Source organism: Sphingobium sp. SA2, assembly GCF_032227065.1.
In the GTDB taxonomy this organism is placed as follows: domain Bacteria; phylum Pseudomonadota; class Alphaproteobacteria; order Sphingomonadales; family Sphingomonadaceae; genus Sphingobium.
Genome location: NZ_JAPMXX010000001.1, coordinates 1,064,480 through 1,178,002, shown reverse-complemented (window position 1 = coordinate 1,178,002; position 113,523 = coordinate 1,064,480). Strand labels below are relative to the sequence as shown.

The 113,523-nt window shown below is 63.6% G+C and carries 106 protein-coding genes and 1 pseudogene (2 of these 107 only partly in view); 52 read left to right on the top strand and 55 right to left on the bottom strand.

The features are described from left to right. Both OVY48_RS05600 and OVY48_RS05595 read right to left on the bottom strand, forming a co-directional pair. On the bottom strand, positions 1-1,176 hold the 5' portion of the coding sequence (locus tag OVY48_RS05600) for a membrane-bound PQQ-dependent dehydrogenase, glucose/quinate/shikimate family (RefSeq protein WP_037478676.1). Its footprint begins 1,161 nt before the window's first position; 1,176 of the gene's 2,337 nt are visible here — the first part of the coding sequence; its start codon is at positions 1,174-1,176; the stop codon falls past the left edge of the window. 47 nt (positions 1,177-1,223) lie between these two features. Then, on the bottom strand, positions 1,224-1,676 hold the full coding sequence (locus OVY48_RS05595) for a nuclear transport factor 2 family protein (RefSeq protein ID WP_237748883.1): 453 nt from the start codon (positions 1,674-1,676) through the stop codon (positions 1,224-1,226). 164 nt (positions 1,677-1,840) lie between these two features. Between OVY48_RS05595 and OVY48_RS05590 the strand changes: the two genes are divergently transcribed. After that, positions 1,841-2,365 (top strand): ester cyclase, encoded by a 525-nt coding sequence (locus OVY48_RS05590; RefSeq protein ID WP_037476425.1) that lies wholly within the window; start codon positions 1,841-1,843, stop codon positions 2,363-2,365. A gap of 48 nt (positions 2,366-2,413) precedes the next feature. Here OVY48_RS05590 and OVY48_RS05585 read toward each other — a convergent pair whose 3' ends face one another. The 12 genes from OVY48_RS05585 to OVY48_RS05530 all read right to left on the bottom strand — a co-directional run bounded on the left by OVY48_RS05585 (position 2,414) and on the right by OVY48_RS05530 (position 11,550). After that, positions 2,414-3,331 carry an alpha/beta fold hydrolase gene (locus OVY48_RS05585; RefSeq protein ID WP_052027698.1) on the bottom strand — a complete coding sequence of 306 codons (918 nt, stop codon included), beginning with the start codon at positions 3,329-3,331 and terminating at the stop codon, positions 2,414-2,416. A gap of 16 nt (positions 3,332-3,347) precedes the next feature. Continuing rightward, positions 3,348-4,103 carry an SDR family NAD(P)-dependent oxidoreductase gene (locus OVY48_RS05580; RefSeq protein ID WP_037476430.1) on the bottom strand — a complete coding sequence of 252 codons (756 nt, stop codon included), beginning with the start codon at positions 4,101-4,103 and terminating at the stop codon, positions 3,348-3,350. Then, positions 4,100-4,939, bottom strand: a complete 840-nt coding sequence (locus OVY48_RS05575; RefSeq protein ID WP_081912913.1) for an alpha/beta fold hydrolase — start codon at positions 4,937-4,939, stop codon at positions 4,100-4,102. Before OVY48_RS05575 ends, OVY48_RS05580 begins: the two co-directional genes overlap by 4 nt. 16 nt (positions 4,940-4,955) lie before the next feature. Further along, entirely contained in the window at positions 4,956-5,510 is a 555-nt protein-coding gene (locus tag OVY48_RS05570; protein ID WP_235209598.1) for a VOC family protein, read from the bottom strand. 21 nt (positions 5,511-5,531) lie between these two features. Then, positions 5,532-5,921 (bottom strand): MaoC family dehydratase, encoded by a 390-nt coding sequence (locus OVY48_RS05565; RefSeq protein WP_037476437.1) that lies wholly within the window; start codon positions 5,919-5,921, stop codon positions 5,532-5,534. Continuing rightward, complete coding sequence (locus tag OVY48_RS05560) at positions 5,918-6,376, bottom strand: hypothetical protein (RefSeq protein ID WP_043150256.1); 459 nt, start codon at positions 6,374-6,376, stop codon at positions 5,918-5,920. The genes OVY48_RS05565 and OVY48_RS05560 overlap by 4 nt, the downstream gene beginning before the upstream one ends. A 9-nt stretch (positions 6,377-6,385) precedes the next feature. Next, positions 6,386-7,549: an acyl-CoA dehydrogenase family protein gene (locus tag OVY48_RS05555; RefSeq protein WP_037476442.1), complete on the bottom strand. Its 1,164-nt coding sequence runs from the start codon at positions 7,547-7,549 to the stop codon at positions 6,386-6,388. A gap of 64 nt (positions 7,550-7,613) precedes the next feature. Next, positions 7,614-8,168, bottom strand: coding sequence for an NADPH-dependent FMN reductase (locus OVY48_RS05550; RefSeq protein WP_037476443.1), 555 nt, complete (start codon positions 8,166-8,168; stop codon positions 7,614-7,616). A gap of 1 nt (position 8,169) precedes the next feature. Next, on the bottom strand, positions 8,170-8,946 hold the full coding sequence (locus tag OVY48_RS05545; protein WP_037476444.1) for an SDR family oxidoreductase: 777 nt from the start codon (positions 8,944-8,946) through the stop codon (positions 8,170-8,172). Further along, positions 8,943-9,683, bottom strand: coding sequence for an alpha/beta fold hydrolase (locus OVY48_RS05540; protein WP_076605511.1), 741 nt, complete (start codon positions 9,681-9,683; stop codon positions 8,943-8,945). Before OVY48_RS05540 ends, OVY48_RS05545 begins: the two co-directional genes overlap by 4 nt. Continuing rightward, complete coding sequence (locus OVY48_RS05535) at positions 9,680-10,645, bottom strand: VOC family protein (protein ID WP_037476446.1); 966 nt, start codon at positions 10,643-10,645, stop codon at positions 9,680-9,682. Before OVY48_RS05535 ends, OVY48_RS05540 begins: the two co-directional genes overlap by 4 nt. Positions 10,646-10,698: 53 nt before the next feature. Then, positions 10,699-11,550: a fumarylacetoacetate hydrolase family protein gene (locus OVY48_RS05530; protein ID WP_037478689.1), complete on the bottom strand. Its 852-nt coding sequence runs from the start codon at positions 11,548-11,550 to the stop codon at positions 10,699-10,701. A gap of 129 nt (positions 11,551-11,679) precedes the next feature. On the opposite strand from OVY48_RS05530, the gene OVY48_RS05525 reads away from it, so the two are divergent. Then, on the top strand, positions 11,680-12,384 hold the full coding sequence (locus OVY48_RS05525) for a GntR family transcriptional regulator (RefSeq protein WP_193378856.1): 705 nt from the start codon (positions 11,680-11,682) through the stop codon (positions 12,382-12,384). A gap of 7 nt (positions 12,385-12,391) precedes the next feature. Here the strand turns inward: OVY48_RS05525 and OVY48_RS05520 are convergent, their stop codons facing one another. After that, positions 12,392-13,174: an SDR family NAD(P)-dependent oxidoreductase gene (locus OVY48_RS05520; protein WP_037476449.1), complete on the bottom strand. Its 783-nt coding sequence runs from the start codon at positions 13,172-13,174 to the stop codon at positions 12,392-12,394. A gap of 26 nt (positions 13,175-13,200) precedes the next feature. Further along, positions 13,201-14,871, bottom strand: coding sequence for a class I adenylate-forming enzyme family protein (locus OVY48_RS05515; protein WP_156106212.1), 1,671 nt, complete (start codon positions 14,869-14,871; stop codon positions 13,201-13,203). A 152-nt stretch (positions 14,872-15,023) separates the two neighbouring features. Between OVY48_RS05515 and OVY48_RS05510 the strand changes: the two genes are divergently transcribed. From OVY48_RS05510 to OVY48_RS05490, 5 genes are read left to right on the top strand one after another with little or no spacing between them, the layout of a single operon-like run. Next, positions 15,024-16,226, top strand: a complete 1,203-nt coding sequence (locus OVY48_RS05510) for an acetyl-CoA C-acetyltransferase (RefSeq protein ID WP_169571208.1) — start codon at positions 15,024-15,026, stop codon at positions 16,224-16,226. A 34-nt stretch (positions 16,227-16,260) separates the two neighbouring features. Beyond that, complete coding sequence (locus OVY48_RS05505; RefSeq protein ID WP_193378845.1) at positions 16,261-18,429, top strand: 3-hydroxyacyl-CoA dehydrogenase NAD-binding domain-containing protein; 2,169 nt, start codon at positions 16,261-16,263, stop codon at positions 18,427-18,429. After that, positions 18,426-19,583: an acyl-CoA dehydrogenase family protein gene (locus tag OVY48_RS05500; protein WP_037476000.1), complete on the top strand. Its 1,158-nt coding sequence runs from the start codon at positions 18,426-18,428 to the stop codon at positions 19,581-19,583. The genes OVY48_RS05505 and OVY48_RS05500 overlap by 4 nt, the downstream gene beginning before the upstream one ends. 21 nt (positions 19,584-19,604) lie before the next feature. Continuing rightward, positions 19,605-20,459, top strand: a complete 855-nt coding sequence (locus tag OVY48_RS05495) for a MaoC/PaaZ C-terminal domain-containing protein (protein WP_037475998.1) — start codon at positions 19,605-19,607, stop codon at positions 20,457-20,459. Positions 20,460-20,476: 17 nt separating this feature from the next. Continuing rightward, a complete protein-coding gene (locus OVY48_RS05490; RefSeq protein WP_037475996.1) occupies positions 20,477-21,304 on the top strand; it encodes an SDR family NAD(P)-dependent oxidoreductase in 828 nt (275 codons plus the stop codon). 32 nt (positions 21,305-21,336) lie between these two features. On the opposite strand, the gene OVY48_RS05485 is transcribed toward OVY48_RS05490, so the two are convergent. From OVY48_RS05485 to OVY48_RS05475, 3 genes are read right to left on the bottom strand one after another with little or no spacing between them, the layout of a single operon-like run. Continuing rightward, positions 21,337-21,843, bottom strand: coding sequence for a nuclear transport factor 2 family protein (locus tag OVY48_RS05485; protein WP_037478529.1), 507 nt, complete (start codon positions 21,841-21,843; stop codon positions 21,337-21,339). A gap of 4 nt (positions 21,844-21,847) precedes the next feature. Further along, the gene (locus OVY48_RS05480) at positions 21,848-22,624 is read right to left on the bottom strand and encodes an SDR family oxidoreductase (RefSeq protein WP_037475994.1); all 777 of its coding nucleotides are present in this window, start codon (positions 22,622-22,624) and stop codon (positions 21,848-21,850) included. After that, the gene (locus OVY48_RS05475) at positions 22,621-23,622 is read right to left on the bottom strand and encodes a zinc-binding alcohol dehydrogenase family protein (protein ID WP_037478528.1); all 1,002 of its coding nucleotides are present in this window, start codon (positions 23,620-23,622) and stop codon (positions 22,621-22,623) included. Before OVY48_RS05475 ends, OVY48_RS05480 begins: the two co-directional genes overlap by 4 nt. Before the next feature lie 223 nt (positions 23,623-23,845). On the opposite strand from OVY48_RS05475, the gene OVY48_RS05470 reads away from it, so the two are divergent. The 9 genes from OVY48_RS05470 to OVY48_RS05430 all read left to right on the top strand — a co-directional run bounded on the left by OVY48_RS05470 (position 23,846) and on the right by OVY48_RS05430 (position 37,778). Beyond that, a complete protein-coding gene (locus OVY48_RS05470; protein ID WP_193378844.1) occupies positions 23,846-26,527 on the top strand; it encodes a LuxR C-terminal-related transcriptional regulator in 2,682 nt (893 codons plus the stop codon). Positions 26,528-26,608: 81 nt separating this feature from the next. Continuing rightward, positions 26,609-27,538 (top strand): 3-keto-5-aminohexanoate cleavage protein, encoded by a 930-nt coding sequence (locus OVY48_RS05465; protein ID WP_037475992.1) that lies wholly within the window; start codon positions 26,609-26,611, stop codon positions 27,536-27,538. Then, on the top strand, positions 27,538-28,632 hold the full coding sequence (locus OVY48_RS05460) for a CaiB/BaiF CoA transferase family protein (protein WP_037475990.1): 1,095 nt from the start codon (positions 27,538-27,540) through the stop codon (positions 28,630-28,632). Before OVY48_RS05465 ends, OVY48_RS05460 begins: the two co-directional genes overlap by 1 nt. A 177-nt stretch (positions 28,633-28,809) precedes the next feature. Continuing rightward, positions 28,810-31,191 carry a TonB-dependent receptor gene (locus OVY48_RS05455; RefSeq protein ID WP_313922020.1) on the top strand — a complete coding sequence of 794 codons (2,382 nt, stop codon included), beginning with the start codon at positions 28,810-28,812 and terminating at the stop codon, positions 31,189-31,191. Positions 31,192-31,262: 71 nt separating this feature from the next. Next, positions 31,263-33,602, top strand: a complete 2,340-nt coding sequence (gene cofH, locus OVY48_RS05450; RefSeq protein WP_313922019.1) for a 5-amino-6-(D-ribitylamino)uracil--L-tyrosine 4-hydroxyphenyl transferase CofH — start codon at positions 31,263-31,265, stop codon at positions 33,600-33,602. Continuing rightward, the gene (locus tag OVY48_RS05445) at positions 33,599-34,429 is read left to right on the top strand and encodes an SDR family NAD(P)-dependent oxidoreductase (RefSeq protein ID WP_037479703.1); all 831 of its coding nucleotides are present in this window, start codon (positions 33,599-33,601) and stop codon (positions 34,427-34,429) included. The genes cofH and OVY48_RS05445 overlap by 4 nt, the downstream gene beginning before the upstream one ends. After that, on the top strand, positions 34,426-35,082 hold the full coding sequence (npdG, locus tag OVY48_RS05440) for an NADPH-dependent F420 reductase (protein WP_037479705.1): 657 nt from the start codon (positions 34,426-34,428) through the stop codon (positions 35,080-35,082). Before OVY48_RS05445 ends, npdG begins: the two co-directional genes overlap by 4 nt. A gap of 84 nt (positions 35,083-35,166) precedes the next feature. Next, positions 35,167-36,087, top strand: coding sequence for a TIGR03619 family F420-dependent LLM class oxidoreductase (locus tag OVY48_RS05435; RefSeq protein WP_037479707.1), 921 nt, complete (start codon positions 35,167-35,169; stop codon positions 36,085-36,087). A 35-nt stretch (positions 36,088-36,122) separates the two neighbouring features. Then, entirely contained in the window at positions 36,123-37,778 is a 1,656-nt protein-coding gene (locus tag OVY48_RS05430) for an FAD-dependent oxidoreductase (protein WP_037479709.1), read from the top strand. Positions 37,779-37,782: 4 nt separating this feature from the next. Here the strand turns inward: OVY48_RS05430 and OVY48_RS05425 are convergent, their stop codons facing one another. Genes OVY48_RS05425 through OVY48_RS05415 form a run of 3 tightly spaced genes read right to left on the bottom strand, consistent with a single transcriptional unit; the run spans position 37,783 to position 40,943 of the window. After that, positions 37,783-38,856 carry an LLM class flavin-dependent oxidoreductase gene (locus OVY48_RS05425; protein WP_037480504.1) on the bottom strand — a complete coding sequence of 358 codons (1,074 nt, stop codon included), beginning with the start codon at positions 38,854-38,856 and terminating at the stop codon, positions 37,783-37,785. A 60-nt stretch (positions 38,857-38,916) separates the two neighbouring features. After that, a complete protein-coding gene (locus tag OVY48_RS05420) occupies positions 38,917-39,990 on the bottom strand; it encodes an aromatic ring-hydroxylating dioxygenase subunit alpha (protein ID WP_037479711.1) in 1,074 nt (357 codons plus the stop codon). Between the two features lie 14 nt (positions 39,991-40,004). Then, the gene (locus tag OVY48_RS05415; protein ID WP_037479713.1) at positions 40,005-40,943 is read right to left on the bottom strand and encodes a Rieske 2Fe-2S domain-containing protein; all 939 of its coding nucleotides are present in this window, start codon (positions 40,941-40,943) and stop codon (positions 40,005-40,007) included. Between the two features lie 78 nt (positions 40,944-41,021). Between OVY48_RS05415 and OVY48_RS05410 the strand changes: the two genes are divergently transcribed. Further along, positions 41,022-41,675 (top strand): TetR/AcrR family transcriptional regulator, encoded by a 654-nt coding sequence (locus OVY48_RS05410; RefSeq protein WP_235209595.1) that lies wholly within the window; start codon positions 41,022-41,024, stop codon positions 41,673-41,675. Positions 41,676-41,687: 12 nt separating this feature from the next. Here OVY48_RS05410 and OVY48_RS05405 read toward each other — a convergent pair whose 3' ends face one another. Continuing rightward, a complete protein-coding gene (locus tag OVY48_RS05405; protein ID WP_037479717.1) occupies positions 41,688-42,005 on the bottom strand; it encodes a 2Fe-2S iron-sulfur cluster-binding protein in 318 nt (105 codons plus the stop codon). Between the two features lie 90 nt (positions 42,006-42,095). Then, a complete protein-coding gene (locus tag OVY48_RS05400; protein WP_313922017.1) occupies positions 42,096-43,385 on the bottom strand; it encodes a sulfotransferase in 1,290 nt (429 codons plus the stop codon). Positions 43,386-43,520: 135 nt separating this feature from the next. On the opposite strand from OVY48_RS05400, the gene OVY48_RS05395 reads away from it, so the two are divergent. From OVY48_RS05395 to OVY48_RS05360, 8 genes are all read left to right on the top strand, one after another. Continuing rightward, positions 43,521-44,384 carry an AraC family transcriptional regulator gene (locus tag OVY48_RS05395; RefSeq protein WP_037479721.1) on the top strand — a complete coding sequence of 288 codons (864 nt, stop codon included), beginning with the start codon at positions 43,521-43,523 and terminating at the stop codon, positions 44,382-44,384. Positions 44,385-44,511: 127 nt separating this feature from the next. After that, positions 44,512-45,297, top strand: coding sequence for an SDR family NAD(P)-dependent oxidoreductase (locus OVY48_RS05390; RefSeq protein WP_037479722.1), 786 nt, complete (start codon positions 44,512-44,514; stop codon positions 45,295-45,297). Between the two features lie 64 nt (positions 45,298-45,361). Continuing rightward, the gene (locus OVY48_RS05385) at positions 45,362-45,880 is read left to right on the top strand and encodes a VOC family protein (RefSeq protein ID WP_037479724.1); all 519 of its coding nucleotides are present in this window, start codon (positions 45,362-45,364) and stop codon (positions 45,878-45,880) included. Next, entirely contained in the window at positions 45,877-46,647 is a 771-nt protein-coding gene (locus tag OVY48_RS05380) for a tyrosine-protein phosphatase (protein ID WP_037479726.1), read from the top strand. Before OVY48_RS05385 ends, OVY48_RS05380 begins: the two co-directional genes overlap by 4 nt. Position 46,648: 1 nt before the next feature. Further along, positions 46,649-47,842 (top strand): DUF1214 domain-containing protein, encoded by a 1,194-nt coding sequence (locus OVY48_RS05375; protein ID WP_037480506.1) that lies wholly within the window; start codon positions 46,649-46,651, stop codon positions 47,840-47,842. Positions 47,843-47,855: 13 nt separating this feature from the next. Further along, on the top strand, positions 47,856-48,311 hold the full coding sequence (locus OVY48_RS05370) for a nuclear transport factor 2 family protein (protein ID WP_037479728.1): 456 nt from the start codon (positions 47,856-47,858) through the stop codon (positions 48,309-48,311). Between the two features lie 60 nt (positions 48,312-48,371). Further along, a complete protein-coding gene (locus tag OVY48_RS05365; RefSeq protein WP_037479730.1) occupies positions 48,372-49,454 on the top strand; it encodes a TIGR03857 family LLM class F420-dependent oxidoreductase in 1,083 nt (360 codons plus the stop codon). 3 nt (positions 49,455-49,457) lie between these two features. Next, on the top strand, positions 49,458-50,588 hold the full coding sequence (locus OVY48_RS05360; protein ID WP_313922015.1) for a phosphotransferase family protein: 1,131 nt from the start codon (positions 49,458-49,460) through the stop codon (positions 50,586-50,588). A gap of 83 nt (positions 50,589-50,671) precedes the next feature. Here the strand turns inward: OVY48_RS05360 and OVY48_RS05355 are convergent, their stop codons facing one another. After that, positions 50,672-50,944 (bottom strand): hypothetical protein, encoded by a 273-nt coding sequence (locus OVY48_RS05355; protein ID WP_037479734.1) that lies wholly within the window; start codon positions 50,942-50,944, stop codon positions 50,672-50,674. A 148-nt stretch (positions 50,945-51,092) separates the two neighbouring features. Between OVY48_RS05355 and OVY48_RS05350 the strand changes: the two genes are divergently transcribed. The 3 genes from OVY48_RS05350 to OVY48_RS05340 all read left to right on the top strand — a co-directional run bounded on the left by OVY48_RS05350 (position 51,093) and on the right by OVY48_RS05340 (position 53,786). Continuing rightward, the gene (locus tag OVY48_RS05350) at positions 51,093-52,418 is read left to right on the top strand and encodes a spinster family MFS transporter (protein WP_037479736.1); all 1,326 of its coding nucleotides are present in this window, start codon (positions 51,093-51,095) and stop codon (positions 52,416-52,418) included. Between the two features lie 118 nt (positions 52,419-52,536). Then, complete coding sequence (locus OVY48_RS05345; protein WP_272945524.1) at positions 52,537-53,394, top strand: NAD(P)-dependent oxidoreductase; 858 nt, start codon at positions 52,537-52,539, stop codon at positions 53,392-53,394. After that, entirely contained in the window at positions 53,391-53,786 is a 396-nt protein-coding gene (locus tag OVY48_RS05340; protein WP_037479741.1) for a hypothetical protein, read from the top strand. The genes OVY48_RS05345 and OVY48_RS05340 overlap by 4 nt, the downstream gene beginning before the upstream one ends. 59 nt (positions 53,787-53,845) lie before the next feature. Here the strand turns inward: OVY48_RS05340 and OVY48_RS05335 are convergent, their stop codons facing one another. Next, positions 53,846-55,150, bottom strand: a complete 1,305-nt coding sequence (locus OVY48_RS05335) for an MFS transporter (RefSeq protein WP_037479742.1) — start codon at positions 55,148-55,150, stop codon at positions 53,846-53,848. Positions 55,151-55,457: 307 nt separating this feature from the next. Between OVY48_RS05335 and OVY48_RS05330 the strand changes: the two genes are divergently transcribed. The 3 genes from OVY48_RS05330 (at position 55,458) to OVY48_RS05320 (ending at position 59,665) form a co-directional block, all read left to right on the top strand. Then, entirely contained in the window at positions 55,458-56,258 is an 801-nt protein-coding gene (locus tag OVY48_RS05330; RefSeq protein WP_313922014.1) for an AraC family transcriptional regulator, read from the top strand. A gap of 148 nt (positions 56,259-56,406) precedes the next feature. Beyond that, positions 56,407-58,797 (top strand): TonB-dependent receptor domain-containing protein, encoded by a 2,391-nt coding sequence (locus OVY48_RS05325; protein ID WP_313922012.1) that lies wholly within the window; start codon positions 56,407-56,409, stop codon positions 58,795-58,797. A gap of 67 nt (positions 58,798-58,864) precedes the next feature. Continuing rightward, positions 58,865-59,665: an SDR family NAD(P)-dependent oxidoreductase gene (locus OVY48_RS05320; RefSeq protein ID WP_037475554.1), complete on the top strand. Its 801-nt coding sequence runs from the start codon at positions 58,865-58,867 to the stop codon at positions 59,663-59,665. Positions 59,666-59,687: 22 nt separating this feature from the next. On the opposite strand, the gene OVY48_RS05315 is transcribed toward OVY48_RS05320, so the two are convergent. Continuing rightward, the gene (locus OVY48_RS05315; RefSeq protein ID WP_037478348.1) at positions 59,688-60,053 is read right to left on the bottom strand and encodes a nuclear transport factor 2 family protein; all 366 of its coding nucleotides are present in this window, start codon (positions 60,051-60,053) and stop codon (positions 59,688-59,690) included. A gap of 119 nt (positions 60,054-60,172) precedes the next feature. On the opposite strand from OVY48_RS05315, the gene OVY48_RS05310 reads away from it, so the two are divergent. The 7 genes from OVY48_RS05310 to tnpC all read left to right on the top strand — a co-directional run bounded on the left by OVY48_RS05310 (position 60,173) and on the right by tnpC (position 66,281). After that, a complete protein-coding gene (locus OVY48_RS05310; protein ID WP_037475556.1) occupies positions 60,173-61,393 on the top strand; it encodes a cytochrome P450 in 1,221 nt (406 codons plus the stop codon). Between the two features lie 95 nt (positions 61,394-61,488). Beyond that, positions 61,489-62,226, top strand: a complete 738-nt coding sequence (cofE, locus tag OVY48_RS05305; protein WP_037475558.1) for a coenzyme F420-0:L-glutamate ligase — start codon at positions 61,489-61,491, stop codon at positions 62,224-62,226. Then, the gene (gene cofD / locus OVY48_RS05300; RefSeq protein ID WP_037475560.1) at positions 62,223-63,149 is read left to right on the top strand and encodes a 2-phospho-L-lactate transferase; all 927 of its coding nucleotides are present in this window, start codon (positions 62,223-62,225) and stop codon (positions 63,147-63,149) included. Before cofE ends, cofD begins: the two co-directional genes overlap by 4 nt. After that, positions 63,149-63,706, top strand: coding sequence for a 2-phospho-L-lactate guanylyltransferase (gene cofC / locus OVY48_RS05295; RefSeq protein ID WP_037475562.1), 558 nt, complete (start codon positions 63,149-63,151; stop codon positions 63,704-63,706). The genes cofD and cofC overlap by 1 nt, the downstream gene beginning before the upstream one ends. A 214-nt stretch (positions 63,707-63,920) precedes the next feature. Beyond that, a complete protein-coding gene (tnpA, locus tag OVY48_RS05290) occupies positions 63,921-64,373 on the top strand; it encodes an IS66-like element accessory protein TnpA (RefSeq protein ID WP_104959618.1) in 453 nt (150 codons plus the stop codon). Continuing rightward, entirely contained in the window at positions 64,370-64,726 is a 357-nt protein-coding gene (tnpB, locus tag OVY48_RS05285; RefSeq protein WP_313921856.1) for an IS66 family insertion sequence element accessory protein TnpB, read from the top strand. The genes tnpA and tnpB overlap by 4 nt, the downstream gene beginning before the upstream one ends. A 31-nt stretch (positions 64,727-64,757) precedes the next feature. Further along, the gene (tnpC, locus tag OVY48_RS05280) at positions 64,758-66,281 is read left to right on the top strand and encodes an IS66 family transposase (protein WP_313921855.1); all 1,524 of its coding nucleotides are present in this window, start codon (positions 64,758-64,760) and stop codon (positions 66,279-66,281) included. On the opposite strand, the gene OVY48_RS05275 is transcribed toward tnpC, so the two are convergent. Next, entirely contained in the window at positions 66,230-66,754 is a 525-nt protein-coding gene (locus tag OVY48_RS05275; protein WP_313922008.1) for a hypothetical protein, read from the bottom strand. The two genes, tnpC and OVY48_RS05275, sit on opposite strands and share 52 nt — an antisense overlap. Before the next feature lie 234 nt (positions 66,755-66,988). Here OVY48_RS05275 and istA point away from each other — a divergent pair, with 234 nt between their 5' ends. From istA to OVY48_RS05255, 4 genes and pseudogenes are all read left to right on the top strand, one after another. Continuing rightward, on the top strand, positions 66,989-68,503 hold the full coding sequence (istA, locus tag OVY48_RS05270; protein WP_313921615.1) for an IS21 family transposase: 1,515 nt from the start codon (positions 66,989-66,991) through the stop codon (positions 68,501-68,503). Further along, positions 68,490-69,137 (top strand): IS21-like element helper ATPase IstB, encoded by a 648-nt coding sequence (istB, locus tag OVY48_RS05265; protein WP_313921849.1) that lies wholly within the window; start codon positions 68,490-68,492, stop codon positions 69,135-69,137. Before istA ends, istB begins: the two co-directional genes overlap by 14 nt. Positions 69,138-69,566: 429 nt before the next feature. Beyond that, complete coding sequence (locus tag OVY48_RS05260; RefSeq protein WP_037473055.1) at positions 69,567-71,660, top strand: recombinase family protein; 2,094 nt, start codon at positions 69,567-69,569, stop codon at positions 71,658-71,660. Positions 71,661-71,664: 4 nt separating this feature from the next. Continuing rightward, positions 71,665-71,769 (top strand): annotated as a pseudogene (locus tag OVY48_RS05255) (ATP-binding protein); the annotation flags it as partial. A gap of 246 nt (positions 71,770-72,015) precedes the next feature. Here OVY48_RS05255 and OVY48_RS05250 read toward each other — a convergent pair. From OVY48_RS05250 to kdpF, 7 genes are all read right to left on the bottom strand, one after another. Further along, positions 72,016-73,227 (bottom strand): diguanylate cyclase domain-containing protein, encoded by a 1,212-nt coding sequence (locus OVY48_RS05250; protein WP_313922006.1) that lies wholly within the window; start codon positions 73,225-73,227, stop codon positions 72,016-72,018. Between the two features lie 67 nt (positions 73,228-73,294). Next, a complete protein-coding gene (locus OVY48_RS05245; protein WP_313922005.1) occupies positions 73,295-73,993 on the bottom strand; it encodes a response regulator transcription factor in 699 nt (232 codons plus the stop codon). Then, entirely contained in the window at positions 73,986-76,634 is a 2,649-nt protein-coding gene (locus OVY48_RS05240) for a sensor histidine kinase KdpD (RefSeq protein WP_313922003.1), read from the bottom strand. Before OVY48_RS05240 ends, OVY48_RS05245 begins: the two co-directional genes overlap by 8 nt. Before the next feature lie 13 nt (positions 76,635-76,647). Then, positions 76,648-77,202 carry a potassium-transporting ATPase subunit C gene (locus OVY48_RS05235; protein WP_313922002.1) on the bottom strand — a complete coding sequence of 185 codons (555 nt, stop codon included), beginning with the start codon at positions 77,200-77,202 and terminating at the stop codon, positions 76,648-76,650. A 30-nt stretch (positions 77,203-77,232) separates the two neighbouring features. Further along, positions 77,233-78,891 (bottom strand): potassium-transporting ATPase subunit KdpA, encoded by a 1,659-nt coding sequence (gene kdpA, locus OVY48_RS05230; RefSeq protein ID WP_193378921.1) that lies wholly within the window; start codon positions 78,889-78,891, stop codon positions 77,233-77,235. A gap of 18 nt (positions 78,892-78,909) precedes the next feature. Then, entirely contained in the window at positions 78,910-80,919 is a 2,010-nt protein-coding gene (gene kdpB, locus OVY48_RS05225) for a potassium-transporting ATPase subunit KdpB (RefSeq protein ID WP_313922001.1), read from the bottom strand. After that, complete coding sequence (gene kdpF, locus OVY48_RS05220) at positions 80,919-81,008, bottom strand: K(+)-transporting ATPase subunit F (RefSeq protein ID WP_152542666.1); 90 nt, start codon at positions 81,006-81,008, stop codon at positions 80,919-80,921. The genes kdpB and kdpF overlap by 1 nt, the downstream gene beginning before the upstream one ends. A gap of 193 nt (positions 81,009-81,201) precedes the next feature. Between kdpF and OVY48_RS05215 the strand changes: the two genes are divergently transcribed. Continuing rightward, positions 81,202-81,597: a polyketide cyclase gene (locus OVY48_RS05215; RefSeq protein ID WP_313922000.1), complete on the top strand. Its 396-nt coding sequence runs from the start codon at positions 81,202-81,204 to the stop codon at positions 81,595-81,597. A 9-nt stretch (positions 81,598-81,606) separates the two neighbouring features. Here OVY48_RS05215 and OVY48_RS05210 read toward each other — a convergent pair whose 3' ends face one another. The 12 genes from OVY48_RS05210 to OVY48_RS05155 all read right to left on the bottom strand — a co-directional run bounded on the left by OVY48_RS05210 (position 81,607) and on the right by OVY48_RS05155 (position 94,353). After that, positions 81,607-82,551 carry a glycoside hydrolase family 43 protein gene (locus tag OVY48_RS05210; RefSeq protein ID WP_313921999.1) on the bottom strand — a complete coding sequence of 315 codons (945 nt, stop codon included), beginning with the start codon at positions 82,549-82,551 and terminating at the stop codon, positions 81,607-81,609. After that, positions 82,548-83,759 carry a glycosyl hydrolase 53 family protein gene (locus OVY48_RS05205; protein WP_313921998.1) on the bottom strand — a complete coding sequence of 404 codons (1,212 nt, stop codon included), beginning with the start codon at positions 83,757-83,759 and terminating at the stop codon, positions 82,548-82,550. The genes OVY48_RS05210 and OVY48_RS05205 overlap by 4 nt, the downstream gene beginning before the upstream one ends. Next, entirely contained in the window at positions 83,756-86,149 is a 2,394-nt protein-coding gene (locus OVY48_RS05200) for a beta-galactosidase (protein WP_313921997.1), read from the bottom strand. Before OVY48_RS05200 ends, OVY48_RS05205 begins: the two co-directional genes overlap by 4 nt. 101 nt (positions 86,150-86,250) lie before the next feature. Continuing rightward, positions 86,251-87,006, bottom strand: coding sequence for a 2-dehydro-3-deoxy-D-gluconate 5-dehydrogenase KduD (gene kduD, locus OVY48_RS05195; protein ID WP_313921996.1), 756 nt, complete (start codon positions 87,004-87,006; stop codon positions 86,251-86,253). Between the two features lie 137 nt (positions 87,007-87,143). Then, positions 87,144-87,983: a 5-dehydro-4-deoxy-D-glucuronate isomerase gene (gene kduI / locus OVY48_RS05190; RefSeq protein ID WP_313921995.1), complete on the bottom strand. Its 840-nt coding sequence runs from the start codon at positions 87,981-87,983 to the stop codon at positions 87,144-87,146. 100 nt (positions 87,984-88,083) lie between these two features. Then, positions 88,084-88,692 (bottom strand): lactate utilization protein C, encoded by a 609-nt coding sequence (locus OVY48_RS05185; protein ID WP_313921994.1) that lies wholly within the window; start codon positions 88,690-88,692, stop codon positions 88,084-88,086. After that, positions 88,689-90,083, bottom strand: coding sequence for a lactate utilization protein B (locus OVY48_RS05180; RefSeq protein WP_313921993.1), 1,395 nt, complete (start codon positions 90,081-90,083; stop codon positions 88,689-88,691). The genes OVY48_RS05185 and OVY48_RS05180 overlap by 4 nt, the downstream gene beginning before the upstream one ends. Next, on the bottom strand, positions 90,080-90,841 hold the full coding sequence (locus tag OVY48_RS05175) for a (Fe-S)-binding protein (RefSeq protein ID WP_313921992.1): 762 nt from the start codon (positions 90,839-90,841) through the stop codon (positions 90,080-90,082). Before OVY48_RS05175 ends, OVY48_RS05180 begins: the two co-directional genes overlap by 4 nt. Next, a complete protein-coding gene (locus tag OVY48_RS05170) occupies positions 90,838-91,806 on the bottom strand; it encodes an alpha/beta hydrolase (RefSeq protein ID WP_037475243.1) in 969 nt (322 codons plus the stop codon). Before OVY48_RS05170 ends, OVY48_RS05175 begins: the two co-directional genes overlap by 4 nt. After that, complete coding sequence (locus tag OVY48_RS05165) at positions 91,803-92,594, bottom strand: rhamnogalacturonan acetylesterase (protein ID WP_037475240.1); 792 nt, start codon at positions 92,592-92,594, stop codon at positions 91,803-91,805. Before OVY48_RS05165 ends, OVY48_RS05170 begins: the two co-directional genes overlap by 4 nt. Before the next feature lie 142 nt (positions 92,595-92,736). Continuing rightward, positions 92,737-93,501 (bottom strand): SDR family NAD(P)-dependent oxidoreductase, encoded by a 765-nt coding sequence (locus OVY48_RS05160; protein ID WP_037475237.1) that lies wholly within the window; start codon positions 93,499-93,501, stop codon positions 92,737-92,739. A 24-nt stretch (positions 93,502-93,525) separates the two neighbouring features. Next, positions 93,526-94,353, bottom strand: a complete 828-nt coding sequence (locus OVY48_RS05155; protein ID WP_037475235.1) for an IclR family transcriptional regulator — start codon at positions 94,351-94,353, stop codon at positions 93,526-93,528. A 191-nt stretch (positions 94,354-94,544) separates the two neighbouring features. On the opposite strand from OVY48_RS05155, the gene rhmD reads away from it, so the two are divergent. The 8 genes from rhmD (at position 94,545) to OVY48_RS05115 (ending at position 101,318) form a co-directional block, all read left to right on the top strand. After that, positions 94,545-95,729: an L-rhamnonate dehydratase gene (rhmD, locus tag OVY48_RS05150; RefSeq protein WP_202807682.1), complete on the top strand. Its 1,185-nt coding sequence runs from the start codon at positions 94,545-94,547 to the stop codon at positions 95,727-95,729. Between the two features lie 18 nt (positions 95,730-95,747). Further along, positions 95,748-96,605, top strand: a complete 858-nt coding sequence (locus OVY48_RS05145; RefSeq protein ID WP_313921991.1) for a fumarylacetoacetate hydrolase family protein — start codon at positions 95,748-95,750, stop codon at positions 96,603-96,605. Beyond that, entirely contained in the window at positions 96,602-97,351 is a 750-nt protein-coding gene (locus OVY48_RS05140) for an SDR family NAD(P)-dependent oxidoreductase (protein WP_037475229.1), read from the top strand. The genes OVY48_RS05145 and OVY48_RS05140 overlap by 4 nt, the downstream gene beginning before the upstream one ends. A 162-nt stretch (positions 97,352-97,513) precedes the next feature. Then, complete coding sequence (locus tag OVY48_RS05135) at positions 97,514-98,416, top strand: amidohydrolase family protein (protein WP_037475227.1); 903 nt, start codon at positions 97,514-97,516, stop codon at positions 98,414-98,416. Then, positions 98,413-99,477, top strand: a complete 1,065-nt coding sequence (rhaT, locus tag OVY48_RS05130; RefSeq protein ID WP_037475224.1) for an L-rhamnose/proton symporter RhaT — start codon at positions 98,413-98,415, stop codon at positions 99,475-99,477. Before OVY48_RS05135 ends, rhaT begins: the two co-directional genes overlap by 4 nt. Next, positions 99,477-100,514 (top strand): glycoside hydrolase family 43 protein, encoded by a 1,038-nt coding sequence (locus tag OVY48_RS05125; RefSeq protein WP_313921990.1) that lies wholly within the window; start codon positions 99,477-99,479, stop codon positions 100,512-100,514. The genes rhaT and OVY48_RS05125 overlap by 1 nt, the downstream gene beginning before the upstream one ends. Next, on the top strand, positions 100,501-100,761 hold the full coding sequence (locus OVY48_RS05120; RefSeq protein WP_313921989.1) for a hypothetical protein: 261 nt from the start codon (positions 100,501-100,503) through the stop codon (positions 100,759-100,761). The genes OVY48_RS05125 and OVY48_RS05120 overlap by 14 nt, the downstream gene beginning before the upstream one ends. After that, positions 100,758-101,318 carry an alpha/beta hydrolase gene (locus OVY48_RS05115; RefSeq protein ID WP_313921988.1) on the top strand — a complete coding sequence of 187 codons (561 nt, stop codon included), beginning with the start codon at positions 100,758-100,760 and terminating at the stop codon, positions 101,316-101,318. The genes OVY48_RS05120 and OVY48_RS05115 overlap by 4 nt, the downstream gene beginning before the upstream one ends. Positions 101,319-101,325: 7 nt before the next feature. Here the strand turns inward: OVY48_RS05115 and OVY48_RS05110 are convergent, their stop codons facing one another. From OVY48_RS05110 to OVY48_RS05075, 8 genes are all read right to left on the bottom strand, one after another. Beyond that, positions 101,326-102,288 (bottom strand): glycoside hydrolase family 43, encoded by a 963-nt coding sequence (locus OVY48_RS05110; RefSeq protein WP_037475222.1) that lies wholly within the window; start codon positions 102,286-102,288, stop codon positions 101,326-101,328. Then, a complete protein-coding gene (locus OVY48_RS05105) occupies positions 102,285-103,466 on the bottom strand; it encodes an SGNH/GDSL hydrolase family protein (RefSeq protein WP_237748835.1) in 1,182 nt (393 codons plus the stop codon). Before OVY48_RS05105 ends, OVY48_RS05110 begins: the two co-directional genes overlap by 4 nt. A gap of 13 nt (positions 103,467-103,479) precedes the next feature. Continuing rightward, positions 103,480-104,982, bottom strand: coding sequence for an MFS transporter (locus OVY48_RS05100; RefSeq protein ID WP_313921987.1), 1,503 nt, complete (start codon positions 104,980-104,982; stop codon positions 103,480-103,482). 85 nt (positions 104,983-105,067) lie between these two features. Then, the gene (locus OVY48_RS05095) at positions 105,068-106,183 is read right to left on the bottom strand and encodes a glycoside hydrolase family 105 protein (RefSeq protein ID WP_037475219.1); all 1,116 of its coding nucleotides are present in this window, start codon (positions 106,181-106,183) and stop codon (positions 105,068-105,070) included. Between the two features lie 6 nt (positions 106,184-106,189). Then, positions 106,190-109,189 (bottom strand): beta-galactosidase, encoded by a 3,000-nt coding sequence (locus OVY48_RS05090; protein ID WP_313921986.1) that lies wholly within the window; start codon positions 109,187-109,189, stop codon positions 106,190-106,192. An 8-nt stretch (positions 109,190-109,197) separates the two neighbouring features. Continuing rightward, a complete protein-coding gene (locus tag OVY48_RS05085; RefSeq protein WP_037475214.1) occupies positions 109,198-109,512 on the bottom strand; it encodes an L-rhamnose mutarotase in 315 nt (104 codons plus the stop codon). 72 nt (positions 109,513-109,584) lie between these two features. After that, the gene (locus OVY48_RS05080) at positions 109,585-111,105 is read right to left on the bottom strand and encodes a glycoside hydrolase family 28 protein (protein ID WP_313922062.1); all 1,521 of its coding nucleotides are present in this window, start codon (positions 111,103-111,105) and stop codon (positions 109,585-109,587) included. 7 nt (positions 111,106-111,112) lie between these two features. Then, complete coding sequence (locus OVY48_RS05075; RefSeq protein WP_313921985.1) at positions 111,113-112,306, bottom strand: rhamnogalacturonan acetylesterase; 1,194 nt, start codon at positions 112,304-112,306, stop codon at positions 111,113-111,115. Positions 112,307-112,635: 329 nt separating this feature from the next. Here OVY48_RS05075 and OVY48_RS05070 point away from each other — a divergent pair, with 329 nt between their 5' ends. After that, on the top strand, positions 112,636-113,523 hold the 5' end (the start) of the coding sequence (locus OVY48_RS05070; RefSeq protein ID WP_313921984.1) for a TonB-dependent receptor. 2,055 nt of this gene lie beyond the right edge of the window; 888 of the gene's 2,943 nt are visible here — the first part of the coding sequence; it begins with the start codon at positions 112,636-112,638; its stop codon lies off the right edge, out of view.

Genomic DNA, 113,523 nt, shown 5'->3' with positions numbered 1-113,523 from the left:
GTCCGAACTCATCGGCGCCCAGCTATTGGGCGTGCCGGGCGTGAATGTCGCGCCGGGCGCCGGCAGGCCATGGTCGTCGGGGCGGCCGATGTCGAATGCCCAGGCGAAATCGCCGGTCACTGCATCGAAAGCGCGAATGACGCCCGACGGCTCCCTGATCTTCTGCCCGTCCGTTACCCAGCCGCCCAGCACCAGCCGCCCGCGCACCAGGGCGGGGGGCGAAGTGACGAAATAATAGCCCTTGTCCACCTGGCCCAGCCCTGTCTTCAGGTCGACCTGTCCGCCGCGCCCGAAACCGGGGCAGGGCCGCCCAGTCGCGGCATCCAGCGCGATCAGCCGCGCGTCGAGCGTGGCGGTGAAGATGCGTTCGGCGCAGGCCCCCGTAGCGCCGGGCACTCGATAATAGGTCACGCCCCGGCACACCAGGCCATAGACCCCGGCCAGGTCGGTCTTGGGATTATGCCGCCACAATTGCCGCCCGGTTTCCGGGTCCAGCGCGATCACGTCATTATTGCCCGCGCACAGGAACAGGCGGTTACCGACCTTGATCGGGTTGACCTGAAAGGCGGTGCCCTGTTTGCCGTCGCCCACCTTGCCGGTGCGATAGGTCCACGCCGGTTGGAGGTTGCCGACATTGGACGGGCTGATCTGTTCCAGCGCGGAATAGCGCGATCCGCCTCGGTCGTTGCCATAGGCGATCCAGTCACCATCGGCCGCGCTGGCGGGGGCCGGACCCCATATCCGACTCGCCGCGGCAGGCGTGCGATCGGCCCAGAAGGCCAAGCCGACGCCAGCCACCACGATCAGCGCCAGCGCGGGCCACAGCACACGTCCGCCCGGCAACGGGGCGGATCGCCCGACGTGGCGCCGATAATAGGGGGTCAGCATATAGAGGCCAAGGCACAGCGGCATGGCCAGGCGCGGGGCCAGCGCCCATCCGTCCAGCCCTACCTCCCACAAGGCCCAGGCGAGGTTCGCCGCCAGAAAAGCCCAGAACAAAGCGATCGACAGCGGAGCTCTCCGCCAGCCGAGCAGCGCGACGACGACCATGACCAGCCCGGACAGCAGATACCAGGGCGATCCGCCGAGCATCAGCAAACGCCCACCAAGCCATGCAAGCGAAAACCCCGTCACGACAAGCAGGATCAGGAAGGCGGCATTAAGGAAGCGTTGCATGAAGGCACCTTGGCGCACGGGGGCAGGGAAGGGGGCGACGGATGCGATCAGGCAGGCAGTTGTGCGGTCAGCCAGTCGGGCACGTTCATGCGATAGCATTTCTGTTCGTACAGGCGGCTGATCCGCCATCCCGCAGGCGTGCGGACATAATCATGGATATACCACAGGCCGAAAACCAGCGTCTCGGCGTTCGTGCCATCGCTGACGGTCATGGGATTGATGCAGACGGTCTTGGTCTGCGCGCGGTCGCCATCGATGTTGTAGCGGGTGGTCGATACCCCGTGCTGGAACGCCAGGATCGGCGTCAGGCTGCTCGCCAGAAACTGTTTGATCTCGGCCAGGCTGCCCGAAACGCCGACCATTTCGGAATAGTCGATCACCGCGTCGGCCGTGAAATACTGGTCCAGCGCATCCCAGTCGCGGCTGTCGACCGCGTAGCAATAGCCCACGATCAAATCCTGTATTTCGAACCGGTCCGACATCTCCTGCACGGTCAGCATCACCCACTCTCCTTCATTCTATAGAATGATTGGTCGCACAGGCCGGTTGGCCAGCCGCCTTTCGTTGGGTAGGTGTCGAAGGGATAGCGACAGGGGATGAGGCGTTACCGCAGGCACATGTCAGCGGGCCAATTTGCCTCAAGCATTTATCTAGGAGAGTATAAATGGGTCTAGCCCCGTTCACCGAAGCCGATTTCGTCCTGTCCGCAGAGACACGGGCTGAAATCACCGCCGGGCTGACCGACAGCCAGGCATATATGGTCAATCACTGGATGGACCTGCACGAAGTCATTAATCGCGGTGACTGGGACGGCATGGATGCCTTCTTCAATACCGACACCATGACCTATGACAATCCAAACCGGCCGGACCTGGGCACCTATCATGTCTGGAAAACCTCGCCGCAGGGCCTGTACACCACTTTCCCGCCCAGCATCTATCGCACGATCAAGGCATGGGGCCGGGGCGAGGATGAAATCTGCGTGCTGTGCCATCATCATGGTAAGCATACCGGCGGTCCCTATATGGGCGTCCAGCCGACTGGCAACGAACTCAACGTCCTGTGGTTCTCCTGGCTGCGCTTCCGCGACGGCAAGATCGACCATATCTATTCGATCTCGGACGTGCTGACGATGCTCAAGGATCTGGAAGTCATCAAGGTGCCGCAGCCGGTCGACCCGTATAAATAAGCAAGCGTGGCCCCGGCCGCCTTCTGGGTGGCCGGGGCAATATCTTCATCAGCCGATGGCACCGATATGGTCGATCCACCGGTGCAGCATCGTCCAGCTTTGCAGCCGGGTCGATGCGAAATTATGGCAATGGGCTGCTTCCGCCAGCGTCGTCAGCGTGACATGGCGCGATCCGCAATACTCCGCCGGTTCGGCATGGGGTTCAGGGCTTACGTCGATGTCGGCAAAATGCAGATAGACCGGCGCGGCGATCGCGGCAGCCTCCGCCGCAACGCCGCCGGGCATGATGGCCAGCCGCCCATAGCTGTTGGGCGTCAGCGACGCCCGCGCATCGTCGGCTGCGATCACCGTTTCGGGCACGTCTGCTGCATGGAAATAGCCGTGCATCGCCGCGCGATTGGCCGCGCCATAGCCTGGCCCTGCCACCTGCGCCCCGATGGCGGATTGCACCTCGTCCGACATGGCCAGACCAATATTGGTAAAGCCAAGTACCGCGACCTGATCGAAACTGGCCCATTGCGCCTGTTGCACGATCGTCAGCATTCCGCCCATCGAATGGCCGATGCCGGTTATCCGCCGCGTGCGCCCCGCGATATGCGCGCCCCATTCCCCGACCTCCATCCGTTCCAGAACCGCCGCCAGCGCCAGATGATGCGCTTGTGCGCCGACATGGGGTGTCAACACATCTTCCCGGCCCGGCTGGCTGCTCTCGCCCATACCCAGCGCGTCCAGCGCCAACACCGCCTTGCCCTGTGCCAAGCAATGATCGACGAAACTATAGCCCGGCCATCCATCAATCTGCGCATCCCAATACCAGCGGCTATAGGTGCCGCCATGCAGGCAAACGAGCAGGTCGATCGGGCCATCGGGCAGTCTGTCGGGTATCGCCAGTGTTGCCGCGATCTGGATCGGTTCGCCGAAATCGACCGCGGTTTCGACGTTCAGGGACAGTGTGAACTTCGGCATGGATCGCTCTATCCGTTCAAAGGCTGAAGCCGCCATCGACGATCAATGTCTGGCCAGTAATGTAGCGCGCGCGCTCCGACGCCAGGAAGGCAACGGCCTGCGCAATATCCTCGCCATCGCCAAAGCGCTGGAGCGCGATCCGCTTGCGCTGCGCTTCCCAGATGGCGGGCGTGTAGAGGGTGGTGAGAAATTCGGCCCCCAGTCCCGCGTTGATGATGCCGGGCGCAACCATGTTCGCGCGGATGCCATAGCGGCCTTCCTCTTTCGCAATGGCGCGGCCCAGCGCCTCGATCCCCGCCTTGGGCACCGAGGACAGGGCATCGCCCGGCGGGAAGCAATAATTGGCGACCGACACCACCGATACGAAATTGCCGAAACCCTGCACGCGGAAGTGGGGCAGCGCGGCGGCGACGATGCGGGTAAAGCCGATCAATTCGACCTCGATCACCTGCCGCCATTGATCCTCGCCGATCTGACTGACGAAGGGTTGGGCAATGTCCACACCGCTGGCGAAAATCACCGTTCCTATCGCACCGAACCGCGCCTTGACGTCGGCAAAGCCGCTCTGGATGCTGGCCATGTCGGACAGGTCGGCATGGACGGCAATCGCTCGGTCCTGGCGTCCGCGCAGCGTGTCGATCACCGCGCGCGCCTTGTCCGCGCTAGAGCGGTAGCCGATCGCCACGCCATCCCATTCGTCCGCGAGTCGACGACAAATGATGCCGCCTAGCCCGCCCGTACCGCCGACGACAAAGGCCGCACCCCGGTTCATAGCGGCAGATACGTGGTCAAATGTCGGAGCAGCCGTTCGGCAAAGGCGTCATTATGGTCGCCGGTGAACATATGGCCCACGCCATGCGCGACCTCGACCTCCAGTTGCGGGGTCAGCGCCTGAAACTGGCGGACACTCTCGTCCGACACGATCTCGCTCAGTTCCGCCTTCACCAGAACGACCGGCGTGGTGACGCGCATCGCGGCTGCCACCAGCGCTTCGCCTTCGGATGGCGGATGCAGAAATTCCTGCGAAGTCGTGCGCGGATCCCAGTGCCAGAACAGCCGCTCGCCATCTGTTCGCATCGCCTTGGCCAGGCCCGACACATCGGCCACACGTGGCTGGCCCAGATGGCGGTGCAGCGCATCGGCGGCCTCGTCCAGCGACGCGAAGCCCGCTTTACTGGCGCGGAAGAAACCGCGTATCTCCTCCACTCCGGCGTCGTCGATATGCGGCGCAACGTCGGCCAGCATGATGAGGCGCACGCGATCGGGATGGCGCGACCCGCCGACCAGCGCGCACTGGCCGCCGCGAGACGCGCCCACCAGCGCGACGGGGCGGTAAAGCGCCATCAGGATCGCCTCGACATCGCGGCCATAGGCTTCCAGCAGATAGTCGCCATCGCTGGCCCAATCGCTGTCGCCATGGCCCCGCAGGTCGAAGGTCAGGCCATAATAGCCCGCCTGTGCCACCCGCCGCGCCGATCCGGCCCAGGACCGCCGACTTTGCCCGCCGCCATGGAAGAAGCATACGGGCGGCGCGGTCGGGTCGCCATAGGCGTCCGCGACCAGGGTGATGCCGTCGCCCGGCAGGCTGATCCGGGTCGCGGACATCATGCCGGGCGCTCCGTGCTTATTCGGCGGCGATCGGCGGCGCGATTTCGGCGAAGCACTCATGTTCGCCGGGACCGGCATAGGCGAACTTGCCCGGCGCATGGTGCCATTTGCCGTCATTGCGGCTCTCGTAGGGCGACGCCACTTCGATCATCGCGCCATGCGTGCTCTTGTGGCCGATCCAGCTCCACTTCTGCCAGGTCATGTCGGGGTCGTTATGGGTCTGGCCGCCACCGGGCAGGTGCAACCCTTCGGCCCGCAGCTTCTCCATGGCACCTGGCACATCGTCGGTCGAATAGCAGAGGTGATGGACATGCTCGCCCACCTTGTCCAACCGGTCGCCCATCGGCGTGCCGGGGGCGGGCTGGATGAACTGGATTTCCGTGCCGCCGTCATTGACGAAGGTCGCCCATTTCATGCCCGCGTCCGCACCGCTGGAAAATTCGTCATATTTAACCAGGCGCTTTTCCAGGCTGGCTGGGTCCAGCACGCGCAGGATCTTGGTCCAGTCCACGATCGCGGTGTCCAGGTCGCGCACGACCATGCACACATGGGCAAAAGGTCCGCTTGGCATAATCTTATCTCCTCGGAATTTTTAGATTTCTATCGTCGCCGTGCCGGAATTGACGGTGCCCCGTCCCTCGACATCCAGCGTGAATGCGCAGGTGATGCTGTTTCCCTCGATGGTCGCGACCGTGCCGGTCACGGTCGCGCGGTCGCCGCCATAGACATTGTCCAGAAAGCGCGAATCCATCGCCTTGATCCGCCCGCCGGGGAAAGCGCGCATCAGCATGTTCATCATATAGGCGACGTTCGCCGGGCCCTGGTTGATGACTCGGTCGCCCAGCCCCTTGGCCTTCACCACCTCGACATCCAGATGGATGGGGTTAGGATCGGCCAAGAAAATCGCCCATTGCTCCATCGCTTCGGCGCTGACGCTCTCGATCGTGAAGGGCGGCAACGTGTCGCCGACGGCATAGCTCATGCGGCAAACTCCTTGCGCGGCAGCACCCAGACATTATCGGTTTCCAGAACCTGCATCCCGTCCAACAGATGCAGGCGCAGGCGATAGGTCAGCACGTCCATCACGCCCAGCTTGCGGCTGCGCTTGCGGATCAGGCTCAATATTTCGCCCGTCACCTTGTAGCTTGTCCCGACCATCAGCGGCGCGTCGAACTTGACGCCGCTGCTGCCCATCATCGGACCGTCATCGACATCGAACTGGCAGGCTTCGCACACGCCCGCGACGGTCTTGCCCATCGCAACCTGCGTGGCGACATAATAATAGATCGGGTGGGCAGTGCCGTCGCTGGCCGGTTCGATCCCGGTGGATCGGCACAGCGCGGCATTCTCTTCCGCGCTGATCGTGAAGACCGTCGTGCCGTCCAGCGATATGCCGGCAGCGTCGGGAGCGGGGGGCAGGGTGTCGAGATCGCTCATGGCTGGTCCCTAATAAGAGCGCGGCAGGCCGAGGCTTTCGGCGATCGAGTTGCGGACCATCTCGTTGCTGATCGGCGTCATCCGCAAAATCCGGTGATCGCGCCAGTAACGCTGCATGTCGGTTTCCGCCGAATAGCCCATGCCGCCCAATATCTGGATGCCAAGGTCGGCGGCCTTCACCGCATTTTCCGTCGCGACCATCTTGAGCATGTTGGCCTCGACGCCGCAATTCATGCCATTGGACTGCATCCACGCGACATTGTTGAGCAGCAATTCGGTAGTCTTCTGCCAGGTCGCGATATTCGCGACATAATGCTGCAACACCTGGAACCGCCCGATGATGCCGCCAAAGGCCTTGCGCTGGAGCATATAGGCCAGCGCATCTTCCAGCACCCCGTCGATCGCGCCCAGGCATTGCGCGCCGACCATGATCCGCTCATTGTTCAGCGTCGGCAGCATCGCGTACCAGGCCTGCCCCGGTTGCCCCAGAACGTCCGCATCGGGGACGAACACATCCTCATAATGGACCTCGCACGACCCCATCGCGCGCATCCCCAGCTTGGGCAGCAGCGACGCGGTGATGCCCGGCGTCTTGGCATCGACGAAGAACATGGTCAGGCCGTGATGCTTCTTTTCCACATTCTTGTCGGTGCGGGCCAGGACGAGCAGGCGGTCGGCCGCCTTCGCGCCGGTCGTCCACATCTTCGCCCCATTCAGTTTCCAGCCGCCATCCACCTTTTCGGCATGGGTCTTCATTGCGCCCAGCACATCGGTGCCGCCATCGGGTTCGGTCATGGAAAGCGACACGCGCAGCTTGCCCTGCGCCATCGGCCGCAGCCAGCGGTTCTTCTGTTCCTCGGTGCCGACCGCACTGATCGTCTTGGCCCCGCCAAAGGATGTCAGGCCCCACACCCACAGCAGTCCGCCAGCAGTCCGCGCAAATTCGCGCGCGAAGATCATCTGCATCATGACGTCGCCGCCCAGGCCGTCATATTCCTCTGGTATGCCGATGCCGAAGAAGCCCTGCTCGGCAATCTTGTCCCACAGCGCGTAGGGGTAATTTTCCTCGTCGGCCTCCAGCGCGCGCATCCAGTCCTTGGGCGCCTCTACATCGACCCAGCGGCGCACGATGTCGCGAAACGCCTGCTGCTCCTCGGTGAGCGAAAAATCCATTGTCTTTCCTGTTCTCTTTGCCCGACTATTGGGCACCTGTCAGGGTCTTTGAGAACCTATCCTCTTATAGGGTCGAACGATTATAAAATTGAAACAGTTGATCCACCATCATGCCCAAATGGGCGGGAATGGGATTTTGTTCGACTGGGTCTCCAGTTTCACCGATGGTATTGATGGCAATACCCAATGGTGTCGGCCAGCCGCGCAAGGCATGAGTTATGACACGCAACTGTTGAAGTGTGGCGACCGCGGCTTGCCACCCCGCCGCCGTGGCAATGCAGCCGACCGGCAGGCCGTCAAAATAACAACGATCATCCCGATTCAGATCTTCAACATAATCCAGCGCATTTTTCACAAAGCCGGAAATCGCACCGTGATAACCGGGTGATCCTAAGATGACTGCGTCAGCGGACCGCAGCGTTTCGACATAGGCGCTGGCAAGCTCAGATCGAACTGCATTTTCCGGCGAATAAAGCGGAAAGTTGATGGCATCGCCAGATAACAATGTCGTTCGCGCACCTCGTGTCTCGGCAAGGGCTAGTGCTTTGCGAAGCGCGCGCTCGGTTGAAGAGAAGGCGCGCAAGGTGCCGCCAATAGCCACAAAATGAAGTTGACCCATATTAGATCGACAATCCTCCTTCGACCGGAATGACCGAACCGGTGACATAGGCACCCGCGCGCGACGCCAGATAGATGGCCGTTCCGGCCAAATCTTCCGGCGTCCCCACGCGCCCGCGCGGCACCATGCCCTCCACCATTTTGCGCATCTCGTCCGACGCGATCACCGTCATCTCGGATTCGAAAAATCCCGGTGCGATCACATTGGCGGTGATGTTGTCGCGGCCCAGTCGCTTGGCCAGCCCCTTGGCCAGCCAGTGGATTGCGCCCTTTGACGCTTGATAGGCGTAATTTTCTTTCGGCCCGACCTTCAGCGCGCCCACCGAGCCGATATTGATGAGCGAAGCTGGCCGTTCCGCCGTGCCGCCCGCGCGCAACAATGGCAGGAATTTCTGGAGGATGAAGAAAGGCGCCTTCAGGTTCAGGTCGATCACCTGGTCCCAGTCGTCCTCGCTATAACCGTCAATCGGTGCATCGGCCATCGTCCCGGCATTATTGACTAGCATGTGCATCGCGTCTTCGCGCGCAGCCACCTGCGCCACCAGAGCGTCGATCCCAGCAAGGGTCGACAGGTCGGCGGTCAGGCCGATGCAGGTGCCACCGGTTACCTCGCTGATCGCCTGCGCTGCCGCCAACACCTTGGCCTCGGTTCGGGCGCAGATATAGACCTTCGCCCCGGCCGCGGCGTAGCCGGTGGCAATATGGCGGCCGATGCCGCTCGACCCGCCCGTGACAAGCGCAACGCGGCCCTGCACGGAAAAAAGCGCGTCGATATTCATGGCGCGCCCTTAGAGGCTGCGATCTTCAGGATCAGGTCGACCGTCCCTTCGGGATCGCCCACCAGCAGCGCATGATCACCCGGATGGTCGTGGATCGTCCAGCCCAGCGCCCGCGCGCGATGATGCATCGCGGTCATGACGGTGATGGCCGCCGCAATATAATCGACAGGCTTGGTGATCGTTTCAGCCCCTATAGGAATGACACAGGATGTCGCCCGCATCGGCTGGTCGGTGAGATTATCGAGCAGCCATTGCTGCCGGTCAGCGTCCATCAGATGCGGGTGCGTCTTGGCCGCGTCCCGCTGCATCACATCTACGCCAGAGCCTATCGGCCCTTCGCCTGCCTCCAGCATCGCGTCCAGGCCAGCGAGTTGGTCTTCGGGTACATAGCCCATCAGCGACGCGATGCGCTCGCCTGAATGGGGCACGATGGCGTCCAGATAAATGACGCTGGCGATGCGGTCGCCCGCTTGCGCGATCACGCCCGGCGCCACCGTCCCGGCATAGCTGTGCGCGACCAGCACGACATCATGCAGATCCTCATAATGCAGGACGTTGACAATATCCTGCACATGGACCGTGTTGCCGACATGCCGGCCGGTCAGGTGCGCGCGCTCGCCAAAGCCGGTGAAGGTCGGCGTATAAACCCTGTGCCCCCGCGCTTCGAGCAGCTCGCGGACATATTTCCAGGTCCAGCCACCCATGCCGCCGCCGTGGAGTAAAACAAATGTGGTCATGGCAGGTCAGCCTCCGCAGGTTCGGTGTTCTGGATGAATTCGGGGAAGGGGTCCGGCCCCCACAGGAACATGCTATCTTCGGGCGCATGATTGGCTGATGGCCATTCGACGTCATGGGGAATGAAGTCGATGTCGGCCGAATATTCGCTGAAACTGCCCCATGGGTCACGGACATAATAGAAATAATTGGCCCCCAGCACATGCTGGCCCACGCCCCAGTTGGGACCATAGCCCGCCCGCGCCATAGTCGATCCGCCAAGGCCCACTTCCATAACGGAGCTTACGTCCCAGCTATTATGATGCATCCCGCGTCGGTCCGACAGGACGAGTGCGAGCAGATGATGGTCGCTGCCATGCACGCCGTGCAGAAAGGCGACGCCCGGCTCGCTCTTGTCAGACAGGCGCAGGCCCAGCGTCTTTTCATAATAAGTGATGGCCGCGTTCACATCGGTCGTGAAGATCGCGAAGTGCGACAGGCGACGGGGATGGACCTTGGGTGCCTGGCTGTTGAGGATCGCGCCGGACTGACCGGGCGGGGCGCTGGCAAAGGAGAAATGGCTTTTTTCGGCCGGCGTCGCCTTGTCGGCCGGGCGGATATTGATCGGCAGGCCATCAAAGCCGCTGAACCAGATGCCCTGCGTGTCCGCACTCGTAGGCGCGTCGATATAGGTGACGCCACAGGCATCGAGATGCGCGGCAAACGCATCCATCTCGTCGGCATAGACGCCAAAGCTCAGATAGCGCAGTTGCTTGGCGCCCGCGCCCTGCGTGATGACGCCCCAGCGATGAAGATTGCCCTGTGTGAAAAGATGCAGCCTGCCGTCGCTCTCGCGCACGTCCAGACCAAAGAGGCTGTAGAAGCGGCGCGCGTCCTCCAGATCCGGGACGGCCAGCGCGAAATGGTCAATCGAATGGACGCCCAGTACATTGGCGCGCCGCCCGGCGATGCTCTTGTCGTTCATCCTGTCCTCCTTGGCATGTCGGGCGGCGGATCGTGCCGCCGCCCTTTCGCTGCTCAGGCCGCCTTAATCGGGTTGACCAGCAGGCCGATTTTCTCGATCTCCACTTCGCACACATCGCCATCCTTCATGAACAGCGGGGGATTGCGCGCCAGGCCGATGCCGGACGGCGTCCCCATCACCAGCACGTCGCCCGCCTCCAGCGTGAAGCAGGTCGAGAGCAGGGCAACGGTATCGACCACGTCGAACACCATGTCGGACGTGTTGGCGCTCTGTACGGTCTGGCCATTCAGGCGCGTCTCGATCTTCAGGCCCGCGCCGCCCGCGGGCAGTTCGTCCGCCGTCACCAGCCATGGCCCGAACGCGCCGGTATCGTCGAAATTCTTGCCGACGGTCCATTGCGGGGTCTTCAGCTGATAATCGCGGATCGACCCGTCGTTGAACACTGAATAGGCGACGATGTGCGACAGCGCGTCTTCCTTGGCGATATCCTTGCCGCCCTTGCCGACGACTGCGACCATTTCGGCTTCATAGTCGAGCTGGTCGGAGCAGGGCGGCTTGATGATGGGCGCGCCATGGCCGATCAGGCTGCTATTGAACCTGCCGAACACGGTCGGGAATTCGGGCACCTGGAAACCACCCTCTGCCGCATGGTCTTTATAGTTCAGGCCCAGGCACAGGATCTTGGGCGCCTTGATCAGCGGCGGCAGGAACGTCAGATCGTCGATGGCAACATCCTTGCCGCCTGCCACGACCGCATAGCCTGCCTGCGTCAGCGCGCCGCCGCCCTGCGCGATCAGCGCGTCGAGATCATAGAGCGCGGCATCGCCGAACAGCGCCTTGACGCCCGCGCCGGTATCGACCGCCAAACCGGTCTGCCCATTTTTCGAAACCTTAGCCAAACGCATGATTCTATCCTCCTGATACCCTGCCACCGTGAGGGCCGCCGCCGTCCAGGTCAACATGAAATATATTCTGATAACCGAAATATACTATTTGTATTTGCCTCTGGTTTCAAAACTGCTATGGCTTTGGCGATGATGAAGAAGCTGAGCCTGACTGAGCGGGCCTATCGCCAATTGCGGGACGATCTCCTGACGTGCCGGCTGGTGCCGGGCGATCGGATCAATATCAAAGACGTGTCCGACAATCGCGGCTTCAGCCTGGGCGCGGTGCGCGAAGCCCTGTCGCGCCTGACGTCCGAAGGTTTCGTGACGCAAGACGATGCGCGGGGCTTTCGCGCGACGCCGATTTCGATCGGCGACCTGATGGATCTGGTGACAGTGCGCAGCGATATAGAGGGGCAATGCCTGCGACGCGCCATCGCACGCGGCGGGCTGGACTGGGAATCCGCGATCGTCAGCGCCGCCCATCGCCTCAGCAAGACGCCGACCCGCGATCCCACTGATCCTGCCCGCCTGAACGAGGATTATGCCGACGCCCATGGCGCATTCCACCATGCTTTGGTGGCCGCCTGCGACAGCCCCTGGCTGCTGCGGATGCGCGACTGGCTCTACGCGCAATCGGAACGCTATCGCTACCTGACCGTCCCGCTGGCGACCGGCGAGCGCGACTTGGTCCATGAACATAGCGATATCGTCACCGCGACGTTGCGTCGCGACGCCGATCGGGCGGTCGCGCTGCTGGGCGATCACTTGGTGGCGACCGCCCGCCTGCTGGTTGATGCACAGGACGGCGCGATGCGCCTGCCGGGCCAGAAAACACAGGTGCGGGCGGCCTGACCCCATCCTAATTCTGCCGCTTCTGCCCGGTGCCGCCACCACTGGCGGGCATCAGCATGTTGCTCATCCCGCCATCGACCAATATGTCGATGCCGCTGATGTGCCCCGCATGGGGCCCGATCAGGAATAGGATGGCGTTGGCAACATCCTCCGCCACGCCCAGCTTGCGCAGCGGTATGGTCGCCTCGCGCTGGTCGCGCCTCGCCGGGTCGTCATAGCCTGCTGCCGTCATCGGCGTATAGGTCGGGCCAGGGGACACGGTGTTGCACCGAATGCCGTCCGGTCCCCATTCGATGCTGAGCTGCCGGATCATCATCAGTAACGCGGCCTTGCTGCACGAGTAGAAACCTAGCGCAGGCGTCGGCGCGGTGGCGGACATGGATGCGGTGGCCACGAACGCCCCGCCGCTGGCCTTGAGATGCGGATGCGCCGCCTTGGCCAGCAGCCAGGCGGACCGTGTGTTAATCGCGAATATACGGTCGAAGTCGCTGGCGGGCAGATCAATCAGCGCCCCGCCCATGATGATTCCGGCATTGCTGATGACTGCGTCGATCCCGTCCATATGCGCCATTGCCGCCGCGACGATCCGGTCGCCGCAATCCAGCTCGGCTAGGTCGACCACGCAGGTCGCCGCCGCCGGTCCGATCGCATCGGCTACGCTCTCAAGATTGGCGGCATCCCGATCGGCCAACAGCAACTGATGCTCGCCCGCGATTACGCTGCCTGCGGCCAGCAATTGCGCGCAGGCCCGCCCGATGCCGCTCGCCGCGCCTGTGATGATGACCCGCATTCAACCTCTCCTATTTTTCTGCCTTGTCAGTCGCTCAGGCCTAGTTCGGCCATCAGCGCCGCGCGCAGTTTGAACTTCTGGATCTTCGACGCCGACATCGGCCATTCGTCGATAAATCTTATGTGGCGCGGCACCTTGAACGACGCCAGGCGCGATTTGGTGTAGGCGATCAGTTCGTCCGGCTCCACCGCGACGTCGCCATCGCGCTCGATATAGGCCGCCGGAATCTCGGCCAGCCGATCGTCGGGCAAGCCGATGACCTGCGCCAGCCGCACGGCTGGGTGGCTGGCCAGCACCGCCTCGACCTCGGCCGCTGCGACATTCTCGCCACCGACTTTCAGCATATCCTTGAACCGGCCATGGAACATCATATGGCCGTCCGCATCGATCGATCCGATGTCGGCGCTATGATACCATCCGTCCACGTCGATCGCTTCGGCGGTCTTTTCCGCGTCGCGATAGTAGCCGTCGAACAGATTATAGCCCCGGATCAAAATCTCGCCCCGCTCGTCCACGCCCCGTTCCGCGCCGGTATCGGGGTCGACGATCTTCATCTCGATCCCGGCGAGCGGGTAGCCCAGTTTTCTGAAACCCATTTCCGGGTCCATAGCTGGGCCGCCAGTGGTGACGATGCCGGTCGCCTCGGTCATGCCCATGGTGCCCACTTGCAGCATATTTGGGGCCTTGTCGCGATAGGCCTGCCCAACCCGGTCCGGCATGAACGCAAAGCAGCTATTTTGCAGACGGACGGATGACATATCCGTCTTGTCCCAATCGGGGTGAGCAATCATCGCCTGATGGAAAGTGACGAAGGGCAGGAACATCATCGTCACCTGCTCCGCCTCGATCTGGCGCAGGCTTTCCCCGGCGTCGAAATGCGGCTGGCCGATAAAGGTGCCGCCTACATCCATCGCTCCCAACATGCACAGCATCGCCGCGATATGGAACAGTGGCAGCGGCGACCAGGCCCGCTCGTCAGGCTGGAAGCCCCAGCGATAGCGCGCCAGATTGTTCGCCTCGCGCGTCACTGCCTCATGGCTGAGCAGGCACCCCTTGGGATTGGCCGATGTGCCGGAAGTGTAGAGGATCATCGCGGTATCGCGCACCCGCACGGTCAGGCGCGTGTCGTGGATGTCGCTTTCGCTGACGCTTTGTACCGCCGCATCGAACCGGGCCTGGTCGACGAAGCCGGGCGCGGAACGCCCGCCCAGCATGATGATCTGCGTCAGCAGCGGCGTGCCTGCAAGGGTCAGGGCAGCGGGATCGGCCGCTGTCGGTAGGTCGGGAAAGGCCTCCACCAGCCGCGCGCCGAAATCGACATGCTCGGTTACCAAATCATTGGTCACGATCGCGCGCAGATCGGCATTTTGCGCGACATAGGCCATTTCCGGCGCCTTGTAGCGCGCGTTCATCAGCACCGACACCGCGCCACACATCGCGTTGGCGAACAGCGCCTCGACAAATTCTATGCTGGACGGCAGCAAGATGCCGACATGGTCGCCGCGCCCGATGCCCAGCGCCTTCAGTCCGCGCGCGCGGTTAATTACGCCAGCCACCACATCATCATAGCTTTTGCGTTCGCCCGGAAATACCAGCGCCTCCTTGCCGCCGCCCTTGTCCCACCCCTTCATCAGCAGGTCGCCCAGGGTTGTCGCAGAGATGCGAATTGCGGCGCTGTTCTCGCCCTTGATGCCCACGAAAGCCCGCTCCTAATACCCGTAGATCCCGATTGGCCTTCAGATTGCAGCGTGCGTCCGTCCATGCGCCTTTCGTTGGATAGGTGCGGACAGGGCCGCCCACGCCAAGAGCGGACACAGCAAAATATCGGATCACGGATCGGGAATTTACGATGGAAGCCTATATCTACGATCATGTTCGCACGCCGCGCGGCAAGGGCCGCCCGGATGGCGCGCTGCATGAGATAAGCTCGGTCGAAATGGCGACGCAGTTGCTCAAGGCGCTTCAGTCGCGCAACAATCTCGATACCGCGCTGCTCGACGATGTGATCATTGGCATGGCACAGCCTGTCGGCGAACAAGGCGGGGTATTGGCGCGTGCGGCGGTGTTGCAGGCAGGCTATGCCCAGACCGTCGCGGGGCAGCAGATTCATCGCTTCTGCGCCACCGGCCTTGACGCGGTCAGCTTGATCGCTGCGCAGGTTCATGCCGGGATGATCGACGCGGGTATCGGCGGCGGCGTTGAGTCGATGAGTCGCACGGTGATGGGCTATGACTCCGGCGCCTGGACGTCAGACCCCGCCGTGGCTTTCAGCAATTATTACGCCCCCCAAGGCATCGGCGCGGACATTATCGCTACGCTCGACGGATATACCCGCGAGGATGTCGACGGCTTCGCCGTCGAAAGCCAGCGCAAGGCCGCCCATGCCTGGGACCAGGGCTATTTCAAGCGCTCGATCGTCCCGGTGACAGATGTGCTGGGTGAAGTCATCCTCGACCGCGACGAACATATGCGCCCCGGCACCACGGTCGAAAGCCTCGCCAAGCTCAAGCCGGCGTTCGAAGGCTATGGCAAGGCAGGGTTCGAGGCAGTGGGCAAGGCGAAATATCCCGAGCTGGAAGAAATCAACTATGTCCACCACGGCGGCAACAGCTCCGGCATCGTCGATGGTTCTGGATTGGTGCTGGTGGGATCGAAGGCGTTCGGCGAGAAAGCGGGATTGAAGCCGCGCGGGCGTATCCGCTCCTATGCCAATATCGGCTCTGAACCCACGATCATGCTGACCGCGCCCACCGCCGTGTCGCGCAAGGCGTTGAAGGCAGGCGGGATGACCGAAAAGGACATTGACTTGTGGGAACTGAACGAAGCCTTCGCCAGCGTCGTGATGCGCTTCCAGCGTGACCTCGACATCCCCGATGACCAGATCAACGTGAATGGCGGTGCGATCGCTATGGGCCATCCGCTCGGCGCGACCGGCGCGATGATCCTGGGCACCGTTCTGGACGAACTGGAACGGCGCGACGCAGCAACTGGCCTCATCACGCTGTGCGCCGCCAACGGCCTGGGCACGGCCGCCATCATCGAGCGCGTCTGAACGCGCCCTTGCGAACTATAGAGCGGGACATTCCATGAAGACCATGCAACTGCAAAAGGCCGATGACGGCTTCGCGATCCTGACCCTCGACGCGGAAGGATCGATGAACGTCGTCAACGACGCTTTTTTAGCCGATATGGAAGCGGTGACGAAGCAGATCGCGGAAGATGACAGCATCACGGGCGTCATCCTGACATCGGCCAAGGCCAGCTTCATGGCGGGTGCCGACCTTAAGCAACTGGTCAACGGCTTCGGCACGCTGACGGCAAGCCAAGCCTACGCTTTCTCCAAGCGCGCGACCGACATGCACCGGGCGATCGAACAGTCGGGCAAGCCCTGGGTCGCGGCGATCAACGGGCTGGCGCTGGGCGGTGGGTTCGAACTCACGCTTGCCTGCCATCGGCGCATATTGGTGGACGACGCAAAGGTGCAGGTTGGCCTGCCCGAAGTCAATGTCGGCCTGCTTCCTGGATCGGGCGGCACGGTGCGGCTGGGCCTGATCGCGGGGATGAAAACCGCGCTCGACCTGCTGCTGTCGGGCCGTTCGGTCGGCCCCGCCGAAGCCCTTAAGCTGAAGATCGTGGACGAGGTGGTTTCCGCCGACACGCTGATCGACGCGGCCAAAGCCTGGCTTGCGACCGCGCCCGACCCGGTCAAGCCATGGGACGTCAAGGGCTGGACCCCACCGCAGAAGAAAGGGCTGACCGTCCCTGAAGACTCGACGGCTTATATGATGGCGACGGGTGGCATCGCCAAAGTGGGCTATAATCAGCCAGCTCCGCTGGCGATCCTCAATTGCGTGTTCCAGGGTCTGCAACTGCCCTTCGACAAGGCGCTGACCGTCGAGGGCAAATATTTCGCCAAGCTGCTGACCGATCCGGTCGCGCGCAACATCATTCGCACCACCTTCATTTCCAAGCAGGCCGCTGAAAAGGGCGCGCGCCGTCCCGAAGGCTTTGAGAAATTCGCGGCGAAGAAGGTCGGCGTGCTGGGCGCGGGCATGATGGGCGCGGGCATTGCCTATGTCTCCGCTAATGCGGGGATCGAGGTGATCCTGATCGACCGCGACACCGCGACCGCACAAAAGGGCAAGGATTATGCGGCCAGGGTGCTGGGCAAGCTGATCGAAAAGGGCAAGACGACACAGGACAAGGCCGACGCCGTCCTCGCCCGCATAACCCCTACCGACGATTTCGCCCTGCTCGACGGCTGCGACCTCGTGGTAGAGGCGGTGTTCGAGGACACCGGGATCAAGGCGGAAACGACGCGCAAAGCCGAAGCGGTGTTGCCCGACCATGCAGTGTTCGCCTCCAACACCTCGACCCTGCCGATATCTCAACTGGCGCAGGCATCACAGCGCCCCGACCAGTTTATCGGCCTGCACTTCTTCTCGCCGGTCGAGCGCATGGGCCTGGTCGAAGTCATCATGGGCAAGCAGACCAGCAAGGCGACGCTGGCCAAGGGCCTCGATTATATCGCCCAACTGCGCAAGACGCCGATCGTCGTCAACGACAGCCGCGGCTTCTACACCAGCCGCGTGTTCCAGATGCTGATCCACGAAGGCGCGGCGATGCTGGCTGAAGGCGTGCCGCCTGCGGTGATCGAGAATGCGGCCAAGGCGGTAGGGATGCCCGTTGGCCCGTTGGCGCTGCTGGACGAGCTGACGCTCGACCTGCCGCTCAAGATCGTCGATCAGGCGATCGCCGAGGAAGGCGACGCCTATACGCCGCCCGCCGGCGTTGCCGTCATGCGCCGCATGAAGGACGAGATCGGCCGCTCCAGCCGCAAGGCAGGCGGGGCCTTCTACGACTATCCCGAAGGCGGCAAGAAGCATCTGTGGAAGGGGCTGGCCGATCATTTCCCCACGAAAGCGGACTGGGACATCGAGGAACTCAAGCAGCGCTATCTCTATGCGCAGGCTATGGAAACCGCCCGGTGCCTGGAAGAAAATGTCCTGGAAACGCCGCAGGATGCCGATCTTGGCGCGATCTATGGCTGGGGATTCCCAGCGTGGACCGGCGGCACGATCAGCTATATCGACACCATCGGCATCAAAACATTCGTACAGGAATCTGACCGTCTGGCGCAGCTTTACGGGCCGCGCTTCCTGCCGTCCGCCTGGCTGCGCGACAAGGCGGCGCGGGGTGAAGATTTCTACACCCCCGCCAGCGAAACCACGGTCAAGGAGCCGGTCCCGGCATGAGACGCCTCATCTTCGAACCGGAACATGAACAGTTTCGCGACAGCGTCGTCAAATTCATGAGCACCGAAGTCGGCGCCCATGCCGAGCGGTTTCGCGAACAGGGCATTGTCGACCGCGAGCTGTATCTCAAAGCCGGGGCGCAGGGTCTGCTCTGCACCTGGGCGGACGAAAAATATGGCGGCGCGGGGATCGACGATTTCCGCTTCGAACAGATCATCATCGAAGAAAATATGCGCCATGGCGATGTGGGTTTCTACATCAACCTGCATAATGATCTCGTCGCGCCCTACTTCGCCAAACTGGGCAATGATGAACAGAAGGATCGCTGGATGCCCGGCATCGTTAACGGCGAAAAGATCCTGGCCGTCGCGATGACGGAACCTTCGACGGGCAGCGACCTGGCCGGGATGCGAACCAGCGCCACCGATCAGGGCGACCATTGGCTTTTGAACGGCGCGAAAACCTATATCTCCAACGGCATATTGGGCGACCTAATCGTGGTTGCCGCGCGGACCGATCCCAACAGCCGCCATGGCCTTGGCCTGTTCGTGGTTGAACGTGGCATGGACGGGTTCGAACGCGGCCGCAAACTCGCCAAGATGGGCCTGAAGGCGCAGGACACCGCCGAACTCTTCTTTAACGATGTGAAGGTGCCCAAGGCCAATGTGCTGGGCGATCCGACCCAGGGCTTCAAATATCTCGCCCGTTTCCTGGCGCAGGAGCGGCTGGTAGCCGCGATCGGCTTCATGGCGACGGCGCAGACCGCCTTCGACATCACACTGGATTATGTGAAGGAGCGCAAGGCGTTCGGCAAACCGATCGGCGCTTTCCAGAATACACGCTTCAAGATGGCGTCGATGCGCGCCGAATTGGACGCGCTCCAGACCTATGTGGACCAATGCGTCCTGCTGCTGAACGCGGGCGAATTGACGGCGGAGGATGCATCGGCGGCCAAGCTGCTGAGCAGCGAACTTGAGGGCCGGGTCATGGACGAATGTGTCCAGTTGCATGGCGGCGCAGGCTATATGGAAGAATATCGCATCAGCCGCATGTATACCGACGCGCGGATCAGCCGTATCTTTGCAGGCACCAGCGAAATTATGCGCGAAATCATCGGGCGGGGGCTGGGGCTGGACGAACGCAAGCTGTCCTAAGTTGCTGCCGGGAGAGTGCCGATGTTGAACCTGGATCGCTTGCGGGACTTCGCCATTCCCGCGGCGGAGGATATGTGCGATCCGCGCAGCGCCATCCTCTACGCACTGGGCGTGGGCGCGGGTCTCGGGCCGATCGATGAACAGAATCTGGTGTTCGAGCGTGACTTGGCGGTGCTGCCGACCATGGCGCTGGTGCTAGGTACGCCCGGTTTTTGGCCGATGGCGGCGGAACTGGGCTGGGACTGGGCCAACATCCTGCATGGCGAACAGAGTTTGCGTCTGTTCCGCCCGCTGGAGCTGGGCCAACTGGTGCACGGTCGGATCGAGATTGGCGATATCGCCGATAAGGGACCGGGCAAGCCTGCGCTGGTGCGTGCCAAGCGGACCCTGATGACGCCGACCGACCTGGTGATCGCGGAGATGGAAGAGACCTGGGTGTTGCGCGGCACGGGTGGCTTTGGCGGGCCGCGCGATCTGCCCGGTGCGGCAGCCGTCGCCATGCCCGACGAGCCGGCCCATGCCTTGCTCGACCTGCCGACCGCGATCAACCAGGCGCTGCTCTATCGCCTGACCGGGGATCGCAACCCGCTGCATGTGGATGCCGGAACCGCCGCGTCGGCCGGGTTCGATCGACCGATCCTGCATGGGCTGGCGACGATGGGGCTGGTCAGCCGGGCGCTGGTTCATTCATGCTGTGGTGGCAACCCCGCTCTTCTTACGGCGATTAGTTCGCGTTTCACCGCTCCGGTCTGGCCGGGTGAAACGGTGCGAACGGAAATCTGGCGCGATGGCGTTGATGTGCTGTTTCGCGCCAGCGTCCCCGATCGGGGCATAGTGGTCATGGATGGTGGACGGGCTTGCGTCGCCGGATTTTGAAGGGAACGGGAAGTAACGTGAAGATATTGGATGGTAAGGTGGCCCTGGTATCCGGGTCGGGTCGCGGCATTGGCAAGGCGATCGCGCTCAAGCTGGCGCGCAATGGCGCGCATATCGTCGTCAACGACCTGGACGATGACGTCGCCCATGCAACGGCCGCAGAGATTGAGGCGCTGGGTGTCCGCGCAGTGGTATGCGTGGGCGACGTAACTGCGCTGGATTTCGGCGAGCAATTCATCGCCGCAGCGGCCGACGCCTTCGGCACGATCGACATCATCGTCAACAATGCCGGCTATGCTTGGGATTCGGTGCTACAAAAGACCAGCGACGAACAATGGATGGCGATGCTGGACGTGCATCTAAGCGCCCCGTTCCGCATCCTGCGCGCCGCCCAACCGGTCATCGCGGCGGCGGCCAAGGCGGAGATCGCCGCACATGGCCGCGCCACACGCCGCACCGTCGTCAACATCTCCTCGGTCGCGGGGCTGGGGGGCAATCCTGGGCAGGCGGGCTATGCCGCTGGCAAGGCCGGGATCGTGGGCCTGACCAAGACCGTGATGAAGGAATGGGGCCGCTATAATGTCACCGTCAACGCTGTCGCCTTCGGCGCGATCATGACGCGGATGACCGCGGGGGAGGCGGGCAGTTCGACCATCAATGTGAAGGGCAAGGACATCAAGGCCGGTGTCAGCGACGAAATCTTGGAAGCGATGGAAAAGGGCATACCGCTGGGCCGCGCGGGCACGCCGGAGGAAGCCGCCGGCGCGGTCTATCTTTTGTGCTTGCCCGAAGCGGACTACATCACCGGCCAGGTCATCGTCGCGGGCGGCGGCTGGCAGCTATAGGCGAGGCGGCGGGGCGCGGCCTCGCCTGCCAGTCAAGCGGGCCAGGTCGGCGCGCGCCCATGCATCCCCGTAAAGATCGGCCGCATAGGTTCGGGCACTTGCCCGGCACCGACACCCGTACCGAAATTCAAACCACGCCGTTCACGGATGCGCCACCCGTTAGGCGTGCGCCGCAGCCGGTCCTCATATCCGCCCACCGCCAGCAGATCGGTGGCACGCAGCGGATCGGCATCGGGAATCGCGAACCAATGCCAGGCCAGGATGCGGCTGGCCGCCCGCGCTTCGTCGCCATCCACCTCGATCACGACATTGGTGACATTGTGGCAGCAGCCCAGTAGCGACCCCTGATAGGTCATGCATTGCGCATGGATGGCGTCCCGTCCCACCGCCTTCGCCCCGCCAAAATCGATGATGCCGTCGGGCGTGAACACCTCGTCCGCAATCCGGTGATACTGCATTGCATCGATCAGATGGGCGTAGCGATACAGGCATGCCTCTATCGCGATCCGGTCGGCCAGAATGTGGAGACTGTGGGTCATGATATCAGCCGCAACCGACCACGCCGCCATCGACCGGAATTTGCGCGCCCGTCACATAAGCGCCCGCCCGCGAACATAGAAATACGACAATCCCGGCGATGTCGTCCGGCTTGCCCAGGCGACCCAGCGGAATATGAGCCAGCAGCCCCGCATCGACACTGTCGTCGTCGCGCATATGCGCGGTCATCTTGGTCGGGAAGAAGCCGGGGATGACCGCATTCACCGTGATGTTGCGCGCGGCCAGATCGCCCGCCAGGTCGCGCGTCATCATATGGACCGCCGCCTTGCTGGCGGCATAACTATAGGCGCTCAGCCGCTCGGTCTTCATGCCCGCGACCGAGCCGATATTGATGATCCGCGCCGGATCGTCGTCGGTTCCTGCCGCGCCCAGTTCGGGCAGCAATTCGCGCACCATGGTGAAGGGAGTCTGGACATTCACCGCCATCACGCCGGGCCACGCCTTGTCGGGGAAACTGTCTATCTCTCCGCCCCAGGTCTTGCCCGCATTATTGACCAGGATATGGCACGCCCCCACGGCATCGCGGTAGCGCGCGACCAGATCGACTGCGGCCTCCGGCGTCGAAAGATCGGCGGGCAGGGGGATGCAAGTACCCAATGCCCCCATCTCGCTCGCCGCAGCCTCGCAGATATCGGCCTTGCGCGACGTGATCGCCACCGTCGCGCCCGCGCGCAGCAGCCCTTCGGCGATCATCCGGCCCAGCCCCTGCGCGCCGCCGGTGACGATCGCCTTCTTGCCCGCTAGGCTGAACAGGTAGCTCACATCGTCACCACGACTTTGCCGAATTTGTGACTGTCGCGCAGATGCAGCAGCGCTTCCTTCGCCTGCGCCAGCGGGTAGGTGGCTTCGATCACCGGCCTGATTTGATGATCACTCGCAAATGCCAGCATCTCTTGGAAATCCTGCGGATCGCCCACTTGGCTGCCGACGATGCTGGCGCTTTTCAGGAAGATGTCGGTCGCGTTGAACTTGATCTCGTTGCCCGCGGTCGACCCGTAGATGACGATGCGCGCGCCCGGATTGATCGCGCGGACATAATTGGCGAAGCTGGGCGCGGGCGCGCCGTCCAACACGACGTCGACGCCGCCGGTCAGCTTGCCGACCTGCTTGCGCCAGTCGGGGTCGGTGTAGAGCAGGCCGCCCTTGGCCCCCATGGCGATCGCGCGGTCGATCACCTCCTGGTTCTCGCCGGTGACATAGACATTGGCGCCTTTGGCGACGGCAAAGGCCAGGCCGAAGGTGGCAACACCGCCGCCCACGCCGCTGATCAGCAGCGTCTCGCCCGCCTGCAACCGCCCCTTGAACATCAGCGCTCGCCAGGATGTCAGCGCCGTCAGCGGCATCGCGCCGGCTTCCTCGAAGCTCATGAAGGCAGGCTTGGGCGCCAGATTTTCGACCGGCACGCAGATATATTCGGCGATCGTCCCGGCAAAGGGCATCCCCAGCAGGCCGAAATCGGCGGCGGGGGCATGACGGTTCGGCCCCCAGTTGCGGGCGGGGTAGAGGACGACCTCGTCGCCTTCGCTGGCCCCGCTCACGCCCTCGCCGATCATGTCCACCACGCCCGCGCCGTCGCAACCCAGCGTCGTGGGCACGGTCATGCCGGGATATTGGCCATGGGTGATGAACAGTTCGCGGTGATTGATCGACGCGGCTTTGATAGCGACCCGGACTTCGCCGGGGCCGGGCACGGGCGTTTCGACATCCGCCATGATAACGGAATCGGGTCCGTCGATCTTTTCGAGATACAGGGCCTTCATGGTGAACCTTTCCTGATGCGTCGGCGCGGCCGTTGGGATCGCCTGCCTTTTTCTGGATGGCGCGCCCGCGACGCAGCCTGTCATGCCATCAGGACAATGTTCTGGCGCGCTCATGACCTATCTGTGGATAGGAAAAGGGGATTGCATTTCAGATTTCAACGGTCAGAATATATTTGCAACAATAAAACGAATCGTGCCACGCAGCACGAACAGGAGAGACTGAATGGCCGTTGTCCCGACAATCGTCCTGCCGCCCCGCATCACTCCGACGCTGATCGAGCGTCCGGCGCTGCTGGCGCTGATCCCAAAGGTTGCCCTATCCCGCATGACGGTGGTGTCCGCGCCGGCAGGCAGCGGCAAGACCACGGCCATGCTGTTCTGGGCCGAACGTCTGCGGGCGGAGGGGCGACCGCTGCTGTGGCTGGCGGCGCGCGCGGGCATCGGCAACAAGGCGTCCTTCCTGCTCGCGCTCAAGGCTGCCGGCGTCGCGGCCCGGCTGGATTGGGCCGATCTCGACGCCGACGCGGGTGATGCCGTGTGGCTCGAGGCGCTGTCGACGGTGGTCGAACCCAAGCCGGTCATCGTCATCGACGACGCGCAACTGCTGGACGAAGCGACCCTGGCCTTCATCGCCCAGCTGTCGTCCAGCGCGCGCGACGGCCTGACCATGATCGTGGCGGCGCGCGGCTCGGTAGGACTGCCGCTGGCGCGGATGCGGGCGCTCGGTTTCCTGGTCGAGGTGGGTAATGCCGACCTCTCTCTGACGCTGGCTGAAGCCACGCAACTGGTAACGATGAGCGTGGGCGCGCCGATCGATGCGCAAAATTTGCAGGATATCGTGCGCGATACCCAGGGCTGGGTATCGGGCGTCGTCATCGCTTGCGATCTCTACCGGCGCGGCGCGCAGGGGGCGGGCCAGATGCGGCTGACCGGCCTGCGTCCGGAATTTGCTGAATATTTCCATGAAGAGGTGCTTGGCCAGCAGCCCGACGACGTGCGCCGTTTCCTGGTCGACACATCAATTCTGGATGAACTCACCCCTTCCGCCTGTGCGGCGGTGACGGGCAATGACGATGCGCGCGCCATGCTGGATCGCGTCTTTCGCGAAGGGCTGTTCCTCAATCCGATCGATCAGGAACATGGCCGCTACGCCTATCACCGCCTGTTCCGCGACATGGTGCTGGGCCGCCTGATGGACCGGGCCCCCGCGCGCGCCGCCATGATGCATTGCCGCGCGAGCGATCATTTCGCCGCGACGGGCGACATCCTCAAGGCGGTCGAACATGCCCGACTGAGCGGGGATCAGGCTTTCCTGGCCGGACAGTTGGATCGGCTGGCCGAACAACTCACCTATTCGGGTTATCTGTATCGGATCGACGAGTTGGGCGCGGAACTCCCCTGGGCCGTATTGGCACAACACCCCTATCTGCTGCTGGCTTTGGCTTGGCGGCGGATACGGCAATTGTCGTTCGCCGCCGCCGACAGGCTGATCGCCACCGCGCGGTCGATCCACGAAGCGCGCAACCAGAGCGACGACGTGTCGGCGCATGATAATGAACAACTGAATCTGATGATCCGCCATCGCCTCGTCATGCTGGCGGCGGCGCGCGACGATATGGTGGAGGTGGAGGCGGAAGCCGAACCCCTGCTTGCGGAAATGGCCGAAAGCCACGCCTATCTCAGCTGCACCCTGCTCGCGCAATTGATGTCGGCGCGGCGCGAACTCTATCATTTCCAGGACATGCTCAAGCTTGAGGCGGAAACCCGGCGCGCTTTGTCTCGCCCCGGATCGGACTTCGCGTCGATCGCGCTCAAGGCCTCGGTCGCGCCGACGCTGATGGCGCAGGGCAAGACGCAGCTGGCGCATCGTTTCCTGGACGAGGCCCTTACCCTGGCCCGCGACATTCATGGCGAGGGGTCGGGCCTTGCGGCGCTGCCCGCCTTGCCACTGGCGGAACTCCTTTATGACGCGGGCGATCTGGATGGCGCGGCGGCGCTGGTCGAACGCCACCTGCCCGTGGTGCGGCAATGGGGATTCGCGGACCAGATGGCGTCGGGCTACATCGTCAACGCCCGGCTGCGCGCCGCGCGCGGCGATCTGCCGGGCGCGCTGTCGACGCTCAACGACGCGCATCTGGTCGCGATCGAATGTGGGCTGGACCGGATGCGCGCCTTCATCGTGGCGGAAGAGGTCCGCCTGCTCATCAAGGCCGGCCAGATCGAGGAAGCCGAACGGCATTTTGCCGCGGGCGATTCGCAACTGGACGGCGAACCGATCCCCACGCTGCATCCCACGCGCCGCAACGAAAGCATCGCCATCGCTTGGCTACGGATCGAGATGCAGCGCCATCGGCTCAGCCGCGCGCGCAAGGTTGCGCATCGCTGGCTGGAATTCGTCCGTCGCGCCGGGGCCGTCCGCTCAGCCGTGACGTTCGAACTGTTGCTGGCGGAAATCGCCGTGTTACAGGGCAATCGGTCCGAAGCTCGTCGCGCCGTGCGGACCGCGGTCGAAATGGCCGAACCGGCGGGCTGGGTCCGCATCTTCGTCGATGAAGGCGAAGTCATCGCCTCGCTGCTGACCGAAGCCTATGCACAGGGGCCGGAACTGGAAACCCCGGCCGACCGCTTCGCCGTGCGGCTGGTGTCGCTGATGCGCAGCGGCCCGCAGATCGAAAGCGACGAGGAGGATGACGATGATTTCGGCCTGACTGGTCGCCTTGCCAACCGGGAAGTCGATATCTTGATGATGGTGAGCGGGGGCCTGCGCAACCGCGAAATCGGCGACCGGCTTGGCCTGACCGAAGGCACGGTCAAATGGTATATGCAGCAGATCTACGACAAGCTGGGCGTTCGGCGGCGGCCGCAGGCGGTGTTGCGCGCGCGCCAGCTTGGCATCCTGCCCTGACGCTCCCGCTTCCGCCTACCCAAGGATAGATTGCGCGTCCTCACGCGCCTGCCATCGCCCAGCCGGGCGAAAGGAACCATCATGGCCAAACGTAAAGTCATCATCAGCTGCGCCATCACCGGCGCCATCCATACCCCTTCCATGTCGCCCTATCTGCCGATCACGGCAGAGGAGATCGCAGAGTCGGCGATCGGCGCGGCGGAAGCGGGCGCGGCGATCATCCACCTGCACGCCCGCAATCCCGTCGACGGGCGGCCCGACCAGAATCCCGACTTGTTCACGCCCTTCCTCAAGGTCATCAGGCAGCGCAGCGACGCGGTGCTGAACCTGACCACCGGCGGCCATCCTTCCATGACCGTGCAGGAACGGATGCGCCCGGCGCAGAGCTTCGCGCCCGAAGTCGCCAGCCTCAATATGGGCACGATGGGCTTTGGCCTGTTCCCGATGCTGGACCGGTTCAAGGACTTCAAGCATGACTGGGAACCGGTCGCACTGGAAGCATCGCGCGACCTGGTGTTCAAGAATACCTATGCGGATATCGAATATCTGCTGGCCACCCTGTCGCCGCTCGGCACCCGCTTCGAATTTGAATGTTACGACACCAGCCACCTCTACAACCTCAAATATTTCCTTGACCGCGGGCTGGTGAAGGCGCCTTTGTTCATCCAGACCTGCTTTGGCATATTGGGCGGCATCGGCAGCCATCCCGACGACATCATGCATATGAAACGCACCGCCGACCGACTGTTCGGCGATCAATATCAATGGTCGGTGCTAGGCGCAGGCGCGCGCCAGATGAGTATCGTCGCCATGGCCGCGTCGATGGGCGGCAATGTGCGGGTGGGGCTGGAGGATTCGCTCTGGGGCGGCCCCGGCCGCCTGGCGCAGACCAATGCCGAACAGGTCGCGACCGCGCGCCAGATCATCGAGGGTATGGGGCTGGAAGTGGCTACGCCGGATGAGGCTCGCGCTATTCTGGACCTCAAGGGCGCGGACCGGACCAACATCTGATGACCAAGCTATCGGGGCCGCTGGCCGGTATCCGCATCGTCGAGATCGACGCTATCGGCCCGGTGCCGCTGGCGGCGATGCTGTTGGCGGATATGGGGGCGGAGATCATCCGCGTCGCGCGACCACCATCGGCGGGCGCGGGCGAATGGGACGATGTCGGCGGCGACATTCTCCACCGCAGCCGGACGGTGATCCATCTCGACCTCAAGCGCGATGATGACCGCGCCCAGCTGCTCGACCTGATTGATCGGGCGGACGGCCTGATAGAGGGCTATCGCCCTGGTGTGATGGAGCGGCTGGGCATCGGCCCGGACATCTGCCTGGCGCGCAATCCGCGCCTGGTGTTCGGCCGCATGACCGGGTGGGGCCAATCGGGTCCACTGGCGATGCGCGCTGGGCATGACATCAACTATCTCTCAATCACCGGCGCGCTGAACGCGATGGGCGAACAGGGCGCGCCGCCGCCGGTGCCGCTCAATCTGGTGGGCGATTATGGTGGCGGCGCTATGTTCCTGATCTTCGGCCTGCTCAGCGCCCTGCTGTCGGCGCAACGAACGGGACAGGGGCAGGTGGTCGACGCCTGCATCACCGACGGCGTCGCGTCGCTGATGAGCCTTTTTTACGCTTGGCAGCCCAAGGGGCTATGGACCGATGCGCCCGCCTCCAACCTGCTGGACGGGGCCGCGCCTTTCTATCGCTGCTATATGTGTGCGGATGGTCGGCATGTCGCGGTCGGTTGCTTGGAACCCAAATTCTTTGCCCAGATGGTCGATGGGCTGGGCCTGTCGGATCGTCGCTACGACCAGAACGACCGCGCGACTTGGCCAGCGATGCAGGCCGATTTTACGGCCGTCTTCGCGACCCGCACGCGCGACGCATGGGCCGATCATTTCGGGGAGACCGATGCGTGCGTCACCCCGGTTCTGGCGATGGCCGAAGCGCCGGGGCATCCGCATAATCAGGCGCGCGGCACCTTTATGCAGCGGGAAAGCATCGCCCAACCGGCACCCGCGCCCAGGCTGGATCGCACGGCAGGGGCCATCACCGAAGCCGCCAGCGCGGACGCGGCGGACATCATCCGCCGCTGGTCCTAATCGCCACGCCAAAAGCCTGCGGCATAATTACCACGAGAGACAGATTAGTTTCAATCTGTTCAACGATTCCTGCCGAAAGGTAGGTGGAGAATGGCGGCTATGACCGCCTCTATGCGCCGGTAAGGACGATGCCTGCAAAAAGAACAGGCGATCCAGATCGGCCAAGGGAGAGAGAGAATGAAATTCGGCATTTTGAGACTGGCGTTGCTGACGACCGGTGCGACCTTGGCGACCCCGCTCTGGGCGCAGGACGCGACCAGCGCCGCGCCCCAGGCTGAAAGTTCCAGCAGTGGCGACATCGTCGTCACCGCCCGCCGTCGCGAAGAACGGTTGCAGGACGTGTCCGTCTCCATCTCCGCCTTCTCGGCCGCCTCGCTGGAACGCAGCACCGTCCAGACGGTCAGCGACGTCAAGACGATCGCACCGGGCTTCACCTTCTCGTCCGAAGGCGGCAAGGACAATGTCGCGCTCACCCTGCGCGGCATCGGCCAATTGCCGCTGGGCGAAGTCACGCCGGGCGTCGTCATCTACCTGAACGACACCCCGCTGCCTGCCGTCGGCTCCAACGTGCCGACCTACGACATCGGCAGCATCCAGGTGCTCAAAGGGCCGCAGGGCACGTTGTTCGGCCGCAACACGCTGGGTGGCGCCGTCGTCATCGGCAGCCAGCGCCCGACCTATGAATTTGAAGGTTATGTCGAGGGCACCTATGGCAGCTTCGACTATCGCGAACTGGAAGGGGCGATCAACGTCCCCATCATCGCCGACAAGGTGGCGTTCCGCGCGGCCGGCCAGGTCCGGCGGCAGGATCCTCGTACGATCGCGTTCGACGGTGGCCCCGGCTTTGACAATATCAAGCAGGACGCCTTCCGCCTGTCCTTGCTGCTGGAGCCGATCGAGGGTCTGAAAAGCACCACCATCTACGAATATTTCAAGAGCGACGAACTGGCCGGTGGCCTTTATCTGCTGCGCCAGAATTTCTCGCTCGCCGCCTTCGGCCTCGGCGTGCTGGACCCGCAGGCACAGCAGGCGCTCGAAACGCAGCGCGCCAACCGGCGCGGTTCGTTCGACGGCGGCATCAATGGCGGCCGTTCGTCGCGCAAGATGACGTCGATCACCAACGACACCTCGTTCAGCTTTGGCGACCTGACGCTGCGCAACATCTTCGGTTTCCGCAAGAATTTCAGCAATCAGCTGATCAACACCGGCGCGCTGCAAAATCTGTCGATCCCCACCGGCCTGCCCGCGCCACTCCCCGCTGCTGTGCCCTTCACCCTGTTCCACGCCGCGTCGGTGCTGGATCGCCAGTATCTGACCAACGAAACCCAGTTGCTGGGCGATTTCGGGTCGTTCAACTTCATCACCGGCGTCTTCTACAATAACGACAAGTCCGCCGGTCCCACCGGATCGCAATTCACGGCCTTCTCGGTCGGTGGAGTGCCAGCGCCTGCGGTTAGCGCGCATGTCCGCAACAAGAATTTCGCGGTCTATGGCCAGATCGGTTATGAAATCACGGATAAGCTGAAACTGAACCTCGGCGCGCGTTACAGCTGGGACAAGGTATCGGCCTGCGGCGGCACGATCGGCACCAGCTACGTCGATGAGGATACCTGCCTGGCCACGGCAGCGCTTGGCTTGGCCGATGGCGTCGGCACCGTCTCCAACAAGGGGGAGGAGCCGAGCTGGACCATCGGCCTGGATTACAAGGCGACGCCCGACTGGCTGCTCTACATTTCGTCGCGGCGCGGCTATCGCGGCGTGAACATCAACACCCCGCTGTTCGAAACGCCCTTCACCACCGGCGGCGTCGATCCGTCCTGCGTCGCAACCGGCGGCGTCTGCCCCGACCTGCGCGCCTTCCAGAAGACCGGCGAGGAGCGGATCACCGACGTCGAACTGGGGTCGAAATATGACTATCATGTGGGGGAGGCACGCGGCCGATTGAACATCGCGGCCTATTACAGCAAGTATAAAAACGCGCTGCAATTCCTCAACACGCAGACCATCATCCCCAATGGCACGCCGGATTCGCCGACCAACGGATCGCTGGCGGCCAATGTCGCCAACCTGCGGATATGGGGCGTGGAACTGGAAGCCTCGATCAGCCCCACCCGCAACTTCACCGTGTCCTTCAACGCCGCCTATACCGACGTGAAGGTGGAAAGCGTCAACGTACCGAACGGGCTGCCCGCCTCGGTCACGCTGGGCAAGGCGCAAATCAACACCTACTCGCCCAAATTCTCCGGCACGGCGAGCGTGAGCTGGATCCTGCCGATCAAGCCGGCCGACGGCGATCTCGCCTTCAACTCGGACCTGTTCATGACCGATGATTTCGGTGGCCAGAACGGCGAAAAGCTGCCCGGCTACAAGCTGGTCAACGCCCGCCTCGACTGGCGCGGCATTGGCGGCACGGGCCTGGATCTGGGCGTGTTCGTGAAGAATGTCTTCAAGGAAGAATATTTCTCGGCGTCCAGCGTATTGCTGTCCTCCTTCCCGCTCAGCTCGGTCTATGCCGGGGAGCCACGGACCTGGGGCGTCAGCGCGAAATACAGCTTCTGATGAGAAGGCAGGCGGGGCAGATAGCATCTGCCCCGCCTGCGCCTCGGGCCGGGATAACTGCGGAGTAGGATGTGACTTTGGACGATCTGCATCGCATGGACGCGGCCGCTGGCGAGATTGCGGCCCTGCTGCGCGCCAGCACGCTGGCCGCGATGATGACGCAGGCGGAAGCGCTGACGCTGGAGGGGCATGGCACCCGCGTCACCTATTCGCGCAAAGTGTTCATTCCGCTCACCAAATTATGCCGCGACGTCTGCCATTACTGCACCTTTGCCACCACACCGGCGCCGGCGGTCGACGCCTATCTCAGCCGCGAAGAAGTCCTGGCGATCGCGCGCGCGGGCGCTGAGGCCGGGTGCCGGGAGGCGCTGTTCACCCTGGGCGACCGGCCCGAGGACCGCTATGCCGCGGCGCGCGACGCGCTGGCCCGGCTGGGCCATGATTCCACGCTTTCCTACCTCGCCGAAATGGCGGAACTGGTCCTGCGCGAAACCGGCCTGTTGCCCCACCTCAACCCCGGCCTGATGGACGCGGCCGACTATGCCCTGCTGCGCCCCCATGCCGCGTCGATGGGCATCATGCTGGAAAGCAGCGCAGATCGGCTGTGCGCGCGTGGCGGCCCGCATTTCGGCTCGCCCGACAAGCAGCCTGCGCGTCGTCTGGCCACGATCGCGGAGGCGGGCCGCACCAAAGTGCCTTTCACCACCGGGCTGCTGATCGGCATCGGCGAAACCCGCGACGAACAGGTCGACGCGCTGGTCGCCATCCGCGACCTGCATCGCCAATATGGCCATATTCAGGAAGTCATCATCCAGAATTTCCGGGCCAAGCCGGGCACGCGGATGGCCGAGCATGCCGAACCGGCGCTCGACGATCATCTCTGGACGATCGCCGCCGCGCGGCTGATCCTGGGACCGGACATGACGATCCAGGCGCCGCCCAACCTCCACGACCAAGTCGATCTTGCTCCGCTGATCCGGGCCGGGGTAAACGACTGGGGCGGGGTGTCGCCGGTGACGCCCGACCATGTGAACCCCGAAGCCCCATGGCCCCATCTGGAGACATTGGCGCAGGCCACCCGCGCCGCTGGCCGCACGCTTTCCCAACGCCTTGCCATCGGGCCACGTTACGCGCTGGCGGCGCAGGATTGGGCCGCGCCTGCGGTCGCAACCCTTATCCTGCGCGCGATCGACGGACGCGGCCTGCCCAAGCCCGACGATTGGGCCGCCGGGCATGGCGACGACGCGCCCGCGTTGATCGGCGGCGATGTCGGCCAGGCATCGGCATCGGTGCAGGCGCTCCTGCGCCACGCCGAAGCTGGTGCGCGCCTGAGCGAGCGTGACATCGTCACCCTGTTCGATGCCGATGGCCACGACCTTGCTGCCATCGTCGCCCAGGCCGACCGGCTGCGGCAGGAGACTATCGGCGACACGCTGACCTATGCCGTCAATCGCAACATCAACTACACCAATATCTGCCTCTACAAATGCGGCTTCTGCGCCTTTTCGAAGGGCAGTACGAAGGCGATGCGCGGCCCCGCCTACCGGCTCGACTATGCCGAGGTTGGACGGCGCGCGGCCGAAGCATGGGATCGCGGCGCCACCGAAGTCTGCCTGCAAGGGGGCATCCATCCCGACTATGACGGCAACACCTATCTCTCCGTTCTGAAGGCCGTGCGCAAAGCCGCGCCGGACATCCATATCCACGCTTTCTCCCCGCTGGAAGTTACCCATGGCGCGCATACGCTGGGCCTGCCGCTGGAGGATTATCTGGCGCAGTTGAAGGCGGCGGGCCTCTCCACCTTGCCCGGCACCGCGGCCGAGATACTCGACCCCGAAATCCGCGCGCTGATATGCCCGGACAAGGTCAGCGCAGACGAATGGATCGAAGTGATGCGCGTGGCCCATGGCATCGGCCTGCGCAGCACCGCGACGATCATGTTCGGCCATGTCGAGGGCTATCGCCACTGGGCGCGCCACCTGCTGCGCATCCGCGCCTTGCAGGAACAGACCGGCGGCTTCACCGAATTTGTCCCCTTGCCCTTCGTCCATATGGAAGCGCCGATCTGGCGCAAGGGGCTGGCCCGGTCGGGACCAAGCTATCGCGAGGCGGTGCTGATGCACGCCATCGCCCGCATCGTCCTGCATCCGCTGATCCCCAATATCCAGGTGTCCTGGGTCAAGATGGGACCGGAGGGGGCGGCGGCAATCCTGAACGCGGGCGCCAACGACATGGGCGGCACGCTCATGGACGAATCGATCACCCGCGCGGCGGGTGGCGTCAACGGCCAGGAATTTGGCCCCACGCAAATGCGTGCGCTCGCCGCATCGGTCGGACGTCCCGTCCGCCAGCGCACTACCCTTTATGATCCGGTATCGCCCCGGCAAACCCACATCACGGAGTCCCTATGACCGATCTCTTGCACCCTCTGAAGGACAAGGTCGCGATCATCACCGGCGGCGGCAGCGGCATCGGCCGCGCCACCGCGCTGATGATGGCGCAGCGCGGCGCGAAGGTCGCGATCACCGGCCGCACCGAATCGCGCCTGTCCCATGTGGTCGACGAAATCACGGCGCAGGGCGGGCAGGCGCTCGCCGTCGCCATGGACGTGATGGAGGAAGCCTCGATCGCGGCGGGCATAACCAAGGTGGTCGATCATTTCGGCGGCCTCCATATCCTCCACAGCAACGCCGCCCAGACCGGCCTGATGCACGAAGACGCGCTGATCGCCGACATGGACGTCGCCTTCTGGGATCGCACTTTTGCCACCAACCTGCGCGGGTCGATGCTGTGCGCCAAGCACGCCATCCCCCATCTGCTGTCGGCAGGCGGCGGGTCGATCGTCTTCACAGGTTCCGGCAAGGGGCTGGCGGGCGATGTCGACTATCCTGCCTATGGCACGACCAAGGCAGGGATGCTGGGCCTCTCCAAATATATCGCCACCCAATATGGCAAGCAGGGCATCCGCTCCAACGTGGTCGTGGTCGGCCTGGTGATGACAGAGGCGCTGGACGACAATATGCCGCCAGAGGCCCAGAAGCTGATGACCGAACATAATCTGGTCGATTATCTGGGCCGGCCGGAGGATATCGCCGAAGTCGTCGCCTTCCTCGCGTCCGACCAGGCCCGTTATGTTACGGGCGCATCGATCGTCGCCGATGGCGGCTTTACATCCCATTCGGCGGTCTATGCGGACATGATGCGCTTCGCTGCCATGCAATCAGGAACCAGCGCATGAACTTTCCATCCATCGCCGTCGTCGGCGGCACCGGCAATCTGGGCGCGGCGATCGCCTGGCGCCTCGCCCGTGCGGGCTATCCCGTCGTTATCGGATCGCGCAGCGCGGACGGCGCGCAAAAGACGGCGGCGGAACTCGGCCACGGCCTCTCCGGCGCCACCAATATCGACGCGGCGGCCGGCGCGGACATCGTCATCGTCACCGTGCCCTTCGCGGCGCAGGACGCGACGCTGCGCGACATCGCGCCCCATGTCGCGGGCAAGATCGTGGTGGACACCACCGTCCCGCTGGTCCCGCCCAAGGTGATGCGCGTGCAACTCCCCGCCGAGGGATCGGCCGCGCTCCGCGCGCAGGCCGCGCTGGGCGAAGGGATGACTGTCGTGTCTGCCTTCCACAATGTCGCCGCGCACAAGCTGGCCAAGGATGTCGATGTCGGCTGCGACGTGCTGGTGTTCGGCGATGACAAGGCGGCGCGGGGCCAGGTCGTCGCGTTGGCCGACGCGATGGGCCTGCGCGGCCTGCACGGTGGCGCGCTGTGCAATTCGGCGGCGGCCGAAGCCCTGACCTCGATCCTCATCTTCCTCAACAAGACCTACAAGGTTGACGGCGCGGGCATCCGCATCACCGGCGACCTGATCCCGCCGACGGATTGAGCGCAACCCCTTCCGGGCGGAAGGTGCGACCCGGCCACCGGGCGCGCCATCCTGCCGGGCATAAACGATACAGGGGATAGAGGAATGAAGCTCAACATCGGCGTGCCCAATTCGATGCATGTGGCGGCGATGACCCAGCCATGGGAACATGCGCTGACCGGCGACGATATCGGTCGCGCGCTTAAGGTCGCTGACGATCTGGGCTTCAACAAATGCATGTTGGGCGAACATTTCATCATCCCGCAGGAACATATCGCCCTGTCTGGCGACCATTATGTCCATGGCACGGTGGCGCTCGCTTTCCTCGCCGGGCGGACATCGAAAATGCGGGTCAGCTCGTCCGTCTCCATCCTGCCGCTGCAAAGCCCGATCGTACAGGCCAAGGCCTGGTCCACGCTCGACTGGCTGAGCGGCGGCCGCGCGACCGCGCTGTTCGGCGTCGGCTGGCTGAAGGAGGAATTCGACATGCTGGGCGTCGATTTCCACAATCGCGGGCGCATGGCGGACGAATATGTCGCCGCAATCATCGAACTATGGACGTCCGACACGCCGACGTTCGAAGGGGAATTTGTCTCCTTCAAGAATGTCGGCTTCGCGCCCAAGCCGGTGCAGCAGCCGCGCCTGCCGATCTGGTTCGGCGGTGACGCGGAACCGGTATTGAAGCGGGTGGCGAAATTCGGCGACGGCTGGTCGCCCTTCCGCACCCCGCCCGAAAAATTCCCCGCATGTCTCGACCTTATCCGCGCGCAGCCGACCTATGACGGTCGCCCGATCGACCTGTTCTTCGCGCTGGAAATGCTAAATGTCGGCGCCCATCACGAAATTATGGATGATCCCCGCGCGCCCGGCACCCGCAATGCGCAGAAAATCATCGACCAGATCGGCTGGCTGAAGGATTTGGGCGTCAACGAAACGATCGTGCCGCTGCCACCGGGCATGACGGGCCTGACCGAATATATTGAGCGCCTGCACTGGGTAGCCGAAGAAATCATGCCCAGGGTGTGAGCATTGCCCACCCGCATAGTGAATCGGAGTAGATCATGACCCAATATGATGTGGTCGTCGTCGGATCGGGCGCGGCGGGCTTGACGGCGGCGCTGCGGGCCGCTGCGGCAGGCCTGTCGGTGCTGGTGCTGGAAAAGGCCGCGCATTTCGGCGGCACCACCGCTATATCGGGGGGCGGCATCTGGGTGCCGGGCAGTCCGCAGGCGCAGGCCGCCGGGGTCGATGACAGCGCCGCGGTCGCGCGCCAATATGTGCTGGACGTCATCGGGCCAAGCGCCGACCCGGCGCTGATCGACGCCTATCTTGACGCCGCGCCGGCCATGGTCGCCTGGCTGGAAAACAACAGCGCCGTCCGCTTCCTCCTCTCGCCGCCCAGCAGCGACTGGTATCCCGACATCGCCGGGTCCGCCGACCATGGCCGCCTGCTGTCGCCCCAGGAATATGACGGCAAGAAGCTCGGCGCGCATTTCGCCGACCTGCGCCCCGCGCGCGAGGAATTCAACGCACCCGGCGGCTTCATGATCGACCTGTTCGATCTGCCCTATTTGGCGGAGATGCCTTCGCCCAAATCCCTGTTCCACTTCGGCAAGCTTGCCGCGAAATTCGGCGCGGACAAGCTGCGCCGCTACCCGCGTGGCACCCGTCTGACGATGGGCAACGCCCTTGTCGCGCGGCTGCTGCGGTCCGCGCTCGACGCGGGCATAACCCTGCGCAAGTACGCGGCGGTCGATCGCCTGCTGGTCGCCGACGGCCGCGTGACCGGCGTGCGCGTGGGTGGCGAGGATATCGCCGCCAACGTCGGCGTGCTGCTGGCGGCGGGCGGCTTTTCCGCCAGCGAGCAATTGCGCAAAGCCTATATCCCTTATGCGGAGGACCATGTCTCTATCCTCCCCTACGAAAATACCGGCGACGGCATGAATATGGGTCTGGAGGCTGGCGCATCGCTGGACGGCGACAATCTGGTCAACGCCGTTTGGGCCGTGGTATCCACCATGACCCGGCCCGACGGCTATGTCGCCCGCTACGCGCATCTGATCGACATGTCGAAACCCGGCTGCATCGCCGTCAACGGGAAGGGCGAGCGGTTCGGCAACGAAGCGTCGGTGCATTTCGTTGAGGCGATGCACGCCACCGGTACGGTGCCCGCCCATATCATCGGCGACGCCCATTGCGTCAAGACCTACGGCATGGGCATGGTGCTGCCCGGCGGCGGCGGGCTGAAAAAGCTGATCGCGGCTGGCTATGTGATCGAAGCGCCGACTCTGCGGGCACTCGCCGACAAGATCGGCGTCGATGGCGACGGCCTGCTCGCGACCGTGGCCAAGATGAATCGTTACGCCGAAACCGGCAGAGACCCCGATTTCGGCAAGGGCGATACCCAGATCGACATCGAGATCGGCGACCCGAAGCACAAACCCAACCCCTGCCTCGGCCGCGTCGAAAAGGCGCCTTTCTACGCGATCAAGATCCATCCGGGCGACGGATCGACCACGGTGGGCTTGAAGATCGACGCGCATTGTCGGGTCATCGGCACCGGTGGTGCGCCGGTCGCGGGCCTCTATGCCGCGGGGCTGGACGCCAATTCCATCTGGCGCGGCAAGTCGCCCGCCCATGGCTGCAATGTTGGTCCGGCGATGGTGACGGGCTATATTGCGGGGCAGGCGATGGCGGAAGCGCTGGTGCCCGTCTGACCGTTCAGGCGGGTTCGCTGACCCCGGCCCGCGCCTTCGCGGTGGCGACCAGTGCGTACAGACCCGCATTATAGTCGGTCATCTGCGCCATCGTCAGGTGGCGATAGGGCGTCATCGGGCAGAGCGAATCCACCACGTCCCAGAAGGGCTCGATCTTCTCCAGCACCTCGTCCACCGGGCCGCAGGTCACGAACGCCTCTACCATATCATCGGACACATTGCCGATCACCTTGGCGATGTCGCCATGTTCGCCCAGGCTCAGTTGGCAGGCCCGCGCCTGGTCGCCAAAGCCGATCGCTTCGAAGAACGGCTCATATTCCTTATAGCCCGAATAGGCGGCCACCGTCGCGCGGCTGTCGTCGATCGCCTTCTGCTTGTCGTCGTTGACCGCGATCCAAGGCCAGGCGTTAATCTCTATGTCGCTGCGCGCGCGGCCATATTTGGCCAGCGTCGCTTCGATGAAGGGCAGCTTGCTGCGCGCATAGGCCGCCGACCAGAGCGCATGGACCATCAGCCCGTCGCCAACCTCCAGCGCCAGCGCGGTCATCTTGTCCTGCAACGCAGCGATCCAGATCGGGATTTCCACACGAACTGGCGGCGCCGTCAGCATCATCTCGCCAAAATCGGCGGTGAAGTACTCGCCCTCGATCGGGTCCAGCCCGGTATGCGCGTTGGCAATGACATAGCGGATCACCTTCACGCTCTCGCGCAAATGGGTCAGCAATTTGCGTTCCGGTTCGCCATACATGCCGGTGACACAACTCTTGATGCTGGACCCCAGCCCCAGCACGAAGCGCCCGCCCGAAATCCGGTCCACGTCCATCGCCGCATAGGCGGTTTCGACCGGGCTGCGCGTGCCCGCGATCGCGACGCCGGTGCCCACCTTCAGGCTGCTGGTCAGCGCAGCCGTCGCCGCCATCGGCACGAAGGGCGGGCCGTAAATCTGGAGCGAAAAGCAACCCTCGAAGCCGACCTGCTCCATCTTCTGGCCGATCCCGCCCATCATGGGGGCGGGCAGGGTCGGCATGACCCCCCACCAGCGGCGTTCGCCGCCGACGGCGTTGACGAGCTTTGGCATGAAGCATCCCGAAAAAACCGGGCGGACCATAGTGGTCCGCCCTTCAGGGGGAGGGGGAGATCAGAACTGGAACAGTTCCTTGCGCAGGCCGATGATGTCGCTGCAATCGGCGCTCACATTATCGCGATAGGCGAAGTCGCCCTTTGCCTGGCGATCGGCCAGTTCCATCATCGCCATGCGATAACGCTGCCCGGCCTGGTCGAACTTGCTGTGCAAATCCTTGCGGTCGGTATGGCGCATGTAACGCGGGCTTTGCGGGGAGGTCATATAGCTGTCCTGCCGCGACACCTTGTAGCCCGCCTTGGGCATGACATAGCTGAACATGCGCCCGGCATTGCTGGTGTTCATGACCATTTCCATCCGCGTACGATCCCGCGTTTCAGGGGTGCAGGGGTGGAACAGCGGCACGTCGTCGCCGGGGCTGAACCGGCCATAGGCGATCGCGCAATGCGACCGCAGATAGATGCGGATCACCTGCCGCACATTCTGGGTCGGCTGCTTGATGCCGCTGAAGAATTTCATCACGGGCGCGACCGATTTATTGACGCAGGTGCGGACCATGGTGACGGTCTCGCTGTCATAATAGGTCTCGATCGTCTCGCTGTCCGACCGTTCGTCGCCCACGACGTCGGCGTGCAGGAAATCGGCATGGGTCAGGTCGATCAGATTCTCGAGGCTGATCGGCGCGGCGCTTTCGAAGCGCACCGTCGCCGTCATGTGCCGGGGCAGGCCACCCTTGGGCGGCAGGAAGGGCAGGCTGGGCAAATGGCGCGGATCGGCCGCCAGCGGATTGCCCAGCCAGATCCAGACCACCCCATAATGTTCCATCACCGGATAGTGGCCACGTGCGTCGGTATAGTCGCTCTTGTCACGCACCACGCGCTCATTGGGGTGGAACTCGCTGGCCACGACCACGCCATTGTCGCGCCACAGGAAAATCGGGTTGGAATAGACGGCACGGCGCACCGGCTTGCCCGTCACCGAATAGTCGTGGGCGACCGGGAACCAGCTGTCGCGCATCACGATATTGTGCGGAACCCAGCGGTTGACGACATTCATGGCGATCGGGCTGCCACCGGATGGCGGCGCGCTATTGTCGTCATGGGATGCGGGGTGATCGGCGATGTCTAACATGGTCAAATCCTCCTTCAGGCCGCTACGGTCTGGTCGTGGGTGTCCTGCGGCGCGTCGAGCAGGGCGTTGCGCAAATCCTCGCCATGCAGCGATACGGTCGGCTTGGTGGTCCGCAGCTTCGATCCGTCGATGGACGACAGGACGGTCAGCGGATTGATCCCGCGCAGCATCGCGCCACGCAGCCCCGGCCGACGCACGCCCAGTTCCGCGCGCCAGCGCACGGCGGTCACGCCGCGCGCTGCAGGGACGGGGGACAGCACGGCATGGAGCAGGTCGTTGAAGGCGTCGTCGCGCAGCGTCAGACGCGTCTCGCCGGTCAGCGGATGGGTGCGGGTCAGCAGCGTCAGCGGAAATTCGGCGACGAAATGCGATGGCCAATGCAGCGGGTGCCATTGGCAACTGCGCTCCATCACCAGCATTTCGCCCTCTTCATGCAGTTCGGACATGATATAGGGGCTGAACCGCACGCCCCGGATCGCCAGGATCAGCGCGGGATCGTCATACAGGGCATCGAGATATTCCTGATGGCCGCAACTGACGTTGACCGTGCCGATATAGCCATATTTAGGGTCAGCGCTCAGTGGCGCCTCTGCCTTGGGGTTCAGGCAGACGCGCACGAAGCCGGCCTGTTCGCTGACGCCGAAGGCATTGGCCTTGTAAAGCGGCGGAAATTTCTGTTGATCCTTCATGTTTGGGATCTCTTTCAGCCGCCCCGTCTCGCCATCATAGCTCCAGCCATGATAGCCGCACTGGATCAGCCCGTTGTCGCGGATACAGCCCAGCGACAGCGGCGCGCGGCGGTGGGGACAGCGATCCTCCAGCGCGCGGGCAATGCCCTGATGGTCGCGCCACAGCACCACCGGCTGGTCGCCAATGTCCACCGACAGCGGCTTTTTGGACGTGACTTCCTCAGACCGGGCGACGGCCCACCAAAGATCGGTATCGAGACTCATAGCGGTTATCCTTACTCCTGCGATTAAATTGACGTATGACAATTTATATGTCAACGTCTTTTCACTATGGATCAGCAGATGCTCGATCGACCCCAGCGCGCCCGTGGCCGCCCCGCCCTCAATGCCGTCCAGGCCTTGGATGAGGACCAGTTGCTTGGGCTTGCCTTCGCGACCTTCGCCGAACGCGGCTATGAAGGGACGACGCTGCGCGACCTGTCCAAGCGGCTGGGCGTCAGCCATAATCTGCTCAACGTCCGCTTCGGGCGGAAGGAGGATTTGTGGGTCCGCGCAGTCGATTGGCGCATGGCGCAGGCATCGCCCTTCGTCGAAGCCGCGTTCGACGAACCCGCAGACGCCGAAGTCCGCCTGCGCCACCTGATCCAGCGCTTCTGCCTCTGGGCGACCCGCAATGGCGACATCGTCTCGCTCACCAATGTCGAAGGATGCCGCTCGACCTGGCGGCTCGACCATATCGTCGAACATTTCGTGCTGCCGTTCCAGCGGCGACTGGACGATCTGCTGGACGCGGTGCGGCGGCAACGGCCGGTGCACGATCTGTCCACCCCCGCGCTGATGGCATTGCTGGTACAGGGGGTGGGCTTCTACTTCTCCGCCGTGCCGATGCAACAGCGGCTGGGGGCAGGGGGCGAAGTCGATGACGCCCATGCCGCCGCGCAGGCCGACCGGCTGGCCGGTTTCCTGCTCGCCGCGCTGCTGCCGCCCGTCGCCTGACCCGCGCTGCCGTCAATCTTCGGGCGCGATCGTGACGGTCATGCCCGACAGGGCCTGCGTCAACATGATCTGGCACGACAGGCGCGAAAGGTCGTTGCGATGCGACGATCCGTCGAGCAGGTCGCTTTCATCGTCCGTGACCGGCGGCAGGCTCGCGGCGACCGCGGGGTCGACATAGACATGGCAGGTCGCGCACGAACAGCAGCCGCCACACAGCGCCAGCAATTCGTCGAAGCCGGCATCGCGGATGGCTTCCATCACAGAAATGTCGGCGGGCGCATCGATCGTCTTGCAGGTGCCGTCGCGGGTGATGACGTTCAGTTCGGGCATGATATTCCTCGTCTGGAATCGGAATGGTCGACCAGCTTTATGCACACGGACACGCCGCCCTGCCTGCCGGAAGACAGGGCGGGACGCGCTCTATTTCACTTCGATCGCAACCGGAAACCGATCGAAATAGAAGGTGAAGGGCCGCCGCAACTCTTCGGCGGTGACATGGAAATCGCGTTCCAGGTCATAGACGATCTTGCCCTTCGTCTGCTCGCCATGCTCGGCCAGATAGAGATGTAGGTCGGCCAGCACCTCATCGGTCAGGGGGATGTCGGCGATGCGGTAAATTTCCTTCAGGATCGGATCGGGATTTTTGATCCAATCGTGGAAATAGACGTCGATCGTCTGATTGGGCGGCAATATGTCGCGGTCCCGCACGCAGGCGCGCAACAGCCTCTCATAGCGGTCGGGCCAATAGCCCAGCGGCTCCTGTAAATCGACCCACTTGCGAAACATCCGCGCTGCGTAAGTATACATGGTCAGTTGCGACCGGATCGACCCCACCGGATCGCGATGGGTGATGACGAAGGTCGCGTCGGGGAAGATCTTATACAGCGCGGGCAATTGCTCCATATGCTGCGGGCATTTGATAACCCAGCGGTTGGGGCCGTTCAGGAATGTCAGTACCTGCAACGCCTTCTTCAGATAGGCATAGGTGCCCGACTGGTCATGGCTCAGATAATAGTCGCGCCAGCGCGGCACCATTGCCAGCCATTCGATCAGGTAGGAGGAGAAATCGGGCGCCTGCAACTCGATATCCTCACTGATATGGTCGGGCGAAAATTCATGCATGATCGCCATGTGCGGCAGGATAGACTCCATCATCCGCCACCCCTGTTCCGCCTTGGTCCAGCGCGGATTGGCGTCGTCGGGCGTCGGCGCCTCGTCGGGCGCGGGCACCGGCGCGATGGCCTCCCACCAGGGCAGCGACCGGAAACGGCGATCGGCCGACAACAGCCCCAGCAAATGCGTCGTGCCCGATCGCGGCAGGCCCGCGACGATGATCGGCCGCTCGATCGGGATGTCCACTATCTCCGGGTGGCGCTTGACGATATCCTCGATCCGCAACCGGGTCGCGGCATAGCGGATCATCATCTGGAACAGGGTGGCGCGGGCGACGGCGGACGCATTGGCATCCTCGTCGATCGCCTGGCACCACACCGCCAACCGTTCGCGAAAATCCGCCGCGCCGAAATCCGACAGGCCGGTCTGCGCCTGCGCCGCGCCCAATATGAACGCGGGCTGGAACACGATCTGGTCCGCCGCCGCCTCGGCCCCGGCCATCACCTGTTTCTGAACCTCAGTTAGCACCGGATGATGTAGATCGGTAATGTCGATGATGTTCCAGCGTGCGGCCACATCTTGCGTGGAACTGCCCATGTCGCTCTCCTGTTTTTGTTGGCGCATCTAATCGTGCCGACCCTGTCGCCGGCAAGGTGCGGGGCCATCGCCGCTGCGCCAATTGCTACGCCATCGCGCCAAAGGGTCAGGGAAAGGCCCAAGCGGAGAGGATGAATGGACGCTGCTTCCCAAGTCTATGACCTGCCCGTCACGTCCGCCATCGACTGCACAGTCAATGGGCGGATCGCGTTGCCGGGCTTGGTAATGGAACTGCACCATTACCGTTTTCGCGGGGCGCAGGCGGGCGTCTTCTCCTCGCCCCGCAGCTTTCTCGACCTGGCGTTGTCGCCCCGTCCCGGCCCACCCTGCGGCGGCTATGACACGCCCTGCAACGCACTGGGCGATATCCTCTTCATTCCGGCCGGCACGCCGCTGCACACCGCCTGGGGAGAGGGAGAACAGACGTCGATCTGCTGCGGCTTCGACGGCGCAGCGTTCGACGGCGAAGATATGGCCATGTCGGAGGCGGCCTTGCAGGCATCGCTCGACGTCCGCAGCCCGGCCGTACGCGACGGGCTGCGGCGCATCGCGGACGAGATCGCCGCGCCGGGCTTTTGTAGCGATATGCTGGCGCAGGCCCTGTGGGTGCAGGCCTGGGTCGATCTGCAACGCTATCTGCGCCTTTCGGTCAAGGAAGAGGGCGCACGCTCCGGGCTGTCCCGTGCGCAGGTCCGGCGGATCACCGATCGCATCGAACAACCCGGCAAGCCCCCGACCGTCGCCGATCTGGCAGCGGAGTGCGGCCTGTCCAACCGCCATTTCTTCCGCCAGTTCCGCGCCGCCACCGGTCAGACACTCACCCATTATGTTACAGATCGCAAGATCAATCGGGCCAGACAGTTGCTGCGCCAAGTGGGGCCCGCAATTAAGGTTGTTGCCTGGGAGTGTGGATTCGATAGCGCAGCGGCCTTTTCTTCTGCTTTTCGTAGAGCTACCGGGATCACCCCCCGACAGTTTCGGAAAACGATGCTACATTGAGAGCAAGGCGTTTTTGCGATGCCTTTGGCGTGACTGCGAAAGTCGGCATGCTTGTCGCCGAGTGATTTCCCCAACACTGTTACGCCAAAGCGCTGCCCCATGACGGGCGGCTATCAGGAGACACGCTATGCCGGAAAATCTGTTCGATCTTAGCGGCAAAGTGGCGCTGGTCACTGGTGCCAATTCGGGACTGGGGTTCGGCTATGCCAGGGGGCTGGCCCGTGCAGGAAGCGACATCATCCTGTGGGGTCGTCGCTCGGATCGAAATGAAGAGGCAACGCATGCGTTGCGTCAATATGGGGTCCGAGTGTTTGCCGACAGCGTCGATGTGGCCAGCGAACCAGCAATCGTAGCTGGTTTTGCTCGTGCGCTCGACGCGATGGGCCGGGTCGATACATTGGTCGCCAATGCGGGTATCGCCACCCAGGTTGCCTTCACCGACATGGATGTAGGAACATACCGCAAACTGATCGACGTCAATCTCGATGGCGCAGTCTTTGCGCTGCGGGAAACCGCTCGGCATATGAAGGCAAGGGCTGAGGCCGGCGATCCGGGCGGGTCACTCATCATCTGCGGCAGCGGGTCTATCTTTCAGGGCGTACCTACCATGGCCCATTACGGCATCGCCAAGGGCGCCCTTAATTCTCTGGCCAAGGCGCTAGCCGCCGAACTGGGTCCGATCGGAGTGCGCTGCAACGTCATCGCGCCGGGCTTCATCGAAACCGACATGACCTTTGCCGACCCCGCCATCGGCCAGATGCTCGCTGACATGGTCGCGGCCAAAGCACCACTGGGCCGCGCGGGCAAGCCCGCCGATCTGGAAGGCGCTGTCGTCTATCTCGCCAGCGACATGGCCGCCTATCATACGGGCGACACGCTGGTCATCGACGGTGGCAAGCTGTTCGCCAACTGACCGTCCGGCAGGTGCCAGGCCAGCCGCGATGCGGCTGATCGGGCACGCCTTATAGGAGAAGCGCATGTTCGCCCGGCCCAACAGCCATCATAGCCAGATCGCCTATGTGACCAACGATCTGGCCGCCGCCATGGCCCGGCTGACCGCCGAATACGGCACGCCGGGCTTTTTCGAAATGTCGAACATCCAGCCGGGCGAAAACTCGGCGGGCAAGCCGGTGCTCAAGATCGCGCTGGCGCTGGTCGGCGGGGTCGAGGTCGAACTGATCGAACCGATTGGCGACACCGCGCCACTGTTTAGCGACGTCCTGCCCGGCGGCGACGATCTGGCCATCCGCTTCCACCATATCGCTGCCCGCATCGACGGTCCGCTCTCCAACTGGGACGCGCATGTCGCCTCGCTCGACCTAACTACGCATCCGGTCGCGTTCGACGGGGCGATCGGCGACATGCTGCGCTACATCTACACCGACGAGCGCGCCACGCTGGGCCATTATGTCGAACATGTCTGGATGTCGCCGGACCTGCTGGCCCAGATGCGCGGCATCGTGCCTGCCTACCCTCCACTGGAAAGTCCGTCATGACCCTTGCCCTGTCCCGCCTCAACTTCCGCGATATCGGCGGACTGCCGACCCGCGATGGCCGGCAGGTGCGACCCGGCATCCTGTACCGATCCGAAGGCCCGGCCAGTTTCCTTGCAGACCATCATGCCGAACTGGCCGAACTGGGCTTTCGCACCGTCGCCGACCTCCGCTCGGACATGGAGCGCGAAAAGGCGCCCCATGACTGGTGCGGGGCCGATTGCCGCATCCTTGATCTCGACATGAACACCGACCTGCGCGCGCAGGGCGAAGATATGTGGATGACGCTAGGCCGCGACCCGACACAGGCGCGCGCCATCGCCGTGATGACTCATAATTATGGCCTGATGCCCCAGGCGTTCCTGCCCCATGTCGGGCCGATGGTCGACGCGCTGCTGGCGGGCGACACGCCGATGCTGGTCCACTGCACGGCGGGTAAGGACCGGACCGGCGTGGTGGTCGCCCTGATCCTCGACCTGCTGGGCGTCCCGCGCGATGCGATCGCCGAAGATTATCGCAAGTCCGACGTGTTCGGCCAGAATTTGGTGATGTCGGGCCATCTGAAGGGCGATCTGCAAAAGACGTTCGGCTTTGTTCCGCCTGACGACATGGTCGCGGTGCTGATCGGCGTCCATGCCGATTTCCTGAACCGCGCGCTTGATGTCGTGGCGTCGCAATGGGGCGGGATCGACGGCTATTTTCAGGCGGCGGGTGTGGATGCCGATCGGCGCGACGCGCTGCGGCAAACTCTCGTTACTGGCGGAGAATGAGATGACGGACACTGCGATCTACGAATGGGAACAGTTGCTCGACCAACTGCGCCCGCTGGGCCAGCAAATGCGCGATCGCATCCCGGCGCGGCTGCATGAAGACCCGCAGGTGATGCAGGAGGCCATGCGCCTGCTGCTCTCCGGCGTCCTGCGCACCACCAACGACGCGATCATGCATGACCGCAGCCATCCGATCTTCGTGCCCGAACTCAATATCTGCCAGAATATCTTTCAGCCCAATGCAGACACCATCTACAAGGCGGCGTTGATCGAAAAGGGCGGCACCTATCGCATCCGGGGCGATCGCGGCACGACCCGGATGATGATCCTGGCGCAGCTTGGCCCCGACACCCTGCGCACCGGCCAGCATCATCCTGCACAGGACGCCAATGATTTCGACGATCTAGCCGTCGGCCCGGACGGCGCGTTCGACGTCATCCTCTCGCCGACCCGGCCGGAGGGCCACAGCGGCGACTGGTGGGAATTGAAACCGGACACCGAAAAGCTGATGGTCCGCATCGTCGGTTGCGACTGGGGCGTGGAGCGTGAACCGCGCCTAGGCGTCGTCCGGCTGGATGCGGACAAAGCGGCCAAGGGGCGCCCGACGCTGGCGCAACTGGCGCATCGCTTTGCCGAAATACCGAAAACCGCGGCGGTCTGCGCCCTGGCCTTCCCCGATAAGGTGCAGAAGCTGCGCGACGAAGGCCTCATCAACACGCTGAAAGTCGTGGACTTCTCGCAGATGACCGGCCTTGCCCGCCAATCCTATTATGAGGGCGTCTATGATCTGGGCGATGACGAAGCGCTGATTACCGCAGTAGCGATCCCGGCCGACGTCGCCTATTGGTCGCTCATCCTGACCAATGACCTCTATGAAACGACCGACTGGTATCACAACCAGTCGAGCCTGAACGATGCGCAGGCTGTGATCGATGGTGACGGCGTGTTCCGCGCGGTCATTTCTGCGCGCGATCCGGGCGTCCATAACTGGCTCGATACGGCGGGCTATGCGAGCGGCGCTGTCCAGGGCCGCTGGTTCAACAGCGAAGCCCGGCCCACGCCGACAATGCGCAAAGTGAAGCTGGCCGACGTCCGCAGCCATCTGCCCCCCGACACGGTGCTGGTAACGCCGGAAGCGCGCGACGCCGCGATCCGTGAGCGCACATTGCGCGCCCATATGCGCGTCATCTGGTGAGGTCGATATTATCATGAGCGATGCACTGGCCATGCTGCTAGATTATGAGGCGATCCGTCAGGTGAAGGCGCGCTATTGCCGCCTGCTCGATGCCAAGGATTGGGACGGCTTCATCGCCCTGTTCACGCCCGACGCAGTGATGGACGTGCAGGAAGATACCGGAAACCCGCCGATCACCGGCCATGCCGCGATTCTGGAGCAGGTCCGCTCCGCCGTCATCGACGCGCAGACCGCGCATCAGGTCCATTCGTCCGAAATCGCCCTGCGAGGCGATAGCGCCGATGTCGTCACCGCCATGCAGGACCGGGTGGTCTGGGCGCCCGGCACATGCCCGATCCCCGGCGGCGCATCGATCACCGGCTTTGGCCACTACACCGAACGCTATGTGCGCGTGGACGGTGGATGGAAGATCGCGTTCCTCAAACTCACCCGCCTCACTGTCGAAGTGCATCCCGCGCCTGTCCTTTGACAGGTTGCGAAGCGTCGCTCGCGCGGCAATCCTGTCTCTATAGATTTGAGAGGACAGGATATGACGGCAGCAATGGAACCCGGCGCGCAGGCGCTGTTCGACAAGTTCGGCACCTATATCCTGCCTGGACGGGTCAGCGATCCGCGCCGGGGTATCGAGGAAGCGCAGGAGGCTGAGCGTATCGGCCTTGGCTGCGTGTGGATTTCTGAACGCTATGCGCTGAAGGAACCCGCCGTCCTTGCGGGCGCGGTGTCGCAGGCAACGTCGAAGATCCGCATCACCGGCACCATGTACGCGACGATGCGCCACCCCCTCGTCACCGCCAGCGTCGCGGACCTGATGCAGGCGTTGAGTGGCGACCGTTTCCGCCTGATGTTCGCGCGCGCCGTCCCGGCTTACATGAAGATGCTGGGATCGCCGCCGATCACGATGGAGCGGCTGGCCGACCTGATTTCCATCTGCCGCCGCCTCTGGGCGGGGGAAAAGGTCGATTATGAAGGCGTGCTGGGAAAATTCCCCGCGATCAGCCTGACCGATCGTCATGGCGGCACCCCGCCGCCGATCATCTTCACCGCCATCGGCCCCAAAAGCCTGGAATTTGCCGGCGAACATTGCGACGGCGTGCTGCTGCATCCCTTCGTGTCGGCGCAAGGGGTGAAGAACAGCACGAAGATCGTGCGCGACGCCGCCGAAAAGGCCGGGCGTGATCCCATGGCGGTCCGCATCTACCACAATATCATCGTTGCCCCCGACCTGCCCAAGGATGAGGAGGAAGCCGTGGTCGGCGGTCGAGCCATCACCTATTTCGAACTGCCCGGTTTCGGCGACCTGATCGTCGATATCAACGGCTGGGACAAGTGCGTGCTGGACCAGATCCGCGCCCATCCCAAGATCGCCAGCCTGAACGGCAAGCCGGCCGACCAGGCCTATACCAGGCAGGAACTGGTCGATGTCAGCAAGCTGATGCCGCAACATTGGCTCGACGAAGGCGCGGCCGTCGGCACCGCCGCGCAATGTGCCGATCAGTTGATGGACTTTCTGGATGCGGGGGCGGACGAAATCCTGCTCCACGGCGCCTCGCCCAAGGATATGGGGCCGCTGACCACCGAACTGAAGCGCGCGCTGGCGGCAAAGGGCCTGTAGGCGATGGACTATCTGACGCCCGACCGCATCACCACCCAGTTGCAATTTTGGCTGGCCAGCGAAAAGCCCGACTGGCGCGATATCGTCGTCCGTCCGCTCGACGTGACGCTGGGCGCTGGCTTTTCGGCGGACATTTTCTTCGTTGACGTCGATTATGCCGATCCGGTAGGGTCACAGAATCAGACGTTGGTCGTGCGTCGCCAGCCGATGGACCTGGAAGTCGTGTTCGGCAGCAGCCTGGGGCTACAGGGCAAGATGATGGCGGCGCTCTACGCGCGCGGAGACGTGCCCGTGCCGCCATGGATCGGTATGCATCTCGATCCCGACATATTGGGCTTGCCCTTCCTGGTCATGGGCAAGGTAGAGGGCGAATGCGCAAAGCAGAAACCCAATTATAATCTTGACGGCTGGCTGGTCGACATGACCCCCGACCAGCGCCGCGCCAGCTTCACCAACGCCATCGCCGCCTTTGCCACCCTGGCGACGATCGATTGGCGCGACGGGTTCGAATTTCTCGCCCAGCCTGAAAATGGCGCGCCAGGCCTCGACCAATATGTCGGCGCGCTCGAAGCTTGGCACCGGGCGGCGGGACAGGGTCGGCCGATGCCGATCGTCGATACCGCCATGGCCTATGTCCGCGCGAACATGCCTGCCGACGCGGGCGTCAACGTGCTGTGGGGCGACCCAACGCCGTCCAACGTCATGTTCGCGCCCGACGGCAGCGTCAACGCGCTGATCGACTGGGAACTCGCCGCACTGGGACCCGCGGAGCTGGACCTGGCCTGGTGGCTCTATTTCGACGACCTGTTCGGCCGCCGTTTCGGCGTCACCCGGTTGGAGGGGCTGCCAAGCCGCGACGAGACGATCGCCATCTGGGAAGCAGCATCCGGGCAAAAGGCCCAGCATCTCGATTATTACGACATCGTCGCCGCGCTGCGCATGGCGCTGGTCGCGGTCGGCGCGTTCGACCGGCAGGTCGGCATCGGCAATATTCCTGCCACCAACCGGTCGCTGCAGGATAATTTCATGACGCTCTATCTGGCCGAAAAATTGGGTCTGCCTATTCCAGAGCTTGGCCCGGACTTCGCCGCCTTCATGCAAAATCTCGTGCCGCTCGAAGACAAGGCGGCCTGACGCGCGTTCCGCGTGGCCGCCATGCCTGCCCATAAGCCGGGGGGCGGGGGCCATGGCCTGCCGCCCCCCTCCGCCACAGAGGTTCAGAGCTTCTTGAGGTCGGCGTTCGACAGGCTGGTGGTGACGCCCTTGTCGCTCGCGGTCAGCGTGGCGGCGGGAATGGTGATGAACTTGCCGCGATAGATGATGCGCACGGCGGCTACCGCGCCGTCATCGCCCGTCACCACCTTTTCGACCTTGCCGATCTTGGTGCCCTCGGCGGAAAAGATTGCTTCGTTACGGTCGATCGCGGGGGCCTGGGCCAGTGCAGGCGTCGCCAAGCCCAGCGCCGCGATCGCGATGATGATCGTCTTCATATGCAAAATTCCTTCTGTCGATAATGCCGATCTGTTGCCGCAGCGGCCAGATGGTTTCAAGAGGAAACTGATACACATAGAAAAGAATCTGTTCTATGTGTATCGTGCTACCGGCGCAAAGCCGGGAAGAGGCTGAAAGGGGATGAGGATGGGGAAGACAGGTTTTGGCGCGCGTGACCGCTGGTTCCTGTTGCTGCTGGGCGCGATCTACATGTTCAACTTCATCGATCGCACCATCATCGCGGTGGTGGGCGAAGCGATTCGCCACGACCTGCAACTCAGCGACCTTCAACTCGGGATGCTCGGCGGCCTCGCCTTCTCGCTCTTCTACGCCGCGCTCGGCATCCCGCTTGCGCGGCTGGCCGAACGCTATAGCCGGGTCCGCATCATCGCCGCTGTGACCGTGCTCTGGTCGTTCATGACCGCGCTGTCGGGCGCGGCGGGCAGCTATCTCCAACTGCTGCTCTGCCGCATGGGCGTGGGCGTGGGGGAGGCAGGCTTCACCCCCGCGCTGGTGTCGATGATCTCCGACCGGTTCGATCCGCCGCGCCGCGCTGTCGTCTTTTCCCTCATTGCGCTTGGCGTGCCCTTGGGCGGCGCCATCGCCGCGATCGGCGGCGGCGCCATTGCCCAGCATTTCGGCTGGCGGCTGGCCCTGCTGGCGGTCGGCGCGCCGGGGTTGCTGCTGGCGCTCTTGCTGTTCCTGACCATCCCAGAACCCGTCCGCACCGATGCGGGCGACCGGGCGGACACGCCCCCCTTCGGCGCGGTGCTGCGGCGGCTGGGGCGATCGCCTGCCTTCCTGCACCTGACCTTTGGCAGCGGCTTTGTCGGCATGGTCGGGTTCGGCACCAACCTGTTCCTCATTCCCCTGCTGGTGCGCCGCTACGACCTGCCCCTGGCGCAGGCGGGCATGGTCTTCGCGCTTTCCTTCAGCCTGGCGACGATGGTGGGGCAGGTCAGCGGCGGCTATCTGATCGGCGGCCTGATCCGGCGCGACATGCGCTGGGGCGGCTGGGCGCCCGCCATCGCGGTGGGGCTGGCGCTGCCGCTCTATCTTCTGGCTATCCAACAGAGCGACTGGCGCTGGCTAGTGGGCTTCCTGTTCCTGGCCACCACATTGCTTTACGCCTTCCTTCCCGCGATCATGACGATCACCCAGTCGCTGGTCGAACCACGGATGCGCGCCTCGGCCGCCGCGCTGCACAGTTTTGGCCAGACGGTTGCGGGCCTGGGCCTGGGGTCGGTGGTGCTGGGCTATCTCAGCGACCGACTCGCCGCTTTCCTCTATGTAGGCGATTATGCCGCCGACTGCCTGGCATCGGCCTCCGCGCGGCCCACACCCGCCTGTCTTGCCGCCTCGGCGGACGGCCTGCAACTGAGTATGCAGGTCGCCGCATCGGTCCTGGTGCTGGCGGTGGTCCACTATATGCTGGCCGCCAAAAATCTGCCGCGAGAGGCAAATGCGTCGTGACCGCCCGCAAAGCTGTCGATGTTCGGCCACGCCGCGATGATCGGGATGACGCGGGGGCCATGGCTATGCCACGCTGTCGCCATTGTGACCACAGGACCGCGAACAGGCGGCGGAAAGGATGTTGAGGATGGGAAACGCAGGCGTAATTGGATTGGGGCAGATCGGGGCGGGGGTGGCCATCTGTTTGGCGCGCAGCGGCCAGTTGGCGGCGGTCTATGACGTTCGCGCGGACGCGGCGGATACGCTGGACGGCGTGCCGCCAGTGGTGGCCAGCCCGGCCGAACTGGCGCGGCAGGCTGATGTCGTCATCATCGCCGTGGTCAATGCCAAGCAGACGATCGACGTCCTGTCCGGCCCGGACGGCGTGCTGTCGCAGGCGAGACCGGGCATGAGCATCGTGCTGGTCGCCACCGTCTCGATCGAGGATCTTGACGCGATCCGGGCGCTGACCGACGCGGCCGGCGTCGATCTGATCGACAGCGGCGTGACCGGCGGTCCCAAGTCGCGCGAAAACGGCCTGGTCTGCCTGGTCGGCGGCTCGGCCGAGGGCGTCGCACGGGTGCGCCCGGTGCTGGACGGCTTTGCCAAGCTGGTCGCGCATATGGGCGGTCCCGGCGCTGGCATGGCGGCAAAGATCGCGCGCAACGTCATCGTCTTCGGCGGCCTGCGCGCAGGCTATGAGGCGGCGGTCCTTTGCCGCAACGCCGGTGTCGACGTCCGCCAGCTGAGCGACGTGATCGAGGCCAGCTCCGACAGCGTGGGCGGCCCGTTGATGCTGGCCATACGCGACGATCCGGCATCGGGCGATCAGGAGGCGGCGATCCGCGAATATACCCGCGCGCTGATGATAAAGGATCTGGACGCCGCGATCGATCTGGCGCGCAGCTACGGCATTACGCTGCCGCTGGTCGAATTGGCGCGCCGGACGGACCAGGCCGTCGTTGGCCTAGCTGATGTGATGGGAGAGAAAGCATGAGCATCGACGAAGCCCAGTGGCAAAAGGGTCTGGAAGTTTTCGACAAGGTCTATGGGCCGGGCACGTCGGCGATGACGCTGCCGTTCCGCGACTCGTCCTTCAACCAGGAAATCGTCGGCAATCAATTTGCTAATCTGTGGGGTAGCGACATCTTCTCGATGCGCGAAAAGCGCCTGCTAGTGTTGGGGGCCACGGCAATGCTGGGGCGGCCCGACCTGGTCGAAATCCAGATGAACGGCGCCCTGACCAACGATGAATTCACGGATGAGGAACTGGATTTCCTGCCCCTGTTCCTCCTCTTCTACGCCGGTGCTGGCAATACGACGGCCGTGTTCCGTGGGATAGAAGCGGCCAAGGCCCGCCGCAAGGAACGCGCCGCAGCTGCGGAATGAACGAACGATCCTGAAGCAAAAGGGGCGGCCCGGTCATAATCGACCGGGCCGCCCCTTTTTCATGTCACGTCCTGCACCGCCGCCCGCCGTATCGCGCGCGACGCCATCAGCAACATTAACCCACCGGCAAAGGTGAACAGCATCGCGATGCCGATGCCCCAGGCGATGCCCTCATTCCCGCCCACATAATCGCTGACCGCACCGATCAGATAGGTGCCGGCCCCCACGCCGATCAGGTTTGCGCCTAGTTGCACCATCGACACCGCCAGACCGCGCAGCCGCGGCCCCGCGATCGTGACGATCACGGCATAGATCGGCCCGTTATAGGATGCGCTCAAAAAGCCGCAGGCCATCAGCAGCACCAGCATCGGTTGCAGGTCATGCACCAGCATCGTGCCGATCCCGGTGATGGCGGTCAGCAGCGGGATGATCGCCCCGAACAGCGCGGTCCGCGCAGGGTCGAACCCGCCACGCCGCCGATTGATCGCATCGATCACCCAGCCCGCCAGGAAACCGCCCAGCGACCCCAGCCCGCCATAGGCGATGGCGATGATCATCCCCGCCCGGCCGATCGGCATGGCATGGACGCGGATCAGGAAGGTCGTGAGCCATGTGCTCATCCCGTAAATCCCCGCCGCGATCAGTACGATAGCGCCGATGCAGTAGAGCAGCCCCGGTCGCGCCGCGAGCAGGCCGATACGCTGGATCAGGCCCCCGCGCTCGCTATGCTGCGGCTTGGCCGGGCCGTCCAGCCCGCCGCGCCGCGGCTCGCGGACTGTCAGCAGCAGGATCGGCGCCAGCAGCAGCCCCGGCACGCCGGCCGCGACGAAGGCCCATCGCCATCCCGCGCTCTGAACGATCGCGCCGCCCACCAGGAAGGCGATGGCCAGGCCAATGCCCGAACTTAGATACCAGATGCCGATCGCGGTCGCACGGCGATCCTCGCCGAAATAATCGCTCAGCAGCGACATGCCGGTGGGGGAACCACCCGCCTCCGCCGTGCCCACAGCCGCGCGGCCGATCACCAGCGTCCAGAAGCCGGTGGCCAGCCCGCATAGAGCGGTCGCCCCGCTCCACAACGTCAGCGCGGCGGCCATCAGGTTGCGCCGGTTCCAGCTATCGACCGCAATGCCGAAGGGCAGGGCGGCCAGCGCGAAGAAGATGCCATAGGCAAAGCCCGCCAATATCCCCAGCTGCCCGTCCGACAACGCGAATTCCCGCCCGACCGGCGCCAGCACCAGGCCGATGACGGCGCGATCGATGCCGTGGCAGGTCTGCGCCAGCGTCAATATCCCCAGCACATACCAGGGGTAGCGACCTATATCTGGGCGGGCGTCGGGGCGCGCATCGCCGGGCGCTCTCATGGCGCGGCCCTTCTTGGCGTTGGGGGATGATACATGCTGGGCCTCTCCGATTATCAGGATGGCGCAGCCTAGCCGTCGGGCGCGCGCGCACCATCGCCGGGCTATGCCGCCCTTCGGCCAGATACTGTCGCGATAAGGCCACGCGAATACCTACCCGAAGATAGTGCCAGGCGGCATCAGTCCGGCTATGCAGGCGCATACGCAAAAATAGAAACGGGCGGAGGACAGGATGTTTCGACCGGAGAGCGATTGGACCGGCCAGGAAAGGTTCGGAGTTAAAAACTTCTATATAGAGGCGCATGCGACCATGTGCGATGCACGGGTCGATGTACGCCACTTCGACTGGGTCTTGCCTTGCAGCGGCGTCTTCAGCCCGGAAAAACATTATCTCGACTATTCGCTGGACAGCCAGCCACGCCGCAGCATCGTCAGCATGGGCGGGCCGAACCGGCGTGCAGCGGCGGGCGACATCCTCTACATGCCGCCGCACCGCCAATATGTCGGCGAACCCGCTTTGCAGGAACGCCATCTGGTCTGCGTCGTGCTGGGCGACAGCTTTCTGGACGAATTGTTCGATGGCGAACGCCCGCTCCAGGGGATGGAGCCGTGCGCCGACGTCCAGAATATCGCTATGCGCCGCATGTTTGAAGGGCTCGCGGCCGAACTGCGTAACCCCGGTTTCGCCAGCCAGACGCTGATCCAGTCCATGCTGATGGGCCTGGCGGTCGAACTCGTCCGCCATCTTGGGCCGCAGGATCTGAGCGGGGGGATGTCGCGCTGCGGGCGGCAGGTGCGCCATATCGTCGATTATGTGATGGACAATCTGTCGGGCCCACTGGGCGTCGCGGACATCGCCCGCGGCTGCAATATGAGCGTGCGGCATGTCGCGCGCGTGTTCAAGGATGGAACCGGCGTCAGCCTGGGCGAATTTGTCGCGACCAGCCGCATCGCTTTGGCCAAGGAATTACTACGCGGCGACACCGCCCGGATCAAGGAAGTCAGCTGGCGCTGCGGTTTCAGCAGCACATCCGCCTTTTCTGCCGCCTTTCGCGCGGCAACCGGCCAGACGCCCAGGGAATATCGCTGCCTGCCGATCCAGCTGCATTGACGCGCAAACTGTCGGGCAGCGGCCAAAACCTGTCGGGATACAGTCAATCAGGGCGCGCTCCCTTTAGGGTCCACCGCCGCTCCGTTAGCATCATCCCGCAATGACGTGCCCGACCAGGCACCAACATAAAAATAAACAGGGAGGATTTATGACCAAGGCCGTCACTCTGGGAACCATCGCCACAGGCGCGTTCATCGCCGCCATAGCGCAGCCTGCTTATGCTCAACAGCCGCAGTCCGGCGCGGAAGGCATTCAGGACATCGTCGTCACCGCCCGCCGTACTGAAGAAAGCCTTCAGACGACGCCGATCGCCGTCACCGCGCTCAGCCCGGAAGCGCTGACCACGGCCAAGGTCGAAAATGTCGTCGATCTGCAACGCACCGCACCGGGCCTGGTCATCGGCCGCGGCTCGGCCGGCGGCGACGGCATCGTCTTCGTCGCCATTCGCGGCCAGGGCAATCTCCAGCCGATCCTGGCCAATGATCCCGCCGTCGCCACCTATATCGACGGCATCTATATTCCCCGTCCCTCCACTGGCATGACCGATCTGCAGGACATTCAGCGCCTGGAAGTGCTGCGCGGGCCGCAAGGCACGCTGTTCGGCCGCAACACCACCGGCGGCGCGATCAACATCATCACCAGCGATCCCGACGATCAGTTGAGCGGCACGTTCAAGGCCGAATATGGCAATTACGACAATCTGGGCGTGTCGGCGAGCGTCAACGTGCCGCTGGCGCAGGGTCTGGCCATACGGGTCAGCGGCGCGATAAATGAACGTGAAGGCTATGGCACCAACCCGCTCAACAATCGCGATTTCGCCGACAACAGGTCGAAATTCCTGCGCGGCAAGCTGAAATATGATGGTGAAGGCTGGGATTTCACCCTGTCGGGCGACTGGAACCGCCAGTCCAATCATGGCCAGCAGACCGCACTCTGGGCCTTCAACCCCGCCATCGTTCCCGCCCCCTTCCAGCCCGGCCTGACCGCGGGGCTGCTCAGGAAGGCCGACTGGTGGGATAATACAGCCACCGGCACGTCGCTCGCGGCGGGCATCGGCACGCTGACGCCCGAAGCGCAGGCGCTGTACGGCGTGCAGCCGTTCAACACGCTCGAAGTCTATGGCTTTTCTGGCACGCTCAATGTCGAACTGGGCGGCCTGAACCTCAAATCGATCACCGGCTATCGCCACTCGATGAACTATGGCCTCAGCGATACGGACGGCACCGCCGTCCCGCTCCTAGGCACTTTCGCCGGGTCTGGCTCCTATTATGTCTCGCAGGAACTCCAGCTATCAGGCGACATCACCGATAGTTTGAGCTTCATCACCGGCGCTTATGCCGGCAAGGAAAGCGGCTATGAATTCAGCCGTTCGCAGATTTTCGGCGGGCTGATCCGCGACTCCAACGCGGACGTCACCAACAAGACGTTCGGCCTGTTCGCCCAGGCCTATTATGAGATCACGCCTACGATCCGCGCAGTCGGTGGCTTCCGCTACACCTGGGACACGCGCAACAGCGTGCTGCACAATGCGCAGGTTCTGGGCCGCCCCTATGATGTGGCCGTCGCAGGCACGCCCACCGGCATTAACTGCACGGTCACCCCATCGGAACCGGTGACCCCCACGACCTGCAACCAGGTCCAGAACGCCAAGTTCAACTATCCCGCCTGGAACCTGGGCATCGACTGGCAGGCGGCCGACAATATCTTCCTCTATCTCGCCACCCGCGGCGCGGCCAAGGCTGGCGGCTGGAACCTACGCGCCGGCGGTCTTCCCGCCTTCTCGCCGGAAAAGGTCAAGGATGTCGAGGCGGGCCTGAAGGTCGACCTGTTCGACCGGCGCGTGCGCTTCAACACCGCGATCTTCCACACCTGGAAGGATGATAATCAGGCGATCGTCAACAGCTTCGTCCCCGGCATCGGCGTCACCCAATATATCCAGAATAACGGCAAGGTCCGCATCTGGGGCATCGAAAATGAAATCACCGTAATCCCGTGGGAAGGGATGACGTTCAGCGCCAATGGCAGCTTGCAGAACGGCAAATATGTCAAGGGCAGCTTCAGCGAGACGCAGGTTGTCGCGGGCAGCGGCTGCACCAACCCCGCCGGCGTCGTCAATGGCTGCGTCGTCGATTTAAGCGGCCTGCCGCTGCTGCAATTGCCCAAGAGGCAGCTCAACATCAGCGCCACGCAGAAGCTGGATGTAGGTGGCGGCACGCTCGCCGTGACAGGGGCCTATGCCTATGTCGGGTCGCAGCATTTCGACGCGGTCAAGGCGGCGGAACAGGCCTCTGCCGCGACCAAGGCGGCCTATGATGTCGAAAACGCGCTGGGTAAGGTGCCCGGCTATGGCATCTTCAACGGCCGCATCGCCTTCAAGCTCGACAACCCCAATGTCGAAGTCGCGCTGTACGGCCGCAACATCACCAACAAGAAATATCTGCTGCGCCGCTTCCCCGACCTCTACCGGACGTTGGGCATCGCGGTGGCCTATGTCGGTCAGCCCGCCACCTATGGCGTGGAAACGACGTTCAAATTCTGACCGAACGGGGCAGGGGGCAGGGCCGACCTGCTTTCTCCCCAAAGCTGAACATGGAGAATAGACTGGCATGATGCGGTTGGAAAACAGGGTTGCGATCATCACCGGCGGCGGGGGGGGTATCGGGTCCGCCGTCGCCCGGCGCTTCGTTGCCGAAGGCGCGTACGTTGTGATCGCCGACCTGTTCGAGGATGCGGCTGTCCGCGCGGCGCAGCCCCTGGGCGACAAGGCGCTGGCGGTCCAGTTCGACGCAGCCGATCCCGCCTCGGTCAAGGCGCTGGTGGACCGCTGCGTCGATCATTTCGGCGGCCTACACATCTTGCACAATAATGCGGCGATGACCGACCCGGCCAAAAGCCCGCAGGACACCACCGCCGTCGACATTCCTATCGCCATCTGGCGCGAGATATTGGACGTCAACCTGACCGGCTATCTGCTGGGGTGCAAATATGCGATTCCCCACATGGTCGCGGGCGGCGGCGGGTCGATCATCAATACTGCGTCCAATTCGGGCAGCGCGGGCGACCTGGCGCGCATCGCCTATGGATCGTCCAAGGCCGCGATCATCGGCCTCACCAAATATGTCGCCACCCAGCATGGACGGCAGAATGTCCGCTGCAACAGCATCGCGCCCGGCGTGGTCCTGACCGAGGCGCTGGAAAAGACGGTGCCAGGCTTGAAGGAAATCATCCAGCGTCACATATTGACGCCTGAGTTTGGGACGCCTGACGATATCGCTGCGCTGGTCGCCTTCCTCGCGTCCGACGAATCGCGCTACATCACCGGCGAGAATATCTCCATCTCTGGCGGCGGGCTGATCCACCAGCCTCATTATGCCGACCTTTTGGCCTTCATGCAGGCAGCGGACTGACATGCCCGCCGCCTGCCGATCCTTAATGCGCGGCCCGGTGAAAATAGCGGATGGTCAGCTGTCCGTCCTCGACCTTGTAGGTTTCCAGGCTGGGCAGCGTCACGACGCCGTCCGGGGTCTGGAGCCGATTGGCGACATAGGCCGCGCCTTCGCTGCCGTTGACGATCACCTCGACCGGTTCGGTGATGCATTGGCCGCCATACTTCGTCCACATGTCGGCCATCGCGGTGGGACCGTCGATCGCCGGTGCGCCCACATATTCGATGGTGAAGCCGTCCGGCCCCATCGCTGCGAACAGCCGGTCCAGCTCCTCGCGCTTGCCCTCGTTCCACAACCGGTAATTGTCGCGGATCGCCTGTTCCAGATCCAGCGTCTCTGCCTCGTTCATATCCATCGCCTCCTTGTCTCGCGGTTGATCCGCGTCGCCGCCATCATGTGGCGGGCGGCCATGGCCGCACCTGTCTTTGGCAAGGGGAACCCTTGCCCTTTCACCCCTCGGAGATTTCCATGACCGCACTCGCGCAAAAGCCCCTGCCAGCCCATGTCCCTGCCGAACTGGCGATGGCCCTGCCGCTGTTCGCGCGCAAGGTGACCTATGACAATCCGCACGAAGTGCTGATCCCGCAAATGCACGCGGACCTGCCGGCGGTCACCTATGTCACCAACATCTTTCCCGGCGACCAGCCCGGCTGGCTGCTCAAAAATGCCGAAGACGTGCAGGCGATGCTGCGCGACGCCGACAATTTCACGAAAAACGGCATGGGCAAATGGGCCCAGAATATCGGTGAAAATTGGCTGGTGATCCCGACAGAGGCCGATCCGCCGGTCCACACCGCCTATCGCAAGGCGCTCAACAGCCATTTCGCCCCGCAAAAAATGTTCGCGTTGAAGGACCAGGTGCGCGAGCGCGCCCGCACCCTGATCGACCAGTTCAAGGACAAGGGCGCGTGCGATTTCATCGCCGACTTCTCCGAAAAATTCCCGATCTTCATCGTGCTCGACCTGCTCGGTCTGCCGCAGGATCGGATGGCCGAATTCCTGAAATGGGAAAAGGAACTGCTCCACAGTAACGACTGGGAAGTGCGCGGCAATGCCGTGCGCTGCGTCAAAAACTATCTGATGGAGGAGATAGAGGCCCGCCGGGTTGCGCCGCGCGACGATTATATCAGCAAGATACTGACGTTCGAGGTCGATGGTCGCCTGTGGAATGACGACGAAGTGCTCGGCCATTGTTTCAACCTCTATATCGGCGGGCTGGACACGGTGACGTCGCTGCTGGGCAACATCTTCGCCTATCTCGCCACCCACCCCGACAAGCAGAATGAACTGCGCGCTAATCCTTCGCTGATCGTGCTGGCGGTGGAGGAATTTCTGCGCGCCTTCGCCCCCGTCACCGCCTTCCGCATCGCGACCAAGGTGATCGAGATTCAGGGGCAGATGATTATGCCGGGCGACTATGTTGCGTTCAGCACGCCCGTCATCGGCCGTGACCCTGCCTTTTACGAAGATCCGCAGGCGATCCGCTTCGATCGCAAGGCACCCCATATGTCGCTTGGCAGCGGCATCCACAAATGCCTGGGGATGCATCTGGCGCGTCTGGAATTGCAGATCGCGGTGGAGGAATTTGTCACGACCCTGCCCGAATTTCGGGTCAAGGACGGGTTCCAGATTCCCTATTTCGTGGGCAACATCCTCCACGTCCCCGACCTGCACCTGCAATGGGGCTGATCGCGGCCAAAAGCGTCCGTCCAGACCGCCAGGGTTGACGCAGGGGGCGGCGGCATCGCAGGACAGGCGATGCCGCCGGGAGAAGACGTGACGCAATGATAGAAATCATCCCCCTGACAGGGATTGGGGAGGTCCAGCCGGGCGACGATCTGGCGGACGTCCTGCGCGGCGCGCTGGATCGGCGCGGCATCGAACCGCGCCCTGACGACATATTGGTCGTGACCCAGAAAATCGTGTCGAAGGCGCAGGGGCGCTTCGTCGCGCTGGACGATGTCGTGCCCTCCGATGAAGCGATCAGGCTGGCCGGCATCACCCGCAAGGACGCCCGGCTGGTGCAACTGGTGCTCGACGAATCCAGCGCCATCATCCGCGCCGTGCCCCATGTGCTGATCGCCCGGCACCGGCTGGGCCATGTCATGGCCAATGCGGGCATCGACCGCTCGAACATCGGCGCGGGGACCGGCGATCGCGCGCTGCTCCTGCCGATCGACCCGGATGCGACCGCCGCGTCGCTGCACCGGCAACTCGCCATGCCCGTCATCATATCGGACAGTTTCGGGCGGCCCTGGCGCATGGGCGTCGTGGCGGTCGCCATCGGGGCGGCGGGCCTGCCCGCGCTGGACGACCGGCGCGGCGAAATCGACCGGGATGGCCGGACCCTGGAAGTCACCCAGATCGCCCTTGGGGATATCATAGCCACCGCCGCCTGCCTGGCCACGGGGGAGGGGGCGGAGGGTATTCCCGCCGCCCTGCTGCGCGGCTATGCAGTGACGGGCGCCTCGCGCCCCGCCGCCGACCTGGTCCGCCCGTCGCACGAGGATCTGTTCGCGTGAAGCGCGTCGTCGTCCTGACCGGCGGGGTCGGCGGGGCCAAGCTTGTCCTCGGCCTCTCGCACATCCTGCCGCCAGACACGCTGACCGCGATCGTCAATACTGGCGACGACTTCCGGCATCTGGGCCTGCATGTCTCGCCCGATATCGACACTTTGCTCTACACGCTGGCGGACAAGGCCAATACCGCGCAGGGCTGGGGCCGCGAAGGTGAAAGCTGGGCCTTCATGGCGGGGCTGCGCGAACTGGGCGGCCCGGACTGGTTTGCCCTGGGCGATGGCGACATGGCGCTCCATGTCTTGCGCACCCATGCCCTGGCGCAGGGGGAAAGCCTCTCGCAGGTCACGGCCCGCTTCGCCGCTCGCTGGAACATCCCCATCCGCATCTTGCCGATGAGCGATCAGCCCGTCGCCACAATGCTGGATACCGATCGCGGCCGCCTGGAGTTTCAGCGCTATTTCGTGGAACAGCGGTGCGAACCCGCCGTGCGGTCCATCCTGTTCGATGGCGCAGCGGAAGCGGCGCCGGCCCCGGGCGTCGTGGATGCGATCCTGGCGGCCGACGCGGTCCTCATCGCCCCGTCCAATCCCTTCCTCAGTGTCGCCCCCCTACTGGCCGTGCCCGCCTTGCGGTCGGCGTTGGAGCATACTTCTGCGCCGATCGTGGCCATATCGCCGCTGATCGGCGGCAAAGCGGTCAAGGGACCGACGGCGAAGCTGATGGGTGACCTCAACATGGCGGTCGATAATGACAGCATCGCGCACCACTATGCCGGGCTGATCGATGCCATGCTGATCGACAGCGGCGATCGGTGCGACGCGCCGGGCATCGCCGTTGCGCATTGCGCGACATTGATGACGACGCTGACGCACAAAATGCGGGTGGCGCAAGCAGCGCTCGATCTGGCGGCCGGATTGCGCGCCTAATGGTATGGACCGCGATCGTCCCGTGGAAACAAGGGCCAGACACCAAATCGCGGTTGAGCGCAACATTGGACGTGCCGGAGCGACAGGCATTGGCCGCTGCCATGGCGGAGGCGGTCATTAGCTGCTTGTCCGACTTGCCATCCATTGCCGCCGTGCATCTGCTCGCCCCCGCCGCTGTTCCGCGTTGGCTGTGCCAATGGTTGCGGGACGAGGGGCGCGGACTGAACGAGGAGTTGGCGGCGGCGCGGGATGATTTGGGCAATGGGCCGACCATTGTCGTTCATGCCGACCTGCCCTGCCTGACCGTCGACGATGTGGAGTCCCTTTTGGCCGCAGCGGCAGCGAGCGGCGCCGCGTTCGCGCCGGATCGGCACGGGCGCGGGACCAATGCAGTCGCACTTGCGGACAATCGCCCTTTCCAATTTGCCTTCGGGCCGGACAGCCTGGCCCATCATCGGCAACAGCGCACCGATGCCGCCATTATCGTGCGAGCGGGGCTAGGGTTCGACGTCGATACGCTCGATGATCTAGATAAGTATCGAGACATGCTTAAATAACAGTAGAGAGTGAATGTCGGCTTCGGTTGTATCGTCCTCCCGCAACCACCGAAACCGACATTCCACAAAGCCCCGACGCTAAAGCGCCGGGGCTTTGTGCATTCTGCGCCACTCGACGCTGTTCGATCGTAAGCGGTGTCCTGCCCCCACCTTGCGCAGTTGAAGCGCAGCGTTGAGTTTCCTGGCCCTGAACGGGCTGGAGAGCGCTGCTACTATGATAGTCTCGGGTGATGATCCTGTGAGCAAAGGCGCGCATCGGTTTGAGGTGTTCACGGGCGCCGGCAAGCGGCGGGATTGGCCGCCGGAAGTGAAGGCCTCGATTGTCGCGGAGTGTTATACCGGCCGCGAAGGCGTCAGTGCCGTGGCGCGTCGGCATGGACTGGATCCCTCGCAAGTTTACGCGTGGCGGCGGGATTTGCGCAAGCAGCTCGAGGCCGAGGGGGTAATCGTACCGCCGACGGAACCGGGAGCGCCGTCGTTTGTGCCCGCCGTGGTCGAACCGAGCGTGGCGGCGGATACTGTTGCCAAGCGTCGCCCTCGTCGCCGACGCCGCGCGACCGAAGCCGCCGTAGAGTTGGAGATCGATGGTGTCGCTGTGAAGATCGGCCGCGGCGCTGACGCGGGCACGATTACCGCGGTGATCGAAGCGCTCAGGACGCCCCGGTGATCGGACCTGGCGCCGGGGCGCGCGTGATGGTGGCGACACGACCTGTGGATTTTCGCAAGGGTGCGGATTCGCTCGCGGCGCTGGTCGGCGCCGAGTACGGCGGCGATCCCTATTCGGGGGTGATCTACGTGTTCCGGGCCAAGCGCGCAGACCGGATCAAGCTGGTGTGGTGGGACGGCACCGGCCTGTGCCTGATGGCCAAGAAGCTGGAGAGCGGCGGGTTCAAGTGGCCGGGCATCCAGGACGGCGTGATGCGCGTGACGGCGGCGCAACTTGGCGCTTTGCTGGAAGGTCTGGACTGGCGCCGGGTGCATGGCGGACGTCGCCCCATTGCCCCGCAGATTGCTGGTTGACGGGGCATTCTTCTGCTGATTCACTACTGTCATGCTGATGGAAGCGGACCTTCCCGATGACGTCGAAGCGCTGCGTGCGCTTATCCGCGAACAGGCCCGCGAACTCGATGCGCTCAAGGTTTTCCAGGCTGAGGTCGAGCGCCTGAAGGCGATTATAGAGGCCCTCCAGCGTCACCGTTTCGGTCGTCGCTCGGAGCAGCTGGATCCCGACCAGCTTCAGCTTGCCCTGGAGGAAGTCGAGACGGCCTTGGCCGAGGCGGAGCACGCGCACGACAAGGCAAGCCGGAGGCAAGCCGCTCGTCCGCGCAAGACCAACCGCGGTTCACTGCCGGCTCATCTCGAACGGATCGAGCAAGTCGTCGACGTCGAGGACAAGGCCTGTCCGTGCTGCGGCGACGCGCTCCACCAGATCGGCGAGGACGTGGCCGAGCGCCTCGACGTCGTGCCCACCACTTTCCGCGTCCTCGTCACCCGCCGGCCGCGCTACGGCTGTCGTTCGTGCGAGAGCGCAGTCGTTCAGGCCCCGGCACCAGCACGGATCGTCGAGGGCGGTATTCCCACCGAGGCGCTGATCGCCCAGGTGCTCGTCGCCAAGTACGCCGATCACCTGCCGCTCTACCGGCAGGCCCAGATCTACGCCCGGCAAGGCATCCAGCTTGATCGATCCACCCTGGCTGACTGGGTGGGTCGGGCAGCCTGGTATCTGCGCCCCTTGCGTGATCACATCCTCGAACGGCTTCGACGATCCGAACGGCTGTTCGCGGACGAGACGACTGCGCCGGTGCTCGATCCGGGGCGTGGGCGGACCAAGACCGGCCAGCTATGGGCCTATGCCCGCGACGACCGACCTTGGGGCGCCGATGATCCGCCGATGGTCGCCTATGTCTATGCGGCCGATCGCAGGGGCGAACGGGCAGAAGCGCATCTCGGCGATTTTGCAGGTATCCTGCAGGTCGATGGCTATGGCGGCTATGCCGCGCTCGCCAGGCGTCGTCAGCAGATCAGCCTTGCCTTTTGCTGGGCACACGTCCGGCGCAAGTTCTACGAGCTGGCCGACAGCTCTCCGGTGGCAACGGAAGTGCTGCGTCGCGTCGCCTTGCTCTATGCCATCGAAGATGAGGTGCGAGGATCATCGGCGGAGCAACGCCGGGCTGTACGCCACGACCGCAGCCGCATCATCGTCGATGACCTTCGCCAATATCTCGATGCCCGCAATCGCCAGGTCAGCGCCAAGAGCAAGATCGGCGAAGCGATCCGCTATGCGCTCAACCGCTGGGATGGCCTGTCGCGCTTCCTGGACGATGGTCGCATCGACCTCGACAGCAACACCGTCGAACGCTCTATCCGCCCCCTCGCGCTCAATCGGAAGAATGCGCTGTTCGCCGGCTCCGATGAAGGCGGCGACAACTGGGCGGTGATCGCCACGCTCATCGAGAACTGCAAACTCTCCGGCACCAACCCGAATATCTGGCTGACCGAAACCCTCACCAGCCTGGCCAATGGTCATCCCGCAAACAGCGTCGGCGACCTCATGCCATGGAGTGCCGTGGGCTGAAAACACCGCTTACGTTCGATCCACTCCAGGATCCTGCCAAACTCGCCGTAGAGCATCGCGTTGACCTCACCGCGCTTCGCGCCGGGCGTAAGCTCGATCCGCTCGATCAGCGCCCGCAACGCATCGGCGGCTTCCTGGCGCTCTTCCGGCTGCGATAGTGCGTGAGTCAGTCGCTCGACTTTGCGCCGATAAATCTCAGAGATGTTGGGGTGGATGTCAGGCACGTCAGCAGGGGCCGCAGCCAAACGAGCGCGGATCGCATCCTCCTGCGCTTCCAGCTCCAAAAGCTCATCGACAAGCGCGCGTGTGCCCTTGCCTGCCTTTGCGAGTGTCACGAGGCCCTTGATCGCCTTGAGGACTTTCTGGAGCTCGGTTCGATCAGCGATTTCTGACGCGCGGCGCTGGTGGTTGATCCGGTTGCTCTCCTCGACATAGGTCCGAATGGCCTCTGCCGCGACCTCGGCGGTCATCATGCGATCGCGCAGACCATCAAGGACGCGCGCTTCGAGTTTGTCGCGCGTGATGCTATGCCCGTTCGAGCAGCTTTTCGTATCACCATGGTTCGAACAGGCAAACCGCCCCTGCCCGCGAAGGGTGTGGATCGGCGTGCAAAAAGGACCCCGTTAGCGGGGTGATCGGCGTCTAAAAGGGACCCCTCATTTCGATGGTTTAAGCAGCCGGCTGGATTTTCAGGCGGCGAGATCGGGATGTTGGTTTTGGAGACAGTTTTACGGATCCGGCGCGAGTATGCCGGAGGCAAGGCGATCAAGGCGATCGCACGGGATCTGCATGTGTCGCGGAAGGTCATCCGCAAAGCGGTCCGAGCGCCGGAGGGCGCCTTTGATTATCAGCGCAAGGTTCAGCCGCTGCCCAGGATCGGTCCGTTTCAGGAGCGCCTGAACACGCTGCTGGAAGAGAACGAGCTGCGCGGCAGGCGTGACCGGCTGCGGATGACGCGGATCCATGACCTGCTGGTGCGCGAAGGCTTTGAGGGTTCTTACGATGCGGTGCGGCGCTATACGACGCGCTGGAAGATCGAGCGGCGCAAAGATGCCGGCGATGGTGTCACGGCCTTCATCCCGCTGATGTTCAGGCCAGGCGAGGCCTACCAGTTCGACTGGAGCCATGAAGATGTTGAGATCGCCGGGGCACCGATGCGGGTGAAGGTCGCGCATATGCGACTGTGTGCCTCACGCGCGGTCTATGTCCGGGCTTATCCTCGTGAGAGCCAGGAGATGCTGTTCGACGCGCATGCGCGCGGCTTTGCTTTCTTCGGCGGCGTGCCAGGGCGCGGCATCTACGATAATATGAAGACGGCTGTGACGAGCGTGTTCACCGGCAAGGAACGCGTCTTCAACCGGCGGTTCCTGATCATGACCGACCATTATATGGTCGAGCCCACGGCCTGCTCGCCTGCGGCGGGATGGGAGAAGGGTCAGGTCGAGAACCAGGTGCAGACGATCCGGGGTCGCTTCTTCCAGCCCCGGTTGCGGTTCGCCAGTCTCGAAGAGCTCAATGGCTGGCTGGAGGCCGAGTGTCGGCGCTGGGCGGAACGGCAGCCCCATCCCGAACAGGGAGAGCTGACCGTGGCGCAGATGCTGGAGATCGAACGATCTGCGCTGCAGCCGATGCTGGGACCGTTCGACGGCTTCAATGAGAGCGAGCATGCTGTGACCGGCACCTGCCTGATCAGCTTCGACCGCAATCGCTACTCGGTGCTATCGACGGTGGCACGACGCACGGTGCAGGTCCGCGCCTATGCCGATCGCATCGTCGTTCGCTGCGGCGAAGAGGTTGTCGCTGAACATCCTCGCTACTTTGGGCGCAACCGCACGATCTATGACCCCTGGCATTATCTGCCAGTGCTGGCCCGCAAGCCTGGCGCGCTGCGGAACGGTGCCCCCTTCCAGGACTGGGATCTGCCACCGGCGCTTGCCCGCCTGCGCCGCAAGCTGGGTAATGGCGACGATGCCGATCGCCGGTTCGTCCGTGTACTGTCGGCCGTACTGACCGATGGCCTGGAGCCTGTCGAAGCCGCTGTGCATGAGGCACTGGCGACGGGCACGGCAAGCGACGACCTGATCCTCAACATCCTGGCACGACGCCGGGAACCGCCGCGTCCGCTGACGATCATCACCTCCGAGGATAGCGCTCTGCGCCATCCCCCGATCGCCGACTGTGCCCGTTACGACCAGCTGAGGACCTTCGATGCAGCGGCATGATATGATCGAGGCCATGCGCGGGCTTGGACTCAAGGGCATGGCGGGCGCGTTCGACGATGCCGTCATCACCGGCCTTCAGCGCCAGCGCACCACCATGGAGATACTGACCGATCTCCTGCGAGCGGAGGCGACGCATCGTCATGCCGCGTCGATCCGATACCGGATGGCCGCTGCCAGGCTGCCAGTCGTAAAGGACATCGATGCCTTCCGGTTCGAGGGTACCCCGATCAACGAGGGGCTTGTGCGTTCATTGCACAGCGGCGCGTTCCTGCCCGCACGGCGCAATATCGTCCTGGTCGGCGGCACAGGCACAGGAAAGACCCATCTGGCCATCGCCATCACCGCCAATGTAGTGCGCTCCGGCGCCCGAGGCCGCTACTTCAACACGGTCGATCTGGTGACCCGCCTCGAAGAGGAGGCCAGGATCGGCAAGAGTGGCGCTCTCGCCGCCCAGCTATCCCGCCTCGATCTGATCGTGCTCGATGAACTGGGCTATCTGCCGTTCGCCCGATCAGGCGGCCAGCTGCTGTTCCACCTGATCAGCAAACTCTATGAGCAGACCAGCGTCATCATCACCACCAACCTCGCCTTTGGCGAGTGGCCCACCGTGTTCGGCGAGCCAACCATCCAGTGATACCCCTGATATCGACGGGCTGATCCGCCATGTAACGGTGACGTGCCCTCAGCATCCGCTCTTCGGCGAGCGGTTCGAAGTTCTGAAGCTGGTGTCTGATCGCGGGCCGGCTTGGATGACTATCCGGGTGCCGCATGGCGGGCAGCGAAACATCCTTCGCTCCGTCACCGATCTGGCTACCGCTCCGCCTGACTCGAAATCCGCGCCGTTGGTCTCAGGCTCCATCCTAATGCGAGTCGTTGCGCTGGCAGAGGCGTTGCGCCGTTCATCACAGGACGAGGAATGCCAGAGTGAACATCAGCTCTCCCCGGAGACGGCCAAAGATCCAGATATGGTCGAGCCTGCCGCCAGCAATCCAGCGTCAGCTGGCGGCGACGATAGCGCAGGCTTTGTGCTCGCGCCCAACTGCCCGCTACGCCGGTGACACCGATGTTGAGAGATTATGCCGTAGATGAACGGATAAGCACCACGCAGCAGGCCAAGCTGGCCTATGTCTATGTCCGTCAGTCGAGCGTCGGCCAGATCCGCCATCACCAGGAAAGCACGGCGCTTCAGTATCGGCTTGTCGACCGCGCGCTTGGCCTTGGCTGGCCGCGCGAACGGGTCGAGATCATCGACGACGATCTGGGGAAATCCGGCGCGGAGGCTCAGCACCGATACGGCTTCCAACGCCTAATCGCTGAAGTTGGCTTGGGTCACGCCGGTCTCGTTCTGAGCTACGACGCGTCGCGCCTCGCACGCAACAACAGTGACTGGCATCAACTGCTTCAGCTCTGCTCGATGTTCAGCGTTCTCATCGCCGACAGCGAACGAATATATGATCCTGGACTTTACCATGATCGGCTTTTGTTGGGTCTCTCGGGGATCATGAGCGAGGCTGAGCTGCATCAGATCCGCATGCGCCTGCACACGGGGGAACGGCAGAAGGCGGCGCGCGGCGAACTGCGTATCCCGCTTCCGGCAGGGCTGATCTACGCGCCCGCCGGAGGGATCATGCTCAATCCCGACGCCCAGGTTCAGGAGCGCATCAGACTTGTGTTCGACAGCTTCATGCGCCTGGGAAGCGCAAAGGCAGCAGTGCGCTATCTGCGCCAGGCCGATCTTGCCCTGCCGGTCAGGCCGTTGAAGGGACCGGCGCCACACGAAATAGCCTGGCGCGATGCAACCGATGCGCGTGTGCGCAATATCCTGAAAAACCCTGTCTATGCGGGAGCCTATGTCTACGGACGCCGGTGTGCTGCGCCCGAAAAGCGAAGCGAGGGGGCCAATAACCCGACGCGCGCTGTTCCGCGCGAACAGTGGGAAGTCTGCATCCAGAATGCTCATCCAGCGTATATCAGTTGGGAGACGCATATGGCGATCAGCGACAAGCTCACGGACAATGTCGGCAACTTCAAAGCCGGGCATCGTGGCATGCCTCGGAAGGGAAAGGCGCTGCTGCAGGGTATAGCGATGTGTGGCAGTTGCGGACGGCGCATGGCACTCAACTACTCTGGCCCTGACAGCAACCATCCGGTATATCGGTGCCGTTCCGAACGAGCGACCTGCGTCGGTCAATATTGCCAAGAGGTGCGTGCGCCGCGGGTTGAGGCTGAGGTCGAACGGCAGTTCCTTGCAGCGCTCACCCCTGACCAACTCGCCATCGCGTTGGCCGCGCTCGACGCCATCGACGCGGACGTCCATGGACTCGAACGGCAATGGACACTCAAGCGCGAACGCGCCGAATATGAATGCGAGCGTGCCCGGCGCCAATATGACGCGGTCGAGCCGGAAAACCGCCTCGTTGCCCGTTCGCTCGAAAGCATCTGGGAAAGCAAGCTGCGTGAGGTCGAAAAGGTCGAGCAGGACTATCGGCGGTGGAAGACGGAGCAAACCGTTGCGTTGAATGCCGACGATCGCGCCCGTATCGCAGCGTTCGGCATCGACCTGCCTGATCTTTGGGAAAGAATCGAGAACAGCGAACGCAAGGCGATGCTCCGCCTCGTGATCGACAAGGTCATTCTAGATCAGCGGCGGGCGAAAGGCATGGTGTGGATCCGCATCATCTGGCAGACGGGCGCAGCGACCGAACACTGGGTCATGCGGCGCACTCAATCCTATGCTGAAGCTGCTCATGCCGACGTGCTAGAACAGCGGATCCGAGAGCTCAACGCCGCTGGCATGATGGACGCCGAGGTCGCTACCGCGCTCAACACAGAGGGTCTGCGGAACAGCCTGGACGGGCTGTTCGACCACAACACGGTGCACCTGTTGCGCCAGCGCTGGAATATCCCCACCGTAAAGATCAACGGCGTCGAGCATAATCCGCCCCGTTGGCCGGATGGCAGCTACTCGATCCAAGGTGCCGCGACCGCGCTCGGCGTCACTGAGCAGACGGTGTTCAAATGGCTGAAACGCGGTAAGCTTCAGGGCCGGCAACTAAAGAAGGGACAGCCGTGGCAGGTGGAACTGACCCTCCAGCAAATAAAGGCGCTCACAGCGCCAAATTACAGTATGACCCCTTCCAGGAAAGCAGCATCATGAAACGTTCGGCGATCCCAAGATGACCACCGCGCTCCTCGACCGCGTCACCCATCATTGCGACATCGTCGAGACCGGCAATGACAGCTGGCGCTTCAAAAACCGCAGCTGATCCCCCCCAGCACCGATCAATTAGAAGATGTTTTGCGCTGCGCGCGCCTCCGGTCGGGCTACGCCCTCCCTACGCCGCGCGCAGCGCAAGGAAGCCCGTCACATCAACGCTCCGCCATCCTGACAGGGGGTCCCTTTTGCGCGCCGATAAGGGGTCCCGTTTGCACGCCGATTGACACATATCAGGGCGGGGCTGGGCATGTTGTCGGCGTGACGCTCGTATCGACAAAGGCGCTTTAAGCCGCGCTCAGGCTACGGCCTGCCCGGATTGTCGTAAATCCTCTGCTGTACAAAAATGCACCTGCGCCTTCCCCTTGGCCTTGGATCGGTACAGGGCGGTATCGGCAAAAGCCATCAGCCGCTCCAGCTCCAGGCCGAATTCGGGGGCCATAGCAATGCCGACGCTGACAGTGATGCGCATTTCTATCCCATCGACCAGATAGGGTTCGCTCAACTGCTTGATGATGCGCCGGGCAAGCAGGTCGGCTTGGTCCTGATGCCGCACATGGCCTTGAAGCAGCAGAAATTCGTCGCCACCCAAACGGCACGCCACATCCTCTGTCCGGATCATGCTTTGCAGCCGCCGCGCCACCTCCCGCAGCACCGCATCGCCAGCGGGATGGCCATATCGATCGTTGATCGCCTTGAAGCCGTCGAGATCCAGATAATGGACTGCCATCTGGTCGCCAATCTCCGACGATTGCACGTTGGTTTGAAAAGTCTCCCGCAACAACAGGCGGTTGGGGAGGCCGGTGAGCGGATCGAAGCGCGCAAGCGTCGCCAGATCATTTTTGGTGGTCAAATGTTCGACGGACGATGCATAGAGATGCCGCACCGACTGCAAGCTCATCAGTGCGACCGTGACCAGCAGCAGGGCTTGCAGGGCAAAAAACTCGGCGTGCAGCAATTGGCCATATTCGCGCGTGGCATGGAGCAGCATGGCGACCGCCGTCGGCAGAACCACCAGCGACAAGCTCATGACGCATAACTTGGGGCGAGAGGCGTTGCGCGATACGATTCCCGCACCAAAGGTGAAGATGAGGCTGATCGTTGCGATATGCACGAGCGGCTCGTGCGCGGACAAGGCGCGTATGTGGAGCGCCGCCAGCAATAGCGCGAATATATAGGTCAAAAACGCATAGCGTCTCTCCCATGCCTTCAGCGCCGGGATATCCTGCGTAGTGCTTCCCGCGCGATTATAGGCTCTTATGAGCCAGACACGCGCCATGGTGATCACAATGGCGATACTGGTCAGAACGGCTATCACGCCATCCTGCCATTTGAGAAAGATCAGCGTGCCGACAAGGGCGTAGAGGATGCCAAAGCCGATGATCGGCATCGCCATGGCAAAGAGCGTGGAGACGAGGTCGCGATAGACGGCGTCCGGCAGGCTACTCTCACCTGCCGCGCTGAATGCCGAAATTCGGCGATGCGTTCCATTCTTGGCGCGTCTCTCCATACGCCATCATGGGCGCAAGAATGTTAACAGTATCCTACCGGTGCGCCGAACCGAAAAGGCTTCCGCTTCACGCGACCCTCGGTGTCGACCCTGCCAGGCGGTAGCCGACACCGGGTTCATTGATGATGAGCTTCGGACGCGACGGATCCGCTTCGACCTTCTTGCGCAGGGCGCGAATGGCGACGCGGAGGTAATCGACATCGTCGCGATGGGCCACGCCCCAGACGGTTTCGAGCAACGTCCTGTGCGTCAAGACGCGACCTGGCTTTTCGCACAACGCCCAGAACAGGTCGAACTCGCGCGGTGTCAGCGCCACCGCCCCGCCACCGATCGTCACGGCATGGGCTTCGCGATCGATCGTGCCGCCCTCGAACGCCCGCCGTTGCGGGTCTGCGCGGCTGCCGGTCTTGCGCCGCAGCGCCGAGCGTATGCGCGCCAGCAGTTCGGCGCTGTCGAAGGGCTTGGTCACGAAATCATCCGCGCCCAGGTCAAGCGCCGCCACCTTTTCGTCGGTGGCATCGCGGGCGGTCAGCACGATGACCGCCAATCCGGCCTCTACCAGTTGCGGGATGATCTCCAGCCCGTCCCGATCGGGCAAGCCAAGGTCAAGCAGGGCCAACAGCGGATGGGGCTGGATGGCCGCCAGGCGCAACGCTTCGGCGGCGGTCGATGCCTCGCCATAGGTCAGCCCCGTCCGATCGAGCGCCCCCATCAGCAAGCGCCGGATCGCGGGCTCATCCTCGACGATCAGCATATCCTTATGCATCGACTGCGCGTCCTTCCGCTTCATCCTTGGGGCGCCCCGGCAATATGACCTCGAACATCGCGCCGCCATCCGCCCGGTTACCGGCCGTGATCGTCCCGCCGACTGCTTCGGTAAAATTCTTGGCGATCCACAGGCCGAGTCCCGATCCACCGACCCGGTCGCTCCCCTCCAGCCGGTGGAAGCGATCGAACAAGGCCTCCGTATCGGCGGGCAGGCCGGGGCCGGAATCCAGCACGCGGCACAGGACATCCCCGTCGCGGCAGAGCAATTCGACCTCCACCTGCGTCGTGACAGGCGAAAATTTCAGCGCATTGTCGATGAGGTTGATCAGCACATGGCGCAACAACAGCGGATCGCTGGACACGAACGGGCAATCCCCGTCGATCCGCGTCGTGACCCGCGCGCCTGCCTCGTCTTGGCGCAGCGCCCGCAGGACGTCGGTGATGACATCAGTCAGGTCGACGCTCTCCCATCGCGGTTCGATCGCGCCATGTTCGATCCGGGACGCCTCCAGCAGATCGTCGAGAAAGCGCTGCAACCGCCGCGATTCCGAACGGGCGATGCCGATCTCTTCGGCGAACGCTCCTTCCGCCGGGATCGCCTCCGTCGCAGCGATCACGGCCGTAAGCGGGGTGCGCAGGTCATGCGCGATGCTGCCCAATAACGCGCCGCGCAGGCGGTCCCGCTCCCGCAAAGCATCGACTTGGCGCGCCTGTCCCTCCAGCACGATGCGTTCATGCGCCAGTGCGGTCTGGTCCACGAGCGAGGCGAGCATGACCGCATCGTCGGGCCGGATGATCCGCTCCTGCGAAGGCCGCGCCAGTCCCAGTGCCCCCATGGTGCCAAGAGATGTCTTGAGCGGATGGAATTGCCAATCGGATGCGTTCAATGTGCCCGTATCGCGTCCCGTCGCTATACCCTGTTCCAGCGCCCAGCGGACCGCGGCTTCGTCGATCATGTCAATCCGGCGATAGGCGTCATTGCCGCGCACGACGATATCGCCATCCTCAATCGTGACGATCACCGCCTCGACATCGAGCAGATTGCCGATTTCGCGGCAAGCTACCCGCGCCGTCTCCTCCTTCTCCGACAGTCCCCCCATCAAGCCCGCAAAACGCGCCAGCGACGCATTAAGGCGCGCGACCCCGGCGCTCGTTTCGGCCTGCCGCCGGATGCGCCCGGCAAGCCAGCCTACCACGGCCGCAACCAGCGCCAACACGGCAAAGGTGATGACATTCTGGGGATCGTCGATGGTCAGGCTATGCAGGGGCGGGATGAAGAAGAAATTATAGCAGAGCGCGGCCCAGACCGCCGACCAGAGACCCGCGCGAAGCCGCAGCACCGTGGCGGACAGGATGACGGGAATCAACAACAGCAGGTCGATCGCGCCGAACGGCAGCCATGGCTGGACCAGCCGCAGCACGGCAACGGTTGCGACGACGATCGCAAACGCCACTATATCGTCGCGGGCAAAGGCCGCTTCACGCGGCTTGTCGGGCCTCTCATCCGCATCGCTGAGCGGCACGACATGCACCGCAACCCCTTGCGCCTTGCGGATCACGTCCTGGGCGATCGATCCATGTCGCCATTCGAACCAGCGCGACCGGCGGCTCTTGCCGATCACGATTTGGCTGGCTCGCAATTGTCGGGCCTGATCGACCAGCGCGTCCCCGACATGGTCGGCCGCAACGGTCATCAGCGACGCGCCAAGCGACGCCGCCAGCGCCAGATTGTCGGCCAACTGCTCGCGCTGCGCGCCGACGATCGCGCGCGCCCGGCCGCTTTCGACAACTACTGCGGTCCAGGGCGCATGAAATATATCGGCCATCCGCCTGGCATGGCGGACGACCTGCGCCCCGCCTTTGCCGGGGCTCACCGCGACCATCAGCCGCTCGCCAGCGACGAAATCGCCCTCGTCGCCTGCCGTGCGCAACTGATCGGTGAGGCGCCGGTCGACGCTGCGGGCGGCAAAGCGCAGTGCCAGTTCGCGCAACGCCGCCAGCTTGGTAGGCGTGAAGAAGTTGGAGAGCGCTCGCCCCGCCGTGTCGGGCAGATAGATTTTGCCCGCCGCCAGTCGCTCGATCAAAGCATCCGGGGGCAAATCGACGATGATCAGTTCGGCATCGTCCAATATCTGGTCGGGCACGGTTTCCCGCACGCGGATATGGGTGAAGCCCGCGACGACGTCATTGAGGCTTTCGATATGCTGGATGTTGACCGTGGTAGCGACGTCGATGCCCGCCGCCAGCAATTCCTCCACATCCTGCCACCGCTTGGGGTGGCGGCTGCCCGGCGCATTGCTATGCGCCAGTTCATCGACCAGAATCAGCCCCGGATGCCGCGCGATCGCAGCGTCGATGTCGAACTCGTCCAGCGCATGGCCCTGATGATCGACGCGGTGGCGCGGCAATATGCGCAACGGTTCCAGCAGCAGCGCCGTCTCGCTGCGGCCATGGGTTTCCGCCACGCCGACGACGACATCCACCCCCTCCGCCTGTCGCCGCGCCGCATCCTGCAACATGCGATAGGTCTTACCCACGCCTGGCGCAGCACCCAGATAGACGGTCAGACGCCCGCGCTGCTCCTGGCGCGCCAGCCGCAGATAATGATCGGTATCGGTGGAGGGGGTGGACTGGGTCATCGCTGGACCTGCTCTATGGCTTCAGGCGATCCAGCGCCAGATTGAGTTGCAGCACATTGACGATCCGGTCGGGCGCGAAGGGGCCACCCGGCACGATCACGTCATCATCCACGAGCCGCGTCACCGCCGCTGGATCGATGCCGCGCGCGCGCGCCACCCGCTGCACCTGATACAGCGCTCCGGCGCGGGAGATATGCGGGTCCAGCCCTCCACCCGACGCCGCCACGATATCGGCCGGAACCGGATTGGCCGACGTTGCCCCATAGCGCGCGACGGTGTCGGCGGCCCGCTTGGCCAGTGTCTCGCTGGTTGGCGACAGGTTGCTACCCGCCGCGCCCATGCCGTCATAATCGGCGGCGGACGGACGCGGCCAGAAATAGCGGTCGGACGTGAAATTTTGCGCCGCCAGTTCGCTGCCGACCGCCCGGCCATCGACTATGATGATCGATCCATTGGCCCGAAACGGCGCGACGCTCTGCGCGAAGGCGAGAACGAGCAGCGTGTAGCCGACAACGCAAACAAGCAGCGTCACCAGCCAAAGGCGGATCGAGGGAATGAGATAGGCCATTGCGTATAATCCTTTCGACCAAGCGGCCGCTTAGCGCATCAATGTCACATGTTCGGCGATCGGGCCGAGCGCGGCGGCGGGGAAGAAGGTCAGCGCGCCGAAGATCAGGATGGTGATCACCAGCATGATGCCGAAACTGCCGCCCTCCACGCTCAGCGTGCCCGCGCTTTCCGCACTGCGCTTCTTGGCCATCAGCGATCCGACAATCGCCAGCGGCACGATGATCGGCAGATAGCGTCCGATCAGCATGACCAGCCCGGTGGCGATGTTCCAAGGCCCGGTATTGTCGCCCAACCCCTCGAAGCCCGACCCGTTATTCGCCCCCGCAGAGCTGAATTCGTAGAGGATTTCGGAAAAGCCATGCGCGCCGACATTGTGCAGCGTCGCCTGCCCCCAGGCGGTCGCCGCGAACAGGGCGGTGCCACCCAATATGAGCAGGGCGTGGCTGAACAGCGCCAATATGGCCAGCCGCATTTCCCCGCCTTCGACCTTGTGCCCCAGATATTCGGGCGTCCGCCCCACCATCATCCCGGCAATGAAGACCGCCACGACGATATAGAGGAACATGTTGATCATGCCCACGCCGACCCCGCCGAAGGTGGCGTTGAGCCACATGCCGATCATCGGCATCAGGCCGGTGAGGGGGTTGAGGCTATCATGCATGGCCGCGACCGACCCGTTGCTGGTCGACGTAGTCAGCACCGCCCAGAGCGGCCCGGTCGTCGCGCCAAGGCGCAATTCCTTGCCCTCCAGATTGCCGACATCCTGCATCACCGGCAGGTGGACGAAGGCCTGGGTCGGCGCGGCTTCGAAGGCGACCGATCCGCCGATCTTTAGCAGCAGAAAGGCGAGCATCACGGCGAAAATCACACCGGCATGTTTCATCCGCCCGATGATCCGGCCGAACATCCATACGCAAGCCATCGGAATGATAATGATGGCGATCATCGAAAAGCCGTTCGACCAGAAGTTCGGGTTTTCCAACGGGTGCGTCGAGTTGGGACCAAAGAAGCCGCCGCCATTGGTGCCCAATTGCTTGATCGCGACAAACGCGGCGGCAGGCCCGCGCGCGATTGTCTGCGCTACGCCCTCCAGCGTCGTTACATGGGCCGCGCCCTCAAAGGTCATCGGCACGCCGCTCAGCGCCAGCGCCAGCGCGACAAGGATCGCCAGGGGCAAAAGCACGCAAAAGGTCGCCCGTTGCAGGTCGAGGAAGAAATTGCCCATGCTCGCTTGCCCGGCAATCCCGCGGGCCAGGGCTGCCAGAGCGGCGATCCCGGTGGCGGCGGACACGAATTGCAGCCACATCAGCCCGCCAAGCTGGGCCAGATAGCTCCAGCTGCTCTCCCCGGAATAATGCTGCAAATTGGTATTGGTGGTAAAGGACGCCGCTGTGTTGAACACCAGGTCGAGCGAAGCGGCGGTCTGGCCATCGGGATTGAGCGGGAGCCAATGCTGCGTCGCCAGCAGCAGAAAGACAAACACGAACATCAGGGTGTTGAACGCCAGCAGTGCGACCGAATAGTGCTTCCAATCCTGCTGCGGCGCGCGTCCCGCAACTCGCACAAACAGGCCATCGGCGCGCGCGAAGCGCCCCGAAAAGAGCGCCGCCATATAGTGGCCGAGCGGCCAGGACAGCAGCGCCGCGCCGCCGACGATCAGGATGATGGTGAGAATGGCTGTTAACATGATCTGGTCCTTTCCCGCTCAAACCAGGCCGAGGCCGGCAACGGCGACGTCGATGAGCTTGATGCCGATAAAGGGGGCGATCACGCCGCCCGCACCATAGACGCCCAGATTGTGGAGCAACTGGCTGGCCGCAGGCATGGGGCGATACGCGACGCCCCGGAGCGCCAGCGGCACCAGCAGCGGAATGATGAGCGCATTGAAGATGATCGCCGAGAGGATGGCGCTCGACGGGCTCGCCAGCCCCATCAGGTTGAGCACGCCAAGCGACGGATACAGCACCACGAAAATGGCAGGCAGGATCGCGAAATATTTGGCGACATCATTGGCGATCGAGAAGGTGGTCAGCGCCCCGCGCGTCATCAGCAACTGCTTGCCGATACCCACCACCTCGATCAACTTGGTGGGATCGCTGTCCAGATCGACCATATTGCCGGCCTCGCGCGCTGCCTGCGTGCCAGTATTCATCGCGACACCCACATCGGACTGGGCCAGCGCAGGCGCATCATTGGTGCCATCGCCGCACATGGCGACCAGCTTGCCCTCTGCCTGTTCCTTGCGGATATAGGCGAGCTTATCCTCTGGCGTTGCTTCGGCCAGAAAGTCATCGACCCCGGCTTCCGCCGCGATCGCCGCTGCCGTCAGCGGATTGTCGCCCGTGATCATGACCGTGCGGATGCCCATGCGCCGTAATTCGCCAAAGCGTTCGCGGATACCCGCCTTGATCACATCCTTGAGATGCACCGCACCCAGTAGCCGGCCATTTTCCACCACCGCCAGCGGCGTGCCTCCCGCTTGCGCGATACGATCGGTAATCTTCCTGAGCGCGCGGACGATGTCTTCGGGGAAGTCGCCCAGCTTGAGGACCGCATCCACGGCCCCTTTGCGGATGCTTCGCCCCGGCAGGTCGATCCCGCTCACCCGCGTCTGCGCGGTGAAGCCCACCGGCACAGCGTCGGCGGGCAGGGCGTCGCCGTCTCCCGCCAGCGTCACGATCGACCGGCCCTCCGGCGTGGTGTCGGACAGGCTGGCGATCCGCGCTGCGGCGATCAGGTCCGCCTGTGCCACGCCCGGCAGCGGTACGAACTCACTTGCCTGCCGGTCGCCGATCGTGATGGTGCCGGTCTTGTCGAGCAACAATGTGCCGATGTCGCCTGCTGCTTCGACTGCCCGGCCCGATTTGGCCAGCACGTTGAAACGGATCAGCCGGTCCATGCCCGCAATGCCGATGGCGGACAACAGTCCCGATATGGTGGTGGGGATCAGCGCGACGAAAAGCGCGATCAGCACCGGCACGGAGAGCACGCCGCCCGCATAAGCGGCAAAGGCCGGGAGCGTCCCCACCGCGACGAGAAAGATCAGCGTCAGCCCCGTAAGCAGGATGGTCAACGCAATCTCATTCGGCGTCTTCTGCCGGCTTGCGCCTTCCACAAGCGCAATCATGCGATCGAGAAAGCCGCTGCCCGGTTCCGCTGTCACCTTGACCTGGATTTGATCGGACAGGACGGTCGTGCCAGCCGTCACGGCCGACCGGTCCCCGCCTGCCTCGCGGATCACCGGTGCACTCTCGCCGGTGATCGCGGCTTCGTTGACGGAGGCGACGCCGACCACGACTTCGCCATCGGCCGGGATCTGCCTGCCTTGCGTGACCAGCACCACATCGCCTTGCCGCAACAGCGTGGCAGGCACTTCCTCGGTCGCGCCATTTTTCCCGATGCGCAGCGCGACGATCTGGTCCTTGGTCGCGCGCAGGCTTTGCGCCTGCGCCTTGCCACGCCCCTCTGCCAGCGCTTCGGCGAAATTGCCGAACAACACGGTTAGCCACAGCCAGAATATGAGTTGTGCTTCGAACGCCAGATCGCCCGTACCGACGATCATGTGGCGCAGCAGGATGACCGTCGCCACCATGGCGACGATGGCCGTGGTGAACATCACCGGATTGCGCACCAGCGTCCGGGGATCGAGCTTGATGAACGCATCGCGGACCGCAGGCAGCAGCAGCGCGCGCTCGAACAGAGAGGTGCCGGCCATCAGAAGCGCTCCGGCCGGATCAGCACAGCGGTCAGATAGCCCAGCAGGCCCAACGCCACCAGACCAGCAAGGGCAAAGTCGAACGTCATGAAAGACTCCTTTTCATCGGAGCCGAAAATGGCCGCTATGCGCATGAACTATCGATGGGGGTTGATGGCCTTACCCATGAAAATCCTGTAAAAATGCTGTGCAAACTGGCCCATCCTCGCTCGACCAATCGGTGACAGCGTGTCTTTATACCGCTATCGGGCATCGACTTTGGACCCAGGATGGAGAGGCCTCATGCTGCCTGCACGCACCTACAGCATATCGATCGACCGGGATTGGCAGGCGCTCTACGACCGTATCTGGCGGCCGGAAATCTTCCCCAAATGGGCTTCCGGCCTTGCCGAATCCAATCTTCGCCAGGAAGGTGATCGGTGGTTAGCCGATGGCCCGGAAGGTCCGGTGGCCATCCGCTTCACGCCGCATAATGCGTTCGGCGTGATGGATCATTATGTCGATACCGGGAACGGCACGGAAATCCATGTCCCTTTGCGCGTCATCGCCAATGGCCATGGGGCGGAGCTGATGCTGACGCTGTTCCGTCAGCCCGGCATGGATGATGAGATGTTCGCTCGCGACGCCAAATGGATCACCCGCGACCTTCGCGCGCTCAAAGCCTTCGCGATGGCGTGAAGGCCTTGTCTATTCGTTCTCGATCGCGTCGATCACTCCACGCGGCACGCGAAGCAACGAGCCGTGGCGCGCGCCATGTGGCAGCGCCAGCCGATCGCTGACATCCTGCCATGTCACCATGTCGCGGGTCATCGCCGCGCCCCAGCGGCCTTCCTTGTAAATGTCGTAATAACAGACAAGCGCATCGCCAATGCGCGCGGTCATTGGCCCTTCGACCCAGGCAGGCGAGAAAGGGGCGGACAGCGCGCCAAAGGGACCGGACGGACTGCGGGTGGGCGCGCTACGCAACCATTTGCGCGGTGGCGACACCGTCTCATCCTTGACGATCAGGTGCAGGCTCCCGTCCGGCGCGTGCGCAAAACTGCCGTCGATGACGCTGAAACCGGGATCATAAAGCGGTTGCGGCGGTGAAAAGGTCGTGAAGTCGCGCGTAGTGGTGGCCCAGAGGCGATGGTTGTACCCTGATTCCGACGTGCCTTCGGTTTCGCGGTAGCGGCCGGTGACCGTGCTTGACCAGAAGAGCAGCCAGTGCCGCGCGCGCGGATCATAGATGGCTTCGGGTGCCCAGCAATTGCGCGTGCCGCTTATGGTCGCCATGACCGGAATAGCCTGTTGCGGCGACCAGTGGACGAGGTCGCGGCTGGTGGCATGGCCGATCGTCACGCCCTCCCATGCGGTGGTCCACAGCAGATGATAGAGGGCTCCGTCCCGAAACAGGAAGGGATCGCGCAACAGCTTTTTCTCGCCGACTTGCGGCACCAGCAGGCTGCGCCCGCCCGCCAACGGGCGAAAGGTGAAGCCATCGTCGCTGGTAGCCAGTTTCAGGCCATCCGCCTCGCCCTTGCCGGTCGTGAAATAGGCGAACACCAACGGATCGGCCCCGACCACCGGGCGCGTCGCGCAAGCGGTGAGCGCCAGCGCCCCAGCGCCCAGCGTGAAGTCGCGGCGGTTCACGGTCGATAATCCTTCGCCATCCGACCATAGAGATCGAGCAGGGGATTGGCGATATAGTCACCGCCAACGCCCATCGGTCCTGTCGGTTGGGGCTTGGGCGCTGGCGCAGCGGTGGCAAGGCCGCCGGGGGCTTCGGCGCTGTTGATGCCTTGGCTCAACAGGTCAGGTTTGGGGCCTTCGCCCGCATTCTCGCCATTGCGGTCGAAGATCGCTTCCTGATGCCGCGTCGGTTCCCAGATGAACGTGCCCCAGCCGCGCTTGTCCGGCAGGGCGTGGACCAGATCGTTGATATAGCGTTTGCGGCTGGAATATTCGGCGACCAGCAGCCCCTTGCCCGGATAGCGTTTGAGGAACTGGTCGAAGCTGTTGGCCCAGTCGCCCTGTCGCTGCTGCTGATAGGCGGAAAAGCCGATGACGTCGAAATCGACATTGCGTGCCATCAGCGCGTCGGTCCATTCGCGCACGATGCCCCAATGACGGCCTAGATGATTGTGCAACTGGATGGCGATGCCCGGTTCGGCGCGGCGCGCCCCCGCTATGCCCACGCGCAACAAGGCGGCGAAGGCATCGAAGCCACCAACCTGGCCGACCTTGGCATGATTGGCGTCGGTGATGGGGTTGCCGGTCGGGGTGGACAGCTTCACCCGGCCATGGGGCCATAATATGCCAAAGGTCGTTTCGTTACCGATCACCGCCATGTCGACAGGCGCGCCGCCCGCGCGCATCGCGACGAGCGTGTCATGCGTGTGGGCATCGACGGCTTTGGCGAGCCTGGGCAGGTCATAGCCTGCCCAGGCAGCGGGCACGCCCTGATGTTCAGGGTCTGCCCAAGTGTCGCTATAATGAAAGCTCAGGACCAGATATAGGCCCGCGTCGCGGACGCGGCGGCCAAGTTTGACGGTCTGTTCTAGCCCGGCCCATGCCTTATCTGGTTCTCGCTTCGAATAGCCATTCGCCGGATCGACGAAGATGCGCAGGCGAATGGCGTTGAACCCCGCGTCCCGCAGCAGGAGGATGGGATCCTTCTGCTGATCCTTGACGAAATAGCGAGCCCCTGCGGCCTCATCTTCGGGAATCCAGCTGATGTCCGCGCCGATCAGGAAGGGGCCGGGGCGTGCGCCGGTCTTCTTGGGCGCGGCCAGCGCAGGAGCGGGCAGCAATGGCAGAGCGGCGAGGCCAAGCGTGGCGCGGCGGGTGAGGGCGGTCATGCGCGGATCTCCAACTGATATTCGGGGACGAGGCGAAGGGTGAGCAGGTCCGCGACTTGGGCCGCTTTGGGCAGTTTCGCACGGGCACTATCGTCCAGGTAGATGGGCGCGTCGGCACGCAGCGGCAGGATGGTCAGTGTCCATGGTCGCCCCAACCGTTCGGCAAAGCGCTTGAGGCCGATGCGCCCGACGCGGCCGTCCCAAAAGGCATCGTCCAGCATATCCATGCCGTCGAACAGGCGACCTATGTCGCCGCGCCAGTCAAGCTCCAGAAAGGCGTCGCCGGTCGCCAGCGCATCCTTGGGTAGCGTGAAGGTGAAGGCGGCGGCCGCGCGATGCGCTTCGGGCAGGGGCTGCATCGCGGCGTCGGCGGGGCCGCCGATGACGATGGGTGGTGCCGTGCCGGGGGTGCGGCTCCGGGTAAAGGGAATCGCTCTGGATGCCGGGCCTTTCGCCGTTGCCGTGCCCGCTCGACCGGGCAGCATGCGATAGCGGAAGGCGGGATCGCCGCGCTGGCGCAGGGTCAGGCTGTCAGTTCCGAACATCGTGTCGGCAGACGTCAGGACAAGGCGGCGCTGGCCCGACAGGTTGCCAACCCACAGGCTGCGCGCGGACATCTGATCGAGCAGAAGCAACCGAACCTTGCGGCCATCGGCTCCGGTCACGGTCAGCAGCCTGTCCGGGGCAGGCGGGACATCGGCGATGACGTGCGGACCTTCTGCGCGCGATGGCGCGGACAGGCGCGTGCCCGAAGGGAAGGCGAGTTCGACGGACCCTGGCGCAGTGGCGATCAACACATGGATCGGGCCATCCGCATCGGCCAGTCGAGTGACGGGCTGGGCGGTGGCCCAACTGAGCAACACGCCGTCCAAGTCCAGGCCGATCGGCCAGAAGAAGTAGTCGCCTGTTGCAATCGTGACTGGCCGCGACGGCAGGACGACCGGGCCACTGGTCAGTTGGACGGTGAACTGCACGCCGCGATGGGCGGGCGTCTCATATTGACGGACATGGTTGTTGACGAACAGGAAGCCGCTATCGCCCCGCGACCGGACCGACCAGCGCAGGATTTGCAGGTCGTTCTTGTCGCTGGGTAGTCGAGCCGGGGCCTGAACGGCCATGGGTGCGAGCCGATCGCCATATTGCCCAAGGAAATAATGGAGCGGTCGCAGCGCAGCGTTGACCGGGTTCACCTCGCCATATTGGCCGATCGGCGCCTGAAAATCATAGCCGATGATCGGACAGTCATTATAGCCCCCCGACCGTTGGGTCTCTTCCAGGGTGCGACCCTGCGCGAGCGGGTTTGCCCCGCCGTGGAACATATAATAGCCCAGCAGATTGACGCCCGACCCGACCTGCGTGGTGACGGCGGCCGCCACATCCTTGGGGTCGAGCAGCGGTCGGCGGCGATACATGACGGGCACGCCACCGCCATATTCCGCGCCCAGGAAGGGCGTGTCCGCCATATCGCTATCGGCGTCGCCCCGGCGATTGCTTCGGGTCTGCGCACCTAGGTCACCGCTCACCCGGCTATCGAAGCGGAACAGGTAATTTTCCTTGGGCGGCAGCGCGGTGGTTTTGGCCGACCAGGGTTCGTCAGGATAGCCGCCATGGACGGGAACGACCTCGCCCTTGGGGTAGAGCGTCTGGTCCCAGCCAGTAACCGTATAGAGAGGCACGTCATAGCCGATCTTCTGCGCCATGCTTTTGAGCGTTGCGATATGGGCGCGGCCTTGACCCGGCCCATCGAGATTATATTCATTCTCGATCTGCATGCCGACGATCGGACCGCCATCCTTCCAGAACAGGCCCTTCACCTGGTCATGAAGACTGCGCCAGAAGCGTTCGACCTCTGCCAGATAAGCGGCATCATTGCTGCGCGGGTGCGTGCCTGCGACGATCCAGTCGGGGATGCCGCCAAAGCGCGCCTCGGCATGGCCCCAGGGTCCGGGCCGCAGGAAGAAGAGCAATCCCTCGGCGTCGCATAGCTGGATGAAGCGACGAATGTCGCGGTCGCCAGTCCAGTCGATCTGGACCGGTGCCAGCTCCACATGATTCCACAATATATAGCTGGCGACAATGGTGATGCCCGCCGCCTTCATTTTGCGCAATTCTTCCGCCCAATAGCGCGCCGGAAAGCGGGTGAAATGAAATTCGCCCATCACCGGCAGCCAGGGCTGGCCATCGCGAAGCAGCGTCAGGTTGGTGAGGCCGATCGTGCCATTGGGGCCGGTTCCCGTGCCCATGCGCAGATGGCCCGTTTTGAGCGGCGGGCCGGACTTTCCGGCACCGAGCGCAAGCGGCGATTGCGCGAAGGCGGGAGCGGGGAGGGCGGCTCCCAGTGCAACGCGACCAGTGGCGGTAAGCGCGGCACGCCTGTCGATATCGGGCATCCATCCTCCATGATTTGGGTTGGGAGGGTTATCCCTCCTCTGTTTGATCGTCCGTTCGCCCTGAGCCTGTCGAAGGGCGTTGCTTCGCGCGGGTCAGGCGATCAGCGCGCGAGCCATCCGCCATCAACGGCGAGGGTATGCCCATGAATATAGCCCGCCGCGCTCGACGCGAGGAACACGGCCGCCCCGCCAATGTCGGATGGATCGCCCCAGCGGCCGACCGGGATGCGTTCCTGAATCTGGCGGTTGCGGGTCTCGTCGGCCTGCAGCGCGGCGGTGTTGTTGGTGGCGATATAGCCTGGCGCGATGGCGTTGACGTTGACGCCCTTGGCCGCCCATTCGTTCGCCAGCAGCTTGGTCAGGCCAGCCACGCCGCTCTTGGACGCGGTATAGCTTGGCACGCGGATGCCGCCCTGGAAGGACAACAATGAGGCGATGTTGATGATCTTGCCCGCGCCCTGGGCGATCATGTGGCGACCCGCCGCCTGACACAGGAAGAACAGCACCTTCAAATTGGTGTCGATCACGGCGTCCCAGTCTGCCTCGGTAAAGTCGACGCTGTCGGCACGGCGGATGATCCCGGCATTGTTGACCAGAATGTGCAGCCCGCCGAGCTTTTCCAGCGTCTCGTCCACCACGCGCTGGACCGGCTCTATGGTCGACAGGTCGGCGGAGATGATCTCCGCCTTACGCCCCAGCGCGCGGACCTTGTCGACGGTTTCCTGCGCGGGAGTGCGGCCGACCGCGGCGATGTCCGCACCGGCCGCAGCCAGTGACAGGGCGATCGCCTGGCCAATACCGGTATTCGCGCCAGTGACGATGGCGACTTTGCCGCTGAGGTCGAAGGGGTTGGTCATGCTATTTCCGTTCGTTTCGAGCCCTTCGACTGCCTGCCAAGGCAGGCGCTCAGGACAGGCCAGGGTCGAGAAACCATTCGGGCGCTGTGCGAGCGTGTCTCGACTTCGCTCGACACGAACGGCGCTCTCACTTTGAGTCAGGCGAGCTGGCAGATATCCAGCACGTTCATGTCGGTATAATCCTGATTCTCGCCCGCCATCGCCCAGATGAAGGCATAGGCCTTGGTGCCCGACCCCATATGCACCGACCAGGGTGGCGAGATTACCGCTTCCTCATTGGCCATGACGATATGCCGCATCGCATCGCCTTCGCCCATATAGTGGAAAACGCGATCCGATGGCCCATCCAGTTCGAAGTAGAAATAAATCTCGCTGCGCCGCTCATGAATGTGCGGGGGCATGGTGTTCCAGACCGAACCGGGCTTGAGCACGGTCAGCCCCATGACCAGCTGCGCGCTGTCGCAGATGCCGGGGATGACGAGCTGGAAGATGGTGCGCTCGTTGGATTCTTCGAGGGAGCCACGTTCGAGCGCATTGGCATCGGCGATACCGAGCTTGCGGGTGGCAAAGCCCTTATGCGCCGGGCAGGACGCGAGATAGAAGCGCGCGCCTGCGCCGGCGAACTGCACATCCTTCGCGCCCATGGTGACATAGAGGCAATCCTTGTTGCCCAGCGTGAAGCTCTCGCCATCGACGGTAACGGTGCCTTCGACGTTCGAGACGTTCACCACCGCCATTTCGCGCCGTTCGAGGAACGGATGACCTGCCGCCGAAGCCGGCTCGGTCTGCGCCGGCAGCGCGACCGGCGCATCCGCCACCGCGACCCCGCCAATCACGAAGCGGTCGGCATGGGTATAGTTCAGCACGCACTCGCCATCGCGGAACAACCCGCCGATCAGATAGCGATCACGCAATTCCTCGTTCGACACGCATTCCATCATGTCGGGGTGCGTCGCGTAATAGGTCTTGTCGAACATCGGCTATCTCCTGAATGGCTTTGCCAAGCCTTATAGCGTCCAGTGCCACGAAGGAAAGTATTTATCCCTTAATGTGGAATGATGAACCGATATGCGGTCATCATTCTTGAAGCAGAATGACATGCAGGAAGCGCGGGCCGTGCGCGCCGCGCACATAGGTGCCCTCGATATCCGTGGTGCCGGATACGCCGGTGATCCAGTAATGGGCGCGTGGCTGTGACCCCGGCAGGGGCGCATCCTCCAGGTGGGGGGAGATGTCGCGGATCGCCAACAGCACGATATGATGCAGCGTCAGGAAATTGGGCAGCATCGGCGCGATCGGACTGGTTTCGAAGATCAGCGACCCGGTTTCGGCGATACCCCTGCGTGCAATGGCGAGGGTAGCGCCTTCGTCGGGGGCGGCATCGGCGTGCAGGGTGAAGGCGGACCAGTCGCACACCGTCAGGCGCGGATCAGGCGGGCAACAAAGGGTCAAGGGTTCCTTCTGTTCGGTCAGGTAGCGTGCGAGGGCAGCGGGCAGGTCTGCCAGGCTGGCGATACGGTCATGGCTGGCATTAACGCTGGGCAAAGCGAGACGGGCGAGAAATTCGGCTTCAAGCGCCGAGGCGTCCACCGCCGGACGTTCGGGGGCGTCGAGCAGGGATACGGCTTCTGAAGCGATCGGCTTCGGACCTTCCAGACGGGCGAGGATGGCGTTGCGGGCGCTCATTTACGCTGCTCCTGCTGATATTGCGCCATGAAGCTGCGGGCGGCGGGTTTGGGCAGGTCGCGATGCTTGGTCCAGCCGCTCGCCAGCGGCAGGCTGGCGATCCAGCCGGTACGGCCGATCAGCCGCATCGCCCGGATCGCTAAGGCGGTGCCCAGGCGATAGAGCGCGGGACGGCGCGCAAACCAAGCCCAGACACCCAACCCCCAGCGCATTGAGGTCGGCTCCAGCCCTTCGCGCCAGCTTTTCTCGCGCCAGCCCTTGAGCAGCGTGGGGAGCGGGATCTTGACCGGGCAGACCTCCTGACATTTGCCATTCAAAGTGCAGGCATGGGCAAGGTCGCGATTGGGCGCTAAGCCGTCGAGCGCAGGCGTTAGCACCGCCCCCATCGGCCCCGGATAAGTGCCGCCATAAGCATGGCCGCCAATCTGGCGGAACACCACGCAATGGTTCATGCACGCGCCGCAGCGGATGCAGCGCAGCATCTCCGCCAGACCTTCCTCGCGCATTTTGGTGCGGCCATTGTCCACCAGCACGATGTGCATCTGCTCCGGCCCGTCGCGGTCGCCAACGCGCTTTGGACCGGTGTAAAAGGTCGTATATTGGGTCAGCGCCGCGCCAGTGGCAGACCGTGCCAGCATCCGCAGCATATGGATAGCGTGGGGCATGGACGGCACGATCTTTTCGATCCCCGCCGTCACGATATGCACGCGCGGCGGGACGAGCGAGAGTTCGGCATTGCCTTCGTTGGTGACGGTGCAGACCGCGCCGCTATCTGCGATCAGGAAGTTCGCACCCGATATCCCGACATCCGCGCCCAGCATCGCCCCGCGCAGTTCGCGCCGGGCGCTCTGGGCCATGGCGGCGATCGTTTCTTCCTCATGCGGATTGGCATGTTTCGCGCGGAACAAGGCGGACACCTGTTCGCGCGTCTTGTGCATCGCGGGCCAGATGATGTGGGACGGCCGTTCGTCGGCCAATTGGATGATATGTTCGGCAAGGTCCGTCTCGACCCGGACAATACCCGCCTCCTCCAGCGCATGGGGCAAGCCGATTTCCTCGCCTAGCATGGATTTGGAGCGGGCGACCGTCCGTGCCCCCGCCGCCTTGCAGATGTCGATGACGATCCGGCAGGCTTCGTCTGCCGTCTGTGCCCAATGGACCTGCGCCCCCGACGCTATGGCGCTGGCTTCGAATTGTTCGAGATAGGCGCCAAGATGCGCGATCACATGATCCTTGATCGCAGCCGCACGTGTCCGCGCAGCTTCGAAATCGGGGAAAGCATCGACAGCTATTGCGCGCTTGGCCTCCGCCGTGCCAGCCGTGCGCTCGACCGCGATCTTAAGGATCGGATCCGCCAGCGCCGCGTCGGCGCGATCCGTAAAGCCGCTCATGCCTCTTCGCCGATCGCCGGGCCGTCGCCCATGCCCGCAATCAGTTCGATCGCGTGGAAGGCGCGGACCTTGGAGCCATTACGGTGGAGCTTGCCCGCCATGTTCATCAGGCAGCCAAGGTCGCCCGCCAGCAGCAGGTCTGCGCCGGTCGCGTCAATCGCATCGGCTTTCTCGCCGACGACGGCGTTGGAGATGGCGGGATATTTGACGCAGAAAGTGCCGCCAAAACCGCAGCAGGTTTCCGCGCCCGGCAGCGGCGTCATCGACAGGCCATCAACGGCTTTGAGCAGGCGGCGGGGCTGCGCCTTGATCCCCAGTTCGCGAAGCCCCGAACAACTATCATGATAGGTTGCTGTGGCGGTGGCGGGCAGGGCGACGCCCTCCGGTTTCCAGCCGCAGACCTCATCCAGATAGGCCATCACCTCGAAGGTCTTGGCGGCGACGGCCTGCGCGCGCAATTGCCACGCCGCATCATCGTCGAACAGTTCGGGATAGTGGCAGCGGATCGTCCCCGCACAGGAGCCGGAGGGAACGACAACTGCTTCATAAGGTTCGAGCGCTTCGATCGTCTGCTTGGCCAGCGCCACGGCATGCGCGCGGTCGCCGCTATTGAGCGCAGGCTGGCCGCAACAGGTCTGTCCCTGCGGCACGACGACGGTACAGCCCGCCGCTTCAAGCGCACGGATCGCGGCGAAGCCAATGCGCGGACGCATGATATCGACCAAGCAGGTGACGAACAGGGCGACATGTGCGCTCATAGGCCGTGGCGTCTCGCGAAATTCAGGAACAGGTCTGGCCAGGGCGCTGGTGCTGCCGGCGAGGCGACAAGGCCAAAGCCATGGCCGCCATTCTCGAACAAATGGCACTCCGCCGCTATGCCTTTGGCGCGCAACGCAGCCAGCATGGCCAGGCTGTTTTCAGGCGGCACCGCCTTGTCGTCCAACGCATGGGCGAGGAAGACGGGCGGGGTCTCTGCACTCACATCCTGGTCGAGCGAATAGGCGCGCTTCCGTTCCGCCGTTGGATCAGGGCCAAGCAATTGCGCGCGCGATCCGGTATGGACGAACGCGCTCTCCATCTGGATCACCGGATACATATAGGCGGCAATTGCGGCCCTTATCGGTTCGCGGTCGGCGGCATCGACCGGCGTATAGCTTTCCTGGGGCGTGCGACTGGTCAGCCAGGCCGCTAGATGTCCCCCCGCCGAAAAGCCCATCACACCGATCCGGTTCGCGTCGAACTTCTCCCGCGGGGCCAATGCGCGGATCAGGCGCAGGGCGCGCTGGGCATCCTGCAACGGTGCCTCTGCGCCTGCCGCCCAGCCATCGGCGGGCAGGCGGTAGAGCAGCGAGAAACAGACATAGCCCGCCTCCGCGAACCGGCGGGCGATATTATAGCCTTCATGGCCGATCGCCACGCGGCTATAGCCCCCGCCGGGGATGAGCAGGATCGCCGCGCCATTGGGCTTGGCGGGGCGCAGCAAGGTGAGTGTCGGGGTCACCACATGCGCGAACACGCCGTCATCCGGGCCGCTATCGGGCCGACGGAGGCTTTCGACCTCCTGCACCGTGACCCGTTCGCCACCCGGCGCTTTGCCGGGCCAGATCGGAAACCGTTCGAACCCCTGGGGCAGAGGGAAGCTCTGCGCCATAGCAGGCGTTGCTAGCGTGGCGGAGGCGAGGGTTCCGGCAAGGAGGGTGCGGCGGTCGATCGGCGGTGTCATTGGCAATCCGTCCTTCCAAGCGGGGTGGTTCGAGTCACGGCCGGGCGCGGCGCCTCGATTTTCTCGGAAATGGGAAGGGCAAGTGATTTCAGACCCTCGGCAACCAGATCGGCCACCTGCCGCGCGCCCAATTCGCTAAAATGGGTATTGTCGCTGATGCCTTTGGGGAAAGCGGCCACATTGTCCTGCGCGCTATAATGGAGATAGAGCGCTTTCGACCCCTTCGGCCCGGCGCGATCGAGCCATGCCCGTGAGCGGGCCTCCAAGTCGATCAATGGCGTGCCGGTCTTGATCGCCAGATCGCGCATCGCGCCCGACCATGCAGCAAAATCCGCGACGGCGCGGCCTTCCGGCCCGAAATTGCGCCGCGTAACAGGGGTGACGAGGACGGGCACGCCGCCCGCCATCCGCACGTCACGAATGAAGCGCAGTAGATTATCACGATAGTCGGTCTGCGCCGGTGCCCAGCGCTCCGGCTTCGCCCGCGTCGCATCATTATGGCCGAACTGGATCAGCACCGTGTCGCCGGGCAGGATATCGGCACGCAGCCGGTCCCAGCGCCCCTCCGCCAAAAAGCTGCGGGTCGAGCGGCCGCCCATGGCATGGTTGAGAATGCGGACATTGGGCGCCACGGCGCAGCGTAGCATCGTCCCCCATCCCGTCTGCGGATACCGCGCCGGCGCATAGTCGGCCGCGGTGGAATCCCCCGCGATCAGGATGGTGTTGCCAGGACGGGTGGCGTTTGCGGGGGTGGTGAGGATGACGCCCAACAGGACAATCTGCACCATCCTTACAGCATGACCAGCGAACTTACGCATTCTGCTCTCCCCCCGTTCGGGCTGAGCTTGTCGAAGCCCAGATTTCGCCAAGCGAGAAAGAAAGCCCTTCGACAGGCTCAGGGCGAACGGAGGTGAGGGGGAGCATCACGGTTTACTGCAAGTTCACATACATGCCGCCATCCACCAGCAGCGCCGCGCCGGTGACATAGGCGGCCATGTCCGACGCCAGGAACACGATCGGACCCGCCAGATCTTCCGGCGCGCCCAGCCGACCCAGCGGCGTGCGCTGCTCCATATAGGTCCGCTTTTCGACGTCGGCGAGGTCATCCTTGTTGATCTCGGTCAGGATGGTGCCGGGCAGCACGCTGTTGCAGCGAATGCCATGTTTGCCGAGCGCAATGGCGGTGGACTGCATCAGCGAATGAACGCCCGCCTTGGTCGGCGTATAATGGGTCTGAAACTCACCGCCCACAAGCGCGGAGATGGAGGAAACGGCGACGATCGAGCCGCCATGGCCCTGTTTCACCATCTGCTGCGCGGCGGCCTGCACCATGAAATAGGCGCCATGCAGGTTCACCTTGAAGGTGCGCTCGACCACGTCCACGGGCATATCCAGAAAGGCGTGGAAGGGGCAGATGCCCGCATTGCTGACCATCACATCGACCTTGCCGAAGGCGTCCACCGCTTTTGCCACGAAATCCTGTGCGGTCTGCGGATCAGCAACGTCGCCCTTCACCGCGATGGCACGCTGGCCCAGTGCCTCGATCTCGGCGACACAACTCGCGGCAGGCCCATCGCTATTGGCATAGTTGATCGCGACATCGGCCCCATGCTGCGCGGCACCAATCGCGGCGGCGCGGCCGATACCGGTCGATGCGCCGGTGACGAGGACGGTCTTGCCTTCAAGCAGTTTCATGGGATCGGCCCTTTCTTTGGCTGGTTACCGCCGTGCAGGGCGGTTGGGTGGTTTGACGCCAGGGGTCCAGCCCAGATCGGCGCTGATGGCGTGGGCCGCCGCGCGGACATCGGCGCTCAGCGCCTGCATCCGCTCGTCGTCCATATATTGGGCCGCGCTCGACAGGCTGATGGCGGCGACGATCGCACCCGATGCATCACGCACCGGGGCTGCGACGCAGCGTATCTGGTCCTCATTTTCTTCAAGATCGAACGTGCGTCCCTGCGCGACATAAGCGCGCATCCGGTCGAACCAGAGGGCCGCATCGGCATCATGGGTGCCATCTTCGCGCTCAGCGTCGAACAGCCGGGTCCAGACCGTTTCGCTGTCGTCCAGCAGCAGCGCCTTGCCAAGCCCGGTCGAGGTCAAGGGATGACGATCGCCGATGCGGCTGGATATTTCGACGCGGCGACGCCCGGCTATCTTGTCGAGATAAAGCGCCTGATCGCCATCGAGTCGACCGAGATGCACCGTATCTTCGCTGGCGGCGGCCAGGGCTTCGAGATGCGGGCGGGCGATCTGCACCACATCGGCCTGCGCTTGCGCCAGGAAACCGAGTTGCAGCAGTTTCGGCCCCAACTGATAGCCTTCGCGCGGCAGGAAAGTGAGGAATCCCCGTTCCACCATCGCGTTGGCGAGGCGGTGGGTGGTCGATCGGGTGAGACCCATCCGTTCGGACAGGTCGGCGAGCTTTACCGGCCCGTCGATCACCTGGTCGAGCAGGTCCAGCCCACGCTGCAAGGTCTGCGACCCGGCGGCTTTCGACTTTTCCTCTCGTTCACCCGATTCTGGATTTGACGTTTTCTGTCTCATCTAATAACACTCTATCCCACAAAATGAGAAAAACAAGGGCGAAGGCGAGGACTAAGCGTGATTCTTTCGAACATGCCTCCATGCCTGCTGTCCGACCTTTATCGCCATTTTGCTCAGATTTTGGAAGTTTCTGCCGTCTTGTCCCATATATTGGACGTCGGCATGGTTCAGGGAGTGTGTGCGTGCCGATCGTGACCTTGCCGAAAATCAAGCATGTCCGGGCCTTCACCGTGCGCGGTGGCGGTGCCGACTATCATGACCAGGGCGAAGGCCACTGGATCGACGACCATATTGCGACGCCGATGTCGCGCTATACCGAATATCGCCAGTCGCGCCAGAGCTTCGGCATCAACGTGCTGGGCACTTTGGTCGTCGAGATCGAGGCGGAAGATGGCACGATCGGCTTTGCCGTGACGACCGGCGGCGAACCCGCAGCGTTCATCGTCGAAAAGCATCTGGCCCGGTTTCTGGAAGGCCGCGCGCCCACCGATTATGAGAAAATCTGGGACCAGATGTATTTCTCGACCCAATATTATGGGCGCAAGGGTCTGGTCGTGAACGCCATTTCCGGTGTCGATCTGGCGCTGTGGGATTTGCTGGGCAAGTTGCGGCAGGAGCCGGTCTATCATCTGCTGGGCGGGGCGGTGCGCGATGAACTGCAATTCTACGCTACCGGCGCGCGGCCCGATGTCGCCAAGGAACTGGGCTTCATCGGCGGCAAGATGCCGCTGCACCATGGCCCGGCCGAGGGGATCGAAGGGCTGAAAAAGAATATCGCCGAACTGGCGGACATGCGCGAAAAATGCGGTCCCGACTTCTGGCTGATGTGGGATTGCTGGATGGCGCTCGACGTCGATTATGCCACGCGCCTCGCCATCGCGGCGCACGAACATGGGTTGAAGTGGATGGAGGAAGCGATCAGCCCCGACGATTATTGGGGCTACAGCCAACTTAAGCGCAACGTCCCCAAGGGGATGCTGGTGACGACCGGCGAGCATGAGGCGACCCGCTGGGGCTTCCGCATGTTGCTGGAAATGGATTGCTGCGACATCATCCAGCCCGATGTCGGCTGGTGCGGCGGCGTGACCGAATTGCTCAAGATCAGCGCGATGGCCGACGCCCATGGCAAGATGGTCGTGCCGCACGGCTCCTCGGTCTACAGCTACCATTTCGTCATCACCCGCCACAATTCGCCCTTCGCCGAATTCCTGATGATGCATCCAGGACCAACCGAAGTGGTGCCGATGTTCCACCCACAGTTGATCGGCGAGCCAGTGCCCGAAAATGGTCGGCTCAAAGCCAGCGCGCTCGACGCGCCCGGCTTCGGCGTCGAACTGAACCGCGATATCGCGATGCACCGCCCCTATACTCACTAAGCAAGAAGCGAGATTGCCATGAAATTCTGCCGTTTTGGCCCGCGTGGCCAGGAAAAGCCCGGTATCGTCGATACGGATGGCAATATCCGCGACTTGTCAGGCGTGGTCGCCGAGCTGACGATCGAGACGCTGGCCGCCGCCAAGGCCGCCGACATCGCGTCGCTGCCGATCGTGGAGGGGACGCCGCGCTATGGCGTGCCGTTGAAGGGCGTGGGCAAGATCGTCGCCATCGGCCTCAATTATGAGGATCATGCGATCGAATCCAACCTGCCGATCCCGACCGAACCGATGATGTTCATGAAGGCTTTGTCGTCGCTCAATGGGCCAAACGATGAAGTGATGCTGCCCAAGGGCGCGACCCATGGCGACTGGGAAGTCGAGCTGGGCGTCATCATCGGCGAAACCTGCCGCTTCGTGAGCGAAGAGGACGCGCTGTCGAAGGTCGCGGGCTACACGCTGGTCAACGACGTGTCGGAACGCTTCAACCAGAAGCAGCGCGGCACCCAGTGGAGCAAAGGCAAGGGGCATGACACCTTCTGCCCGACCGGCCCTTGGCTGGTGACGCCCGACGAGGTGGGCGATTGCCAGGATCTCGACATGTATCTGAACGTCAATGGCGATCGGATGCAGACCGGCAACACCCGCACGATGATCTTCACCGTCGCGCAGCTCATCGCTTATGTCAGCGAATATATCACGCTCTATCCCGGCGACCTGATGATCACCGGCACGCCGCCGGGCGTCGGCGAAGGTAAGAAGCCGACCGCCATCTACCTCAAGGCCGGTGACGTGATGGAACTGGGCATCGCCAAGCTGGGCACCCAGACGCAGAATGTCGTCGAATGGCGGCATCTGGGCGACGAGGTGCTCGGATGAGCGTCTTTGCTGGTCGTTATGAAGGACGCTGCGCTATCGTCACCGGCGGCGCGTCGGGCCTGGGCAAACAGGTCGCCGCGCGGATCGTAGCCGAAGGCGGTAAGGTTGCCTTGTGGGACGTGAACGCCGATGCGCTGGCGGAAACCAAAGCGGAGATCGGCGCGACCCATGTGGTCGCGCTCGATGTCTCCGATCAGGCGGCAGTGGAGGCGGCAGCCAAGTCCAGCGCGGAAGCACTGGGCAAAGTCGACGTGCTGGTTTGCTCTGCGGGCATTACCGGCGCGACCGCGACCCTATGGGACTATCCGCTCGACAGCTGGCGCAGCGTGATCGACATCAACTTGAACGGCCTCTTTTACTGCAACCGCGCAGTGGTGCCGTTCATGCTCGAAAATGGCTATGGCCGCATCGTCAACTTGGCCTCGGTTGCTGGTAAGGAAGGCAATCCCAATGCCTCCGCTTATTCCGCAAGCAAGGCGGGCGTGATCGGGCTGACCAAGAGCCTGGGCAAGGAACTGGCCGGCAAGGGCGTGATCGCCAATGCCCTGACCCCCGCCACCTTCGAAAGCCCCATTCTCGCACAGCTGCCCCAAAGCCAGGTCGATTATATGCGCTCCAAGATCCCGATGGGGCGCCTGGGTGAAGTCAGCGAATCCGCCGCGATGGTCTGCTTCATGGCAAGCGAGGAATGCAGCTTCACCACCGCATCGACCTTCGACACGTCGGGCGGTCGCACCACTTTCTGACACAAGTCGCGCGGCGCGACTGGCCGACAAGAGCCAGCACGCCGCGTTGGAACAAGCCTCCAGTGCCGTTCGGGCTGAGCCTGTCGAAGCCTTCTTCTGAAGAAGTAAGACCCTTCGACAAGCTCAGAGCGAACGGAGAGATGGGATAAGGAGAGGACGGCCATGATCCCCTTTGTCGATGCGCATATCCATTTATGGGATCTGGCGCATATCCGCTACGACTGGCTCAGCCCGCCCTTCGCCGAGGATGGGCCGAACGGCAGCGTCGAACCGATCGCGCATGATTATGGCATCGCGGAATATCGCGCAGACCTCGCACGCTGGAATGTCATTGGCGCCGTGCATGTCGATGCGGGCGCGGCGGCGGACAGCGCGCTGCGTGAAACCCAGTGGCTCGATGGCCTTGCTGCGATCGAGGGGCTGCCCACCGGCATCGTCGCCTTCGCCGCGCTCAACGGCCCGCACGTCGATGTACTATTGTCCGCGCAAGCCGCGCACAGCCGCGTCAAGGGCATCCGCCATATCGTCAACTGGCACCCCGACCCTCGGCGCAGCTACACGCCTACCGACCTGACCGTCGATCCGCAATGGCAGGCGGGCTATGGCTTGCTGGCAAAGCACGACTTGTCCTTCGACCTGCAATGCTATCCGGGGCAGATGCCGGGACTTGTCCCGCTCATCGAGCGCCACCCCGACATCCCCGTCATCATCAACCATCTCGGCATGCCGGTGCTGACCGACGCGGACGGTGTCGGCGATTGGCGGCGGGGCATGCAGGCCCTCGCAGCGCTACCCCATGTCTCCGTCAAGCTGTCGGGCATGGGCTTCATCCGCCGCGACTGGAGCCGCGAGACGATCGCGCCCTTTGTCCGCGAAACGATCGACCTGTTCGGTGTCGATCGTTGCATGTTCGCCAGCGACACGCCGACCGACAAGCTGTTTGGCCCAATCGACCGCTATATGGAGGCCTATCACGCCATCATCGCGGATTTGGCCGAAGCCGACCGCCGCGCCCTGTTCGGCGGCAACGCCAATCGCCTCTATCGCCTGGGACTTGATATATGATCGGCAATCCACTGCTCGGCGTCTTGTTCCACTGGCTGGGGGGCCTTGCCTCGGCCAGCTTCTATGTCCCCTATCGCGGGGTGAAGCGCTGGAATTGGGAGATTTTCTGGCTGACCGGCGGCATCTTCTCCTGGGTCATCGCACCCTGGTTCTTTGCCTCGGTCCAGACCAACGATCTGATGGGCGTGATGGCGCAGGTGCCGGGCTCGGTCGTCGGTTGGTGCATATTTTTCGGCTTCCTATGGGGCTTTGGCGGCCTGACCTATGGCCTGACTATGCGCTATCTTGGCCTTTCGCTCGGCATGGCGGTGGTGCTGGGCCTTTGCACCGTGTTCGGCACGCTGATTCCGCCGATCGTCGATGGCAGCTTCATGACGCAGATCGCAGGCACGCTGCATGGGCAGATCGTGCTGCTGGGGCTGGCCGTGACCGTGCTGGGCATCATCGTCGTCGCCATGGCCGGCGCGCGCAAGGATGCCGCGCTCTCGCCTGAACAAAAGGCCGCCGCCGTTGCCGAGTTCGATTTCAAGAAAGGCATCGCCGTCGCCATCTTCTCCGGCATCATGTCCTCCTGCTTCGCCTTTGGCCTTGCGGCGGGCGAACCGGTCAAGGCGCTGTCGGCGGCTGCTGGGACGGGACCGCTCTGGACTGGCCTGCCGACGCTGTGCATCGTCATGTTCGGCGGCCTCATCACCAACGCGGTCTGGTGCGGGTGGCTGATCGTGAAAAACAAGTCTGCGGGCCAGTGGCTCGGCGCACCCGACGCAGATGGCAAGCGCCCCGCGCTGCTGCCCAATGTCCTGCTCTGTGCGCTGGCGGGCACGGCCTGGTATTTCCAATTCTTCTTCTACACCATGGGCGAAAGCCAGATGGGTCGCTTCGGCTTTTCCAGCTGGACCCTGCACATGGCGTCGATCATCATCTTCGGTACCTGCTGGGGCTTTGCCTTTCGCGAGTGGAAAGACGCCGCACCGGCCGTTCGCCGTATGGTGTGGAGCGGCGTAGGCCTGCTGGTCTTCGCCACGCTGATCATCGGCTATGGCAATCGGATGGCGGGCTGATGCGGGGCTTGCTTGCCCTGTTGCTGTTGGTGTTCGCTGCTCCCCTGGCGGCACAAGCGCCGCTGCTGACATCCCATCTGCGTATCCATGATCCATGGGTGGTCGCGGATACCGACAGCCAGACCTATTGGCTGTTCAGCCGCAACGATCCCGCCGTCACCGGCGACAAACGGCTGGGTATCATGGCTTATGTCAGCCGCGACCTTGCCCATTGGGAAAAGCCGCGCATCGTCTTCACCTTGCCGGACGGGACATGGGCGAATGAGGGAGCCTGGGCACCCGAAGTCCATCGCTGGAAGGGGCGCTGGCATCTGCTGGCGACCTTCCATAACGAAGCTGCCGCCATCCAGGCAAAGGCCAAGCGCCCGACCTATCGGCGCACCACCTTGCTGGCGGTATCCGACCGGCTCGACGGTCCCTTTGCCCTGGTGCGCGGCGGCGATCCGATCGCCCCGGCCGATGCCATGACGCTCGATGGCACGCTGCATATTGATGCAGCGGGCAAGCCCTGGCTCGTCTATGCCCATGAATGGATGCAGGTCGGCACCGGCACGATCGATGCGATGCCGCTCAAGGATGACCTGTCGGCAGCCGGGCTGCCGCGCCAGCTGTTCCGCGCTGACGAGGCCGACTGGGTGGTGGGGCAAAAACAGCCTGAAGGCGACATCGTTCATGTCACCGACGGCCCCGAACTGTTCCGCACGGCGAAGGGTACGCTGCTGATGCTCTGGTCGAGCTATGGCAGGGATGGCTATGTCCAGGCGCTGGCCCGTTCCACATCCGGCACGGTAACTGGCCCCTGGGAGCAATTAGGGCCATTGGTCGAGCGCGACAGTGGGCATGGCATGCTCTTCCGCGCATTCGATGGGCGGCTGATGATGGTCGTGCATCGCCCCTTCAAGCGCGCCTTGGCCAAATTCTATGAAATGCGCGACACCGGCGATCGGGTCGAGGTGGTGCGCGAAGCGGTGGAACTGGATGGGGAAGCCTATCCCACCCATGGTTGCCCGATGGGAGTGCAAGATGCTGGGTGCTGATCAGGTCTGGCCGCTGCATGGCGCAGCAACAGGCGCCTTCACGCTGGAGGACAACACCGCTCCGCCAGAGCAAGCCGTGGTCACGGCAGTCGAACGCCCCGTCCTGCTAGGCTATGCGCCCGATCGCCCCAATGGCCGGGCGATGCTGGTGCTGGGCGGGGGCGGCTATGTCGCGCTGATGGCAGGGCGGGAGGGCGTGCAGATCGCGCGCTGGCTCAATCGGCTGGGCTATTTGTCTTCCTGTTGATCCATCGCTTTCCCGATGCAAGCAATGGCCCATCCGCCCCGCTCGACGACGCGCATGCGGCCATGGCGCTGGCCCGTTCCAGTGGATTTGCAAGGGAAGGGCTGGGTGTCGTCGGCCTTTCGTCCGGCGGTCATCTCGCCGCCTGCCTTGCCGCCGACTATCCGGCGGAATGGGGAAAAGCCGATTTGCAGCCGCCCGATATCCTGGTCATTGGCTATGCCCCCATCTCGACCAATGCAAAGGGCCGAACGGTCGTCGCCGATAAACCGCCATTGCCGCCGGTCGAAAAGCAGGCGCTCTACGATGCGCTGCAGCCCGACGCCCAACTGCTGTCCGAACCACCGCCGACCTTCATCGTCTATGCCGGCAATGACCCGGTGGTCCCGGTGGAGAATGCCCACCGCCTGCATAGGGCATTGCGGGACGCTGGAGGATCAACCGAACTCCATATCTTTGCCGATGCGCCGCATGGCTTTGCGCTCGACACGACGGACATGCCGGTGTCGATCTGGCCAACGCTATGCGAAGCTTGGCTGCGGCAGGTCGGGTTCCTGTAATCGCTGCTCAGGGTTTTAGCGCGACTGACACCGGGGCGTTGCGATCGACCGAAATAGACCCATCGCGTTCGACCAGTTCCGCGATCTGGAGGACGCTGCGGCGTTTCCAGTCGGGATTGACGCGCGCTTCATCCTCGCCATCCTGATGGACGAAATAGAGGATATAGGCCCGGTCCCCCGCCACGATGATGTCGGGGTGCTGGCCCTTGGCGCGGTCGGTGGGATGGGTGCCGGGAACGCCAAGGATATGGCCCTCCTGCCGCGTCCATGTTTCCGCATCGTCGGACCGCATGACCAACAACCCTTTCCACGCGTCGGAGATCAGCCACCAACGCCCCTTCCAGCGGAATGCCTTGGGGCCTTCGCCGGGCGTGTCGGTCAGGCGCTTACCAACCGTCCAGTGGACCAGATCTTTGCTGTCCGCCGTACGGATTGCCTTATTCTCGCGTTCGTCGTTGAAGAAGAGGCGATAGCCCCCGTCAGGCAACGCTATGACGCTGGCATCGATCACCCGGTCGGAACCAAGATCGAGCCGCTCGCCGCATTTCCATGTCGCTAAGTCGGGGCTGGTCAGGTGAACGATGAAGCGCGGCGCATTCCAGTCGCGGAAGACCCCCGGCACAACGGTCAGCCACATATGCCATTGCCCGCCGAGAAACTGGACTTCGGGTGCCCAGAGCGTCTCGCCGGTGCAGCTTTGGGGGATGGCGGCCGTCCCGCTGTAACGCCAGCGCGCGCCATCCTTCGACCGGGCGGTGCCGATGGCGGTGCCATGGACCCACCGCACGTCCTTAGCGTCTTCCATGGGCAGGTCGGCGCGACGGTTGGTATAGAACATCACCCATTCGCCGCTGGCCCGGTCATAGACGGTCGAGGCGTCAGCCGCGCCATCATGGATGGGATCGCGATAGAGCGGTTTGGGCGCGATCGGCGCGCTGGCGGCCGCGACCAAAAGCAGCGCAGCAATCATCGAAACAGGCGCAGATCGAACGCAGCCGCCATCGCCGCAAATCCCGCATCATTGGGGTGCAGCGCGTCGCCCACATCATAGGGCTTCGCCATCCGCGCCGGATCGCCGGGGTCGGCGATCGCCTTGGCGAGATCGATCATGCCATCGGCTTCGTCAGTCGTGCGGATCCAGTCGTTGACGGCGACACGGACGGCCTCGCCCTCTTCGCTCCAATAGCCAGCGCCCCTATAGGGCAGGATGGTGGCGAGGATGACCTTCACACCCTTGCCTTGCGCCCGCGCGATCATCTGCCGATAGGCACCGATCAGGTCATCGGCGCTCGGTAAAGGGCGTTTCTGCGCCGTCGCCGCGCCGATATCATTGACACCCTCCAGGATAACCACATGGCTGACACCCGGCACCGCCAGCACATCGCTGTCGAAGCGCGCGAGCGCATTATAGCCCTCGCCTTCGGACAAGAGGCGGTTGGCGCTGATCCCGGCATTGGCGATCGCGACATTCCTCCGCCCCGCCCTCTGGAACCGTTCGGCCAGCAGGTCGGGCCAGCGCCGGTTGCTGTCATTGGTCGCGCGCACGCCGTCGGTGATGGAATCGCCCAGCGTGACGATGGTGGGGGCGGGCCGGGCGGTTTCCACTTCCACGGCGGACAGGATGAGCCGCGGCCCGATGGTCGTCGCCCCGGTCAGGTTGATCGCGGCGGTCTGGTCGCCCGGCGCGATCCAGTTGGTGGCGGCGGCATAGGCATGGACAGTGGGCGTGGCTGCGCCCTGGGGCAGATGGATGCTGATCGTCAGCCGGGAAAGCGGCTTGACCGGCAGGTCGATCGCGTCGCTCAGCAACGGCGCGCGCGGGGAAAGCGTTGCCCCCTGCACGCGGTTGAACGCGACGACGCGGTCGGTGCCCGGCAGGGTCGCGCCATCCTCCCCGGCCAGCGCGACATGGACTGCGCCGATCGTCAGCGGCGCAACCGCCATTTCGTTGGACAAGCGCAGCCGGATACGCGCGCCGCCACTGGACAGGCGAACGACCTGCCGCACCGTACGGTCGGTCAGGTCCGGGCGCTTGTCGGCGGGAGCGGTCCAGACGAGCGGCGCAGCCATCCAGCTGCGCGACCAGTGCTGGGCCGCAGCGGGCGTGGCTGACAGGGCAAGAGCGGCAAGAAGCAGGACAGGGCGCATGATCGATCCTTTGTCAGCGGGCGACCGGGTTTCTGCCCCATAGCTGATCATAGCGCCAGCCTGACAGATCCTCGACGATCCGGCCCGCCTCCGGGCTGGTCGGGGTTTGCCCGCCGCCCCGCAGATGCTCGATCTCGGCCATCAGGACATCGTGGGTGGCGGGGCTGAGGCGGAAGCGGGTGGACACAAGGATACCAAAGCCCAGCATCCCCACCGTGCCGATGCCCAGCAACAGAGCGATCGTCAGGATGGCATCATAGCTTTGCACTGGCGCACCGGACACGAAGCCACCCGCCTGCATGATGAACCCCACGCCCGCAACAGCCGCGGCCTGCGTCGCCTTGCGCACGAAGGTCATGACACCGGCAAAGCTGCCCTCGCGGCGCTGGCTGGTGACGATCTCGTCCACGTCCGCCATATAATTATAGGTCGCCCAGGGGATATAGTTGAGCGCGCCGCGACCCAGGCCAGCCAGGATGATCGGCAGCCAGATCATCGGGCTGCTCGCCGGGATGCCCAGCACCCACAGGCCAATGAGCGTCAGCGCACCCGCCGCGAAGCTGGCCGCCGCAATCTGATAGGCGCGCGACGGCGACGCCCGCAGCGCCAGGTTGATCGCGATGATGACCGCCACGAACTGCACGATATACATGGTGCCAAGCAGCCCCGATGCGATCGCCATCGACCCCGTCAGTGCAAAGATGACGAAGAAGGTGAAGGCCGCGTTGAAAATATCCTGACTGATATAGCCGCCCAGATACATACCCAGATGGAGCCGGAACGCCCGAATACGCATGGTGGAAAAAAGGTTGCGATACAGCGCCTTGAACGCCTGCCCCATGCCAGCGGTCGGCGCGGCCTGCGTGAGCTGCACCCCGCCCGGCATATGCCGTTCCCAACTGAACAGATACAGCAGCCCGGCCGTCAGCATGAACAGCGCGGCGAAAATGATGCCCATATAGAAAAACGTGTCGGCACTGTCCCGACCCAACGTCGTGATCAGCCAGAGCGGCAGGAAGCCCGCCAAAATGGCTGACGCCTGCCCGAACAGGATGCGCGCGCCTGCGAACTTCGCCTTGGTCTTATAATCGCTCGACATTTCGGCAGCCAATGTCTCGAACGGGATGATCTCCATCGCATAGACGAGTTCAAACAGCACATAGCTGACAAGATAATACCAGAAGGTCTGGCCCGGCAGCCACATAAGCGCGAAGCTGGGCAATAGCGGGATCGCCGCCAGGATGAAAAAGCGCCGACGCCCGAAACGCTGGCCGAACCGAGTGCTGCCGAAATGGTCTGAAATATAGCCGATCATCGGCGAAGCAACGGCGTCCAGGATACGCGCGACCGCAAAAATCGTCGCCGCCTGTCCGGCGGAAAGCCCGCAAAACTGGGTGTAGAAGATCAATACCCAACCGGAAATGACCGCCATCGACCCTGCGCCCAACACGTCATTGGACCCATAAGCGAGATAATTGCGCAGGCGAACGGTGCGAATGGGTGCTGGGTTGGGCATGTTCGGCTCCTCCGCCTTATTATCATTCTGGCCCTGGACGGCGGCGCTCCTTCTAAGACCCGCCGCCGTCCAAGCTCTCATTATGTCAGATATAGCTGCGCAGAAATTCACCCAGCGCGCAGATGGCGAGGCTCTGGCCATAGGGCATGGAGGTCAGCGCAATATCCTTGTAGAATTGCTGGGTGTCGCCCATCGCGGTGCCAAAGCTCACCTGCTGCAACTCGCCCGCATCGTCGATATTGGCCAGCACGCCGCGTACCGCCTTGATGCCGACAGCCTCATAATGGCGCGGCAGGTAACCCTTCCGCACGGCCTTGAGGATGCCATAGGCAAATCCGGCCGTGGCCGACGCTTCCAGATAGCTGGTCGGATCGACGATCAGCGTGTGCCACAGGCCCGTATCGGCGTCCTGCGTCTGCGCCAATGTCTTCACCTGCGCCGCCAGCGTGTCGATCAGGAAGGTGCGGAACGCATCACCCTGCGGCAGATCCAGTATCTCGATGATTTCAGGGATGGCGATCGTCACCCAGCAATTGCCGCGCGCCCACAGCGCTTCTGCAAAATTATGACGACCGTTGAAATCCCAGCCATGGAACCACAGGCCCGTCTTGGTATCGAACAGATATTTGATGTGGATGAGGAACTGGCGCTTGGCTTCCTCGACATAGGCGGGGCGGTTCAGCAGCAGGCCGATCTTGGCCAGCGGCAGCACCGACATCATCAGCGTGTCGTCCCACATCTCGCCCGGATTTTCGTCATTATAGACGATATGCTGAAAGCCACCTTCTTCGGTCTTGGGCAGGCCATCGGGGGCCATCAACCATTCGGCCCAAGTGTCGAGATACGGGATGTAGCGCGGGTCCGGCTCATGCTCGTAAAGATAGGCGAGCGTGATGAAAGGCGCCATCGTATTGATATTCTTGGTCGGCGTGCCTTCGGCAAAGCGATCCTCGAACCATTGCTTGATGATGCCCAACGCCTTTTGGTCGCCGGTCTGCTCATAATAACGCCACATGCCGAACAGGCCGATCCCATGGGTCCATTCCCACCCGGCCCAACCTTTGGTGTCGATGATGCGGCCATCGTCCAGATGCAAAAGGAACTCGCCGGTCTCGTCCTTGATATTGACGAGATTGTCCATCAGCCGGTCGATGGCGTCGACCACTTGGGCGCGCGGGACATCATGATTGAGTGCGGCCACTTATTCTTACTCCTTAAGGTCTGAAGGTGCGTTTGGCGCGGTAACCATCTGCACTGGCAGACCGCCTTTCACGGAATGAAGGGTGACGAGGCGCACGGCTTCGAGCGCATCGCCAGGCTGCCCGTCGGATGTGACGGCCAGCGCGACATGGTTCTTGCCCCGATGGTTCAATATGCCTTCGGGAATGGGGAAGCTGCGCTGCGGCCCGACATGGGCGATAAACTGCCCCATGTTCCAGCCATTGACGAACATCAGCACCCGATAGCGAACCGGCGATCGCGGCTTGGTCGCGTCGCCGAAGCTGAGCGCGATGGTCGCGTCCTGCCCCTTGGGCACGGCTAGGTCGAAGCTGGTGCGATACCAGCTTGTTCCCGCTTCTGCCTGCGTGGCAGGGACGGTTGCCTTCGCCCAGCGCTTGTCATCGAAGCCGGGCAGATGCCATCCCATGCGCTCGCCATAGAGGCCGCCATTATTGGCCGGACCGCGTACAGGATCAGCCAGCATCTCGCCGCCTCGCTTGCCCTGAATCTTCCAGGCGATCGGCACGGCAAAGCTGCGTTTACTTGGACCACCTTCCAGCGATGCGGAGATCAGGCCACGGGCCTCCTTGTGGAAATCATCGCTGTCCAAATCCCAATTATGGCCATTGTTGCGGACCATGACGGACAGGATATGCTCGCCACTTTGGGCACTGGCGGGCAGGGCAAAGCGCGCCGTGCCGGTGGTGATCGGCCGGGGCAGGCCGTCCGGCGTTTCCGCCTCGCCGATAAATTGCCCGTCGATCCACGCCTGGACGAGGCCAGAACCACCCGCACCATAATAGAGCGACAGCGTCTTGGCATCGGGCGTTCCAGTGAAGCGGCCACGATACCAGACATCGCCATCATGAAAGCCATAGGCGTCCATGCCCATATTCGGCTGCCCATCGGGTCGCGCGGTAATGCTGGCCGATGAGCGTTTGTCGATCGCCTGCCAATTGCTATCGTCGAAGGCCGGGTCCGCTTCCGGCGAACCCTTGGCCATGCGCCAGTCGGTCAGCGCGGGCAGTGCAATGGCGGCGGGACCGGCAAGCGGCTGCGTGGCCGCAAGGCTGCCCGACGGCGTGGTGCGGGTGGCGATCTTCCCGCCGTTCCACGTCACGCTGCGGATCGTGCCCGGCGCCCAGATTTCGAGCGGACTTTGTATGGCGGTATCCCCGGTCAGGGCCAGCGTGCCGCCCTTCACCGTCGCATGGCGCACCAGGTCCGGGCCACGGATCAACATGTCGCCCTGCCGCCAATAGCGGACGGCCTCAGCTTCATCGGCCAGGATCACCGTCAGCGGCGGCCGCCCGCCGCCCTCGATCCGCACGATCGCGCGGCCTTGATGGCGGTAGCTGAGTTTCAAGTCGCCCTTCGCCGCGTCGAAACGGCTGGTGGCTTCCCCCTCGATCACGGTCACGGTCGGCGCGCTGGTGTAGCGCAGCACGGTCTCGCCCGGCTCCCCAGCGCGGCCATAGAGCAGCATCAGGTCGCCCTTATCCTGCCGCTGCGCCGATTGCAGTTCCGACGTGGAATAGACCAGTCTTTGCCCACCCAGCGTTACGCCCGCGACCAACCATTTCGCGTCAAAGCCATTGAGGCGCATCGGCACGGTATAACGCCCATCGGGCAGGTCGGCAGTAAAGGTGAAGCTGTCGTTCGTCTGCCCGTTGGACGGCTTGTGCGTCACCATCAGGAAACGAGCGTCGGTTTCCGGGCTTTTATTATGATAAATCTGGATATTGGGTGATGAAATCTCGACCGGCCCGGCCGGAATCATGCCCGCCAGATCGGGGACGGACGCGATGAGGCCGCCCAACTGCTTCATCTCCTGCGCCTTTTCGCGCAGCGCACGGGGTTCGGAAATCGCCGCGCCATAATCATAGCTGGTGAACACCACCGGACCAGGCAACCAGCCCCAGCTGGTGCCGCCATAGGTCATGTAAAAGCTCTGGATGCCGATGCCGTTGGCCAGGTTCGTGCCATAGAAGACCCGCTGGAACCGCTTGCCGCGCTGGATCGCGTTGCAGTCATAGCCGCCGTTCGACCCCCAATAATCGAACCAGCCACCGCCGAACTCGGCCGCAAATCCCGGCGTATCGGGGGAAGCCGACGCGCCGCCCTTCGCCCCGCCCGTGCCATAATAGCCCCAATCGGGCGCTGCGACATCGCGGGTCGGCTGGCCGGTGACGGTGCAGGTGCCGCCCGGATAGCCATCGAACGCATACATATCGTTCGGGCCGGTGACGACCTTCTCGACCGTCGAGGATTCTGGCGTCCAATAGCCATTGCGGCCCTGATCATTGTGAAAGATCGGCACAGTGATGCCGTCTGCCCGCGCCTTGGCATAGAGGTGATCCATATAGCGCCGCTGCGCAGGCGTCGTCAGCGCTAGTTCGTTTTCGATCTGGTGCAGGATGACGCCGCCCTTGCGCGCCTTTTCCGCATTGATCTGGTGCCGCGCGATGATCGGGTTGATTTGGTCTAGCCATTCATCGACGGCCTTGAGATAATCCGGGTCGTCGGTGCGCGCACGGGCGCGCTGGTTGACCAGCCAGCCGGGAAAGCCGCCGCGCGACAGTTCGGCATTCACATAGGGACCGGCGCGAGTAATGACGTAGAGACCTTCCTCTTCCGCCATGGTGAGCAACCGGTCGATGTCGCGGATGCCGGTAAAGTCGTACACGCCCTGTTTCGGGCTATGATAGCCCCAGTCGAAATAGAGGGCGACGGTGTTGAACCCACTCGCCCTCATCTTCTGCAATATGTCGCGCCACAGGTCGGGCGAGGGCAGGCGGAAGGGGTGAAATTCCCCGCCCCAGATGATCTTGCGCTCGCCATCGATCATCAGCGAGCGCGCATCATAGGAGACGCGACCAAAGCTCTTGACCGGGGCGGACAGGTTGGCGGTAGGCTTGGCAACCTGCGCCATCGCAGGGATAGCCAGGGCCGAGCCCAGCAGCAGGGCGGCAATGAAGGAGCGCATCGGTCGGATCAATCCATGTGGAACAGCAGGGGGAGCGGCCATTCCTTGGGTCGGTTGTCCGGCTCGACCTCCATCAACGGCGCCATATAGGCCCACCATTTCTGCATCACGGGATGATCGGGCAGCGTTTCGCGCTGATTCTCCGCCGCCAGCGTCAGCACAGCGAACAGGCTGAGCGTATCTTCATCCAGAAAGATGGAATAATCGGAGATACCCGACTGGCGCAGCAGATCGGACAGTTCGGGCCATATTTCGTCATGGCGGCGACGATATTCGTCCACGACGCCGGGCTTCAATTGCATCTTGAAGGCGTGGATCGACATCTCGGCTCTTCCCCTATAAACCACATTATGGAACCTATGACCTATATTTGGTAACATCGTCCCAATTGTTCGTCAACGCCACAGTGGCGTGTTTCGCACCGTCAGATGCCGCACATCGTCGAACAGCAAGGGCGGACGCTGGTCGGGCGAGCGTGTCGCCGCCGTGAACCGCTCGATCGTCAGCCGCTCGGCGTGCCGCGCCCACAGCGCCCAGGCGGGCAGAATGCCGAACATGCTTGGCTCAGGATAAGCGTCGGCCAGTTCGGCGGGCCGCCGTGCGGCATCCTGCGCCGCGCCGCCGCCCTCATAGTCCAGGTGGATATCGCGCAGCGTCACGTCGCTGATCGGATGGCCAGGCAGGCCCGCAATCGTGGCCGGGAAGCGATGATCGATGCCACGCGCATCGACCTCGCTTATCTCGACATGGCGGATCGCGCCGATCCCTGTCCCCTCCGGCCCGCGCCGCCGGTCGCCCAGCCGCAGGAAAAGGGGCGCAGTGGTCACGTCGCGCATGGTCAGCCGACGCGCGACGATATGCTCCATCACCCCGCCATCGACCGTCTCCAGTGCCAGCCCCCGGCAGCGGGTGAAGCGGCAATCCTCGATGCGGATGTTGCGATAACCGCCATTGCTCTCGGTCCCCAGTTTGATCCGTCCGGTGACGCGATCCTGATCGGGGGCGATCTGCTGGCGGGTCGTCCGGGTGCCGTCGATCAGCGACCCCATATCATAGCCCGACAAGTCGCAATCGCGGATCAAGATATCCTCGGCGGCGATCGCCCGCCCGAGCGCATGGCTGCTCTTGACTACGATCGCATCGTCATTGGGCGAATTGACGCGGCAGCGCTCCACCACCACGTCGCGCACACAATCGAGATCGATGCCGTCGCGGTCGGTATCGATCGTCAGCCGGTCGATGCGCAGCTTTTGCGTGCCCGTCGCCAATATGGCGAAATGCCCGCCCTTGCGGATGGTGAAGCCCGACAGGCGGATGTCGCGACCATTTTTGAACGCGATCGCCTTATTCCCCTTGCCCGCCATCGCGGCAGCGGCCGGTTCCAGGTCATCAATCTGCGCCTGCGTCATCGCCCGCATCGACAGCGGACGCTCGCCTGCCTGGCGCTTCCAGCGCGCGCCGGGGCCATCGCGGGTCAGGCCCGCGCCATCGATTGCGCCGGGGCCAAGGATAGCGACCTTCCGCACATCATCGCCCCAGATCAGGCTGTTGTGCCAATGGCTATGGCCGAAATCCTGATACAGCTGATCGATCCCCTCTTCGGGCAGGTCATAACGCCCGGCATGGCGCGCCGGATCGGCCGCCTCGATCACCGCACCTTCTCCCAACAGCAAGGTAACGCGGCTGCGCAGCCGGATCGAGAAACACAAATAGCGCCCGCGCGTTAGCAGGACGGTGCCGCCGCCGCCGCGCGATGCCGCCTCGATCGCTGCGTTGATTGCATCGCTGTCGATCGCAATGCCGTCGCCGCGCGCACCATGATCCCGCACATCGAAGCGTCGCGCGGCATGGGCGGGGAAGGGCAGGGCCGCCAGAGCGAGATTGGCCAGTCCCAACGCTAGATCGCGGCGAGTCATGTCCATGTCAGTTCCCGGCCGGGCGCTGATCGCTGTGGATCAGGCTTGGGACAATGGCGACCTGCGCTGCCGTGGGGGGCTTTGCAGGCGCGAAGGCACCGGCGCTCACATGCGGGGCAAGCGCAGGGATGGTATCGCGGATGCGCTGCGCCACGGCGCTCGCCAGCAACCACGCGCCGTAGTTATTATGATGCGTCTTGTCCTTGCCGCCATCGTTGAAGGCTGCGGGCGCGACATCGGGGCCAAGCGCTTCATAGATGGCGCGGCTGTCCGCGTTCAGGTCGATCAGCGGGACGCCATCTTCCGCCGCGACCTTCCGCACCGCCGCCGCATAGTCGCTCAGCGTATCGATGATCTTCCCCTGCGCATCGAAATTGCGCCGTTCGGGCGATGTCACCAGGACTGGATGCGCGCCGCGCCGTCGCGCTTCGGCGATATAGGCGCGCAGATAGGCGGGGTAGGTCGAATCCGGCGCGACCCAGGTCTGCGGCCATTGCTGCTTCTGGTCATTATGCCCGAACTGGATGAACAACCAGTCGCCGGGCCGCATCGCCGACAGCAGCTTGTCGAAGCGTAAGCTGGTCAGGAAAGATTTGAGCGTCTCGCCCGACTTGGCGTGATTGGCGACGACGATCCGGTCATCCAGCAGCGCGGGCAACATCTGGCCCCAACTCGCCGCGGGTTCCGCATATTGATCGGTGACGGTGGAATCTCCCGCCAGAAAGATCGCCGGGGCCGTGACCGGCTCAACGCGGATCGACCGGACCGCCGGTTGGCCGAGGAACTCCAGCGTCAGCTTGTCGTCCCAGGTAAATTCCTGCGCATCCCGCCCATCGATCCGCACCCGGTCGCCACCCGGCGCCGTGAGCGGTGGCGGCGGCAGCGCGGGCGTGCGGACATCCACCAGGAAACGGCGCTCGACTTCCTCTCCTTTGCGGGTGCGTACAGAGCGCAGCATCAGGCGACGCGCCTCGGCCTTGACCGTCGTATCGCCCGCCCGCGTCCGGTCCCCCAATCGCACAGTCACGCGATAGCGGCCTTCGGGCAGCGCGATGGAATAGGCAAAACCCTGCGCATTGCCACCCGGTTCGACGCCGTGGCTTGCCGCCTGATAGGGTTGCAACGAGTCGCGGTTAAGGACGATGGTCTCCCCCCCGCCAGCGGCCGCCAGCATCAGGAAGAGCGCAGCGCTGGACGGCATGACATGGGCCTTTGCAGAAGTGCAAGAGCGGGGGAGCGCCACGAAGGCCGCCACGCTCCCCCCAGAATATCGGCCCGTGCAGAGGCCAATATCTATCCCGCTAAATAGGTTTATAACCCATATATAGGGATTATATCAGGGTCAATGGCCTTTCCTCTCGCGTCATCCTCCGGCGCAGATGTAAATATCCCACAATGTGGATATTAAAATCATATGATGATTTTTCTTTCCATTCCGCGACTCCCAATATAGGATGACACCGTAATCCACATAGTGGGACATTCGGATGTCATCGGGGTGATGGCAACCGGTCAATAGGGGAGGAAGTCATGTTGCACACCCGTTCCGCATTTGCGCGCCGCAGCTCGGCGATTGCGATCGCCACCACGTTGCTCGTGGCGGTTCCCGCCATCGCCCAGGATCAGCCCGTCGCCGATCAATCCGAAACCGCCGATATCGTCGTCACTGGCTTCCGAGCCTCGCTCGACAGCGCGCTCGGCATGAAACGCCGTGAAGCGGCAGCGATCGATTCGATCGTTGCTGAAGACATCGGCAAATTCCCCGACTCGAACCTCGCTGAATCGATGCAGCGCGTGCCCGGCGTGGCGCTTGCGCGTGGCGATGGTGGCGAAGGCCGCAACATCTCGGTCCGTGGCCTCGGCGCTGGGTTCACCCGCGTCCGCATCAACGGCATGGAAGGCACGGCGCAAACCGGCGGCTCGGACATTTATGGCGCAGGCAATAATGGCCGCAGCTTCGACTTCAACGTCTTCCCGACCGAAATCTTCTCGGCCCTCTCCGTGCGCAAGACACCCTCGGCCGATATCGAGGAAGGCTCGCTCGGTGCGACCGTCGACCTCTCCGCGCCCAAGCCCTTCGATCAGAAGGATGACTTCGTCCTCTCGATGACGGCGCGCGGCGTCTATAACGAATTGTCGAAAAAGGTCGATCCGCGCGCCTCGCTGCTGGTCTCCAAACAGTTCGGCGATAGCGGTTTTGGCATATTGGGGTCGGTTGCCTATCAACAGCGCAACTTGCGTGAAGTCGGCTATTCCGCCGTCGATCTGTTGCCTGCCAATATCAATGGCGGCTTCTGTTCGCCGCTGGGCGCACCGATCAATACGGCAGGCCAGACGCCTGAACAATTGGCGACGCGCGGCGTAACGGCCGCAAACTGCAGCAACGGCAATCCGCGCACCAGCACGCAGGCGGCCTAT

What these genes read in the sequence shown, in the direction of transcription:
- OVY48_RS05090 (WP_313921986.1), bottom strand. Translation starts at nt 109,189, where the DNA reads ATGCGCTCCTTCATTGCCGCCCTGCTGCTGGGCTCGGCCCTGGCTATC.
- OVY48_RS05370 (WP_037479728.1), top strand. Translation starts at nt 47,856, where the DNA reads ATGAGCGATGCACTGGCCATGCTGCTAGATTATGAGGCGATCCGTCAG.
- OVY48_RS05260 (WP_037473055.1), top strand. Translation starts at nt 69,567, where the DNA reads ATGTTGAGAGATTATGCCGTAGATGAACGGATAAGCACCACGCAGCAG.
- OVY48_RS05315 (WP_037478348.1), bottom strand. Translation starts at nt 60,053, where the DNA reads ATGAACGAGGCAGAGACGCTGGATCTGGAACAGGCGATCCGCGACAAT.
- OVY48_RS05575 (WP_081912913.1), bottom strand. Translation starts at nt 4,939, where the DNA reads ATGATGTCCGCGACCCGGATCAGCCTGCCGGGCGACGGCATCACCCTG.
- OVY48_RS05395 (WP_037479721.1), top strand. Translation starts at nt 43,521, where the DNA reads ATGGACGCTGCTTCCCAAGTCTATGACCTGCCCGTCACGTCCGCCATC.
- kdpF (WP_152542666.1), bottom strand. Translation starts at nt 81,008, where the DNA reads ATGACGTTCGACTTTGCCCTTGCTGGTCTGGTGGCGTTGGGCCTGCTG.
- OVY48_RS05165 (WP_037475240.1), bottom strand. Translation starts at nt 92,594, where the DNA reads ATGGTGCAGATTGTCCTGTTGGGCGTCATCCTCACCACCCCCGCAAAC.
- istA (WP_313921615.1), top strand. Translation starts at nt 66,989, where the DNA reads ATGTTGGTTTTGGAGACAGTTTTACGGATCCGGCGCGAGTATGCCGGA.
- OVY48_RS05250 (WP_313922006.1), bottom strand. Translation starts at nt 73,227, where the DNA reads ATGGAGAGACGCGCCAAGAATGGAACGCATCGCCGAATTTCGGCATTC.
- OVY48_RS05120 (WP_313921989.1), top strand. Translation starts at nt 100,501, where the DNA reads ATGCTGGGTGCTGATCAGGTCTGGCCGCTGCATGGCGCAGCAACAGGC.
- OVY48_RS05415 (WP_037479713.1), bottom strand. Translation starts at nt 40,943, where the DNA reads ATGAGTCTCGATACCGATCTTTGGTGGGCCGTCGCCCGGTCTGAGGAA.
- OVY48_RS05125 (WP_313921990.1), top strand. Translation starts at nt 99,477, where the DNA reads ATGCGGGGCTTGCTTGCCCTGTTGCTGTTGGTGTTCGCTGCTCCCCTG.
- OVY48_RS05430 (WP_037479709.1), top strand. Translation starts at nt 36,123, where the DNA reads ATGACCCAATATGATGTGGTCGTCGTCGGATCGGGCGCGGCGGGCTTG.
- OVY48_RS05340 (WP_037479741.1), top strand. Translation starts at nt 53,391, where the DNA reads ATGAGCATCGACGAAGCCCAGTGGCAAAAGGGTCTGGAAGTTTTCGAC.
- OVY48_RS05080 (WP_313922062.1), bottom strand. Translation starts at nt 111,105, where the DNA reads ATGACTCGCCGCGATCTAGCGTTGGGACTGGCCAATCTCGCTCTGGCG.
- OVY48_RS05535 (WP_037476446.1), bottom strand. Translation starts at nt 10,645, where the DNA reads ATGAACGACAAGAGCATCGCCGGGCGGCGCGCCAATGTACTGGGCGTC.
- OVY48_RS05180 (WP_313921993.1), bottom strand. Translation starts at nt 90,083, where the DNA reads ATGAGCGGCTTTACGGATCGCGCCGACGCGGCGCTGGCGGATCCGATC.
- OVY48_RS05460 (WP_037475990.1), top strand. Translation starts at nt 27,538, where the DNA reads ATGACCAAGCTATCGGGGCCGCTGGCCGGTATCCGCATCGTCGAGATC.
- OVY48_RS05235 (WP_313922002.1), bottom strand. Translation starts at nt 77,202, where the DNA reads ATGGCCTATCTCATTCCCTCGATCCGCCTTTGGCTGGTGACGCTGCTT.
- OVY48_RS05355 (WP_037479734.1), bottom strand. Translation starts at nt 50,944, where the DNA reads ATGAAGACGATCATCATCGCGATCGCGGCGCTGGGCTTGGCGACGCCT.
- OVY48_RS05215 (WP_313922000.1), top strand. Translation starts at nt 81,202, where the DNA reads ATGCTGCCTGCACGCACCTACAGCATATCGATCGACCGGGATTGGCAG.
- OVY48_RS05500 (WP_037476000.1), top strand. Translation starts at nt 18,426, where the DNA reads ATGAGACGCCTCATCTTCGAACCGGAACATGAACAGTTTCGCGACAGC.
- OVY48_RS05375 (WP_037480506.1), top strand. Translation starts at nt 46,649, where the DNA reads ATGACGGACACTGCGATCTACGAATGGGAACAGTTGCTCGACCAACTG.
- OVY48_RS05585 (WP_052027698.1), bottom strand. Translation starts at nt 3,331, where the DNA reads ATGCCGAAGTTCACACTGTCCCTGAACGTCGAAACCGCGGTCGATTTC.
- OVY48_RS05075 (WP_313921985.1), bottom strand. Translation starts at nt 112,306, where the DNA reads ATGCCGTCCAGCGCTGCGCTCTTCCTGATGCTGGCGGCCGCTGGCGGG.
- OVY48_RS05540 (WP_076605511.1), bottom strand. Translation starts at nt 9,683, where the DNA reads ATGACCACATTTGTTTTACTCCACGGCGGCGGCATGGGTGGCTGGACC.
- OVY48_RS05205 (WP_313921998.1), bottom strand. Translation starts at nt 83,759, where the DNA reads ATGACCGCCCTCACCCGCCGCGCCACGCTTGGCCTCGCCGCTCTGCCA.
- OVY48_RS05310 (WP_037475556.1), top strand. Translation starts at nt 60,173, where the DNA reads ATGACCGCACTCGCGCAAAAGCCCCTGCCAGCCCATGTCCCTGCCGAA.
- OVY48_RS05170 (WP_037475243.1), bottom strand. Translation starts at nt 91,806, where the DNA reads ATGACACCGCCGATCGACCGCCGCACCCTCCTTGCCGGAACCCTCGCC.
- OVY48_RS05530 (WP_037478689.1), bottom strand. Translation starts at nt 11,550, where the DNA reads ATGCGTTTGGCTAAGGTTTCGAAAAATGGGCAGACCGGTTTGGCGGTC.
- OVY48_RS05200 (WP_313921997.1), bottom strand. Translation starts at nt 86,149, where the DNA reads ATGCCCGATATCGACAGGCGTGCCGCGCTTACCGCCACTGGTCGCGTT.
- OVY48_RS05155 (WP_037475235.1), bottom strand. Translation starts at nt 94,353, where the DNA reads ATGAGACAGAAAACGTCAAATCCAGAATCGGGTGAACGAGAGGAAAAG.
- OVY48_RS05245 (WP_313922005.1), bottom strand. Translation starts at nt 73,993, where the DNA reads ATGCATAAGGATATGCTGATCGTCGAGGATGAGCCCGCGATCCGGCGC.
- OVY48_RS05140 (WP_037475229.1), top strand. Translation starts at nt 96,602, where the DNA reads ATGAGCGTCTTTGCTGGTCGTTATGAAGGACGCTGCGCTATCGTCACC.
- tnpA (WP_104959618.1), top strand. Translation starts at nt 63,921, where the DNA reads ATGATAGTCTCGGGTGATGATCCTGTGAGCAAAGGCGCGCATCGGTTT.
- OVY48_RS05145 (WP_313921991.1), top strand. Translation starts at nt 95,748, where the DNA reads ATGAAATTCTGCCGTTTTGGCCCGCGTGGCCAGGAAAAGCCCGGTATC.
- OVY48_RS05565 (WP_037476437.1), bottom strand. Translation starts at nt 5,921, where the DNA reads ATGAGCTATGCCGTCGGCGACACGTTGCCGCCCTTCACGATCGAGAGC.
- kdpB (WP_313922001.1), bottom strand. Translation starts at nt 80,919, where the DNA reads ATGGCCGGCACCTCTCTGTTCGAGCGCGCGCTGCTGCTGCCTGCGGTC.
- OVY48_RS05105 (WP_237748835.1), bottom strand. Translation starts at nt 103,466, where the DNA reads ATGCGCCCTGTCCTGCTTCTTGCCGCTCTTGCCCTGTCAGCCACGCCC.
- OVY48_RS05390 (WP_037479722.1), top strand. Translation starts at nt 44,512, where the DNA reads ATGCCGGAAAATCTGTTCGATCTTAGCGGCAAAGTGGCGCTGGTCACT.
- tnpC (WP_313921855.1), top strand. Translation starts at nt 64,758, where the DNA reads ATGCTGATGGAAGCGGACCTTCCCGATGACGTCGAAGCGCTGCGTGCG.
- OVY48_RS05520 (WP_037476449.1), bottom strand. Translation starts at nt 13,174, where the DNA reads ATGCGGGTCATCATCACAGGCGCGGCGAGCGGCATCGGGCGGGCCTGC.
- kduI (WP_313921995.1), bottom strand. Translation starts at nt 87,983, where the DNA reads ATGTTCGACAAGACCTATTACGCGACGCACCCCGACATGATGGAATGC.
- OVY48_RS05465 (WP_037475992.1), top strand. Translation starts at nt 26,609, where the DNA reads ATGGCCAAACGTAAAGTCATCATCAGCTGCGCCATCACCGGCGCCATC.
- OVY48_RS05335 (WP_037479742.1), bottom strand. Translation starts at nt 55,150, where the DNA reads ATGAGAGCGCCCGGCGATGCGCGCCCCGACGCCCGCCCAGATATAGGT.
- OVY48_RS05240 (WP_313922003.1), bottom strand. Translation starts at nt 76,634, where the DNA reads ATGACCCAGTCCACCCCCTCCACCGATACCGATCATTATCTGCGGCTG.
- OVY48_RS05160 (WP_037475237.1), bottom strand. Translation starts at nt 93,501, where the DNA reads ATGAAACTGCTTGAAGGCAAGACCGTCCTCGTCACCGGCGCATCGACC.
- OVY48_RS05470 (WP_193378844.1), top strand. Translation starts at nt 23,846, where the DNA reads ATGGCCGTTGTCCCGACAATCGTCCTGCCGCCCCGCATCACTCCGACG.
- OVY48_RS05595 (WP_237748883.1), bottom strand. Translation starts at nt 1,676, where the DNA reads ATGCTGACCGTGCAGGAGATGTCGGACCGGTTCGAAATACAGGATTTG.
- OVY48_RS05475 (WP_037478528.1), bottom strand. Translation starts at nt 23,622, where the DNA reads ATGAAGGCCCTGTATCTCGAAAAGATCGACGGACCCGATTCCGTTATC.
- kduD (WP_313921996.1), bottom strand. Translation starts at nt 87,006, where the DNA reads ATGACCAACCCCTTCGACCTCAGCGGCAAAGTCGCCATCGTCACTGGC.
- OVY48_RS05325 (WP_313922012.1), top strand. Translation starts at nt 56,407, where the DNA reads ATGACCAAGGCCGTCACTCTGGGAACCATCGCCACAGGCGCGTTCATC.
- OVY48_RS05135 (WP_037475227.1), top strand. Translation starts at nt 97,514, where the DNA reads ATGATCCCCTTTGTCGATGCGCATATCCATTTATGGGATCTGGCGCAT.
- cofE (WP_037475558.1), top strand. Translation starts at nt 61,489, where the DNA reads ATGATAGAAATCATCCCCCTGACAGGGATTGGGGAGGTCCAGCCGGGC.
- OVY48_RS05320 (WP_037475554.1), top strand. Translation starts at nt 58,865, where the DNA reads ATGATGCGGTTGGAAAACAGGGTTGCGATCATCACCGGCGGCGGGGGG.
- OVY48_RS05405 (WP_037479717.1), bottom strand. Translation starts at nt 42,005, where the DNA reads ATGCCCGAACTGAACGTCATCACCCGCGACGGCACCTGCAAGACGATC.
- OVY48_RS05425 (WP_037480504.1), bottom strand. Translation starts at nt 38,856, where the DNA reads ATGCCAAAGCTCGTCAACGCCGTCGGCGGCGAACGCCGCTGGTGGGGG.
- OVY48_RS05400 (WP_313922017.1), bottom strand. Translation starts at nt 43,385, where the DNA reads ATGGGCAGTTCCACGCAAGATGTGGCCGCACGCTGGAACATCATCGAC.
- OVY48_RS05505 (WP_193378845.1), top strand. Translation starts at nt 16,261, where the DNA reads ATGAAGACCATGCAACTGCAAAAGGCCGATGACGGCTTCGCGATCCTG.
- OVY48_RS05385 (WP_037479724.1), top strand. Translation starts at nt 45,362, where the DNA reads ATGTTCGCCCGGCCCAACAGCCATCATAGCCAGATCGCCTATGTGACC.
- OVY48_RS05510 (WP_169571208.1), top strand. Translation starts at nt 15,024, where the DNA reads ATGGAAGCCTATATCTACGATCATGTTCGCACGCCGCGCGGCAAGGGC.
- OVY48_RS05110 (WP_037475222.1), bottom strand. Translation starts at nt 102,288, where the DNA reads ATGATTGCTGCGCTGCTTTTGGTCGCGGCCGCCAGCGCGCCGATCGCG.
- OVY48_RS05085 (WP_037475214.1), bottom strand. Translation starts at nt 109,512, where the DNA reads ATGTCGATCCACGCCTTCAAGATGCAATTGAAGCCCGGCGTCGTGGAC.
- cofC (WP_037475562.1), top strand. Translation starts at nt 63,149, where the DNA reads ATGGTATGGACCGCGATCGTCCCGTGGAAACAAGGGCCAGACACCAAA.
- OVY48_RS05330 (WP_313922014.1), top strand. Translation starts at nt 55,458, where the DNA reads ATGTGCGATGCACGGGTCGATGTACGCCACTTCGACTGGGTCTTGCCT.
- OVY48_RS05185 (WP_313921994.1), bottom strand. Translation starts at nt 88,692, where the DNA reads ATGAGCGCCCGCAACGCCATCCTCGCCCGTCTGGAAGGTCCGAAGCCG.
- rhaT (WP_037475224.1), top strand. Translation starts at nt 98,413, where the DNA reads ATGATCGGCAATCCACTGCTCGGCGTCTTGTTCCACTGGCTGGGGGGC.
- kdpA (WP_193378921.1), bottom strand. Translation starts at nt 78,891, where the DNA reads ATGTTAACAGCCATTCTCACCATCATCCTGATCGTCGGCGGCGCGGCG.
- OVY48_RS05545 (WP_037476444.1), bottom strand. Translation starts at nt 8,946, where the DNA reads ATGAATATCGACGCGCTTTTTTCCGTGCAGGGCCGCGTTGCGCTTGTC.
- OVY48_RS05590 (WP_037476425.1), top strand. Translation starts at nt 1,841, where the DNA reads ATGGGTCTAGCCCCGTTCACCGAAGCCGATTTCGTCCTGTCCGCAGAG.
- OVY48_RS05275 (WP_313922008.1), bottom strand. Translation starts at nt 66,754, where the DNA reads ATGATGACCGCCGAGGTCGCGGCAGAGGCCATTCGGACCTATGTCGAG.
- OVY48_RS05570 (WP_235209598.1), bottom strand. Translation starts at nt 5,510, where the DNA reads ATGCCAAGCGGACCTTTTGCCCATGTGTGCATGGTCGTGCGCGACCTG.
- OVY48_RS05495 (WP_037475998.1), top strand. Translation starts at nt 19,605, where the DNA reads ATGTTGAACCTGGATCGCTTGCGGGACTTCGCCATTCCCGCGGCGGAG.
- OVY48_RS05445 (WP_037479703.1), top strand. Translation starts at nt 33,599, where the DNA reads ATGACCGATCTCTTGCACCCTCTGAAGGACAAGGTCGCGATCATCACC.
- OVY48_RS05485 (WP_037478529.1), bottom strand. Translation starts at nt 21,843, where the DNA reads ATGACCCACAGTCTCCACATTCTGGCCGACCGGATCGCGATAGAGGCA.
- OVY48_RS05525 (WP_193378856.1), top strand. Translation starts at nt 11,680, where the DNA reads ATGATGAAGAAGCTGAGCCTGACTGAGCGGGCCTATCGCCAATTGCGG.
- OVY48_RS05580 (WP_037476430.1), bottom strand. Translation starts at nt 4,103, where the DNA reads ATGAACCGGGGTGCGGCCTTTGTCGTCGGCGGTACGGGCGGGCTAGGC.
- OVY48_RS05175 (WP_313921992.1), bottom strand. Translation starts at nt 90,841, where the DNA reads ATGAGCGCACATGTCGCCCTGTTCGTCACCTGCTTGGTCGATATCATG.
- OVY48_RS05560 (WP_043150256.1), bottom strand. Translation starts at nt 6,376, where the DNA reads ATGAGCGATCTCGACACCCTGCCCCCCGCTCCCGACGCTGCCGGCATA.
- OVY48_RS05420 (WP_037479711.1), bottom strand. Translation starts at nt 39,990, where the DNA reads ATGTTAGACATCGCCGATCACCCCGCATCCCATGACGACAATAGCGCG.
- npdG (WP_037479705.1), top strand. Translation starts at nt 34,426, where the DNA reads ATGAACTTTCCATCCATCGCCGTCGTCGGCGGCACCGGCAATCTGGGC.
- OVY48_RS05555 (WP_037476442.1), bottom strand. Translation starts at nt 7,549, where the DNA reads ATGGATTTTTCGCTCACCGAGGAGCAGCAGGCGTTTCGCGACATCGTG.
- OVY48_RS05360 (WP_313922015.1), top strand. Translation starts at nt 49,458, where the DNA reads ATGGACTATCTGACGCCCGACCGCATCACCACCCAGTTGCAATTTTGG.
- istB (WP_313921849.1), top strand. Translation starts at nt 68,490, where the DNA reads ATGCAGCGGCATGATATGATCGAGGCCATGCGCGGGCTTGGACTCAAG.
- OVY48_RS05100 (WP_313921987.1), bottom strand. Translation starts at nt 104,982, where the DNA reads ATGCCCAACCCAGCACCCATTCGCACCGTTCGCCTGCGCAATTATCTC.
- OVY48_RS05435 (WP_037479707.1), top strand. Translation starts at nt 35,167, where the DNA reads ATGAAGCTCAACATCGGCGTGCCCAATTCGATGCATGTGGCGGCGATG.
- OVY48_RS05455 (WP_313922020.1), top strand. Translation starts at nt 28,810, where the DNA reads ATGAAATTCGGCATTTTGAGACTGGCGTTGCTGACGACCGGTGCGACC.
- OVY48_RS05380 (WP_037479726.1), top strand. Translation starts at nt 45,877, where the DNA reads ATGACCCTTGCCCTGTCCCGCCTCAACTTCCGCGATATCGGCGGACTG.
- OVY48_RS05345 (WP_272945524.1), top strand. Translation starts at nt 52,537, where the DNA reads ATGTTGAGGATGGGAAACGCAGGCGTAATTGGATTGGGGCAGATCGGG.
- OVY48_RS05350 (WP_037479736.1), top strand. Translation starts at nt 51,093, where the DNA reads ATGGGGAAGACAGGTTTTGGCGCGCGTGACCGCTGGTTCCTGTTGCTG.
- OVY48_RS05550 (WP_037476443.1), bottom strand. Translation starts at nt 8,168, where the DNA reads ATGGGTCAACTTCATTTTGTGGCTATTGGCGGCACCTTGCGCGCCTTC.
- OVY48_RS05410 (WP_235209595.1), top strand. Translation starts at nt 41,022, where the DNA reads ATGCTCGATCGACCCCAGCGCGCCCGTGGCCGCCCCGCCCTCAATGCC.
- OVY48_RS05365 (WP_037479730.1), top strand. Translation starts at nt 48,372, where the DNA reads ATGACGGCAGCAATGGAACCCGGCGCGCAGGCGCTGTTCGACAAGTTC.